The organism is Bradyrhizobium sp. CCBAU 11430 (assembly GCF_028128855.1).
Lineage (GTDB): Bacteria > Pseudomonadota > Alphaproteobacteria > Rhizobiales > Xanthobacteraceae > Bradyrhizobium > Bradyrhizobium ottawaense.
Genome location: NZ_LBJV01000052.1, coordinates 1 through 103,738 on the forward strand (window position 1 = coordinate 1; position 103,738 = coordinate 103,738).

Below are 103,738 nucleotides of genomic sequence, written 5' to 3' on the forward strand. Positions count from 1 at the left end.
GGCCGGAGGCAGAGCAGGCGGCGGGGGTGCTACGGCGGCGGGGGCAGGCGAAGGCGCCTGCGCAGCCGCTGGCGGCGGGGCGACCGGCGCAGGAGCGGGAGCTGGCGCAGCCGGCGTTTGCGGCTCGACGGTGGCTTGCTGCGGCGCCTGCTGGCCCGGGGTGGTCTCGTTCTTCTTGGCCTTCTTCGCCTTGCCCTGGCCGGTGTTGTCGTACACGCCCGGAATCTGCACGGTGCCGCGGTCCGGGTCGATGCGGATGGTGCGCCCGCCATATTCGAAGGTGTACTGCGCCTGCGCAGCGGTGCTCGCCAAAAGGAATGCGGCCGTGGCCAACAGCTTCCTCATTTCCATCTCCTGAAAAGGTGGTCCCCGCACCGACGCTTACGCGCCGGCTCGATCGTAAAAAGTGATCTAGATCACTGTCACGGTATGAGTCGTCGTCCTGCGGTTCCGGGTTCAATAGGCCAACAGCCGGTCCAAAGTTTGGCGGGGGCAAGCGACAGGAGGACGCGGCTGGAGCCCATTCAGTTCCGACGCAATCGGGACGGGGCTCTCGTTGCGCGAACCGGTACCCACTTCGTCCGAAAACGCTCTAATCGAACCAGGCGGCGTAGATTTTCCTGTAGCTGCCGTCTTCCATGGAAATGTGCAGCCATTGGTCGACGAAGGCCTTCAACGCCATGTCGCGCTGGAGCCAATAGGCCTTCTCGGAGAAGTCGAACGGCTTTTCGGGATGCACCGCGCAGAGCACGCCGGCGTGCTGCTTCTGCTGGTAGCGCGTCTCGGAGGCGTCCGTCATCATCAGATCGGCGTTGCCCTTGGCGATCTCGTCGAAGATCACGGTATTGTCGGAGAAAACGCTGATCTCGGCGTCCTTGATGTTGGCACGCGCAAAGCGCTCGTTGGTGCCGCCGGGATTGACGATCACGCGGGTGCCCTTCTTGTCGATATCAGGAAGCGTCTGGTACTTGCCGACGTCGGCGCAGCGCGTGATCGGCGTCTTGCCCTCGCGCATGATCGGCGTCGAGAAGAATCCCTTTTTCTGACGGTCGAACGTGACCGAGACGCCGCCCATGGCGACGTCGAACTGGTCGGCCTCGAAATCCTTCATCAGCTTCGGCCAGGCCGTCGGAACGAACTCGACCTTGACTCCGAGCGCCTTGCCGAGTGACTCCGCCATGTCGACATCGAAGCCGCTGAACTGCTGCGTCGCCTTGTCCAGATAGGTGAAAGGCTTGTAGTCGCCGGTCATGCCGACGCGCAAGGTGCCGCGCTTGACGATCTCGTCGAGGCGCGAGGGCGCCTGCTGCGCGTGAGCCGAAAGGTTTGCCAGCAACGCCACGGCCGCAGCCACCACGATTCGAACAGCCATCCGAACGATCATCTCTTTTCCACCCCTGCGCGAGCTGTCATTGTGCCGCCCTTGAGGGGTGGATTTAGACCAGATGCCGGTCGCTGGCGAGATGGAATTGAAGGGAATCTGGACGTGACGATCTCGATGTACGAGGCCTCTGTCGGCCTCTTCGTCCCGCATTTGCGCAACCTGTCGGGGCTGCTCGACAAGGGTGTGGCGTATGCGGAGACCCGCAAGTTCAATCCGGCCGTTCTGCTCGGTATGCGGCTGGCCCCGAACATGTACGATCTGGCGCAGCAGGTCGGCGAGGCCTGCCGGCATGCGGTGGTCGCCCCGGCCTTGCTGGCGGAGCTCGAGCCGGTGGCGCTGCCGGCGCTGGAGCACGACATGGCCGGGCTTCAGGCGCGGATCGCAACCTCGATCGAGTTCATCGAAAGCCTGCCGCGCGCGGAGATCGACGCGGCGGCGGAACGGAATGTCTTCTTCAGGCTGAAGAACGGGACCGAGCTGCCCTTCACCGGGCGCGCGCTGCTGCTGACGTTCAGTGTCCCGCAGTTCTTCTTTCACGTCACGACGGCCTACGACCTGCTGCGGCACGCAGGCGTCGAGCTCGTGAAGAAGGATTATCTGGGAAGGAAGTAGTTGCCGAGGCTCGGCGTACACCTCTCCGTTCGGGAAAGGTGTACCGAGACCTCCGGCCGGAGCGCTAGGCTTCGCCCTTGCGCTCGTAATCGGCGAGCGAGCTGCGGCCGGCGATCTCGCTGCGCAGCTGCTCGAAGCGCCTGTTCGCCTCGTCCTGCTGGACGTCGACGAAATGTACCGCGGCCTCGCTGGTCATGGGGCCGCTGACCACGGGCGTGGACTGTTCGCCGATGGTCTCGTGGACGTAATACTGGCTGTCATCGCCGCGATGGACCGTCCATTTCAGGCGGATCGCCACCATGGGCCCGGGCCCGACCTTGCTGTAGCCGTCGGCATCGGTGTGCTCCGGCACCAGCGGCTGTTCCTCGACGACCGGATGCTCGTCGAGAGCCGGCTGTTCGTCGATGACTGCCTGCTCGTCGGAAGCCAGATGCTCACGCTCGCCGGCGACCACGATTTCGGTCTCGGTGTGGCGGACGACGAGGACGGGCTCGGGGTGCTCCAGGATGCTGGCGATGGTTGCCAGCGCGTGGTCGGTCGGGTCGATCTCTGACAAGGTCCATCCTCCAGCTCGACGCGGCCGGCCAGTCTGTCCCACTGCCGCCGCGGCCGGGAACATTAGGCGCGTTTGATTAAGGCTGAGTTGGGGCTCGATCTGCACCAAAATGGGACGCATTCTGGCCTTCCGAAGGCGGGTAGATTAATCCGCCCGCCTTCGGCTTGTTCAGCCCAGCACGTCCTGATTGATGATGTTCTGCCTGATGGGATCGCCGTCCAGCACGCTCAGGATATTGCGCGCGGTCTGCTCGCTCATCCGGCTCACCGCCTCCACCGTGACGCCGGCGACGTGCGGGGCGATGATGACGTTGGGCAGCGCGAACAGCGCGTTGCTGACCGGCGGCGGCTCCACCTCGAACACGTCGATGCCGGCGCCGGCGAGCTTGCCGGAGACCAGGGCGTCGTACAGCGCGGCTTCCTTTACGATGCCGCCGCGCGCGGTGTTGATGAGATAGGATTTCGGCTTCATCCGGCGGATCCGCGCCGCATCGAACAGGCCGACCGTTTCCGGCGTCTTTGGGCAGTGGATGGTGACGAAATCGGCGTGAGGCAGCGCGGCGTCGAGGTCGGCGACAGGCTCGCAGCCGGCGGCCTTGATCTCGGCGGCTGGCTTGTAGGGATCGTAGACCTGCACGGTCATTTCCATCGCCAGGCACCGCTTGGCGGTACGGCTGCCGATGCGGCCGAAGCCGATGATCAGCACGGTCTTGCCGTAGAGATCGAACGGCAGCATGCCGAGCCGGTCGGCCCATTTGCCGTCCTTGACGCAGGCGTGCAACTCGTTCGCGCGCTTGGCCAGCGTCAGCATCATGAACAGCGCCTGCTCGGCGACCGAGGGCGAGTTGGCGCTGCCCGCGACCATCAGCGGCACCTTGCGGCGGGAGAGGGCGGGCACGTCGACGGCGTCGTAGCCGACGCCGATGCGGGTCACGACCTTCATGTCCTTGGACGCCTCGAGCTCGGTCTCGCCGAAGGCGGTGGCGCCGAGCGCCACGCCATGGACCGGCGCATGGCTCTTCAGCAAGGCCTCGAAGTCCTTTGCCGAGATTAGGTTCGCAAACTCGACGAGCTCGATATCGTCCCGCTGGGTGAGGAGGGCGCGTGCCCCTTGCGACAAAGTTTGTGTAATGAAAATCTTCTTCTTGTTGGTCGCCATCGTCCCCTGCCTGCGCGAGTTTCTTGGACCGGCGTCACAACACGACGCCGGTCGCCTCGTTTAGCAGGTGCATGTTATTGAGGTCCATCGCCAAACGCATGGGTGCCCCGTCCTTGGCGCCGGCGTTGGGATCGACGCGGCCGCAGATCGGCGTGCCATCGAGCCCGAAATAGACCAGGGTCTCCATTCCCATCGGCTCGGTGACGTCGAGCACGGTGTCGAAGCTCTCGACGCCCGGCCCCAGATGCGCATGCGACTCAGTGAGATGCTCGGGCCGCAGGCCGAGCAGCAGCTTGTCGGTGCGCGGCAGCGCGTTGTAGCGCGCCGCGCGGGCCGGCGGCAGCGCGAACGCGATGCGGTCGGTGAGCCGGATCTGGAGCGTGCCGCCGGCGTCCTCGAGCCGGCACGGGATGAAGTTCATGGCGGGCGAGCCGATGAAGCCGGCGACGAAGCGCGTGGCCGGCTTGTGGTAGAGCTCGTTCGGGGTGCCGATCTGCTCGATCTTGCCCTTGTTCATCACTACCACACGGTCGGCCAAGGTCATCGCCTCGACCTGGTCGTGGGTGACGTACACAGTCGTGGTGCGGACCTTCTGGTGCACCTTCTTGATCTCGATCCGCATCTGCACGCGCAGCTTGGCGTCGAGATTGGACAGCGGCTCGTCGAACAGGAAGACCTTCGGGTTGCGCACGATGGCCCGGCCCATCGCGACGCGCTGGCGCTGGCCGCCCGAGAGCTGCTTCGGCTTGCGGTCGATCAGGTCGGTGATGTCGAGCAGGCGGGCGGCTTCCGTCACTCGCGCCTTGATCTCGGCCTTGGGATAGTGCTTCAGGCGCAGCCCGAACGACATGTTCTCGGCGACCGTCATGTGCGGATAGAGCGCGTAGTTCTGGAACACCATCGCGATGTCGCGGTCTTTCGGCGGCACGTCGTTGACGACGTCGCCGTCGATCATGATGTCGCCGTCGCTGATGTCCTCGAGCCCCGCGATCATGCGCAGCGTCGTCGACTTGCCGCAGCCAGAGGGGCCGACCAGGACGATGAACTCATGGTCGGCGATATCGAGATCGATGCCGCGCACGGCTTCGACGTCGTCGTAACGCTTAACTACCTTCCGCAATGCAACGTCAGCCATCAGACATCAACCCTTTGTCGCGCCGGCGGTCAGGCCGGCAATGTAGTAGTCCATCAGGAAGGCGTAGATGACCAGCGGCGGCGCAGCGCCGAGCAGCGCGCCGGTCATGATCTGTCCCCAGTTGAAGACGTCGCCCTTGATCAGCGTGGTGGTGATGCCGACCGGCAGCACCAACTGATCCACCGATGTCGTGAACACCAGGGGATAGAGGAACTGCGCCCAGGACACCGTGAAGGCGAAGATGGTGGCGGCGATCAGGCCGGGCAGCGCGACGGGTATGAAGATCCGCGTCAGCGTCTGGAGCCAGGAGGCGCCATCGATGAGGGCCGCCTCATCCAGCTCCTTCGGGATCGAGGCGAAATAGCCGATCATGATCCATGTGCAGAATGGCACGGTCAGCGTCGGATAGATGAACACCAGCACGTACCATCTGTTGAGCAGCGTGATGCCGGTCAGGTCCTGGACCATCCCGAGCACCTTGAACAGGGGGATGAACAGAAGGCTGTCCGGAATCAAATAGGTGAGGAAGACGCCGGTGGCCAGCGTCGCCGAGCCCCAGAACTTCATCCGGGCCAGCGCGAAGGCCGCGGGGATGCTGATCATCATGGTCACGATCACCACGATGATCGAAATGATCGACGAATTCCAGAAGAAGCGCAGAAATTGGTTCGAGCTCAACAGCTCGACATAGTTCGATAGCGTCGGATGAAACACCCACCAGGGGTTGGTTGCCGCCGAGATCTCCGCGCTGCTCTTGAGTGAGGTGATCAGCATGTAGACCGGCGGCGTCAGGAAGAAGATGGCGAACAGCACCAGGAAGAAATAGGACCAGCGAAGCGCCCAGATGCGGTCGCGGCTCATGCTGCCGTATTTGACCTTGCGGGACGGTCCGGCCTTGTCGATTGCGAGCGTGCTCATCAGGCTTCGTTTCCGCGTTTGTTGACATCGCGCAGGATGAAGATCGCAGCGACCGCCAGGATCGGCACCATGAACAGGGAGACGCAGGCGCCGAGCGGAATGTCGCTGCTCTGGATGCCGACCTGGAACGCCCAGGTGGCGAACAGATGCGTCGTATCCAGCGGGCCGCCCGACGTCAGGATGCGCACGATGTCGAAATTGGCGAAGGTGACGATCAGCGAGAACAAGGTGGTGATGGCGATGATGTTGCGCATCATCGGCAAAGTGATGTGCCAGATCTTCTGCCACCAATTGGCGCCGTCGATCTCCGCGGCCTCGTACAGCTGGTCGGGCACGGATTTCAGCGCGGCCAGATACATGATCAGGAAGAACGGCGCACCGTACCAAACGTTGACGAGGATGACGGAGAAGCGCGCCCAGAAAGTGTCGCCGAGCCAGGGGATCGGACCGACGCCGAAGAAGGACAGCGTGTAGTTGAAGGCGCTGTAGGAGGGGTCGAACAGCCACAGCCAGGCCAGCGTGCTCATCGCCGGCGGAATCACCCAGGGCACCAGCAGCATGCCGCGCCATTTGCGCTGCTTCTTGCCCGGAATGTTGTGGACGAAATGCGCGACGATGAAACCGATCAGCGCCTTGAAGACCACCGCGGTGATGGCGAAGATGCAGGACTGCCGCACCACCATCCAGAACGTCTCGCGCTTGAACAGGAAGGTGAAGTTGCTGAGGCCGACGAATTTCGTCATCGCCTTGTTCAGGGTCGCGAGGTAAACCGAGTAGAAGGCGGGGTAGAGCACGAGCAGGACGATCAGAAGGATCAGCGGCAGCGTCAGGAAGAACGCCACCGTCGATTTTCGCCCGAGCGCGTTGCGCAGGCTTGATCCCTTCCGCGCGCCCCTTGCACGGGCGATGCGACCTTGCTCGACGACGACATCGGCCATCTCAGCTTCCTTGAATCAGCTCTATCTACTTCTTTGTCCACCTCGAAGCCGGCCATTGGGGTCGGCTTCCCGGCCATGCGAATCCGATGACGGGATGCAGGCGGCTCACGCAGATGGCGTGAACCGCCCGCACACCCCGGCTAGCTCCGCATGAAGCCTTCGCACTCGCCCTCGGCCCAGGCGAGGGCCTGATCCATGGTCTCACCGCGCGCAAAACGCAGCGCCATCTTGGTCAGCGTCGCCTGGAAATAGATCTGCTGCGCGATCTTGGGCGGTGCCGGGGACGCCGCGATCGACAGCGTCTGATGCTTGTAGGGGTCGGGATAGTGAAATAGCGTTCCCTGCGGCGGTCCTTCCTCGGCCCATGTCTTGAGCTTGGTCATGTTGGCGTAGGCCGGCAAGTCGTAGCCGCCGCTGACCGCGACGAACTTCTCGATCGACGACGGCGAGGACATGTGAATGAGCAGGCTCTTGGCCGCTTCCTTGTTCTTGCCGAAGCTCCAGACGCCCCAGAAGTAAGGCAGGTACGGCGCAAACCGGCCCTTCGGACCGGACGGGAAGCCGTGCGTCCAGCACTGCTCGGCGACCTGCGGCGCATCGCGCTTGGCGACGGCCCAGGCGCTCGGCGGATTGAGGATCATCGCGCCGCGGCCGGAGATCAGCCATTTGTTGTTCGACGCGTCGTCCCAGGACGGCGCATCCGGCGGCAGGAACGCGATCAGCTTCTTGTAGAACTCCATGGCCTGGCGAACGGCATCGGTCTTCACCGTGATGTCGCCCTTGGCGTTGACGAGCTCGGCGCCGAACGACTGGAAGATCGCGCCGGCGGTGTCCACGCTGTCGGTGGTCTCGCCGAGACCGATGCCGAACGGAACGCCGGCCTTGTGGCAAGCCTCGGCTGCCTTCAGGAAGGTCTCCATGGTCCAGTTCTCGACCTTGGGTGGGCCGCCGGCCGGGTACATCTCCTGCACGTCGATGCCGGCATGCTTCTTCATCAGGTCGATGCGGGAGCAGGGACCCTTGATCTGGCTGCCGGGTGTCGCGGGCACTGCGAGCCATTTGCCGCCCGACTGACCGAGATATTTGACGGTGCCGTTCACCTCACCGTTCTGCTTGAGGAGCGGCTCCATGACGTCGTTGAGCGGCTCGAGATTCTCCGAATAGGCCTGCGGCCACCAGCTCGGCATCTGGAGGATGTCGTGACCGGACTTGGCCTGGGCTTCGGCCGCGGCGGTCAGCTCGATCTTCTTGTTGTTGCTGGTGATGTAGTCGATGGAGACTTCGACCTTCTCCTTCGCGGCCCATTCATTGACGAGATCGGTGGAGGCCTTGTTGGCGCCCGGCACCCAATGGTCCCAGAAGCCGATCGAGAGTTTGCCGGCGGCGTAAGCGCCCCGGACATAGGGCGCTGTGATCAGCGCCGCGGAGGACATTGCAGTGGCAGCCACAAATTGACGTCGCGTCAGTGTCTTGCGTGACATCTCGTTTCCTCGCCTGGGTGTTTGTTGTTGGAGTTTCCTCTAAGACTTCTTTTCCGAGCTCTTGTTGGATTTTCTTATTGATGCCATCGGCCCGAGTGAACAATTCACGCAGGCCGCAGCAAATTGGTAGCGCGATCAGATCATGATTGACCGCGTCTGTCGAGAAAGCCGAACGTCTCGCGCCTAGAACTAACGTTGCGTCCCCGAACGCGGCAGCGCTTTGCCGGTCGTGAGCTGCGATCGCTTGTTTTGCGACGCACACTTCGCGTGAACCGGCCCCGAACGATCCGTGCGCAATTACGCCGCAGTTTCGAATAAGCCTGCATAACCGCTTCGCGCGAAAGACTTTTCGGACGTGGACAGCATTCGGCTGCGTCTGGACCGCGAAGCGGCGGAAACGATAGAGTTGCAGCTGGCGGGTGACTCCGCCCCAACAGGCCAGTCAGATCGACGATGGAGACGAGAATGATCAACCCGGCGCCGTCTGCGCGGCTTCACATGCGGCGATGGCTTGCGCTGGGGGCCGTGCTTACGCTGCTGCTCGGTGCGGCCGCAATGGCCCAAGCTCAAGGCTTGGTCAAAGGCGTTCAGGACGGCGCGGCGGCCGGAAACAAGGCGGCAGGTCCCGTCGGTGGCGTGCTCGGCGGTGCAATCGGCGGCGTGGTCGGCGTTTTCACCGGCGTGCTCGGCGTCGGCAACAACAATGGCAATCAGGCCCCGGCCGCCAAGGATGCAGGCAAGGACGCCAAGCAACAGGGCGCGGCCAAGGACAAGGATGCAAAGGGCGCCAAGGCAGGCAAGGGCGCCAAGGCGAGCAAGGAGGCCAAGAACGCACCGCAGGGCAAGGACAATAAGGATGTCACCGTCCTCACTCAGACCGGCGCGCCGCAGCAGACCGCCGAGCAGATCGTCGCCAACAGCGATTCCTATATCGAGCGGATCAAGACTCAGCTGAACCTCACGGCTGATCAGGAGAAGCACTGGTACGGCTTCTCGAGCGCAATGCACTACCTTGGGCATAATGGTGCAGAGCGGCTCAACTTGCGGGTTGCGCGCGCCAAGCGGGATCCGCCCGACGACATTATCGAGCAGATGCGCAACGAGGCGCAGTTCCTGATCGACCGCGCCGCCGACCAGCGCAATGTCGCCGACGCCGCCGAGCCGCTGTTTTCGAGCCTCGATGACAGGCAGAAGCAGGTCTTCATTCAGGAGATGGTGCGGCTGAGCCACGAGCGGGGATTGGATTGATCAAGTTGAATCGGATCGGGCGCGTGTGAATTAACGGCGCCCGCCACGAATTCGTGAATCTTCTCCGCAATTGAGTTATGATTAGTTTGGCAAGCTGACTGCGGGGTTGATATGGCGGACGGACTCTCCGTTTTCCTGGTCGAAGACGAGGCGTTGATCCGGATGATGATCGCCGACATGGTGGTGGAACTCGGCCACCACGTCGTCGCGGAAGCGGACAATGTCCGGGACGCAAGCGCGTTCGCCATGACCGCGCAATACGATATGGCCATCCTCGACATCAATCTGATGGGCGTTTACGTCGATCCCGTCGCCGACCTGATCGAACGTCGCGGAAAGCCGTTCATGTTCGCGACGGGGTACGGTCCCGAACTGCTGCCGTCCTTGCTCCGGCGCAGGCCGATCCTGCGCAAGCCGATCGCAATGGATCAGCTCAAGGCGATGATTGATTCCATGTTTCCGGGAGCCCCGGTCAAAGCGCCGCACTGAGTGACGGCGAAGACGCCGCACTGAGTGACGACGAAGACCCCGCACTGAGATTAGCCCAACGAAAATGGCCGCCCGTCGGAGGCGGCCATCGGGCGACGGAATTTGTCGCGGTCTCACATCAGGCCGGCGCCGAGGTCGATGCCGTACGTCATCAGGCCGAACGAGGCGACCAGGCCCGTGCAGCAGAACAGCAAGATGGTCTTGAAGGACGAATCGGCGAAACGCGTTTCGACGACGGCCGGCATCGCGGCGATCGAAATCATGCTCATGTCATTGCCCCCTTGTTTGACCCTGAATTGCATCAGGTGAGGGAAGCCTAGAGCAAAAAGTTTGACGTCAGATTGCGGGGCATCCTTAACGGAATCCCAATTGGATCCCGCGTTCTCCGGCGTCGCGGGCCGGATTGCAAGTCTCAGTTGCGGCCGTTCTTCAGCACCCTGGCAATGGTGTGGGCCGTCATGGCCGCGCGGTCCGAAGCGCGCTGGGCGGCCAGCCGGTCTCGCGCCTTTTCCTCGATCAGCAAGTCGATCAGGGCCAGCCGCTTGTCTTCGTCATCCGCCTCGCTCAGCAGGCGATGATAGCGGTGGTAGTCGAAACCCAAATCCTGCTTACGCATGTCACGCCCCCGCAACTACGCCACACACAAACACACGGCAGGATTGTTTCTCATCCGGAACACGCAGGCAAGCACGTTCCTGCGTGGAACCCCGCGTGCGCGGCAATCAGCTGTGTATTAATGGAACCATGAGCAGGGGGACGACCGACTTCAGTTTGGATTGGAGTCGGCGAACATCTTCAGGCCGACGAAGCTCGCGTCTGGCTTGGTCACGAGCTTGGTCGGGATGTTGCGAAGATAGTCCTGGAAGCGCCCCTTGGCTTCGAAGCGCGCCCGGAACGCCGAAGCGAGAAGGAACTCGGGGAAGCGCGGCACGATTCCGCCGGCGACATAGACGCCGCCGCGGGCACCGAACGTCACCGCGAGATTGCCGGCGACCGACCCAAGGATGGCGCAAAACATCTCCAGCGTCGCGCGGCTGACGGGACAGGTGCCTTCCAGCGCGGCCTTGGTGATGGCGGCAGCGTCGCGGTGCGGCACCTGGGCGCCGTCAACCTCAGCCAAGGCTTCGTAGAGGTTTTGCAGCCCGGAACCCGAGAGCGCGCCACGCTCGATGGAGACGTGGCCAAGGCGTCGGCGCAAGCACGCAATCACACGTTCCTCGCGCTCGTTCTCCGCCGGCAGGGTCGCATGTCCGGCTTCGGTGACGACGGCGAGGCGCGCGCCATGGCGTTCGACCAGACACGAGACGCCAAAGCCGGTTCCGGGGCCGACCACCAGCAACGGCTCGCCGGGCAGGCCATCCTGTCCGCCGAGCGGGATCAGATCGGCAGGCCGCAAGGCGGGCAGGGACCAGGCCACCACCTCGAAATCGTTGAGCACATGGACGCTGTCGAAGCCGAGAGTCGGCTGCAGCTCGTTGCCGTCGATGACCCAGGGACTGTTGGTCATGACGCAGCGGTTGTTGGTGACGGGACCCGCCACGGCCAGCACGGCTCTTTGCGGCTGCTCGCCGCCGGACCGGCGCGCCAGCACGTCCGCGATGGCTTCCCGAACGGTCGGGAAGTCGGCGACCTTCACATAGTCGATCGGTCCGGTCTGGTCGCCGTTGCCGAGGTCGCCGCGGTCCAATTCGCTCCGGATCAGCGCGAAGCGCGCATTGGTGCCGCCGATATCGGCGAGAAGTATCTGTCCTGTCTTGCCGATATTCATGACTCCGTGGCTGCCGCCGCCTTGCGGCACGACAACCCTGTCCTCCAGTCCTTCGACCCGATCCGCGCAGTCGCGGACAGTGCGAGAATCCGCCCTTGGGTGCGCCTAGTCAACACGGACGAGGCCAAACCGTTGCATCATGGGGGTTTCCCCATGACCAATTCGCGCGGGGCTTCGCACGGCGCGGGCGGTTGCGAAGCGGCGCGGGAAGGCCGACACTCAGCGGACTTGTCCGGCGCCGGCGCGCCGGGCACATCGAATGAGCCCGGCGATGAAGATTTCCGACCGCGACGTGTTGCTGGTGATCGACGTGCAGAACGATTTCTGCTCCGGCGGGGCGCTTGCCGTTCCCGGCGGCGAGAAGGTCGTCCCTGCCATCAACCGAATCGCCCAAAAATTCGCCAATGTGGTGCTGACCCAGGACTGGCATCCGCGCGACCACGTCTCGTTCGCGCCGAACCATGCGGGCAAGCAGCCGTTCCAGACCATCGAGCTCGACTACGGCACCCAGGTGCTCTGGCCGGCGCACTGCGTGCAGGGTACCTCGGGTGCGGAGTTCCATCGCGATCTCGACGTGGTCGGGGCGAGCCTCGTGGTGCGCAAGGGCTTTCGCCGTGGCATCGATTCCTATTCGGCGCTGTTCGAGAACGACAAGCGGACGCCGACGGGACTGCTTGGATATTTGCGCGAACGCGAGCTGAAGACCGTGTTCGTCGCCGGCCTCGCGCTTGATTTCTGCGTCCGCTTCTCGGCGGAGGATGCCCGCAAGGCAGGGTTCGAGGTCGCCGTCATCGAGGACGCCTGCCGCGGCATCGATCTCGACGGCTCGGTCGCCGCGGCCCATCGGAGTTTTCGCGACCTCGGCATCTCCATCGTGAGCCTCGAGGCGTTCCTGTGACGATGGTGAGATAGTCATGGTGAATCAGGCCGGCAAACAGAGCGGCGCGCAGGGCCCCGTCCCGGACGACCCGCTGCTGTGGCCGTTGGCAGCGGCGCGCCTCGCCATGGACAGCTGCTTCTGGTGGCTGGAGCGCGCTCCGGCGGAGCAGGGCGACAGCACTTTGTCCTGGACGACGCCGAGCACCGTGGCGCTGGAGCTCGCGACCATGCGCCTGCGCGATTGCTCGCAGGCGCGGTCCGGCCAGCCGGCGCTGGTCTGCGCGCCATATGCGCTGCATCGGGCCCTGATCGCCGATTTCGCCCCCGGCCACAGTGTGGTGCAGTCGCTGCAGACCGGCGGCATCGACCGGGTCTATCTCACCGACTGGCGGTCGGCGACGCCGGATATGCGCTATCTCTCGATCGACAGCTATCTCGGCGATCTCAATGTCGCCATCGACGAGATCGGCGCGCCGGTCGATCTGGTCGGCTTGTGCCAGGGCGGCTGGCTGTCGCTGCTTTATGCGGCGCGCTTTCCGGCCAAGGTGCGGCGGCTGGTGCTGGTCGGCGCTCCCGTGGATCTGTCGATTGAATCCTCGTTGTGCCGGCTCACCCGCAACGCGCCCGAGATGGTCTACGACCAGCTCGTCGCACGCGGCGGCGGCAATGTCCGCGGCGAGGAGATGCTGCGCTTCTGGTCCAAGGCGCCGAACCGCGACGACATCGTAACGGCGTTGCAGAGAGACCTCTCGGACGAGGAGGGCGCGGCGCTGCTCGCGCGGTTCGACCGCTGGAACGCCGAGACGCTCGATCTGCCGGGCAAATACTATCTGGAGATCGTCAACCGGATTTTCCGGGAGAACCAGATCGCTAGCAGCAGTTTCGTCGCTCTTGGTCGCACGGTCGATCCGACGGACGTCAAGGCGCCGGTCTTCCTGCTGGCCGGACTCGACGACGAGGTCGTGCCGGCTGCGCAGGCGCTCGCCACCGCCGGTCTCCTCGGCACGCCGCCGGCCTTCATTGCGGCGGCTTCCGAGCCGAGCAATCATCTCGGCCTGTTCATGGGCGCGCGCACCCACGCGCACGCCTGGCCGCGGATCGCCGCGTGGCTGCGCGACGATCTGTCCGGCGTGCTGGCCCGCAGCGCCTGAGCCCGCCAAGGTACCGGGCAGACCAAGGCGCCGGGCAGATGGCGCTGGGCAGACCGCGGCGCAAATCCGTTATGCATGACGGCGGATGGCCTGCACGGGACCGGGTCGATGGGCTACATAGGGTCTGGAGCTGACGGCTTCGGCAGCGAAGAGATTAAGGGTACTGCGCTCGATGACTTTCCACTCGATCTACGCCCACGGATTTGCGCGCGTGGCGGCCTGTGTCACCACGTCCCATGTCGCCGATCCCTCGGCCAACGCAAAGGCCGTGCTGGCGGCGGCCGATGCCTGCCATGAGCAGTCGGTGGCGGTCGCGGTGTTTCCCGAGCTGTGCCTGTCCGGCTATGCGATCGAAGACCTGGTCAAGCAGGATCCGCTGCTCGATGCGGTCGAGCGCGGCCTCGTAGGCCTCGTTGAGGCCTCAGCGGGACTGATGACGGTCCTGATCGTCGGAGCGCCGCTGCGCTTTGGTCATCGCATCAACAATTGTGCCGTCGTCATTCACCGCGGCAACATCCTCGGCGTGGTGCCGAAGACGTACCTGCCGACCTACCGTGAATTCTACGAAGGGCGGCATTTCGCTTCCGGCGCCGGCATGGTCGGAGAGACGATCGCGTTCGGCGGGCTGCATGCGCCGTTCGGCGTTGACCTCTTGTTTGCGGCCGAGGACGTTCCGGGCCTCACCATCGGCGTCGAGATCTGCGAGGACATGTGGATTCCGGTGACGCCGGCCTCGGAGCTGGCGCTTGCGGGCGCGAGCGTGCTGATCAATCTCTCGGGCAGCCCGATCACGATCGGCCGGGCGCGCTCGCGCGCGCTGCTGTGCCAATCGACATCGGCGCGCTGCCTCGCGGCGTACGTCTATTCGGCCGCTGGGGCCGGGGAATCGACCACGGATCTTTCCTGGGACGGCCAGACCTCGATCTATGAGAACGGCGTGCTGCTGGCCGAGGGCGAGCGGTTCCGCCAGGGCGGCCAGATCACGCTGGCTGACGTCGATCTCGATCTGCTCAGGCAGGAGCGTGCCTCGATGGGGACGTTCGATGACAACCGCCGGCAGCGCGAGGCGTTTTTCCGCAAGGTGACATTCGCGCTGAAGCCGCCGGCCGCCGACATCGGCTTCCTGCGCAAGGTCGAGCGCTTTCCGTTCGTGCCGAGCGACGAAAGCCTGCTCGAGCAGGATTGCTACGAGGCCTACAACATCCAGGTCGCCGGCCTCGTGCAGCGCATCCGCGCGACCGGCACCAAGCGCGTCGTGATCGGCGTGTCGGGCGGGCTTGATTCCACCCATGCACTGATCGTCGCCGCCAAGGCAGTCGACCTGCTCGGCCTGCCGCGCGAAAACATCCTGGCCTACACCATGCCGGGCTTTGCCACCGGCAGTGAAAGCAAGACCCATGCATTGGCTCTGATGCAGGCGTTGCAGACGAGCTGGCAGGAGCTCGATATCCGCACCACCGCGACGCAGATGCTGAAGGATATCGGCCATCCCTTCGGCAACGGCCAGAAGGTCTACGATGTCACCTTCGAGAACGTGCAGGCGGGCCTGCGTACGGATTACCTGTTCCGGCTCGCCAACCATCACGGCGGCATCGTCATCGGAACCGGCGATCTCTCCGAGCTCGCGCTCGGCTGGTGTACCTATGGCGTCGGCGACCAGATGGCACATTACAACGTCAATGCCGGCGTGCCGAAGACGCTGATCCAGCATCTGATCCGCTGGGTGATCTCATCGAAGCAGTTCAGCGACGACGTCAACCGGACGCTTGGCTCGATCCTGGCCGCCGAGATCTCGCCTGAGCTGGTGCCGGTCGAGCCCGGCCAGAAGCCGCAGAGCACCGAAGCATCCGTCGGCCCTTACGAGCTGCAGGATTTCAACCTGTTCTACACGCTGCGGTTCGGCATGCGTCCGTCCAAGATCGCCTTCATGGCGCAGCACGCGTGGAAGGATGTCGCCAATGGCGAATGGCCGCCGGCATTCCCGAGCGACCGGCGCAAGGCCTATGATCTCAAGGACATCCGCCGCTGGCTCGAGGTGTTCCTGCGCCGCTTCTTCGCCTTCAGCCAGTTCAAGCGCTCGGCGATGCCGAACGGCCCAAAGGTCTCGGCGGGCGGCTCGCTGTCGCCCCGCGGCGATTGGCGTGCGCCCTCGGATTCGAGCGCGGCGGCATGGCTCGAGGATCTCGAGCGGAACGTGCCGAACTGATCGGGGAGGCGGATCGTTGGGGAGATGATCTGATGTTGGCAGGGGATGGAGCGGAAGCGGAGGAGGCCAGGGTCGTCAACGGCCTCTACATCTTCGACATCGAGATGCGCGACGGCAAGCGCGGGCAGGCGAGAGGCGTCGTCGTGCTGTGCGACGGACGCATCATGGGCGGCGACAGCTATTTCTACTACACCGGCACCTACACCTTCCGGAACGGCAAGTGGCGGGGCGACATGATCGTCAATCAGCATACCGAAGCGGTCGGCAGGACGCTTGCGTTCGGCGGCAGGGAGGTCACCTGCGGCTTCTCGGGCGACTATTCCGCAGGCGGTGCCGAGGTCGAAGGCATGGCACTGGTCGGCAAGACCAGCGTGACATTCACCGCCCGCCTCACGCTGAAGGACGCGATGTAAATCCGCGTGACCGGCCCTCGTTCCTGCTCAGGAACCTTCGCACCTACAGAGCGTTCGCGTCTGTTGTTGCGAATTGTCGAGGAGAGGGACCATGCGTCAACATTTGATGTTATCGACTGCGGCCGTCGGGCTCATGCTCGCGTCCGGCATCGCCTACGCCCAGGCGCCCGGTGAGCGCAGAGACGAGCCAAAACGGACCGAGGAACCGGCGAAAGGCGCCGCGCCCCGCGGTGGTGCAGCTCAAGAACGCGTCCAAGATCGCGCCCAGGGCGCACAAGAGAAGGTGCAGGGAGCCGGCCGCGAGGAGAAAGGCGGCGGCCGCCGTGCGGAGGAAGAGAAGGGACGACAAGGCACCGCCGCCGAACGCGGCCAGCCCAATGCGAAAGAGCAGGCCCAGGAGTCTCGCGAGCCATCGCGAGATCGCAACCGAGAAGCCGACACGGCGAAACAAGGTCGCGAGACCGGCAAGAGCAGCGCCGAGACGAAGCAGGATAAGTCTGCGCCGCAGAAATCAACCGCCGAGTCCGAGAAATCCAAGACCGGCCCCGCTGGCCAGCAGAACGAGCGCACGGGAGCTGCGGCCAACCAGAAAGAGCAGAACCAGCCTCCGCGCAATGCCGCCGAGCAACAGCCGGCGCAACAGAACAACCGGCCGGCCACCGCGACGGACACGAACCGCGCAGCTCCGACCAACAATGCGCAAACCGCACCTTCCGGTACGCAGACCAATCAAGCCAATCAGACCACCCAGACCAACACGCAGGTTGGTCAGCAGACCAGCGTGACCACCGAGAAGCAGGTGCGGATGTCTGAAACGGTGAGCCGCGCGCGATTGGCGCAGCCGGAGCGCAACCTGAACATCTCGATCCGGATCGGCGAGACGATCCCACCGCGCGTGCGTCTCTACCGGCTGCCGCCGGAGATCGTCACGATCGAGCCCCAATATCGGGATTACGAGTATTTCGCGACCGACGATGACGTCGTCATCGTTGAGCCGCGGACGCATCGCATCGTCAGCCAGGTGCCGCGCGATCCGTCGCGAGCCCGCGCGCAGATGGGCGGCGCGGCCTCGTCGAACGTGGCAGCCGCCGGCAGCGCGACGAACAATAGCGTGAATTGTCAGATCATGCGGCGTGATGCGTCGGGCAATGTCGCCCAGGCAGAGCCGTCAACGGTCGGCTCGACCGCGCGCACGGATTCGCTGAGCGTGACGGTTCAGATGCCGGATGGCAGCTCGTCCGCACCGGTCGCCCTTGGGGCGGCCGCCGGCAATATCGTGGTCGCGACGCAAGGGCAGGGCGACTGCTCGGTGACGATCGAGCCGCAAACGCGCTGATCGAAAGACGACGCTGAAACGACAACGCGCCGCCCGGATGCCCCAACCGGACGGCGCGTTGCTGCGTTCAATCTGAAAGTTTCGAGGTCCGGAGTGCCTAGGAGTCCGGACCTCGTCACCTTGCCCCAGCCTTCAATCCCCCGCCCCATGTGGTCCCCCAACCCCATGTAGCGCGATCAGAGGGTGATGCCCGTGGAAGTGGCCGCCGATCGATGCACGCGATGTACGTGACATCGCGATAGGATTCCATTCCGGATCACTACGGACATAGACGCCGCTTGCCATGTGCCCGTTCTGCATCGGTGGTCTGATCGCTGTTGCCTGGTCCGCGGCACGCGATCGGCAGGATGTCCACATCTCCTCGGCGCCGCGCAACTCGAATTCACGGGCCTGTCATTGAACTGGTCTAGCGCTGCTCCCGTCATCGCTGACGGCGAAGGAGCAAGCCATGTCGAAGCCGGTGCTGGGCGCCGCATTGTCCATCAAATCGATCCCTGCACATCGCGACTGGCTCCTCGACCGGCAGCGCGATCTCGAAATCCAGGATTTCTTCCGCGCCGATCTTCTCGACAGCGACTGGCGGAGCACGGCCGGCGAGATCAAGCAGATGCTGGCGGGCCATACCGGCCGGCTCGGCATTCACGGCCCGTTCTGGGGCTTCAAGATCGACAGCCACGATCCCATGATCCGCCAGGCCGTGACCAAGCGCCTGCTTCAGGGCCTCGACGCCGCCGAGTTCCTCGGCGCGACGCAGATGGTGATCCATTCGCCGTTCACGACCTGGGACCACAACAATCTCGATCTCTATCCTGACAATCGCGGCAATCTGGTCGAACGTGTCAAGGCAACGCTCGCCGAGGTGATCGCGCGCGCCGAGACCATCGGCTGCGAGATCGTCATCGAGAACATCGAGGACAAGGATCCGCGCGACCGGGTGCGCCTCGCCAGGGCGCTGGAAAGCGCCAAGGTCCGCGTCTCGCTCGACACCGGGCACGCCAACTACGCCCACATCTCCACCGGCGCGCCGCCGGTCGACTATTATGTCGAGACCGCTGGCGACATGCTGACCCATGTGCATCTGCAGGACACCGACGGCTTTGCCGACCGGCACTGGGCGCCGGGCGAAGGCAACATCCCCTGGGTCGCCGTGTTCCGTGCCCTTGGACGGCTGAATTCCAACCCGCGGCTGATCCTCGAACTCCGCAACCACGACGACGTCCGCGCCGGCGCAGCCTATCTGGCCGCGCGCGGTCTCGCCGAATAACCGCATCATCTGGGGCTACCGCCATGAGCAAATTCACCCGTCGCGCCATCCTGAAAACCGGCGGCGCCGCCGCAGGTACGCTGCTGCTGCCGCGCTTTGCGATCGCGCAGGGCGACAACCGTCCGTCGGTGACGATCGCCGTGCAGAAAGTGACGAATGCGAACGTGCTCGACTTGCTGCGCGAGCAGTCCAATGTCGGCGAGCGCGTGTTCTTCTCCTCGATCTGGGAAGGCCTGATCTCCAAGAACTGGCGCGGCAGCCTCGAGGCCGTGCCCGGCCTTGCCACCGAATGGCGCCGCATCGACGACCAGACCGTCGAGGTGAAGCTGCGCCAGGGCGTCAAGTTCCACAACGGTGACGAGTTGACCGCAGAGGACGTCGTCTTCACCTTCAGCCGCGAGCGCATGTTCGGCGAGACCGAGGCGAAGAGCCGCTCCACCATCCAGGCCTTCGAGAAGATCCCGACGCCGCGGCCGGGCAAGGAATTGCCGCCGGACGTCCCCGCGGTCGCACGCCGGATTTGGCCGGACCTCGTGCGGGTCGATGCGGTCGATAAATACACGGTGCGCTTCTACAACGCGACGCCCGACGTCACGATCGAGGGCCGGCTGTCGCGCTACGGCTCCGACATCATGAACCGCCGCGCCTGGGACGAATCCGCGAGCTATCTCGATTGGGCGCGCAAGCCCGTGACGACCGGCCCCTACAGGGTTGTCGAGCTCAAGCCCGACGTGTCGCTGACGCTGGAAGCGCACGACGAATATTGGGGCGGCCGTCCGCCGCTCAAGCGCATCCGCTTCCTGGAAGTGCCGGAGGTTGCCAGCCGCATCAACGGGCTGCTCTCGGGCGAGTACCAGTTCGCCTGCGACATCCCGCCGGACCAGATCGCCAGCATCGAGAAGAACGCCGCGTTCGAAGTGCAGGGCGGCACCATCCTCAACCACCGCCTGACCGTGTTCGACAAGAACCACGCCCAGCTCGCCAATCCCTTGGTGCGGCGCGCCTTCACCCACGCGATCGACCGCCAGGCCATCGTCGACAGCCTGTGGGCCGGCCGCACCCGCGTGCCGAAGGGGCTGCAGTGGGAGTTCTACGGCGACATGTTCAACTCCGACTGGAGCGTGCCAGCCTATGATCCAAAGCTGGCGCAGGATCTGCTCAAGCAGGCCAATTACAAGGGCGATCCGATTCCCTATCGCCTGCTCAACAATTACTACACCAACCAGGTCGCGACCGCACAGGTGCTGGTCGAGATGTGGAAGTCGGTCGGCCTCAACGTCCAGATAGAGACCAAGGAGAACTGGTCGCAGATCATGGAGCGCGCGCCCACGCGCGCCGTGCGCGATTGGTCTAACTCGGCCGCCTTCAACGATCCGGTCTCCTCGCTGGTCGCCCAGCACGGCCCGAACGGCCAGCAGCAGCAGATCGGCGAATGGACCAATGTCGAGCTGAACAAGCTCTCCGAGTTCCTGGAGACCTCGACCGACCGTGCTGCCCGCAAGAAGGCGTTCCGCCGCATGCTGGAGATCGCCGAGCGCGAAGACCCCGCCTACACGGTGCTGCACCAGAACGCGACCTTCACGGCCAAGCCGAAGTCGATCAAGTGGAAGGCATCGCCGGCGTTCGCGATGGATTTCCGCGCCGGCAATTTCGAGGCCTGAGGTGTCGCCGCTGGTCAGCATTGCGGGCCTGAGCGTCGCCTTCAGCGGCGTGCCGGTCCTGCGCGGTGTCGATCTCGCTCTTGGCAGGGGCGAGGCTCTCGGTCTCGTCGGCGAGTCCGGATCGGGCAAGTCGGTGACGTGGCTTGCCGCGCTCGGGCTGTTGCCTCGGCACGCCAAGGTCTCGGGCTCGGTGCGGCTCGACGGACGCGAGATCCTCGGCGCGCCGGCCGCCGAGCTCGACCAGGTCAGGGGCGGGCGCGTCGCCATGATCTTCCAGGACCCGGCGAGCGCGCTCAACCCGGTCTTGACCATCCGCAAGCAGCTCTGCGAAGCACTGGCGCTGCATCGCGATCTCCAAGGCAGCGCCGTGAAGGCGGAAGCGCGGCGGCTGCTCGATCTCGTCGGCATTCCCGATGCGGGCCGGCGGCTGGAGGCCTATCCGCACGAATTCTCCGGCGGCCAGGTCCAGCGCATCATGATCGCGATGGCGCTTGCCGGAAATCCGGATCTCCTGATCGCGGACGAGCCGACCACGGCGCTGGATGCCACCATTCAGGCCCAGATCCTGGAGCTGCTCTCGACGGTCCGCCGCGAACTCGGCATGGCGATGGTGCTGATCAGCCATGATCTCGGCGTCGTCGCGGAGAATTGCGACCGCGTCGCGGTGATGTATGCCGGCCGCATCGTCGAGCAGGCCCCCGCCAATCAGCTGTTCGCCGATCCCGTGCATCCCTATGCCCAGGGCCTGATCGGCGCGCTGCCGCCGCTCGACGGACCACGCCGCCGTCTCACCGCCATTCCCGGCACCGTGCCCGATCCCGCGATGATGCCTGATGGCTGCGCCTTCGCGCCGCGTTGTGCGATGGCGGCCGAGGCGTGCGGCGTTTCCGCGCCGAGTCTGGCGCCCATCGCCGATGATCGGGCTGTCGCCTGCATCCGCGCCGAAGCCTCGCGCCGCGCGCTGCTCGGGATCGCGGCCGAATGAGCCCGCCGCTCGTCGAGGTGTCCGCGATCGCTCGCAGTTATTCCCAGCGTTCCGGGATGTTCGGCCGCAGCACAGCCGTGCACGCGGTCGATGGCGTGTCGCTGACGATCCGCAAAGGCGAAACGCTGGGCCTCGTCGGCGAGTCCGGTTCGGGCAAGTCGACCACCGGACGCGTCGTGCTCGGCCTCGAGCCGCCCGATAGCGGCGAGGTGAGGTTCGACGGCAAGCCGATGGCGGCAACCGGAACGGCCGCGTGGCGCGCAGAGCGCGCCCGCATGCAAATGATCTTCCAGGACCCGCTCGGCGCGCTGGACCGCCGTTTGCCAGTCGCGGCGCAAATCCGTGAGCCCCTCGACATTCACGGCGTCGGCACACCCACGATGCGCGATGAGCGCGTCCGCGAATTGCTGCGCGCCGTCGAGCTGACGCCTGCGCATGGCGCGCGTTATCCGGGCGCACTGTCCGGCGGCCAGCGTCAGCGCATCGTGCTGGCGCGGGCGCTGGCGACAAAGCCCGACTTCCTGGTCTGCGACGAGCCGGTCAGCGCCCTCGACGTCTCGATCCAGGCGCAGGTGGTGAACCTGCTTTGCGATCTCCAGGCCCAGCTCTCGCTCACCTTGCTGTTCATCAGCCACGATCTGCGCGTCGTCAGGCAGATCAGCAATGTCGTCGCCGTGATGTATCTCGGCCGCATCGTCGAGGTCGGCAGCGCCGACGATCTGTTCGCGCGACCGGAGCATCCCTACACCCAGGCGCTGGTGTCCGCCTCGCCGGCACCGGGCCGCCGCAGCGCAGGCCGCATCGTGCTCGCGGGCGATCCGCCGAACCCAGCCGCGCGACCGCAAGGCTGCACCTTCCATCCGCGCTGCCCGCGCGCGATCGCGCGCTGTGCGCGCGAGGTGCCGGCGCTCGCGGCTGTCGGTGGCAACAGGCAGGTCGCCTGCCATCTCGTCACGGGCGCCGAGACACGGGACGCGGCGTGATGGGACGCTACTTCGCCATTCGCATTGGACGCGCGGCGCTCACGATCGTGCTCGTCGTCACCTTCGCCTTCGTCGTGCTGCGGCTGTCAGGCGACCCTGCGCTGATGATTTTGGGACCGGAGGCGCCGCCCGAGGTGCTCGCGGCGTTCCGCAAGGCCTGGGGCCTCGATGATCCCATCTGGTTTCAGTATCTCGATTATTTCGGCGCCATCGCAAAGGGCGAGCTCGGCCGCTCCATGCGCGACGGACGGCCCGCGATCGAGCTGGTGCTGGAGCGGATTCCGGCGACGCTGGCGCTGACCTTACCGGCCTTCGCCTTCAAGGTCGCGCTCGGCGTTCCCGCCGGCATCTACGCCGCGCTGCACCGGGGCTCCGCAATTGACCGCGCCGTGATGATGACGGCGGTGGCCGGCTTCACCGTGCCGAGCTTCGTGCTGGCGCTGCTGCTGGTGCTCGTGTTCGCCGTGCAGCTCGGCTGGCTGCCCTCGGGCGGGCAGGACAGCTGGCGCCACGCGATCCTTCCCATTGCGACGCTGAGCCTCGGCGGCGCGGCCGTGCTGGCGCGATTCACCCGCAGCGCGATGCTGGAGGTGCTGGGCCAGCCCTATATCCGCACCGCATCCGCAAAGGGCGTGCCGTGGCGCAGGGTGGTGACATCGCATGCGCTGCCGAACGCGGCGATCCCGACCGTCACCATTTTGGGCTTCATGGTGGGCACGCTGATCGCAGGCGCGGTCGTGGTCGAGAGCGTGTTTGCCTGGCCGGGAGTAGGGCGGCTTCTCGTCGTCGCGGTCGCCAACCGCGACCTCGCCGTCGTGCAATGCATCTTGCTGCTGGTCGCCATGACCATGGTCACGTCCAACCTCGTTGTCGACTTCCTCTACGGCTTCCTCGATCCGCGGTTGCGCGCCAAAGGAGCGCACGCATGACCGACGCCACGCTGAAGGACACGGCCAGCGGCCGCCGCATCAGCCTGCCGGCGATCCCGGTCTCGGTCGCGCTCGCGGTCGCCTGGATCGTCGCGGTGCTCGTGATCGCCGCATTCGCCGAGAAGATCGCGCCTTACGGCTATACCCAGCTCGACCTGCGCAACCGGCTGGCGGCGCCCGGCAATGCCGCGCATTGGCTCGGCACAGATGAGCTCGGCCGGGACGTGCTGTCGCGGCTGCTCGTCTCCATCCGCATCTCGCTGCTGATTGCCTTCGGCGCGACCGCCATCTCGGCGGTGGTCGGCACCACGCTCGGCTTCCTCGCCGCGCATTTCCGCGGGGCCGTGGAGCAGTTCGTGCTGATGCTGACCGACTTCCAGGCCAGCATGCCGTTCCTGATCATGGCGCTCGCGGTGCTCTCCTTCTTCGGCAATTCGCTGCCGCTGCTGATTGGCCTGATGGGCATGTTCGGCTGGGAGCGCTACGCCCGCATCGCCCGCGGCCTTGCCATCTCCGCCAATGCGCAAGGCTACGCCGCGGCGGTCCGCCAGTTGGGGGCGACGCCGCCCCGGATTTACCTCCGGCACATCCTGCCCAACATCGCCTCGACCCTGATCGTCTCGACCACGCTTGTCTTCCCCGAGGTGATCCTGATGGAGTCAGGCCTGTCCTTCCTCGGCCTCGGCGTGCAGCCGCCGATGACCAGCCTCGGCAACATGGTCGGCTACGGCCGCGAATACCTGACCCGGGCCCCCTGGATCATGCTGGCGCCGGCCGCCACCATCGTCGTGACCACGCTGGCAGTTTCGGTGATCGGCGACTGGCTGCGCGACCGGCTCGATCCGACGTTGCAATAACGGATGCGCCTCGCGATCATCCGCCGTCATTCCGGGGCGCGCCGAAGGCGCGAGCCCGGAATCCATTGTCCCGCGGGTGCTGCCGCCCGATGGATTCCGGGTTCGATGCTGCGCATCGCCCCGGAATGACGGAGAGAGGTAGGCTAGGCGCCGAAAACCCCGCGCCGGGAGCAGGGGAGCCCTGTCCGCCCCAAGTTCCCGTTGCGCGCGTTCCCCGCGTGCGCTATCCGGCCACAAAGGCCTGAGGCGGCACCAGATTTTCCCGCCCGGCCGGTCAAACCGAGGACGGAAACCGCCATGCCAGCCTATCGCTCCCGCACCACCACCCACGGCCGCAACATGGCGGGTGCCCGCGGCCTCTGGCGCGCGACCGGCATGAAGGACGCCGATTTCGGCAAGCCGATCATCGCGGTCGTCAATTCCTTCACCCAGTTCGTGCCCGGTCATGTCCATCTCAAGGACCTCGGCCAGCTGGTCGCCCGCGAGATCGAGCAGGCCGGTGGCGTCGCCAAGGAATTCAACACCATCGCGGTCGACGACGGCATCGCGATGGGCCATGACGGCATGCTCTACAGCCTGCCGTCGCGTGAGCTGATCGCCGACAGCGTCGAGTACATGGCCAACGCGCACTGCGCCGACGGCCTCGTCTGCATCTCCAATTGCGACAAGATCACCCCCGGCATGCTGATGGCCGCGCTGCGGCTCAACATCCCCGTCGTGTTCGTCTCGGGCGGCCCGATGGAGGCCGGCAAGGTCAAGCTGCAGGGCAAGACCAAGGCCGTCGACCTCATCGACGCCATGGTCGCCGCAGCCGATTCCAAGGTCAGCGACGACGACGTCAAGGTGATCGAGCGCTCGGCGTGCCCGACCTGCGGCTCCTGCTCGGGCATGTTCACCGCCAACTCCATGAACTGCCTGACCGAGGCACTGGGCTTGGCACTGCCCGGCAATGGCACGGTGGTGGCAACCCATGCCGACCGCAAGCGCCTGTTCGTCGAGGCCGGCCACACCATCGTCGATCTCGTCCGCCGCTATTACGAGCAGGACGACGCATCCGTGCTGCCGCGCAACGTCGCAAACTTCAAGGCGTTCGAGAACGCGATGACGCTCGACATCGCCATGGGCGGCTCGACCAACACCGTGCTGCATCTGCTCGCCGCCGCCCATGAAGGGCAGGTGGAATTCACCATGAAGGACATCGACCGGCTTTCCCGCCGCGTGCCCGTGCTGTGCAAGGTCGCGCCGTCGGTCGCCGACGTGCATGTCGAGGACGTGCACCGCGCCGGCGGCATCATGGGCATTCTGGGCGAGCTCGACCGCGCCGGCCTGATCGACACCTCGGTCTCGACCGTGCACGCGCCGACCATGAACGACGCTCTGGAACGCTGGGACATCAAGCGCTCCAAGAGCGAAGCGGTCCGCACCTTCTTCCGCGCTTCGCCCGGCGGCATCCCGACCCAGCTCGCCTTCAGCCAGGAGCGCCGCTACGACGAGCTCGATGCCGACCGCGAGAAGGGCGTGGTGCGCGACCTCGAGCACGCCTTCAGCAAGGACGGGGGCCTTGCCGTGCTCTACGGCAACCTCGCGCAGGACGGCTGCATCGTGAAGACCGCCGGCGTCGATGCTTCCATCCTGAAATTCTCGGGCCCCGCGCGCGTGTTCGAAAGCCAGGATGCGGCCGTCGAAGGCATCCTGGGCGGCAAGGTCGTCGCCGGCGAGATCGTGGTCATCATCTACGAAGGTCCGCGCGGCGGCCCCGGCATGCAGGAGATGCTCTATCCCACGAGCTACCTGAAATCGATGGGCCTCGGCAAAGCCTGCGCGCTCGTCACCGACGGCCGCTTCTCCGGCGGCTCCTCCGGCCTGTCGATCGGCCATCTGTCGCCGGAAGCCGCCGAAGGCGGCAACATCGGCCTGGTGCGCACCGGCGACCGCATCGCCATCGACATCCCGAACCGCAGCATCAGCTTAGAGGTCTCCGACGAGGAGCTCGCGAAGCGCCGCGCCGCGGAAGAGGCGAAAGGCGATGCCGCCTGGCAGCCGGCTGCGCGCAAGCGCAACGTCTCGACCGCGCTGCAGGCCTACGCTGCGCTCACCACCAGCGCCGCGCGCGGCGCCGTGCGCGAGGTCAAGCGGCGATCGAAATAGCGCCTCGACACGCCTCAGGCGGGAGTCGATTTTTCCGAAGCGCTCGCGGTCCCCCCGCGAGCGCGCAGATGCGCTTTGCAGGACAGACAAATGAAGCCGGGACGGGTGGCAAAGAAACGGCCCCCGCCTCCTGGGGTGTGGGCTATTGGGGGGTGGAGGCGAGAGCCGCTTTGCGAAGTGGGCACCCGACGTGCGGGCTCGCCCGCCAGGCCCTGTGAATTTAGTGTATTTGTGCCCACTTTGCTATTTAATTTTTATTTATTTTCGTTGTTTTTTTATTTAATCGTGCAATCCTAAGAAAAATAGCCGAAATCCATTTTTCCGAATCCGGCCAGGCGGTCGCCGAATCCTCCGCAACAGTCCGGATGCCATTAGCGGAGTAAGCCATGAGTCAATCTCCATCGCTCGTGCCGCACATGACGACAGACCGGGACGTCTATCTCGTGCTCGATGATTTCGGCCGGCGGCTCGGCCGCGCCTGGTGTGAAACTGCCGAGGAGGACGCCAATCGGGCGACCCTGCTCAGACATCTCGTCGAGGGGCAATATCTCCATCCGGCACGTGTCGTGGCCTTCAATACCGCGGAAGGATGGTCACGAGATGCCACCGCAGAAATAGCGGACGAGCTGCGCCGCCGCTTTGTCGAATTCGAGGAGACAGATCCCTCGCTGCTGGAGTTTTTGGAAAGAGCGGCGAGGCGCTGAAGCGCGAGCTTGACGGAGGCGGATGGGGGCCTTTCGCGTTAATACGCGTGGTCAATGAGTTCTTACCGGGTGGCCGCGATCGGCCATTCGCATTAAGGATGCCCCGACGAAGTTCGGCAGCCCTGGATTTTGCGGCGTATACTGCCCTGCGACCTTCGCAAATCCATTTTTGGGCAACTGGGGCACCACCGCAATGTCTCGTACTCTCGCTGTTGTTTTCTCGACCGCCGTCGCCGCGATTTCCATGACGGGCGCAGCCTCCGCCGGCTGCTACAATTGCTACGCACCGCCGCCGTGCCAGACCTGCTATCAGCAGCAATACGTGCAGCCGCAATACCGCACCGTCGACGAGACCGTGATGGTCTCCCCGGGCTCCGTCGTCGCGCACCGCTCGCCCGCGCAGTACCGCACCGTGATGGTGCCTCAGACCGTGATGGTCGCGCCGCCGAGCGTCCAGTACGAGCGCATCCCCCCGCAATACGCCACGCGCCAGCGCGTCCAGATGGTCTCGCCGGGCTATTCCTATTACGCCCCGGTGCAGATGGGATGCGCGTCCTGCGGGTACTGAGCTAGAGGCAGTCACGAAGAACATTTGCGCGGCGCTCCTCACGGGGCGCCGCTTTCTTTTGCGCGGTGTAAAGGGAGCGGATCTTTGAACCGGTAAGCCCTTGTTGCCGAGCTACATGTATCAGAAGGCGTCAGTGTTTTGCGCGAGCTTGAGGCGTCGTCCGAGAGCTTCTATCAGGTCAGCGTCAGTACCATATGGACCGTATCAGCTTCGCGGCGTTCTGCGCGTTCGAACCCAAATCTGCCAAGAAGACTGAGCATCGCAGCGTTGTCCGGCAGCACCTCCGCGGTCAGTTCCTTCAGCCTGGCTTCGCGGGCAAGGCTGATCAGGTGACGCAGCAGCAGTCCGCCGATGCCGCGTCCTTGCCAGGCGTCGATCACCATGAAGGCCGTCTCGGCGCAGCCCGGCCCGGCTGCGACATATCGCGCGCCGCCCACGATGGTGCTCCGACCTGCATTCGCCACGCACGCGACCAGCGCCACATGGTCCTTGAAATCGACCTCGACGAAAAAGGCGCGTTCCTTCTCGGAGAAATGACGCTTTAGCATGAAGAAGCGGCGCTGGAGGGACTGTGTGCCCACCTCGCCAAGCGCGGCCAGCATGGCGGCCTGGTCATCTGGCCGGAGAGCACGGATCTCCACGGCCGTACCGTCGCGGAGCTGTTCGTTTCGCGCGTAATTTGCTGCATCCGACATGCGTTCGCGTCGCAATTGTTGAGCCGCTACGTGACAACGGCACCCGTCCGATCAGGCCGCTTTCAGTCCTTTGCCGGTTGATTTGGATCAAGCCTGCAGTCCCAGTCCGGCCGCTAGGCTTTCCGCATGGAGCCAATCAGCCGGGTGCAGGCCGCAGACCTTGAAGACACTTCGCCAACTTTTTTCCACCAGCGACGTCGTTCAGCTCGTGATCCGGCTCGGCTTGCTTGCGCTGCTAATACTGTGGACGCTCCTGATCATCCGTCCCTTCGTGCCGATCCTGACCTGGAGCGCGGTACTTGCCGTGGCATTCTATCCGGTCTTCAGCTGGCTCGCGAAATGTCTGGGCGGCCGCCCGCGGACAGCGGCGGTGCTCCTTACCTTCACCATGCTCGGCATCGTCATCGGTCCGGCGGCCTGGCTCGGCCTCAGTGCGGTTGAAGGGGTCAGGGAGCTCGCAGGGCAACTCGGTAGTGGCGATCTCGCGCTGCAGGCGGCGCCGGAGCGGATCAGGGACTGGCCGCTGGTCGGGCCGCAGCTCTACGATCTCTGGAATCAGGCCTACACCAACATCCGCGCGGCCGTGCGCGAAGTTGCGCCATATCTGAAGCCGATTGCCGGCATGATGCTGTCATTCGCAGGCAGCGCCGGCCTTGGCACCCTGCAGTTCCTGATGTCGGTGCTGGTCGCCGGATTTCTCTTTCCATATGGTCCGCAGCTCGTCAGCGCGATCCGCGGTTTCCTGTTCCGAATCGTGCCGGAACAGAGCGAACATTTCCTCGAGCTGGCGGCTGGGACCATCCGGGCGGTGTCGCAAGGCGTCATCGGCGTCGCCATTATCCAGGCGCTGCTCGCCGGCATCGGATTCAAGCTGGCGGTCATCCCAAGCGCGGGGCTGCTCGCCGTCATTGTTCTGCTGCTGTCGATCGTGCAGCTCGGTGCAGGGATCGTCCTCATTCCGGTCGTCATCTGGATCTGGATGGACAAGGACGTCACCACGGCGCTGCTCCTGACTGTGTTTCTCGTCATCGTCGGTCTTCTCGACAACATCCTGAAGCCGCTGGTCATGGGACGGGGCCTCTCCACGCCGGCGCTCGTCATCCTGATCGGAGTGATCGGTGGCACGCTCGCGCATGGGATCATCGGTCTGTTCATCGGACCGATCATTCTTTCGGTCGCCTGGGAACTCACAGCGGCCTGGATCAGCATCGACCGGCCCGTGCGGCCTGCGCAGCTTGTCGCTGACCGTTGACTTAAATCAACGCCTCAGCGATGGCGGCGCCTCTTGAATGCCTTGCACGACGACGCAGCGTCCTCTTTTTGGACATCAAGCGCCAGCGCGGCGATCATTGGCAACTGAACCTGCCCGCAGGGTAATTCCTACTATCGCTATTGATGAACGCAGAAGCGCAAGTGAGGTCGGTTATGGCCGGAACGAACAAGCTCTCGGTCGAGAAAGCTCTCGAAAAATTGCGCCAAGATGATCGGATCAAATCGAGCGGAGAGCAGCGTGACGAAAAGAGTGAAGACCTGCGTCGAGAGATCAAGCGCATGAGGGCGCAGCGATCGCGGCTTGATCGCGCGCCCTCCAAGTAAAGCGTAGCTGTGTCCAGGCGTGACCATCTAAGTGCGCACGGATCGAGCCGGCCAAGGCTGGAGTAAAGCGATGTGGGTGCTGATGTATGTCTTTTCCTACTCGATCAGTCCTGCCGCGACGAACGACAAGGCGGAATGGCGACTCCTTCCGACGGTCGTCTTCCAGGAGTTTTCCAACGAAGAGCGGTGCCGGAAGGCCAAAGCCACGCTTGAAGGAAGCTTGAGCGGGGCGGGCGCCAAGCTCCGAATCGGCTTGGAGGATCTCAAGAGCCTGGGTAAAGCGGATCCAGCTCAGATCATCATCGCGTACAACGTGGAATGCCTGCCGAAATAGGCCCCTAGGCCGCGGTGTAGCCCAGGTGCCCGCATCTGTGGATGCGAACCGGCAATCGGCATGAGACCGCCGGCATCGTACCGATCGGTCCAAATTGGGTCCAAGTTCGCGTTGCGCTCAGTCCAAAGCTAAGCTAACTCCCTGGCATTGTTACGAGGGAAGGGTGGCCGAGTGGTTTAAGGCACCGGTCTTGAAAACCGGCGTGCCCGCAAGGGTACCGTGGGTTCGAATCCCACCCCTTCCGCCAGTCTATCCGAACGGGGTCTCTCGGTCGGGCTTTCCCGAACAGGTGATCGGTGGACCAGGCGTTAAATCCAGACGGGCTCGGCAAGCTCAAGCTCCGCATTCAGGCGTTGCGCGCCAAGACCATCGCCAATGGCTGCACCGAGGACGAGGCGCTGTCTGCCGCCGCCAAGGTCGCCGAGCTGCTGGATCGCCACGATTTGTCACTCTCCGACGTCGAGCTGCGCGCCTCGCCGTGCGAACGGAGGGTCTATGAGACCTATCGCAAGAAGCGAATTCCGCTCGACGACTGCATCGGCGCGATCGCTCATTTCTGCGATTGTCGGGTCTGGCGCGAGAAGAACCCGGCCGGCGAGAACATCTATGTGTTCTTCGGTCTCGGCGCCGATGTCGAGGTCGCGCATTACCTGGCCGAATTGATCGACGGCGCCGTGCGCGCCGAACTTGGCCGCTTCAAGACGTCGGTCGACTACGCCCGGTTCCGGCACCAGGAGCGGCATCTGGCCAATGCCTCCTTCGCGCTCGGGATGGTGGCGTCCATCGCGCAAAGGCTGGTGGCGATGAAGGCCAGTCGCGATCAGGCCAACGCAAGCTCAGGCCGCGGGCTGGTGGTCCTCAAGACCTCGGTGGTCGATGCAGAATTAGACAAGCTCGACCTCAAGCTCCGGACCGCGCGCAGCACCAGCCGGATGGTGTCGATGACGGCCTATGAAGCCGGCGGCGCCGCCGGCGCGTCGCTGGCCATCAATCCCGGCCTTGGCGAGTCGCAGTCAGGGACCGCTCGCAAGGGAAGCTGAGGGGCGCGGCTTCGGCCGGAGTCGAGAGCATGGCGATGTCGGGTCGTCTATGCTGCCGGCGTGCTGATAACATGCAGCGTCACCGTAATTCGGCGGAGACTGTGAGAGCGGAAGCGATGAGGGGCGGTAGCGACTTCGTCGCGCAGCCGGCACCGGACTCGAAGTGGAACAGCAGCTACCGCGAAGCGTCAGTAGCTGGTAGGTTCGGCACGAAGTGAGGACCGACATCATGGCGACGGACTGCTGCGAACAGAGCGGCTCTTGCTGCAGCCCCCCACCGTTGAACCTCGAACCTGTTCGGCGCACAGAGTGCGGGTCCGCAGAGGCGGCGTGTGGTTGTTCCGGCGGTGTTCCGGTCTTCGACGGAATGGACCCCACGTACAAGCGGGTCCTCTGGACGGTAATCGCTGTCAACGGCTCGATGTTCTTGATCGAGATGCTTGCTGGGCAATTGGCAGGTTCACAGGCGCTGAAAGCCGATGCTCTGGATTTTCTTGGTGACACGGTGACGTATGGGCTCAGCTTGGCCGTGATCGGGGCGAGCCTGCGACGCCGAGCTACAGCCGCCCTTTTCAAGGGTCTCTCTCTCAGCGTGATGGCGCTCTGGGTTGTCGGGTCGACTGTCTACCAAACGCTCATTCTCGGTACGCCAAAAGCAGAAGTCATGGGAGTGATTGGATTTCTTGCTCTTGCGGCCAATCTCGGTTCGGTCTTGATGCTCAGGCCGTACAAGGACGGGGACGCGAACGTCCGGTCTGTTTGGCTCTGCTCGCGAAACGACGCAATAGGCAACGTGATCGTGATGGTCGCCGCCTTGGGCGTTTGGGGCACCGACACAGCTTGGCCCGACCTCCTCGTCGCTGCCGTGATGGGTGGCATCTTCCTGACCTCCTCGATCCAGATACTCCGACAGGCTTGGAGCGAGTTCAACGCGGATAACTCCGCAAGCCAGCAGACCGCTGCCGCTCGTTGACAACTCGGGCGGCTAATTAAGATTGGAAGCTTGTCCGCCAACATGAACAGTGATGCCTAGAACGTGCGACTCTTGAACACCTGAGCATTGACCAAAGCGTACGAGGAAGGCGGATGATCTGCACCCTTCCTCGCGCAGCCGTGGCCCCACACGCTTGAGTCCCCCCGTCTGTTCTGACGGGCAGCTCGACTGGAGAGAAAGCCTCAGCTCTTCGGATCGCCGCCCTTCAGCGCGTTCCAGGCGGCCTGGTTCGCCTGGTCGAACGCCTTGCGGGATTCGGCGAGCGCGGCGCTCAGGACCGACCAAGATTCGCTGCCGGCCTGCTTCAGCTTCTGCAGACGCGCTTCTGCTTCGGACGCATCGGATTTCATCTGCTTGAGCGCGGCATCGACATCGACGGTGCGGGCTGCAGCCACTTTAGCCGCGGCTTCGCGGAATTTGTCCGCCGCTTCGCGCCACGCCTTTGCCTGAGCCGCTGCAACGTCCTTGAAGGTGGCCTGCTGCTGCTCGAACTGTTTTCCGGCGCCTTCGAAGTAGGTTTTCACCTGGGCCTCGAATCCAGCCCACTGCTTCTCCAGGTCAGCCTTGGCGTCCGTCCAGGCGGCTTCACCTGCTTCCGCCTGGGTCTTTAGCATCGCCTGAAACGCGTCACGGCGCGTCGTCAGATCGGACAGAAGTTGATCCGTCTTCACCTTGGACTCTGCCTTGGCCTGACCGGCCTTGACCTCGAACGAGGCCAATGCGGCGTCCATCTCGTCGATCCGCTCCTTAGCCCAATTGAGGTAGAAGTGCATGCTGCTCTGCTGTGACATGGCCGTCTCCATCTGCTTGCCGACGGCAGGTTCCCAGAGCTTCGGCTTGCTCGTATTGACCTGTCTCAATGATCGTGATCTCACGAAATTACGACGGCGGCTTCGCACAGCGCAGACCCAGCGCGCCTGACAACCTCGACCTCCTGGATTTGTGGAACCCCTTGAGCGTTCAGCGCGTTTAGACGCGAATGCGATTGCGAGGTCCACCTGCTCCAGAGCTCATCCACCCTGATCCCCGGCGACACCGTCTGGCGGCGGTGCAAGGCGCGGCACGTGGCGGTTCTGAACGATGCTGCCGCTTATTTCGCGGCCCTGCGCGAGGCGCTGCTCGCGGCGGAAGATATCGTCTACATCATCGGGTGGGACATCCACAGCGAGACCAGACTGGTCGGAGCGTCGGGGCGGGCGGACGACGGCTTGCCGGAACTGCTCGGCCCATTTCTGCGTGCCCTCGTGCACCGCCGGCCGGACCTGCGGATCAACATTCTCGTCTGGGACTTCGTCTCGTTCTACGCCTCCGAACGGGAATGGAATTCCGCGGCCAAATTCACCGCCGACACGGACGGCCGAGTCCGATTTCATCTGGACTCCACGCTTCCGTTCGGTTCGGCCCAGCACCAGAAGATCGTCTGTATCGATGGTTCACTGGCGTTCGTCGGCGGGCTCGATCTGACGATCAGGCGCTGGGACACGAGCGACCATTGCGCCGATCACGAACTGCGCTGCGACCCCCAGGGCAAGCCATACCCGCCGTTTCATGATGTTCAATGCGTGGTAGACGGGAATGCTGCCGCCTCGCTGTTCGAGCTGGCCGAGGAGCGCTGGCGTGCGGCAGGCCAACAAATACAGGATCGGCGTGCGCAAAAGGGGATGCGCTGGCCGGCGGATGTTCCGGTCGAGGCTGAGCTCATGCCGGTTGGGATCGCCCGGACCGAGGTGGTCTGTCCTGCAGGTTCGACCATCAGGGAGGTCGAACGCTCCTTGATTGCAGCGATCCGGTCCGCGACGAGCTTTATCTACATCGAGAACCAGTTCACCAGCGCCATCAAGATCGCGCGTGAGTTGGCGGAGCAGATGCAGCGCGTGCCGTCGCTCCGGGTTCTGGTCGTCGCTCCAAAACTGCATTCCTCGTGGCTGGAATCCCAGGCCATGCAGAATGGCCGTGGTGCGTTCATCGACTGCTTCAGCGAGGCCGGCGTGGCAAATCGTATCCGCTTCGTCTACCCGGTCTCACGAGAGGGAGACACGGAAGCGGCCGTGATGGTGCACAGCAAGCTCATGATCGTCGATGACAGGATCTTGAGGATCGGCTCGGCCAATTTGAACAACCGGTCGATGGGCGCCGACAGCGAATGTGATCTGATCTTTGAAGCCGTATCCGACGAACATCGGGAGTCCGTCGCTTCAGTTCGGCATCGCCTGATAGCCCATTTTTGTGGCCTCGACGAACAGAGCGTCAGGCAAAACGACGATCGTCTTCTTGCTCTTATGGACGAGGTGTCGAAAGCCGATGGCCCGAAGACGCTGCGGGCAGTGGAAGCCTCAGTCCTGACCAGCACCCTTGCCACGATGGTTCAGCCGGTGGCGGACCCTGAGCGGCCCCTTCATCTCGAGCGGGCGGCATCGCGCATGTGGAGCACGAAGACCGTCATCGGGATCTTATCGATCGCCGTGGCGCTTCTTGGCTTGGCAATAGCCTGGTCGTACACCTCCTTGGGCGATTTCGCCGACACGGGCCGCATCTCGAATTTGCTGTCGACCTATTCCCAGTCCGTCTGGGGGCCGCCACTCGCAATCGCGGTTTTTGTCGTCGGCGGGCTGGTGGTGTTTCCGGTGCTCGTGCTCATTGCAGCAACGGCTGCCGCGCTTGGGCCATGGCTGGGTTTCGCCACGGCGATCGCCGGTGTCTTGCTCAGCGCCTTCATCCTTTTCGTGATCGGGCGCGCCCTCGGACGGCAGCGGCTTCAGCAGTTGCTCGGACGACGTGCCGCGCGGATCCAGGACCGCGTTGTCGGCAAGGGCGTCCTGGCTGTCGTCGTCATCCGGATGATTCCCATCGCACCGTTCTCGGTCGTGAATGTCGTGGCTGGCGCGAGCACGCTGCCTTTACGCGACTTCCTGCTCGGAACCCTGCTTGGCATGACGCCTGGTATTCTTGCCATGGCCGTGCTGGGGGCTCAGATCGCGGATTTGGCCCGCAACGCATCCTGGAGCAGCATGTTGCTGTTGGTGCTGGCGTTCCTGGGCTGGCTCGGCGTCTGCGCGGGCGCGCAATTCCTCGCGACCTGGCTCGCCGGGAGGCGCTGATGGCGCCGGTGCGTTTCATGACGTGGAATGTGCACGGCACGTTCAATCTCAATCCGAAGTTCGATCTGGAGGGGGTCTGCTCCATCCTTCGCAAATGGGCCCCTGATGTCGTCGCGCTTCAGGAGGTGGATTCGCGATCGAGGTCCGACGATCCGTTTGCGAAGCTGGCGAGTGTCGTCGGCGATCACCGCGTTCACGCCAAGTCGATTGTCACTGCGGATGGCGACTACGGTCAGATGCTGCTGAGCCGCTTTCCGTTCTCCGGGGTGCCCGAAATCGTCGACGTGTCGTATCGGGAGCGCGAGCCGCGCAGGGCCATTGCCACTGGCCTCCTGACGCCGGTCGGTAACGTGCGCGTGGTTGCCACGCATCTCGGCCTGAGCATCCACGAGCGGTATGCCCAGGCACAAACCCTGGTGAGCCTGGTGAAACCCGGAAGGACCGTCGTCCTCGGCGATTTCAACGATTGGTTTTGGGTCAAGTCGGTGCGGCGGGTGCTCGCGCAGGCCTGCCCCAACCGTACGCGGCTGCGCACCTTCCCATCGCGCCTACCCCTTATGCGGCTTGACCGGATTTATGCGACGTCTGATAGCCGGATCGAGAAGGTCTGGACCGACGTGGAGGCGAGAGCCTTCTCGGACCATCTGCCCGTCATTGCCGATGTTGAGATCCAGGGGCCTTCGAGAACCCAAGAAAATCTTTATTGTCCAATAGCATAGCTACTGTGCATGGGGTTGTTTTTCGATATTTGCTGGAGCGGCCTTCGGGCACGGCGAACAGCTCGAGTTCCAATTTGCGGGTCCGCGGGGTCCACCTTATGGAACCCTTTCGCCGCGTCTGCGTTGTCTCCGCATGACTGAAGACCTTTCCTTCCGACGCAAACCCCTGACCCCCGAGCAGCGCCAGGCGCGCGATGCGGCACGCCGGATCGAGGCCGAAAAGGCCATGCGCGACCATGAAGAGGCGCAGAAGGCGTTTTACGCCAACAAGGAGCGGCTGAGGGCCGAACGGCTGGCGCGCGAGGCGGCGGCGGCGAAGGCCTGATCCTGCGCGGGTCCCTCGGGCAATATTCTGACGCGATCTGTCCGTGCGATGCCGCCGGCTAGTGCCGGTTCGGCGTCCTCGTCGCGCTCCAGGCCAGCCTCAGCGCCTGGACGGCACCTGTGAACGCGCCACGGGGCGATTGCGCTTCGATGGCTTCGGCTGCGATGCGGCAATCGTCGGCGACTTTGAGCAGCCCGCTTCGCGCGAGGTCCATGGTGGAGAGGGCGGCCTGCTCCAGGCAGACCCGTTCAAGCCGTCGAAACTCCCGCAGCTCTTTGTTCATGCGTCAGCTCTCGGTATGCCCCAAGCCATGCGGCGCTGAGTCTGCTTAACGATCGGTAAACGGTCTCTGCCTAGCCAAGTCGGCTGGCGCCGGGCTTGTGCGGGCCATGCACGCGCCCGGCGCGGGGGCGCATCGGCAGGCTTGACGGCGTTTGGCTTCCGCCGGAAGCTTCAACTGATCCGAACTGACGTGAAGCACGGAGACGTTCGCCCCCAGCCAGTCCGACACCCATCAGCGCAAGTGCAAATGGAGCTGACCATGACCACGTTCGACAAGCGCGAGCAGGGCTTTGAGGCCAAATTCGTCCACGACGAGGAGTTCATGTTCAAGGCCACCGCCCGGTCCAACAAGCTGCTCGGGCTCTGGGCTGCAGGCCAGCTCGGGCTCAGCGGCGATGCCGCGGCAAGCTACGCAACCACGCTGGTGACGGACCATCTGGAGAGCCGGGCGATCGCCGATGTCGTGGACAAGGTGTCAGGCGATCTCGCCGCCAAGGGCATCGCGCGTGAGCAGGTCGCGCTGAAGCTTCAGGAGTGCCTGCACCAGGCGCTGGCGCAGCTCGAAGTGGACAAGCAATAAGGCCGACGTTGGTAGCCTCACTCGGCCTGCTTGCGCGTGCCGGAGTCACCGAGCTTGTCGACATAGGCAATGCCGATCGCCGAAACGACGAAGGTGAGGTGAATCAGCACCTGCCACATCACGCCGGTCTCGGTGAAGCCGGCGCGGTTCGAGCCGAGATTGCCGGCCTCGATGAAGGTGCGCAGCAGCGCGATCGAGGAGATGCCGATGATGGCCATGGCGAGCTTGATCTTGAGGACGCTTGCATTGACGTGGCCGAGCCATTCCGGCTCGTCGGGATGGCCCTGCAGGTCGAGCCGCGAGACGAACGTCTCGTAGCCGCCGACGATCACCATCACCAGCAGATTGGAGATCATCACGACGTCGATCAGCGCCAGCACGCTCATCATGATCTGCTGCTCGGTGAGATCGAGGGCGTGCCAGGAGAGGTGCCAGAGCTCTTTCAGGAACAGCGCGATATAGACGCACTGCGCCACGATCAGTCCCAGATAGAGCGGCAGCTGCAGCCAGCGCGAGCCGAAGATGATCATCGGCAGCAGGCCCAGGCGCGGCGGGGGCGAACGGGGTTCGGCACGAGGTTCGGATTGGGGTGAAGGCTCAACCGACATTCAGGCTGCATCCTCGCAATCGAAACGATCGCTTTTATCTAGCCCGACAACATGGCCGGCGGAAGACGCCCCGCGTGTCTCGCCTTCGGCGGACCTGGCCATTTCGTGCTAGCGTGCCGAACGGCCATCGCGCGACGATGTGGATCGGGAGGCGGGGAGTGACGAGGAGCGGCTTTCGCAGATGGTCCGGCGGCATCGCGCTCGCCGGCGCGATCATGATCGGCGCGGGCACCGCGGAGGTCTCGGCGACACCGCTGACGCCGTTTCGCTACGAGGCGCAGGCGCAGCGTCATTGCCCGCACGACAAGGTGGTCTGGCTCGACTTCAGGAAGGGCATCTACTACCGCAAGGGTCAGAAGCGGTACGGCCAGGGGTTCGACGGCAGCTTCGTCTGCCTGAACGAGGCCCGTGACGGCTTCTATCGTCGCTCCGTGCTGGGCCTGCGCTGAGAGCGGCGCCTGACGCCGGCTATTTCTGCGCCGGCAGCCTGACCGGCACGTGCGGGGAGGTGCTGATGACCCGGGGGCTGCCGTCGGGATAGGAGCGGTCGCCGCGGATCAGGGATTCCAGGACCAGGAAGAATTTCTCGGCAAGCATTCGCGTCACCCTCGTTGGTGATGGCCTCTGGAAATGAGTCGAGGCAGCGAACGCGGGAATTCAATCAACGGATTGGGAGCGGGACATCGGCGCCTGATGCGCCTGATGGAGCTGTGCTGGAGGGTAACGAAGCGGAGCGGGGCTCAGGCGAACGCCAGTGCCACGAGGCTCGAGCAGAGCAGGACCAAGCCGCCGGCGGTCAATGCCAGGAAGCCGTCAGATACCAGGTCATGGTTGCGCATGTGACACCTGCCGCTCTCGTTTTCGATGCTCGGTCGGATCGATCAAAATTGTCCGAACGCGCCGCTTGAAAGAGGTGATGCTTGCCGATCGCGCGAGTGCCCTCAGGCCCTCGTGCGGTAACCTTCAAACGCATGGGCCAGGAAGATCCCCGCGCTTACCAGACCCATCAGTGCCGAAACCGTCTCGATCATCGTTAAATTCCAAATCCCGCCCTTGCATCCGAGAGAACGCGTGCGGCCTTGCACAGTCAAAAGAATTCCAGTGAAGGCAGCGACAATGGGGGTGGAGTGAGGATTTGGCGCAACAGAATGTCCAGCCGTGGCACAGAGTCGGTGCCATCGCTCCGTAGAACAACGGAAAAATGCGAACGTCTCGTTTACCATCCCGGCGGGATCGCTGTGGGCTCCCCATTTCCGCCGTGTTCGGGTTGCGTTATCGTTACCGCTTCCGACGCGGTGGTGGGCCGCCTCGGATTAGAGGACCGGACAGCGCTCCCCGTGGCCAAAGCGGGTTGGGTACGCCTCCGGCAAAGTGGTATTTGGGGCGCATGGGGATCCGTCGGTCAGATTCGGTTTTGCGGGCCGCGCGTGGTGCTGCGGCGGTCGCGGCCTGCGTTGCGCTTGCCAATTGCGCCTCCTCCAACAAATTCGCCAGCCGCGTCGATCCGAAATACGGCGTGTCCTCGAGCCCCCGGGTCGTGGCGTTGGGGGATCCGGTCCCGAAGGGCGGCGGCACCTACCGCGTCGGCAAGCCCTATGTCGTGGCGGGCCGGACCTACGTGCCGGAGGAAGACGTCAACTATCGCGCCGAGGGCATGGCGTCCTGGTACGGCGACGACTTCCACGGCCGCCTGACCGCCAATGGCGAAGTGTTCGACATGACCTCGCTGACCGCGGCGCATCCGACCCTGCCGATGCCGTCCTATGCGCGGGTGACCAATGTCTCGAACGGCAAGTCGCTGATCGTGCGCGTCAATGACCGCGGGCCCTATCACGGCAACCGCCTCATCGACGTCTCGAACAAGGCGGCCGAACTGCTTGAATTCAAAGGCAATGGCGTCGCCAAGGTCCGCGTCGAATATGTCGGCCGGGCGCCGCTCGAAGGCTCCGACGACCGCCAGCTTCTGGCGACCCTGCGCACCGGCGTTCCGGCGCCGTCGCCCTCGATGGTCCGGGTCGCCTCGGCCAAGCCCTTCGTGCCGGAATTGCCGGGATCGAGCCGCGGTGCCATTCGCGGCGACGTGCCGATGCCGGAGGGGCGGCCCTATAATCTCGGCACCACTTCCGCCGACATGGCCTCGCTCAACGCGACCTCGGAAATGTCGGCCTCGAGCCGCAGCCGGGGCCGGGCGGTCCACAACGCCCGCGCCGTGTCCTATGAAGAGGACGGCCGCTACGCCGCCGAGAATGCGCCGTCGTCGGCCGACGGGGCCGCCGAGGCCCGCAGCATCCTGAGCGGCCGCGGGCTCTACTAGACTGCGCTTTCGTTCAGGAATTGCACCAGCGCCGCGTTCACCTCGTCGGGCCGTTCCTGCTGCACCCAATGGCCGGCGCCCTCGATGATCAGCTTTCGCTTCAGATTGGGCAGCACGCGCTCGAGCTCGTTGACGCGCTTGGCGCCGATCAGGCCGGTGATGACGGCGTCCCTGGAGCCGGCGATGAACAACGAGGGCTGATGGATCTGCGCGTCCTGCCAGGGTGCCGTCAGCTCCCAATTGCGGTCGATGTTGCGGTACCAGTTCAGCCCGCCGCGAAAGCCGGACTTGCGGAAGCTCTCGGTGAAATAGGCCAGATCAGCCTCGCCGAGCCAGGCGGGCAGCGTCTCCTCGGCGGTCGCGTGGCTGAGAAAGCCCTTGCCCTCCTGCACGAACATGGCGGCGGTGGGATCGGCAAGGCCGCGTCCGCCGAGCACGATGCGCATGGTGCGGGCGACGTCGCGTTCCAGCTCGGCCTCGGCGACGCCGGGCGCCTGGAAGTACTGCCAGTAGAAATTGGTGACGCCGCCCTGGCGCAAGAGGTCGAGCGGCTTGCCGCGGCCGCGGAACGGCGGCGGCACGCTAAGGCCGGCGACCGCCGTGAAGATGTCCGGGCGGAACAGCGCCGCGTGCCAGGCGACCGGCGCGCCCCAATCGTGGCCGACCACCATCGCCTTGGTTTCGCCGAGCGCCTGCACCAGGCCGACCACGTCGCCGACCGTGTCGAAGATCGAGTAGGCGGCAACCTCAGGCGGCGCGGCGCTTTGGCCGTAGCCGCGCATGTCGGGGGCGACGACGTGAAACCCGGCCGCGGCGAGCGCGGGGATCTGGTGGCGCCAGGAATAGGACAGCTCCGGCCAGCCATGGCACAGAACGACCAGCGGACCCTGGCCGGCTTCGCGGATGAAGAGATCGATGCCGTTGGCCTTGATCACGCGGGTGGAAGACATCGCTTTTCCGCCTTGTTTCAGGGGTTTGGTCGAGAAACATAAGGCGCCACGATAGGGGCGCGGCGAGAATCGTGCAATCTCGCGGCAGGCGTCCAACGTCGTGTTGTTCGCACCGGTTCCAGCTGTTAGAACGCCGCTCTCAGGGCTTGGCCATGGCATTTCGTCCTTCTTCGCTTCGTCGCAGCCGCTTCACCGCGAGGGCGCTGGTGCGCGGGCTGATCGCGACGGCTGTGGTCGTGGGCGTCGTCTGGAGCGGGGCACTTCTGGCCGCCAACCAGAGCATCCAGGGGGCCAAGAAGCCGGACGATGCCGGCTTCGACGGCGATGCCCCGACTGCGATCCTGATCGAGGCCTCCTCAGGCAGCGTGCTGTTCGAGAAGAACGCCGACGAGCTGCGCGCGCCCTCCAGCATGATGAAGCTGATGACGGCGGAAGTCGTCTTCAATGCCATCAAGAAGGGCGACATCAAGCTCACCGACGAGTACCGGATCAGCGAGAATGCCTGGCGCCGGGGCGGCGCGCCCTCGGGCGGCTCGACCATGTTTGCCGCCATCAACAGCAAGGTCTCGGTCGACGATCTCCTGCACGGCGCGATCATCCAGAGCGGCAACGATGCCTGCATCGCGCTTGCCGAGGCCATGGCCGGCAACGAGAAGATCTTCGCGGCCGACTTCATGACCAAGCGCGCGCGTGAGCTCGGCATGACCAAGTCGACCTTCGGCAACTCCAACGGCTTGCCCGACCCCGCCAACAAGATGACGGTGCGCGAGCTCGGAATCCTCGCCCGGCACATTATCCTGGACTTCCCCGAATTCTACAAACTGTTCGGCGAGAAGGAGTACACCTGGAACAAGATCCGCCAGCCCAACCGCAATCCGCTGCTCAACTCGATGGAAGGCGCCGACGGCCTGAAGACCGGTTATACGAAGGAGGGCGGCTACGGTATGGTCGGCTCGGCCGTGCAGAACGGCACGCGGCTGATCGTCGTCGTCAACGGATTGGAAGATCCCGAGGATCGCGCCACGGAAGCCAAGAAAATGCTGGAGTGGGGTTTCCGCAATTTCGAGACCCGCACGCTGATCGCGGCCGAGCAGCCGGTCGGCTACGCCAAGGTGTTCGGCGGCGAGAGCCGTTCGGTCAAGCTCGTCGCCAAGACTCCGGTGAAGGTGATGGTGCACAAGAACGGCAGCGACAAGCTGATTGCGCGCGTCGTCTATAGCGGTCCGGTGCGGGCGCCGGTCGAGGCCGGCCAACGGGTCGGCGTGGTCAAGGTCTGGCGTAGCGGCAACATCGCGGTGGAGACGCCGGTCTATGCGGCCGAAGCGATCGGCACCGGCTCGACCGTGCGACGCGCGATCGACGGCGCCAGCGAGCTCGTGATCGGCATGTTCCGCGCAGGCGCCGAGAAGCTCTGATCATGAGTGAGAGCGCGCCACAGCGGCCGTCCGGACGCGGACGCTTCATCACCTTTGAAGGCGGCGAGGGCACCGGCAAGTCGACCCAGATCAAGAAGCTCGCCGACCGTCTCAAGGCGGCAAAGCTCCGCATCCGCGTCACCCGGGAGCCGGGCGGCTCGCCGGGCGCCGAGATCATGCGTCATCTGGTGCTGTCGGGCATGGGCAGGCTGCTCGGCCCCGAGGCGGAGACGCTGCTGTTTGCCGCCGCGCGCGATGACCATGTCCGCACCGTGATCCTGCCTGCGCTCAACCAGGGGACCTGGGTGCTGTGCGACCGCTTCGCCGACTCGACGCGGGCCTATCAGGGTAGCCTCGGCCAAGTGCCTGAGGGCCTGATCAACGCGATGCAGCGGGTCACGATCGGCGATCTCAAGCCGGACCTCACCATCATCCTCGACCTGCCGGTCGAGATCGGCCTGCAACGCGCCGCCGCGCGCCGGGGCGGTGGCACGCCGGACCGGTTCGAGGGCGAGAAGCTGAGCTTCCACCAGGGCCTGCGCGAGGCCTATCGCAAGATTGCCGAGGACGATCCCGCACGCTGCGTGCTGATCGACGCCAATTCCGACCCTGACACGGTTGCGGGCCGTGTCTGGACGGCGCTGCGCGATCGTCTTCTTCCCACGCCAGCCTCGGCGGTTTCCGTATGAGCCCGCGTCAGACCGAGCGCGAAACCGGCATTCCGCATCCGCGCGAGACATCGAAACTGTTCGGTCATCGCGAGGCGGAGACCGCGCTGTTGACGGCCTATCGCAGCGGCCGCATCCCTCACGCCTGGCTGATCGGCGGGCCGCAGGGCATCGGCAAGGCGACCCTGGCCTATCGCATGGCGCGCTTCGTGCTAGCCCATGGCCAGCCGCTTGCGCCTTCCGTGCAGCGCGCCGAAGACCTCGCGATCGATCCCGATGACGCCGTGGCGCGGCAGGTGGCGGCCGGCTCGCATGGCGGCCTGCTGACGCTGGAGCGTACCGCCAACGATCGCGGCGTGATGCGCACCGTGATCACCGTGGACGAGACGCGCGAGACGATCGGCTTCTTCGGCTCGACTGCCGCGGCCGAAGGCTGGCGCGTCTGCATCGTCGATACCGTCGACGAGCTCAATCCGAACGCGGCCAACGCGCTGTTGAAAATCCTCGAGGAACCGCCGCAGCAATCGCTGTTCCTCTTGGTGAGCCACGCGCCCGCGCGCGTGCTCGCCACCATCCAGTCGCGCTGTCGCAAGCTTCGCCTGCGATCGCTCGCCACGAATGATGTGATCGGGGCGGCGGCGTCGGCGGCCGAGCTCGATCCGAACGATCCAGCGCTGCGCGAGGCGGCGGAGGCCTCAGAGGGCAGCGTTGCACGGGCTCTGACTCTCCTCGGCGGCGACGCGCTCAAGCTCCAGCAGCGCACGGCGGCGCTGCTCGCGCGCCTGCCGCAGGTCGATCCGCGCGAATTGCACACGCTCGGCGATTCGCTCGGCACCAGTGACCGCGTCGCGCTCGCGGCCTTCATCGACGGCATCGATCGCTGGATCGCGGAACGCCTGCATGCGGACGAGGCCAATGCCAACCAGAACCTGCCGCGCCTTGCGCGCCTAGCCGAGGTATGGGAAAAGATCGTCCGCGCCGCGCGCGACACCGAAACCTACAATCTGGAACGAAAGCCCTTGGTTTTCTCGGTGTTCGGCTGGCTGGCGGACGCAACGCGCTAAAGCATGATCCGGAACAGTGCGCAGCGGTTTTCCGAAAGATCATGCGCAAATCAATAATCGAACCCAGGTTCGTCTCCAGATTTCGAGAAGCCGGTAAAGGAATTCGTCGTGGCAACGCGAGCTAAGAAAACTGCTAAAGGCAAGGGCCGCAACAAGGCTGCGAAGAAAGCCGCAAAGAAGGCCGTGAAGGCGCGCGCGTCCAAGGCCAACGCCAAGGCGGCCAAGAAAGTCAAGAAGACCAAGAAGGCCACGGCCAAGAAGGGCGCGAAGAAGAGCGCCGTGAAGACGGCAAAGAAGGCGGTCAAGAAGGCTGCGAAGAAGCCGGCTGTCGCCAAGAAGGCTGTGAAGAAGGCCGCCAAGAAGCCAGCCAACAAATCAGCCAAGACCCCCGCCAAGTTACCTGCGAAGACGGTGGCCAAGAAGGCGAGGCTGGTCGCGCCTGTGATCGCAGCGCCGGCCCCCGCCGCCACGCCGCCGAAGGCTGCCAAGCCGAAGGCCCCGCGCGCGCCGAAGCCCGCTGCAGCTCCGCAAGCCGCAGCGCCCGCAGCCGCACCAAAGGCTGCCGCGCCCGTTGCCGCCCCCGCACGCGACAACGTCTTCTACATCACGACCGCCATCGCCTATCCCAACGGCAGTCCGCATATTGGCCACGCCTATGAGGCGATCGCGACCGACGTGCTCGCGCGTTTTGCGCGGCTCGACGGCAAGGACGTGTTCTTCCTGACCGGTACCGACGAGCACGGCCAGAAGATGGTGCAGACGGCGGCCGGCGAGAACATGGCCGTATCCGCGCTCGCTGCCCGCAATGCCGGTCGCTTCAAGGAGATGGACGAGCGTCTGAACGTGTCGTTCGACCGCTTCATCCGCACCACCGAGGAGCAGCATCATCGCTCCAGCCAGGAGATCTGGCGGCGCATGGAAGCGAGCGGCGATATCTATGCCGACATCTATGCCGGCTGGTATTCCGTGCGGGACGAGGCGTATTACGCTGAGGATGAGACGCGCCTGAACGATGACGGCGTCCGGCTCGGCCCGCAGGGCACGCCGGTCGAATGGGTCGAGGAGAAGAGCTATTTCTTCCGCCTGTCGGCATACCAGGACAGGCTCTTGAAGCTCTATGCGGAACATCCCGATTTCATCGGGCCGGATTCCCGCAAGAACGAGGTGGTGAGCTTCGTCAGAGGCGGCCTGCGTGATCTCTCGATCTCGCGCACCACCTTCGATTGGGGCGTCAAGGTGCCTGGCGACGAAGAGCACGTGATGTATGTCTGGGTCGACGCGCTGACCAACTACATCACCGGCGTCGGCTTCCCCGATGAGAGCGACAAAAACTGGCGCTATTGGCCGGCCGATGTGCACATCATCGGCAAGGACATCATCCGTTTCCACGCGGTGTATTGGCCGGCGTTCCTGCTTTCGGCCGGCATCCCGCTGCCGAAGCGGGTCTATGCCCACGGCTTCCTGTTCAGCAGGGGCGAGAAGATGTCGAAGTCGGTCGGCAACGTCGTCGATCCCTTCAATCTTGCCGACCAATACGGCGTCGACCAGGTGCGCTATTTCTTCCTGCGCGAGGTGCCGTTCGGACAGGACGGCAACTACAACCACGAGGCCATCGTGGCGCGCATCAACGCCGACCTCGCCAACGATCTTGGCAACCTCGCGCAGCGTTCGCTGTCGATGATCGCCAAGCAACTCGGCGGCGTGCTGCCCGAGCCCGGCGAATTCAGCGCCAACGACAGGGCAATCCTGGCGATGGCCGACGGCATGGTCGCCGCATCGCGCGAGGCCATGGCAACGCAGCAGATCCATCACTGGCTCAACGCCGTCTGGGCCGTGGTTGCGGAGGCCAACCGCTATTTCGCGGGCGAGGCGCCGTGGGCGCTCGCCAAGACCGACCCGGCCAGGCAGAAGACGGTGCTCTACGTCACGGCCGAAGTCGTGCGCCAGATCGCGATCCTGGCGCAGCCAGCGATGCCGACCGCTTCAGGATTGCTGCTCGACAGCCTCGGCATCCCGGACGGGGAGCGCAACTTCGTCATGCTCGGCGGTTCCAAGCGCATCGCACCCGGCTCGACCCTGCCGGCGCCAACGCCGGCGTTCCCGCGCTACATCGAGCCGGCAGCCTAGGACGTTTGCGCGATGCTGGTCGACAGCCACTGCCATCTGGATTTTCCGGATTTTGCGGAAGATCTCGACGGGATCGTATCGCGGGCACGCGCGGCCGGCATCGGCCGCATGGTCACGATCTCGACCCGGGTCCGGAAGCTCGACCAGCTTCTGGCCATCACTGAACGCTATGACGATGTCTACTGCTCGGTCGGCACTCATCCACATAACGCGGATGAGGAGGACGGTATCGCGCCGGACGAGCTGGTTGCGTTGACGGAGCATCCCAAAGTCGTCGCGCTCGGCGAGGCCGGGCTCGATTATTTCTACGACAACGGCTCGCCAGAGGCGCAGGCGAGGGGCTTTCGCGCCCACATCGCCGCCGCCCGCACCACCGGCCTGCCGCTGGTGATCCACACCCGCGAGGCCGACGCGGACTGCGCGCGCATCCTGGAAGAGGAGGCGGCCAAGGGGGCGTTTCGCGCCGTGCTGCATTGTTACACCGGCGGGCGCGAGCTGGCGCTGAAAGCGGTGTCACTCGGGCTCTATATCGGTTTCACGGGCATCCTGACCTTCAAGAAATCGGAGACCTTGCGGGCGCTGGCGGCCGAACTGCCGGCCGATCGCATTCTGGTCGAAACGGACTCGCCCTATCTTGCGCCCGGCAAGTTCCGGGGCAAACGCAACGAGCCCGCTCATGTAGTCGAGGTCGCAAAAGTGCTGGCCGCGACGCGCGGCGTGTCGCTTGACGAGATCTCGCGCCAGACCAGCGAAAACTTCTTCCGCCTGTTCTCGAAGGTGAAAGCTTGAAACCGGGAGCCGCATGACGCTGACGCTGACCATCCTGGGCTGCGGCTCCTCCGCCGGCGTGCCGCGCCCGGCGCTCGGCTGGGGTGCCTGCGATCCCAACAATCCCAAGAACCGCCGCCGCCGCTGCTCGCTGCTGGTCGAACGGACCTCCGAGCACGGCACCACGCGCATCCTGATCGACACCTCGCCGGATCTGCGCGAGCAATTGCTCTCGACCAATGTCGATCACATCGACGCGGTGTTCCTGACGCATGAGCACGCCGATCAGACCCACGGCATGGACGATTTGCGTTCGGTCGTGATGCACATGCGCCGTCGTATCCCGACCTATTTCAACCAGTCGACGGCCAAGGACATCCTGTCGCGGTTCTCCTATTGCTTCATCTCGCCGGAGGGCAGCGACTATCCGCCGATCCTGACGCGGCATTCGATCGAAGCTGGCGAAAGCCAGACTGTTCTGGGGAAGGGCGGCGCCGTGACGATGACGGCCTTCCTGGTGCAGCACGGCAACATTCCCGCGCTCGGCTACCGCATCGGGGATGCGGCCTACACACCCGACCTCAACGACATCCCGCGCGAGAGCTGGGGCGCGCTGGAGAATCTGGACCTCTGGATCGTCGACGGCCTGCGCTACACCAACCATGTCAGCCATTTCAGCATCAACGACGCGCTGTCCTGGATCGAACGGTTCAAGCCGAAGCGCGCGGTCATCACCAACATGACGGCCGACGTCGATTACGAAGTGATCCGGCAATCGCTGCCCGCGGGCGTCGTGCCCGCTTTTGACGGGCTGCGGCTCGAGACGCACTGAGCGCACCGGCCTGGCGCGATACGGCCTCGCCGGCAATGGAGCGGGAGCCTCAACGCTGCCGAGACTTCCCGGCGCCGCCGGCGTCGATCCGCATTTGAAATGGGAAATCAGCTCAGGCCGAGATCGCCTTCACTGATCCCACTTCGTTGCGCAGCAGGAACTTCTGGATCTTGCCCGTGGACGTTTTCGGGATCGGCCCGAACACGACGGCCTTCGGTGTCTTGAAGCCCGACATGTGTTTGCGGCAGAACGCGATGATGTCGGCTTCGCTCGCGCTGGCGCCGTCCTTCAACTCGACGAAGGCGCAGGGCACTTCGCCCCATTTCGGATCGGGCTTTGCCACCACGGCGGCAAACAGCACGGCCGGATGCTTGTAGAGGATGTCCTCGACCTCGACGGAGGAGATGTTCTCGCCGCCGGAGATGATGATGTCCTTGGAGCGGTCCTTGATGATGACGTAGCCGTGCTCGTCGAGCACGCCGAGATCGCCGGTGTGAAACCAGCCGCCCTCGAAGGCTTCCCTGGTCGCCTTCTCGTTCTTGAGATAGCCCTTCATCACGATGTTGCCGCGGAACATGACCTCGCCGATGGTTTCGCCGTCGCGCGGCACCTCTTGCATCGTCTGCGGATCGATGACGGTGACGCCTTCCTCGAGCGGGTAGGGCACGCCCTGCCGGCGCTTCATGCGCGCGCGCTCGGCCGGCGGAAGCTCGTCCCAGCCGGGCTGCTCGGCGCAGACGGAGGCGGGGCCGTAGACCTCGGTCAGGCCGTAGACATGGGTCAGCTTGATGCCGATGCTCTCTGCACCTTCGAGCACCGCGACCGGCGGCGCGGCGCCGGCGATCAGGCCGACGACGCGGCGGGCCGCACCGCCCTTGGGCGCATCGGGTGCGTTGATCAGTGTGTTGTAGACGATCGGCGCGCCGCACATGTGGGTGACGCCGCGGCTCTTGATCAGCTCGAAGATCCTGGTCGGCTCGACCTTGCGCAGGCAGACATTGATGCCGGCGGCCGCCGCGATAGTCCAGGGGAAGCACCAGCCGTTGCAGTGGAACATCGGCAGCGTCCAGAGATAGACCGGATGCTGGCCGAGATTGCCGGCAAGGATGTTGCTGACGGCGTTGAGATAGGCGCCGCGATGATGGGTGACGACGCCCTTGGGATTTCCGGTCGTGCCAGAGGTGTAGCTCAGCGCGATCGCATCCCACTCGTCCTTTGGCGGAATCGCCGTGAACGCGGGATCACCTTCCGCGACTGCCGCTTCATATTCGATCTCGCCGATGCGACTGCCGCCTTTGAACGATGCGTCGTCGACGTCGACGACGAATGGCTTTGGCCCGCTCATCTGCGCCAGCGCGTCACTTATGACGCCCGAGAACTCGGGATCGACCAGGATGATCTTCGCGCCGCCATGGTCGAGCTGGAATGCGATCGAAGGCGCATCGAGGCGGATGTTGAGCGCGTTGAGCACGGCGCCGGTCATGGGCACGGCGAAATGCGCCTCGTTCATCGCCGGGATGTTCGGCAGCATCGCCGCCACGGTATCGCCGACGCCGATGCCCTTGCGCGCGAGCCAGGACGCGAAGCGCCTGCAGCGCTCATAGGTCTGCGCCCAGGTGAAGCTGCGGCCCTCATAGACCGTGCTGACATGATCGGGATAGACGGCGGCGCTGCGCGCGAGGAAGCTGAGCGGACTCAGCGGCACGTAGTTGGCGGGTGTCCTGTCGAGCCCGATATTGTACTGGTTCTGCCGCTCACTCATCGACACCCTCCGTCAAACGCCTCAAAGGAATCCGATCGAGATCCACGGGAAGATCGCGACGATGATCAATCCCACCAGCAGCGCCAGCAGATAGCCCCAGATCGGGCGGATGCCTTCGGCCGGATCGACGCGTCCGATGGCGCAGGCGGCATAATAGCCGACACCGAAGGGCGGGGCGAATAGTCCGATGCCCATGGCGAGAATGATCACCATGGCGTAGTGCACCTCGTGCACGCCGACGGCCCGGGCGATCGGAAACAGCAGCGGCCCGAACAGCACGATCGCCGGGATGCCCTCCAGCACGCTGCCGAGGATGGTGAAGGCCAGGATCGACACGGCGATGAAGGTCGCCGCTCCCCCGGGCAATCCGGTCATGGCCGCCGCCAGCGAGCGCGAGAAGCCTGATTGGGTCAGGCCCCAGGCCATACCTGTCGCCGTGCCGATGATCAGCAGGATGGCGCCCGACAGCGCCGCGGTCTCGACCAGCATCGGAAACAGCCGCGACCAGTCGAACCGGCGGTAGATGAGGAGGCCGACCAGGGCGCCATAGACGATGCCGATGGTGGAGACTTCGGTCGCGGTCGCGATGCCCTCGACCACGGCGTAGCGGATCACGAAGGGCAGCGCCAGCGCGGGCAGGGCGACGAAGAACGTCTTGCCGATCTCGCCACCGCTGGCGCGTCGGACATGGCTCATGTCCTCGTGGCGGTAGCGCCACCACACCAGCATGCAGAGCGTGATCGCGAGCACGACGCCGGGCAGCAGGCCGCCGGTGAACAGGGCGGCGATCGAGACGCCCGTCACCGAGCCGATCGTGATCAGCACGAGGCTCGGTGGAATGGTTTCGGTTTGCGCTCCGGTCGCCGCCAGAAGCGCGACGAGATCGCCGGGCTTGGCGCCGCGTTGTTTCATCTCCGGAAACAGCACGGGCGCAACGGCCGCCATGTCCGCGGCCTTGGCGCCTGATATGCCAGAGACCAGGTACATGGCGCCGACCAGCACGTAATGCAGGCCGCCGCGGACATGGCCGAGCAGGCTCGCCAGGAACGCCACCATGGCCCGCGCCATGCCGGTCATCTCGATCAGGAGCCCCAGGAACACGAACAGCGGCACCGAGAGCAGGATGAGGTGGCTCATGCCCTCGTCCATCCGCCCGACCAGCACCATGACTGGCGTGCGCGTGGTCAGCGCGAGATAGCCGAAGATCGCAAGGCCGAAGCCGAACGCAATGGGAACGCCGGCAAAGACGCAGAAGCCGGCGACGCCGACGAAGAAGATGATGAGGTTGAGATTGCCGAGCGGCCGCAGCAACGGCTCCGCCAGCCAGAACAGGCCGGTGATCACGGCAACGCTGACGACGGCAGCTGCGACCATCCGGTAATCGGCCGCGCGCAGCAGCCGCAACAAGGCAAAGGCCGCCATCAGCCCGATGCCGGCCGGCAGCGCGGCGGCGCGCCACATATTGGAGATCTGCAGCGCCGGCGTCGTGATGTAGCTCTCTTCGTAGGCGTAGTCGCAGGCCGGCCAGACGATCAGGACCAGGAACGCCAGCGCCGCCGAGGTCGCGACCAGATCCAGATAGGCCCGCATGGCAGGCTTGGCGCTGGCGACGATCGCGGTCATACGCATGTGCTCGGAGCGGCGGAACGCCACCGCTGCGCCCAGCATGGCGAGCCACAGGAACAGGATCGAGGCGAGCTCGTCCGACCAGATCAGCGGCCGGTGCAGGCCGTAGCGCGCGACTACGCCTGCAAACAGGATCACGATCTCGGCGACGACCAGGATCGCCGCCGGGATTTCGACGACGAGACCGAGCATGCGCTCGACCGAAGCCAGCACGGAAGGTCGGCGAGGGGACTGAAACGCCGCCTCGCCCACCACTGCGGTCACCTCGACCTCGACATGAGCCATGATGGCCCCAACGCGTTACGACAGCTTGCCGACGGCCTTTTCCAGGAGGTCCCAGGCCTGATCGCCATACTTGCCCTTCCACTCGGCATAGAAGCCGGCGGTCCGCAGCTTGTCGCGGAACGGCGCCACCGTGGGCTGATTGAAGGTCAGGCCCTTGGCCGCGAGCTCCTGCTGCAGATTGGCATTGAGCTTGGCGGTGTCCTCGCGCTCCTTGACGGCAGCGGCGTTGATGTTCTTGGCGACGACGGTGCGCACGTCCTGCGGCAGCTTCTCCCAGGCGCGGCGGTTGGCCAGGAACCAGAAGCCGTCCCACATGTGGTTGGTCAGCGAGCAGTACTTCTGCACCTCGTAGAGCTTGGCAGTGGAGATGATCGCCAGCGGGTTCTCCTGGCCTTCGACGATCTTGGTCTGGAGCGCCGAATAGACCTCACTGAAATTGATCGAGGCGGGCGCCGCGTCGAACGCCTTGAACATCGAGGTCCACAGCGGCGACACCGGCACGCGGATCTTGAAGCTCTTGAGGTCATCAGGGCCGGTGATCGGCTTGCTCGACGAGGTGGTCTGGCGGAAGCCGTTGTCCCAGATCTTGTCCATGACCTCGAGGCCGGCCTTCTTGATCTCGCCGCGGACATGGGCGCCGAGGTCGCCGTCCATGGCCTTCCAGACCGTGTCGTAGTCCGGGAACGCGAAGCCGATGCCGTTGATGGAGGCCGCCGGCACCAGGGTCGACAGGATCAGGCCCGATAGCGTGAAGAACTCGACGCCGCCGGAGCGGATCTGGCTCAGCATGTCGGTGTCGGACCCGAGCTGGTTGTTCGGGAAGATCTGGAGGTCGAACTTGCCGTTGGTCTCGGTCTTGATCGCCGCCGCCATCTCCTTGGCGCGTACGTTCAGCGGATGGGTGTCCGGCAGGTTATTGGCGTATTTGTAGGTGAACTCGGCGCTCTGGGCGCGGGCCACATGGGGCGCACCGATGCCGCCCAGGACCGCGGTCGCGGCGGAGGCCTTGAGAAGCGTGCGTCGGGAAAAACTCATGGGTCTGCTTCCTCGGAAGTTTGTTGTTGTTCTGAGACGCAAACCTATACGGACGGAGGGCCTGAAGGTCATCTGCGATCTCGCGAGGCCTCGCTTATTGCAGCCGGACAAGGTCCCGGCAATATCGGCTTTCGCAGAGATGGGCCGGATTCAAAATCTGAAAAACAACCCCGTGCACAGGAGCCGTCGAGAACCGGGGCAGCGTCGAGGCCCGGACCGAAAATCGCGTGAGGGCGAAGGTGTGATGACAGGAATTCCGCCTAAACAATTGATCTAATTGCACATAAAGATATTCCATAATATACCTTATGCGAATTACGGATTGGGCTATGGCCGTACGCGGCCTGCCAGTCAGATCTCGCCTGAGCTGAGCGCCTATCGCCACACCTGGTGTCTGCTCCCCGCCGAAGGACCTGCGGCCACTGCCCCGGCCGAGCGGCCATGCGGCTCTGAAGTGCGGCAGCTCTGATTGTTGCCGTAAGCGCGTCACTCCGCCGCAAGCGATCGCAGCCAGGCCAGTCTCGAGATCGCGCGCTCGGCCAGGTGCTGCAGGCTTTCGAGGTGGGCTGCGTCGCTCGACCGCTCGGCGCCGTCGAGGTAGCCGTCGACCAGGGCTTCGGCGATCTCCAGTGGATCCTTTCGTTCCATGGAGGCCGGAAAGCTGCCGAGGCCCGCGGCGGCGTCGGCCATCGCGATCGTCTGTTGGCGCATGTCCCGTGTCCGGACCGCGGCCGGCCCGCTCAGGCGCCGTTCGATATCGCCAAGTTGAGCAATCAGGCGAAGCTCGAGCCGCCGCGCATCGATTTGTGGCGGCCGAGGTGTCGATGCGTCGGCGCTGCTCCGTTCGTGTTCGTGATGATAGGCGCGGCGCCTCTCCTTCCGCAGCGTCGCGACATGGCCGAGCTCTTCCCTGGCCATCGCCTCGGATGCTCTCTTGATGTCAGGGTCCTTGGAATAGGCGGCGAGATAGGACCAGAATGCGAAGGCTCGCTCTTCGTTGCGGACCGCCATGGCGAGCGCGCGGTACGGTGTCATCAGCCGCGATGTCTTGACTTCGGCGGCAGCTTCCGGGGCAAGCGCTTCCGGCGCTTCCCAACGCACCAAAGCGGGATCCGGGCTCTTGCCGCGGCGCGATTGCGACCACTGCGTGACGCTGTCCACGTGCTCGCGCTCGGCGGCCGCGAGCTTAGTGAATACCTCGGCGAGATCAGCCTTGCCCTGCCCGCGCATGTCTTGTGCGAGAGATTCGTACCTGTTGGCGGCTTCCTGCTCCATTGCATGCGCTAGCGCAAAGAGCTCGTCGAGAGACTCCAATACACCTGCGGGCTCAGCACTGAGCAATGATGTGCGTAGGAATGGCATACCAAGGACTCCACATGCAGATTTCTGAACCGGTTCCGCGCACGCACAAATCTCAAGAGCGGGGTTGACAGAGTCAGTCGCGCGCGATGAGTGTTGCATATCAGCGGCGACAAATCATCGAAGAAGATATCAAGGCACGCGCGCCTCTGTCCGTCGCGCAAATCGCATTTGTATCGATATGTTGAAGCGACCGGATGACGATACCGCCTTCGCAAGGCGTGCAGCGCTAGCGCTCGCAGGCTTGCTGCTGATGTGTCTGACTTATATTTCGCCCGCATGCGCCGCCGGTGACTTACCAACATACCTGCCGAAGATTACGCCTGCGGAATTTTTCCCGAATGCGGACCGTTTCGGCCCGCCGCAAGGCGATCCGCCCATCGTACCAGTGTACCGCGGCGACCAGCTCCAGGGATTCATCTTCCTCAACTCCGATTTCGCGAACTCCGTCGGGTACTCGGGCAAGCCGATTCACTTGCTGGCCGGGATCGATCCGAAAGGCGTCATCACCGGAATCAAGCTCGTCGATCACAAGGAGCCGATCGTGCTGGTCGGCATTCCCGAGGCCCGCATCGTCGCCGCCATGAACGCCCTGATCGGCAAGGACATGAAGCCGGTCGCAAGTGGTGCCGAGAAGCCGCCGCAGGTCGACATCGTGAGCGGCGCGACCGTTACCGTACTGGTAATGGGCGACAGTGTCGTCCGTGCGGCATCCAAGCTCATTCGCAGCGGTCGCGTCGGTGGCGGCGACGGCGCGGCGGCTTCGGCAGCCCTTCCCCCCGTCGTCAAGACGCTCGATCTCGCGCGCAGTGACGTGCGCGACTGGGAGAGCCTCGTCGGCGATGGCTCGGTACGCCGGCTTCATCTCGGCATCGGCGACATCAACGACGCCTTTGCGAAGTCCGGCAGCGCCGCGGCGGGCCAGTATCCCGAACCGGGTGAAGCGAGCGATACCTTCATCGAGCTCTACGTGGCGCTCGTGACCGCGCCCACGATCGGCCGCAGCCTGCTCGGCGAGGACGGCTATCAGCGGCTGAAGGACAGCCTGAAGCCGGGGCAGCAGGCCATCGTCGTCGCCGGCAACGGCCCCTACTCCTTCAAGGGGTCGGCCTATGTCCGCGGCGGCATCTTCGACCGCATCGAAATCCTGCAGGACGGCAACAGCACCCGCTTCCGCGACCGCAACCACACCCGTCTTGGCGCACTGGACGCGGTCGGCGCGCCCGAGTTCAGGGAAATCGGCCTGTTCGTCACCCCGCCTGAGTTCACCCTGGATCCGACGCAGCCGTGGCAGCTTCAACTGCTGGTACAACGCAGCCTCGGCGGCCGCGACAAGGCGTTCCTGACTTTCGATCTCGGCTACACCCTGCCCGACGGTTATATACGCCGCGAGCAGCGTGCGGTGACGGTACCGGAGAGCGCGGCGCCTCCGGCCTCGCAGCAGGCCACCGCTGCGGCCCCCCCGCCCCCGGATGCAGACGAGCCGTTGTGGATGCGGATCTGGCGGTCGAGCACCGTCTCGATCGGCATCACCGCGTTCATGCTGGCCACCCTCACCGGTATCTTCTTCTTCCAGAATCTGCTCGTGCGCCGCCCGGTGTTCTACACCTGGGTGCGGCGGGGGTATCTCGCCCTCGTTCTGGTCTGGCTCGGCTGGTACGCAAACGCGCAGCTCTCCGTCGTCAACGTGGTCACCTTTACCAATGCGCTGGTGACGGGCTTCCGCTGGGAGTTCTTCCTCGCCGCGCCGCTGATCTTCATTCTGTGGGCTGCAACGGCCGGCGGGCTTCTGTTCTGGGGGCGCGGCCCGTTCTGCGGCTGGCTGTGTCCCTTCGGCGCACTGCAGGAGCTCACCAACACGGCCGCGAAATGGCTGAAGGTGCCGCAGATAACGGTGCCGTGGGGGCTGCACGAACGGCTATGGCCGATCAAGTACATCATCTTCCTCGGTCTGTTCGGCCTGTCGCTCTATTCGGTCGACATGGCCGAGCGGTTCGCCGAGGTCGAACCGTTCAAGACCGCGATCATCCTGAAGTTTTCGCGAAGCTGGCCGTTCGTGGCCTACGCAGTCGCCCTGCTCGTCATCGGACTCTTCATCGAACGCTTCTTCTGCCGCTACCTCTGCCCGCTCGGCGCCGCGCTCGCGATCCCCGGCCGCATCCGAACCTTCGAATGGCTCCGCCGCTGGGAAGAATGCGGGTCACCCTGCCAACGCTGCGCCAAGGAATGCCCGGTGCAGTCGATCCATCCCGAGGGTCACATCAACGTCAATGAGTGCATCTACTGCATGCATTGCCAGGAACTCTATTACGACGATCACCGCTGCCCGCACATGATCCAGGTGCGGCTCAAGCGCGAGAAATTCGCGGCGATGTCCTCGCCCGCGATGCGCTCAGGCGGCAAGGGTCCCGCGACCGTCATCACCGCCGGCGGCAAGCCTGTCGTGGCGTCACCCGTCGCAACTCCACCACCAAACTGAACCGAAAGCCGAGGAGGCAATCATGAGCGAGAACGAACAGGCAAAGGGCGTTAGCCGGCGAGCAGTGCTCGGAACGACGGCGGCTGCGGCGGGCGTAGGCCTTGCGGGCGGAGTGGCGCTGAAGGACGGCGGCTTCGTCTCGTCTGCCGACGCGCAGACCAAGAACGCAGCTCCGAAAGCGCCGGCGGCAAGGCCGGCGGTGCAGAAGACCGAGGTCGCGCCGGGAGAGCTCGACGAATACTACGTGTTCTTCTCGAGCGGCCAGTCCGGCGAGATGCGCATCATCGGCCTTCCTTCGATGCGCGAATTGATGCGTGTTCCGGTGTTCAACCGCTGCAGTGCGACCGGCTGGGGCCAGACCAATGAAAGCCTCAAGGTTCTGACCGAAGGCATGCAGCCCGCCACCCGCGAATTCCTCAAGAACCGCGGCGGCACGTTCATGAACGGCGATCTCCACCACCCCCATATTTCGTTCACGGACGGCACCTATGACGGTCGCTATGCCTACATGAACGACAAGGCCAACAGCCGCGTCGCGCGGGTGCGGCTCGACATCATGAAATGCGACAAGATCGTCGAACTGCCGAACCAGCACACGGTCCACGGTCTGCGTCTGCAGAAATATCCGCGCACGGGCTATGTGTTCGCCAACGGCGAGGATGGCGTGCCGTTGCCCAATGACGGCAAGGTCCTCGACGATCCCAAGCAGTATCACTCCATCTTCAGCGCGATCGACGGCGAAACGATGAAGGTGGCCTGGCAGGTGATCGTCAGCGGAAATCTCGACAATGTCGACGCCGACTACCAGGGCAAGTACTGCTTCGCGACCTGTTACAACGGCGAGGAAGGCGTCACGCTCGCCGAAATGACCGCCAGCGAGCAGGACTGGGTCGTCATCTTCAACATCAAGCGGATCGAAGAGGCCGTAAAGAAGGGCGACTTCAAGGAAATGAACGGCGTGCCCGTCATCGACGGCCGCAAGGGCTCGGCTTACACCCGCTACATTCCGGTCTCGAATAATCCGCACGGCATGAACACGGCGCCCGACGGAATCCACATCGTGGCGGCCGGAAAGCTCTCGCCGACCGTGACCGTGATGGACGTGCGCAAATTCGACGATCTGTTCGACGACAAGATCAAGCCGCGCGACGTCGTCGTCGCGGAGCCCGAGCTGGGACTCGGACCGTTGCATACTGCCTATGACGGCAAGGGTAACGCCTACACGACGCTGTTCCTCGACAGCCAGGTCTGCAAGTGGAGCATCGACCTCGCCAAGCGGGCTTTCAAGGGTGAGAAGGTCAATCCCATCATCCAGAAGCTCGACGTGCACTACCAGCCGGGTCACAACCATTCCTCGATGGGCCAGACCAAGGAGGCCGATGGAAAGTGGCTGATCTCGCTGAACAAGTTCTCGAAGGATCGCTTCCTGAACGTCGGACCGCTCAAGCCCGAGAATGATCAGCTGATCGACATTTCGGGCGATCAGATGAAGCTGGTGCACGACGGCCCGAGCTTCGCCGAGCCGCATGACGCGACCATCGTCCACCGCTCGAAGATCAACCCGATCTCGATCTACGATCGCGCGGATCCGATGTTCGCCGATGCGGTCAAGCAGGCCAAGGCGGACGGCATCAATCTGGAGGCGGATTCGAAGATCATTCGCGACGGCAACAAGGTGCGCGTCTACATGACGTCCACCGCGCCCGCCTATGGCCTCGATCAGTTCCAGGTCAAGCAAGGCGATGAGGTCACCGTCTTCATCACCAATATCGACGCGGTCGAGGACCTGACGCACGGCTTCTGCATCGTCAACTACGGCATCAACATGGAGATCGGCCCGATGGCCACCTCGTCGGTGACTTTCACGGCCGACAAGCCGGGAGTCTACTGGTACTACTGCTCCTGGTTCTGCCACGCCATGCATATGGAGATGAAGGGCCGGATGTTCGTCGAACCCAAGTCGGTTTGACGTCGGTCTGATTGGAGCGACCTCGTGGGTCTTCTCTTACGCATGTTTCCGGCGGCGCTGGTCGCCGCCGGATTGTCCGGCTTCGCCGATGCGGAGACGTTGACGGCTGCGCCGGGGCAGCCGCTTCAGGCGCTGCTGGATGGCGCGCGCGCCGGCGACGTCGTCGAACTTTCCCCCGGGGAATATCACGGTTCGATCCGGATCGACCGTCCCCTGGAGCTGGTTGGGAGCCGTGGCGCGGTGCTCGACGGCGACGGCTCCGGCAACGTCATCACCGTCACCGCTCCCGACGTCACGATCCGCGGTGTGACCATCCGGGCATCCGGCCGCGACCTGCAGGAGATGAATTCCGGGATATTCCTGCAGAAGACGGCAGAGCGCGCCAAGATCGAGGACAACCGGCTGGTGGAAAACCTGTTCGGTGTCTATGTGCATGGCGCCCAGGGTTCGCGCGTCGTCCGCAACGAGATCGAGGGACTGCGTGGCGGGCGTCTCAGCGAGGCTGGCAACGGTGTCTCGCTGTGGAATGCGCCCGACGTCACCATCGCCGGCAACACGTTCCGCTACGGCCGCGACGGCATCTTCACGATTTCGAGCCGAAAGGACCGCTTCATCGACAACCGCTTCGAGCAGGTCCGCTTCGCCGTCCATTACATGTACACCAACGACAGCGAAGTCAGCGGCAACGTCTCGATCGGCAACCACGTCGGCTACGCCATCATGTATTCGAACCGTCTGGTGATCCGCGGCAACTCCTCCGATCACGACCGCGACCATGGGATGCTCTTCAACTACGCGAACTATGCCCAGATCGAGGACAACCGGGTCACGGGCGGCCCGCTCGGCTCGATGACACAGAGTGCGGAGGAAGGTCCCGCCGACGAGAGAGGCATGCTTCCGCAGCAGGCACGGGAGACCACTCTCAAGAGCGGCCCGGAGAAATGCGTGTTCATCTACAACACCAATCACAACAAATTCCGCAACAACTGGTTCGAACGCTGTGCCATCGGCGTGCACTTCACGGCCGGCTCCGAAGGCAACGAAATCACGGGCAACGCCTTCGTCGGCAACGCCAACCAGGTGAAATATGTCGGCACCCGGCACCTCGACTGGTCGACCGGGGGGCGCGGCAATTACTGGAGCGATAATCCGGCATTCGACCTCAACGGCGACGGTATCGCCGACACGGCGTACCGGCCGAACGACCTCATCGATCGCGTGCTGTGGACGGCGCCGGCTGCGAAGGTTCTGATCAACAGCCCTGCCGTCCAGGTGATCCGCTGGGCGCAGGCACAGTTTCCAGCGCTGCTGCCGGGCGGCGTGGTCGACAGCCATCCGCTGGTGTCGCCGCCGCGGACCTCGGCGAAGGAAACACGATGACCAGCACGGTACGCGTCAGCGATGTCACCAAGGCGTATGGCCGGGTCGAGGCCGTGCGCGGTGCGTCGTTCACGCTTGGCCAGGGCGAGCTGGTCGCCTTGATCGGGCACAACGGCGCCGGCAAGACCACGCTCATGAAGCTCATGCTCGGGTTGATCCGGCCGACCAGCGGCGCCATTGAGGTTCTCGGAGACAATCCCGCCGCAGGCGAATTCGCCGGCCGACGACAGCTCGGCTACCTGCCGGAAAACGTCTCCTTCGACCCCGCCCTCACCGGCCGCGAGACGCAGGCCTTCTATGCCAGGCTGAAACGAGAGCCGGTCGCAAAGTCGCTGGAGCTGCTCGACGCCGTGGGTCTCGGAGCCGCCAGCCGCCGCCGGGTTGGCACCTACTCCAAGGGCATGCGACAGCGGCTGGGGCTCGCGCAGGCGCTGCTTGGCGAGCCGCGCGTGCTGCTGCTGGACGAGCCGACCACCGGTCTCGATCCGGAGCTGCGCCAGACCTTCTACGACATCATCGCCCGGCTCTCCGCTGCGGGCGCGACCGTGCTGCTGTCGTCGCATGCGCTGACCGAGCTCGAGGAGCGCGCCGGCCGGGTCATCATCATGAACCGCGGCATCAAGGTCGCGGACGGATCGATCGACGAGCTGCGTCGCCTCGCCCGCCTGCCCACCAGGATCCGCCTCAAGGTGGCCGGCCTTGCCCCGAGCGAGATGCCGCCCTGGGCGCCCAAGGACGTGGCCTGCCGTCGTTTGAACGGCCACATCGTCGAGATCGACGCTGCGCCGGAGCGGAAGATCGAGCTTCTGCATCGTGCGACGGCCGCCGGCAATTCCGTCGAGGACGTCGACGTGGTCCCGCCCACCCTCGACGAGCTCTATGCTCATTTCCTCCGGCAATCGGAGCAGGCGCCATGAATGTCCTGATCATCGCCGCCAAGGAAGTCCACCAGGCCATCCGCAATCGCTGGGTGCTTGCCGCAACGCTCCTGCTCGCCGGGCTTGCGCTGTCACTGACCTTTCTCGGTAGCGCACCGACCGGGAACGTCGGCGTTCGCACCCTGGACGTGGTCGTCGTCAGCCTGTCGAGCCTGACGATCTTTCTCGTTCCGCTCATCGCGCTTCTGATCTCCCATGACGCCATCGTCGGCGAGATGGAACGGGGGACGATGCTGTTGCTGCTGAGCTATCCGGTCGCACGATGGCAGGTGCTGCTCGGCAAGTTCTTGGGCCACCTCGCCGTTCTCGCGTTTGCGACCTGCCTCGGCTACGGCGCGGCGGTCGGAGCGCTGGCGGCGACGGGCAGCCAGATCGATAGCGATAGCTTTCTCGCGTTCGCGGCGATGGTGGGCTCCTCGGTGCTGCTTGGCGCCGCTTTCGTCGCCATCGGATATCTGGTCAGCGCGCTCGTGCGCGACCGTGGAACGGCGGCCGGCATCTGCATCGGATTGTGGCTGCTGCTGGTGCTGATCTACGACATGGCGCTGCTGGGCGTGCTTGCGCTCGATCAGGGACGCAGCATCTCGGCGAGTGTGCTCAACGCCCTGCTGCTGTCGAATCCGACCGACGCCTACCGGCTCATCAACCTGACCGGATTCGCCAATGTCAGCACCTTCGCCGGCATGGCTGGCCTTGCCCAAACCACGTCCCTGACGATACCGGTTCTTCTGACCGCCCTGCTCTGCTGGACGCTGCTGCCGCTGGGGCTGGCCGCGCTCGCTTTCTCGCGGAGGGAGCTATGAGGCGCCGAACGATCCTCTTCGCCTTGCTCGTGCCGCTCGCACTCGCGGGCTGCAACGAGAAGCAGGCCGCGAAGATTCCGCCGCCGCATCGGATGACCGCGGAAGACATCGGCCATTACTGCGGCATGAACGTGCTCGAGCACCCGGGACCGAAGGGCCATATCTTCGCCGCGAGCCTGATGGAGCCCGTGTGGTTCTCGTCGGTGCGGGACACAATCGCCTTCACCATGCTGCCGGACGAGCCCAAGGACATTCAGGCGATCTACGTGTCCGACATGGGCAAGGCGCCGGACTGGGACAAGCCCGGCGCCGACAACTGGATTGAGGCGCGCAAGGCGCTGTACGTGATCGAGAGCCGGGTCAAAAGTGGCATGGGCGGAGACGAGGCCGTTCCGTTCTCGGACCGCGCGGCGGCGGAGAAGTTCATCGGAGAGAACGGCGGCAGGATTGTCGGCTTCGACGACGTGCCCCGGGACTATGTCTTGACGTCGGTGAATGTCACCGGCGCCGCTGCGGCCGGCGAAGCGGCCGAAGCCCCGCCGGCCGAACGATCGAGGAGGACGCCATGACGCGAGCACTGACGCGCCGACGCTTCATCCGGATCAGCGCGGCGGCAGCGGGCCTCGGCGCGCTGTCCACGGGACATCCTGCTCGTGCGGAGGTCGCGCCGGTGACGTGGCGTGGCACGATGCTGGGCGCGGTTGCCACGATGGAGATCCATGACGAAGACCGCAGCCGGGCGGAACGGCTGATCTCGCTGGCCTGTGCCGAGGCGCGGCGGCTCGAGCGGCTGTTCAGCCTTTACCTGAACGATTCGACCCTGGTCGCGCTGAACCGGACCGGTGTCCTGATCGATCCCGCCGCCGAAATGGTCGATCTGCTGGCGACCTCGCAGCACTATTCCACGCTGACGGGCGGTCTGTTCGATGTCACGGTGCAGCCGCTGTGGGATCTCTACGCCAGCCATTTCGCGCGAGATGACGCGGATCCGGCCGGTCCTGCGGCAGCCGAGATCCAGACCGCGCTCGCGCGCATCGGCAGCAGCCGGCTGTCGATCAGCCGCGACCGGATCGTGATGCCCAAGGGCATGACCGTCACCCTGAACGGGATCGCGCAGGGCTACGTCTCGGACAAGGTGGTCGACCTGCTGCGGGCGCACGGCATCTCGCGCAGCCTGGTCGACATGGGCGAACCCCGCGCGATCGGCGCGCGTCCGGACGGACTGCCCTGGGAGATCGGCATCGCCGATCCCGACATCGTGGGCCGCACGAAGACGGTGCTGCCGATCGTCGACCGCGCCGTGTCCACCTCGGGCGGCTACGGCTGCCAGTTCGATTCCAGGGCGCGCTTCAACCATTTGTTCGATCCCCGATCAGGCGGCTGCGCCCACCGCTACCGCAGCGTGACGACTGTGTCCCGCAGCGCCACCGCCGCGGACGCATTGTCGACGGCGTTCAGCCTGATGCCGGAAGATGAGATTCGATCGCTCTTGCCGCATGTCGACATCGACCGCGTGCATCTGATCGATGGGGCCGGCCGATCGGTCGAATTGTCGGCCTAACCTGCGCGCTACCGCAGCGGCAGCAGCTCCAACTGGCTCTGCGCCTTCTTCACGGCCGCTGCGTACCAGCTCTGGCTCGGCGCTTCCTTGGCGAAGCATGTCGTGTAGGCGGCCATGGCCTGATCCTCGCGGGCCATGTCGCCGCGCGGATCCTTCTTGTTGACGGGTTTGGCCATCATCTGTTTCCACACGCGCTCGCAGGCCGGAATTTCAGCGGTCTTTACCGCGTCCGATGTGGCGAGGAAGTAGACCTTATCGCCCTTGATCGCGACGACGTCGATTTCATCCGGCGCTCCCTTGAGCCCGCCATTGCCGCGCAGGCCGAGCACGGCGACTGCAGCGCTCGCGGATGCGGGCTTTGTGATCGGCAGCTCGGCATATTTGGCGAAGGCGGCGTCCTGGATCGCCTGATAATAGAAGCGGTCGGACTTGAACGCGGCGCCGCTGTCCTGCGGCATGCCGTCCTCGCGATGCTCGCGCAGCCAGTGCGTGAGCAACCCCGTGGTGGTCACCACGGCCTGCATCTTGTCGCCTTCGGAAGCGAAGCCGAGCCCGTCGAGATGGCCGAACCCGATATCACTCTTGAATAGCGTGTCGACGTTCGACTTGCCGTCTGCGGGGAGCCCCTTGATCGTGACCGGTCCCACCAGGCCGCGCAGCACGCCCGCCAGCTCCTTGAGCGCCGCATCATGCTGCTTGTAGATCTCATCGCTTTCCTTGGCACTCGAGAATTTTGCGATGTAGCGGTCGCGCAGGTCGAGATAGTGCTGCTCGGGCGTGGCCGCATGGACGGGCGTCGCCAGGACAAGCAGGCAGAGCAAGGCAAGCGATTTCATTCGATGTCCGCGGACTGGGAGCGATCTCCAGTCTTTGTGCCCGCTGCAGGCGGGAAGGTTCATCCGCAACGACCTTGCGGGCGCCCTACTCCGCCGGCGTCAGCTGCCGGGTCAGACGCACCGCCGCGGTCTCGCGGACGCGGATGCGGGCGCGGCGCTTGCGCCACCAGATCACGACGCCGGTCACCGAGAGTGCGGCGACCACCAGCCCCATGATCGAGATCAGGATGCGGCCGAACAGTCCGACGATGCGACCCGAATGCAGCGGAAATTGCGCCTGGACGAAGATGTCGGCGGCAGTACCGACCCAGGGCAGCCGCTCGCCGATCGGGCGGCCGTCCTCGCTGTCGTAATAGAGCTGGGCCGGGCCGACGCCGCCGGCGCCGTGATCGTCGCCGGGGTGGAAGAAGGCGGCGGCATAGACGCCATGGGCCGGGCCGTAATTGACCGAGCCCACCGGGATCGTCCAGCCCCGCGCCTTGCCGTCGGCGGCGGCGCGTGCGGCGATGTCCGCGAAGGTGACCTTGGGCTCGATGGGATCGTCGAGATCGCGATAAGGCCGCTGCTCATAGGGTGTCGGCGTGTAGTTCGAGACCATCTTCATCAGCGGCGAGAACACCTCGAAATAGAGGTTCAGCGAGAACGCCGTGAAGGCGATGACGAACAGCACGCCCCAGGTCCAGAGACTGAAGGCGCGGTGGATGTCGAAATTGATCCGGTAGGCGCTGCCGGAGGTCTTGATGGTCCAGGCCGGCGCCCAGCGCGCCCAGAAGCCGCGGTCGAGCTGGCGCGTGACGGCAGGCGCCCGCGCCGCCTTGGCGCGCCGGCGCGAGGGCAGCGTCAGATAGAAGCCGACGAAGCAATCGATGGTCCAGATGATGGCGATCACGCCGAGCACGCGCATGCCCCAGCGGTCGCTGCCCCAGAACTCCGGGATGTGCATCGTGTAGTGCAGCTTGTAGAGAAACGAGACGAAGTTCTCCCGCGTGACGGGCCAGACCGCGCCCCAATAGCGCCGGCCCAGCTCCGCGCCGGTGTTGGGATCGAGGAAGACCTGATTGTAGTCGAGGGCGTAGCGCTTGCCGGTCGCCGGATCGATCCGCGGCATGACGAAGAACCACAGCGAATGGCCCTGCTCCGGCGTCATGAAGAGGTAGACGACGCGCGCGCGGGGATCGCGCTGCTCGATCGTCTTGGCGAGCTCGATCGAGGGGATCGCCGGGCCTTTGCTGCTGACGTCGAACAGATGGCTGTTCAGAACGTCGTCGATCTCGTGATCCCAGGAGATGATCGCGCCGGTGATGCCGGAAAAGAACAGGAATCCGGCCGTGAGCAGTCCCGCCCAGCGATGCAGCTTGCCGAATGTCGCTCTCATCGTCTTGCACTCTCATCCAGCAGGTCCGGCTCGCCATCGCCGGACCGTCTTCGATTTCACCAGCGATAAGTCAGCTTGCCGATGGCTTTCCGTCCCTCGGCATACATGCAGCCCGAAAGGCCGTAGCAGGCCGCGACATAGCGCGTGTCCGCAAGGTTGGTGACGTTCAGCGACAGCCGCCAATTGTCACGGGTATAGGCAAGAAGCGCATCCAGCACGGTCGCCGATCCCACCTTGAACGTGTTGGCATCATCGCCCCAGGTCGCGCCGACATAGCGAACGCCGCCGCCGAACTGCAAGCCCGCCAGCATGCCGTTCTGGAGCGTGTAGTCGCTCCACAGCGAAGCGCGGTTGAGCGGCACGGTGACCGGCGCCTTGCCGACATTGACCGGATCCTGCGTGACCATGGCATCGATATAGGCGTAGGCCGCCCGCAGGTTCCAGCCGTCGGCGAGCGACATCGAGCCTTCGAGCTCGATACCGCGCGACTTCACCTGCCCGATCTGCTCGTAAAAGGTGGTTGCAGGCACGTACACAGCGACGTTGTCACGCGTCAGGTCGAAGGCGGCGAAGGTGAACAGCGCATTCCAGCCGAGCGGTTGATACTTGACGCCCACCTCGTACTGCACGCCGGTCTCGGGATCGAGCATCTGTCCGGACGGACTGGTCGCGAGCTGCGGCAGAAACGACTCGGAATAGCTGAAATAGGGCGCGATGCCGTTGTCGAAATTGTACATGACGGCAGCGCGGCCGGTGAAGGCCGAGGCGTCCTTCGAGGTTGAAGTATCGGTCGGGGGCAGATTGGTATCGAGCTGCGTCGTCACGAAGTCCTGGCGGCCGCCGAGCTGGAACGAGAGCCGGCCGAGCTTGATCTGGTCCTGCGCATAGAGGCCGACCTGCGACTGCTTGATGCCCTTGTTGTCGTACATGCCGCCGAGGGCCCAGTCGTAGCTGTAGACCGGGTTGAAGACGTTGATCTCCGGCGACGAGGTCGTGACGGCGAAGGCCGTATCGCGAAACGTGGTGTTGCGATAGTCGAGCCCGACCAGGGTGGTGTGGCTGAGGATGCCGGTATTGAACTTGCCCTGGAGTTGGTTATCCACCGCGAAGGAGTTGATGTAGGAGTTGCTGTAGCTGCCGAAACGCCCCAGCTGCCCCGCCGCCTCGTCGGTGTATCCGGTGCCGTAGAAGGTCTTTTCCTCGTTGTGCTGATAGGCGTAACGCAGGTTCTGCCGGAAGGTGATGTTGTCGGTGAAATTGTGCGACAGCTGGTAGCCGGCGGTCGCGATCTCGGTGTTGAACGCGTTGAAGCTCGGCACGCCCGCGAAGAACGAGACCGGAATGGTGCGGCCGTTGTTCGGCCACACCGTGCCCGAGGCCGGCAGGAACTGAAGGCCCCACCCTGCCCTGTCCCTCTGATAGTTGGCGAGCAAGGTAATGGTGGTGTCTTCGTTCGGCTTGAACGTGACGGCGGGGGCGATGAAGACGCGGTTGTCCTTGGTGAAGTCGACCTGGGTCTGGCCCTCGCGGACGACGCCGGTGAGGCGCCACAGCACCGTGCCTTCCTTGTTGGCGGCGCCGCCCATGTCGAACTGGCCCTGATAGCGGTTGAAGCTGCCGCCGGAGATCGAGACCTCGCCGAACTGCTGCGCCGTCGGCAGCTTGGTCACGTAGTTGAGGATGCCGCCGGTGCCGCTGCCGCCATACATCGCCGAGGACGGTCCTTTGAGCACCTCCAGGCGCTCGGCCCCGTAGGGATCGAGGCCGTTGAAGTGGACGTAGTTGCTCGAGGGAATTCGCAGGCCGTCGACATAGAGACCCGACATGGTCGTGTCGAAGCCGCGGATCTGGAGAGCGCCGAAGCGGGTGTCCGAGCCGCCATTGACGTCGCCGCTGACACCGGCGGTGTAGCGCAGCGCCTCGCCGATCGAGACCGCGCCCTGGTTCCTGACCTGGTCGGTGGTGACGACTGAGACCGACTGCGGGGTTTCGATCAACGGTGTATCGGTCTTGGTGGCCGTGCCGCTTCGCGTGGCGACGAAACCGCGCACCGGGCCATTGGCACGTTCGCCCGTCGCGCCGTTCGACGAGGCCGACTGGGTTGGCGCGGCTGGTTGCGCAGATGAGCGACGATTGGCGCGAGAGGTGCGTGTTGCCGCTCTTCGCGACGAAGCAACCGCGGCAGGACGGGCGCGCTCAACCGGCGCATCGACGGTGACAGCGGGAATCTGTGTCTGCGCCTCCACGGAACCAAAGGGAACCACGAGCGAGAATGTACTGACCGCCCCGAGGAGCAGCACCCGAATCTGTCCACGACGCGCGCATTCACGCGAAGAAAGTTGGTAGTCGGTCACGTCTTTCGAGGCCCCACGCACTGCCGGCTTTGCCGGTATCGTTTTTGGTGTCCCGCCCTAACTCAGGCGGTTTGGGAGTGCGATAGGAACGAAGTTAGAATCTCTCCAGAGGCGTGCGCGGCGCGTGCGACGAATGCGCTCATGCCGATGCCGCGTACGGTCCACGCAGCCGTCGTGCTCCACACGTTTGGAATGCTTCTAGACAGAAACATTCCCTCACCATTCGGCGATGGTCGGAAACGATCAGCTTGCTACCGCGCGAGAATCGCCAATGACCACGCCGGTCGGCGCTACCGAAGAATCCGATCGAGCCCGATCGAACTCTATGACTTGCCGGCGCGGCAACAGGATTCGTCGGCCGTGTTGCTCTCGTGTGCCAGCACGCTGCGACTGTTGCGGTCCGGCGGGATGTCGCCGGCCGCATTGGCGGCGAAAAAGCCGGTCGGCTTCAGCAGGAAGCCGGCATATTCCACCGGCATGATCGGAAAGTCCTCGGGCTTGCAGACATGGGTGTGGCCGAAAGAGTGCCACACCACGATATCGGCATTCTCGATATTGCGGTCCTTCGCGGCATAACGCGGCAGGCCATCGCCGCCGGCATGGACGTTGGGATAATCGCCGCTTGCGTATTTCTCGGCCGGATCGAATGCAGTCACCCAGACATGCTTGGTGGCGAAGCCGCCGCGCTTGCGCACGTAACTGCCCTCCTGCGCCAGCATCAGCGGGCTCGGATTGACGACGAGCTTGTAGGCCGGAGCATTGCCGACCGAGTTGGTCTCGTTGGGATTGCTGATCTTCCAGAACCGGCCGGTTTGGCCATTGGCGATGCCCGCCGCGTCATGCTCGCGCGACAGCACCCGCGTCGTGGTGTCGAAGACATTGCCGTGCGGATTGTCGTCACCCCAGGGCCGCGGCACGAAATCGTGCTCGGTGACGGTGTTGCCGCCGCCGTCGAGATCCATGTGCAGGCGGACGTTGAAGAAGTGCTGGTGCGTCGGTCCGCCCAGATTGTCGTCAACCATGCCGCCCCATTTGTACGTCTCGCCTGATGGCACCGCGGCGGTCTGGATGATGCCGGTGAGCTTGGTCTCCAGCTGGATCGTGCCGTCCTGGTAGAGATACCAGTAGAAGCCGTAATCGTAATTGCCGACGGTGGCGAAGAACGAGATCACGAGCCGCCGCGAGCGGCGGACCTCGAACAGGCCGTTGCGGAACTCATAGTGTTTCCAGGCGATCCCATAGTCTTCCTCGTGCATGCAGATGGCGTTCTGCATGACGAAGGGCTCGCCCTTGCTGTCCGCCGCCGGTACGTCGAAATAGCGGATGTTGCCGAGACAGTCGCAGCCCAGCTCGAGCGCGTTCGCAAGCATGCCGAGGCCGTATTCGCCGGCATCGAACGCCGACTTCCAGAAATGGTTCGCGGTCGGATCGGCGTAAGGCACCACCATCTCGGTGACGCTGGCGCGATGGATCAGGGAGCGCTTGCGCGCGCCGTCCTGGTAGGCGAGCTGATGCAGCACGAGGCCCTCGCGCGGCGTGAAGCCGATGCGAAAGCTCCATTTCTGCCAGTCGACCTTCCAGCCATCGACGCGAAAGCTCGCGCCCTCGGGTTGCTCGATGTGCAGCGGCCTGATGTCGGTGCGCAGATTGGTCATCTCATGCGCGCCGTAGTTCCGCTTCTTGCGCGGAATCGGCACGATCGGATCCTCATCCGTGAGGTCGATGACCTTGCCGCCGATCAGGTCGACGACAGCGACCACGCCTTCGATCGGGTGCGCATAGCCGTTGTCCTGAAGGTGCTCGCGAAAATAGCTGACGGCACGCACGATACGGGCGCCGCGCTCGAACTCCTTGTCGAAGAAACCCGACGAAAACGGATCGACCTGGATCAGCTCGATGTCCTTGTCGGGGAGCCCGCGCCGAGCCATCGCCGCGCGCCATCCGGGATCGGCCTTCACCACGGCCTCGCACTTGAAGAACTCCTCCAGCATCACCGGCGGCTGCCCGTAGGGCGCCTCGCGGTTCGGGACGACCTTGCGGCCGACGATCTCGCCACGTCCGAGATCGACGATATGCTCGATGGCCTCGCCCGTGGTGACGTCGAGCGTCAACGCGAAGGCGCGGCGCCCTACGCCGCCTGCAGCCAGCTCATGCTTGGTCGGCTCCTCCAACCGGACCGTCGGGAAGCGGCAGTTCTCGGGTGAGGTCACGTCGGCGCGCACCAGCGTGCAGGCGGCGGTGATCTCCTCGGCCGTCAGCGGATCAAGCGGATGCGGCGTCGCGGTCTCTGGTTGCGATTTGGCCTTGACGGTATCGAGCATGGGGATGTCCAGAAATCAGGCGAGATGCGCGGTGATGGCGCTGAAGGCGGCAAACCAGCGCTGGTCGATCGGCACGTCCATCGCCTTGGGCTGTGTCGCGAGCTTGACGATGACGGTGTCCGAGTCGAGGTCGACATAGAGGTGCTGGCCATGAATGCCGATCGCGGTCAGCGCGTTGCGCGACGGATCGATCGTGAACCATTTGCTGCGGTAGCGCGCGCCCGGGAAGAACTCGGCGAGGTCGCCGTCGGCCCAGGCCTTGGGATCGCCGTTCTCGCGGATGTCGTCGATCCACCAGCCCGGCACCACCTGCCGCCCCTCGACCACGCCGCGGCAGCGGATCATCTCTCCGAAACGGATGAGGTCACGCGCGGTGACGGAGATGCCGCCGGCGATGCGGCCCATGCCGTGGCTGTCGAGCGTGAGCGAGCCGTCCTCCTCCGCGCCCAGGGGCTGCCAGAGATATTCGGAGAGGATGCGATGATAGGGCAAGCCGCAGGCACGCTCATAGACCCAGCCGAGCACCTCGGTATTGGGCGAGACGTAGTGGAACACCTTGCCGTGCGGCTTGCCGGTGCCGCGCAAGGTTGTGAGATAGGCGCGCTGGTGGCCTGCCTCGGCGCCCGGCGGAGGCACGTCCCAGCCCGAGGAGAACCGATAGCGCGCAACGTCGCCGGCGGGGTCCTCGTAATCCTCCTCGAACTTGATGGCGACGGCCATGTCGAGCAGGTTGCGGACAGTGCAGCCGGCGTAGACCGACGTCTCCAGCTCCGGCACGTAGCGCACCACCCTCGCCTCGGGATCGAGCAGCCCGCGCGCGGCGAGCACGCCGCCGAGCGTGCCGGCGATCGCCTTGCTGATCGAGCAGATCAGATGCGGTGTGGTCACGCCCATGCCGTCGCCGTACCATTCGTGGATCAGCGTGCCCCGGTGCATGACGAGGAGCGTATCGGCAAAGGTCTCGCGGAGCGTGGCTTCGATCGTGGTCGCTTTGCCATCAGGCGCGGTGAAGCCGAGTTTTGCCAGTTCGCGCGGCGCGCTTCGCATTAGCGTCGGCTGGGCCGAGCGGCGGATCTCTGCGGTCGGCAGCACTTCGCGGGTGTGGGTAAAGCCCCAGCGGATCGCGGGAAAGCTGCGCCAATTGGCGCGCGTCACCTGCGCCTCGGGCGCGGGCGGGCTGCCGCGCATGATCTCGGTCGGTCGCATCTCGATCCCTCCGCAAAGCGCCGTCCCGGCTGCGATGTCGGAACGGCAGGACCGAAGCCTGCACCGCGGCGCCATCGGGCGTTATCGAGATCCGGCAATATTTTGCTGGACAGCGCCTATGGCCGTGCCAGTCTGGCGTGGTTCTTGCTGGCTGTCGGGTGGTGAATTTCGACGTGTCGTCATGCCCTTAGGCACAACTCTTCCGACTCTGGACTCGGCTGCCGGCCTGTTTCAGGCCAGCAGCACCGATGTCGACGAGCATTGCGCTTCGCTCGGTCGCTGGCGGCTCAGCTACGACCAGATCAGCGCCGGAGCCTTCAGGGGCAGCTTCACCCAACTCTCCCTGCCCCAGCTCGACGTCTTCCGCGAGATCACCAGCCAGCAGGTCCGCCAATACGGCCAGCTGGGGGCCGACAGCTTCGGCATCGGTCTGCCCTGGCACAGTGACGGCGAGGTCAGTTGCAACGGCGCCAGCGTTGCAGGTGCCCAGGTCATCGCCTGCATCGACGCCGAGGTCGATATGTGCACGCCGAAGTCATTCGAGCTGCGCGGTGTTGTCGCCAGCGCGGCGCTGATCGAGGAGCTTGCGGCCCGGCTCGATATCGAGCTGCCGCGCGCAGTCTGGCACCAGTTGCGGGTGATCGAGATGGCGCAGGCACCGGTCGCGCGATTGCGCGCTCATCTTGCCGCGATCCACGAGACCATCTCGACTGCCCCCGAGCGGTTCGACGATCCGGCCGTCGGGCAGGCGCTGGAAGACGGCCTTCTCGTCGAGATCATGGACATGCTGCCGACCGCACGCCCCCGCGATCCCGGCCGCAGCGCCGCGGCGCGCAAGCGCACCGTCGATCGTGCGAGGGCGCTGATGCATGGCAGCGGCGATCGCTCGCTCTCGCTGCTGCAGGTCTGCAAGGCGGTCGGCGCCAGCCCGCGCAAGCTCGGCTATTGCTTCCAGGAGGTTTTGGGAACGAGCCCGATGCACTACTGGCGAGCAATGCGGCTGAACCGCGTGCGGCGCGATCTGAAACGCGCCGGCGGCACCGATGCCTCGGTCTACGACGTCGCCGTGCAGCACGGCTTCTGGCACTTCAGCCAGTTCTCGCTCGACTACAAGCGTCACTTCGCCGAAAAGCCCTCGGAGACGCTGCGACGCGCCAGGTTGGCGGCCTGACGCGCCCGCTCGCCTTACCAGGTCGGCAGATAGGTGCCCTTGAAGCGCTTCTCCAAAAACTCCTTCACCGGCGCGGAGTGATAGGCCTCGATCAGCGGCTTCACCCAGGGCTTGTCCTTGTCCTCTTCGCGAACGGCGAGGATGTTGACCCAGGGGCCGTCGGGATTCTCGCGGGCGATCGCGTCGGTCGCCGGATTGAGGCCGGCCTGCACCGCGTAATTGTTGTTGATGGAGACGACGTCGACGTCCTGCAGCGCGCGCGGCAGCTGGGCGGCATCGAGCTCGACGAAGCGCAGCTTCTTCGGGTTGTCGGTGATATCAGCGATGGTCGAGGCGACGTTGTTCGGGTCCTTCAGCTTGATCACGCCGTGCAGCGCCAAGATCATCAGGCCGCGCGCGCCGTTGGAGGGATCGTTGGCGATCGCGACACGGGCACCTTCCGGCAGGTCGGCGAGCGTCTTGTATTTCTGCGAATAGACGCCCTGCGGCGAGCCGATCGTGTTGGCGACCTTGACGATCTTCCAGCCGGTCTTGGAGATCTGGTTCTTCAGATACGGCTCGTGCTGGAACGAATTGGCCTCGAGATCCTTCAGGGCCAGCGCCTGGTTCGGGATCACATAGTCCGTGAACTCGACCACCTTGATGTCGAGGCCGCGCTCGGCGCCGACCTTCTTCACGACGTCGATGATCTCGGCATGGGGACCGGCGGTGACGCCGACGCGGATGGTTTCGGCATGGACCGTGGTCGCAAGCAAGGCTGCAGCCGCAAGGGTTGCGAGAAAGCGCATTGAAGTCTCCAGTTTCAGGATGGTGCTATCAGTGATGCCGCAGTCGGCGGTTGACCCGACGTGCCAGATAATCGCCGGCGCTCTGGACGAGCTGCACCAGCGCGATCAGCACGACGACGACGGCCAGCATCATCTCCGGCATGAAGCGCTGATAGCCGTAGCGGATGCCGAGATCACCGAGGCCGCCGCCGCCGACCGCACCGACCATCGCGGAGTAGCCGAGCAGGCTGACCACTGCGAGCGTCAGCGCCAGCAACAGGCCCGGCAGCGCCTCGGGGATCAGCACCTTGAACACGATCTGAAGCGGCGAGGCGCCGAACGAGGACGCCGTCTCGATCAGGCCGCCATCGACCTCGCGAATCGCAGCTTCGACCAGACGCGCGATGAACGGCGCCGACGCGATCGTCAGCGGCACGATTGCGGCGGTCGAACCGATCGAGGTGCCCGCGACAAGCCGGGTGAACGGGATGATGGCCACGACCAGGATGATGAACGGCGTCGAACGCGTCGCATTGACGACGATGCCGAGCACGCGGTTGACGAGTGGGGCCGCGAACAGCTCGCCTTTCCGGCTGGTCGCGAGGAAGACGCCGAGCGGCAGGCCGAAGACGGTGCCGAGCAGCGCCGCGATGCCGACCATGTACAGGCTCTCGAAGGTAGCCTGGATGATCAAATTGATGAGTTCAGGCGACATAGCCGAGATGCTCCGCCGGGAATTGATATTGAGACAACCAGGCAAGGACCCGCGCCTGCGCGTCCTCGCGGCCGGGAATGCCGAGAACGAGCGAGCCGACATGCTGGCCGCCGATCTCGTCGATGCGCGCCGACAGCAGCGCGACGTCGAGGCCGAGCTCGCGGGCGAGCCGCGCCACCACGGTGTCGCCGGCCCCTGCCCCGCGGACCTGGACGCGGATCACGGCCTGCCCGCCAACAGGCGGCTCCGCCACGATCCGGCTCGCCAGCGAGACCGGCAGGCTGTCGCCGATGACCTCCGCGAGGAAGGACTGCGTGATCGGATGTTTTGGATGGGTGAAGATGTCGGCGACATGGCCGCTCTCGACCACGTGGCCAGCGTCGAGCACGACCACTTCCTTGGCGAGCTGGCGTACCACGGACATTTCGTGGGTGATCAGCACGATGGTCACGCCCAGCTCGCGGTTGATGTTGGCGAGCAGATCGAGGATCGCGCGTGTCGTCTGCGGATCGAGCGCGGACGTCGCCTCGTCCGACAAGAGCACGCTCGGCCGCGTCGCCAGCGCGCGGGCAATGCCGACGCGCTGCTTCTGGCCGCCGGAGAGCTCCGAGGGATAACGGTCGTGCTTGTCGGCGATGCCGACGAGCGCGAGCAGTTCGGTGACGCGGGCCTTGATGTCGGCCTTGGACCAGCCGGCGATCTCGAGCGGCAGCGCGATGTTGTCGGCGGCGGTGCGCGACGACAGCAGGTTGAAGTGCTGGAAGATCATGCCGATCGAGCGCTGCGCCAGCCGCAGCTCGCGGCCCGCCAGCGCCGAGATGTCGCGGCCGTCGACGACGACGCGTCCCGTGGTCGGCTTCTCCAGCCCGTTGATGAGCCGCACCAGGCTCGACTTGCCGGCGCCGGAGCGGCCGATCACGCCGGTGATGGAACCGCGCGGGATTGCGAAATCGATATCTTGCAGCGCGTTGACGCCGGGCTTGCCGCGATAGGCCGGATAGATTTTCGAGATGCCGGCGAAGCGAACCATCGCGTCCGGCTCGGCTGTGGCAGGTGAAATCGCTTCAGGCGGCGCAATCGGCTGTCCGACGGCGAGCGATTGGTGAGCGTTCATGGAGACGGCCTTCATGCACAATAGTTCTCTCGCCCACCCGAAAAGGCGAACGAAAGCCGGGTCGCATCAGCGACTGGAGATGGAACAGCAGCAAACGCCTCTGGGGGCAACGCGCTGCACCGCAGCAAGCACCATCGCCTTTTCCAGTCTTTCTTGCAATTTCAGATATTTGCGAGGAGATGGACGAAGATTCCCCAATCCCTCTCCGGAGAAGAATATTCCTTCGCAGAGGGTATCAGTCTCCCGCCCGGGCTCATCCCATCTGCAACCAGGGCAGCACGATCAGCAGAAGACCTGCGAAATAGAGCAGCCCGAAGAGCAGGCCAAAACCCCAGAACTGGCCCTTTCCGATATAGCCGCTGCCGAAATACATCGGCGCCGGCCCCGTCGCGTAAGGCGAGATCACGCCCATCAGGCCGAGCGAGTACATGCAGAGCATGGCGAGGGTCGTGACCGGCAGACCGGGAATGCCCGATCCGACCGCGAGCACGACGGGCAGCACGGCGGCGGCATGCGAGGTGATGCTCGAGAAGAAATAGTGGATCCAGAAGAACAGCGCGACCAGCAGCAGCATCGCGGTCGACGGCGATAGCCCGGCGAGCGGCTTTGCGTATTCGGTCGCGAACCATTTGATGAAGCCGATCTCGTTGAGGCCGGAGGCCAGCGTCAGCAGCGAGGTGAAATAGAAGAACACCTCCCAGGCACTCTTCTCGCTGACGATGTCGGCAAACTCGATCACACCGGTCACCAGAATCAGGGAGATCACGATGAACACGACGGTGGTGGCATTGACGAAGTTCGAGCCGAGCACGGGCACGTGGATGTCCGGGCTGGAGCCCGCGATCCACAGGAACATCGCGAGCACGATCAGGCCGAGCATGATCCACTCGTTGCGCGACATCGGGCCCATCCCGGCGAGTTCCTTCGCCGCCCATTCGGTGATTTCCGGGCTGCGCTTCACCTCGGGACGGCAGACCAAATAGCTGAGCAGCGGCACGAGGACCATCAGCAGGATGCCGAGCGGCGCGAAGCCGAGAAACCACTGGCCCCAGCTGACCTCGACCCCGGCGGTCTTCTTGGCGATCGCCAGTGCCGCCGCGTTGGGCGCAAGCGCGGTGAAGAACAGCGAGCTGGTGACGGCGGTCGCGGCAAAGGCCGTCCACATCACATAGGTGCCGATCCTGCCGGCGGTCGGCCCCGGCTCGGAGCCATAGATGCGCGGGATGTTGCTGATGATGGGATAGACGATGCCGCCGCTGCGCGCGGTGTTCGACGGCGTCGCCGGCGCGAGCAGGAAGTCGGACATCGCCACGGCATAGCCAAGGCCGAGCGTGTTGCGGCCAAGGCGCTGCACCAGCACCAATGCAATGCGCCGGCCGAGCTGGCTCTTGCGATAGCCGATCGAGAACACGAAGGCGCCGACGATGAGCCAGACCGTGCTCTCGGCAAAGCCCGCCAGCATCCAGCGCAGCGACTTGCCGGGATCGGGATCGATATAGCCGGCAACGCCCGCGACCGTGAGGCCGATGAAGCCGACCGCGCCGACCGGCATCGATTCCAGGATGAGCCCAGTGATGACGGCCGCGAACACGGCGAAATAGTGCCACTGATTGACGTTGAGCCCTGCAGGCACCGGCCACAGATAGATCACCAGCCACACCACGAGCGGCGCGACCAGTTTCCAGCGAAACCCTTTCGCCTCTGGCGCCTGCGAGCTAGCAGTCATGGGCCCTCCCCCTCGATCGTCGTCGCCTGTGCGGCCCGTGGGCGAGCCTGCTCTTGTCCCTGCGCCGCGTATACGAACTGCCGGTTGTGCGATCAATGGCCTGGCATCAATCTATCGCCCCTTGAAACGTGGCTTGCGGCGGCCCAGGAACGCCTCGACGCCCTCCTTGTGATCCTCGCTGAGGCTGGCGAGCGCGAACTGGTCGACGTCCATGTGGCTGGCGAGATCGTCCAGCGCATGCGCGAGCCGGTTGACGGTCAGCTTGGTCATCGCGACCGAGAGCGGTGGCTGCGCGGCGACCTTGCGCGCAAGATCCATGGCGGCATCGAAGGCATGGCCGGGATCGACCACCTGCTCCACCAGGCGCCATTCATGGGCCTCATCCGCTGAGATGCGCTCATCAGCCAGGATCACCGCCTGCTTGGTACGGGCCGGCCCCATCAGGTGCAGCATGCGCGGGATGCTCTGCCAGCTCATGTTCATGCCGAGGCCGATTTCGGGCACGCGCAGATGTGCATCGCGGCCCATGATGCGGAAGTCGAGCGCGACGGCGAGGGCCACGCCGCCGCCGACACAAAAACCCTCGATCGCCGCGATCGTGATCTGCTCCATCTCTTGCCAGGCGTGCGTTAGGCGCGGTCCGAGCTTGAGGTGCCGCCGCAGCGTGCCGAGGTCCATCTCCTTGCGCGAGCGCCCTTCGGCGTCCTTGAGGTCGAAGCCGGCGCTGAACGCGCCCGAGCTGCCGGTCAATACGACGACCGACGTCGCGGCATCGTCCTCGAAGCTGCGCGCCGCGGCGGTCAGCTGCCGCATTGCCTCGGGTGACAGGGCGTTGATGCCGTCGCCCCGATCGAAACGCACCACCGCAATCCGTCCCTCGGGTCCGAGGCCCTTTTCGATCTTCACGTAGTCCGTCACCAACGTCTCCCCATCTGCTTGGCGGCGATGCTAGCCTACATCCGGCCTCACGAATATGGGACCCGGTTGCGCCGCAGCGCATACTCGACAGGCCTGGGCCATTGCGCTTAATCTTCGCCGCCATGAGCCATGATCACGACCATCACCACCACCACGATCACGACCATTCCGAGCTGTCGGAGACCGAGCTGCGCGTGCGCGCGCTCGAGACGATCCTGACCGAAAAAGGCTATGTCGAGCCCGCCGCGCTCGACGCCATCATCCAGGCCTATGAGACCAAGATCGGCCCGCACAACGGCGCACGCGTCGTCGCCAAGGCCTGGACCGATCCGGCGTTCAAAAAGGCGCTGCTCGAGGATGGCTCCAAGGCGATCGGCACGCTCGGCCATGTCAGCCGCGTCGGCGACCATCTCGTCGTGGTCGAGAACACGCCTGCGCGCCACAACATGGTCGTGTGCACGCTGTGCTCCTGCTACCCCTGGGAAATGCTGGGGCTGCCGCCGGTCTGGTACAAGGCGGCGCCCTATCGCTCCCGCGCCGTGAAGGATCCGCGCGGCGTGCTCGCCGACTTCGACGTCACCCTGCCGAAGGAGATCGAGATCCGGGTGTGGGATTCCACCGCCGAGACGCGCTTTCTGGTGCTGCCGATGCGCCCCGAAGGTACCGAGGGCTGGAGCGAGGAACAGCTCGCCGAGCTCGTCACGCGCGATTCCATGATCGGCACCGGCTTCCCGCGACAGCCCGGAGCGCCGTCATGAACGGCGTGCACGACATGGGCGGCATGGACGGGTTCGGCAAGGTCGAACCCGAGCCCAACGAGCCGGTGTTCCATGCGGAATGGGAATCCCGCGTGCTGGCGATGGTGCGTGCAATGGGCGCGGCCGGCGCCTTCAACATCGACACCTCGCGCTTCTATCGCGAGATGATCCCGCCGCACGTGTATCTGTCGAGCTCCTATTACAAGAAATGGTTTCTCGGGCTCGAGGAGATGCTGATCGAGAAGGGCTACCTCACCCGCGAGGAAGTCGCCGCCGGCCACGCGATGCAGCCTGCCAAGGCCCTCAAGCACGGCAAGCTGAAGGTCGAAGGCGTCGAGCGCACCATGGTGCGCGGCAAGTTCGCCCGCCCTGCCCCCGCGCCCGCCAAGTTCAACATTGGCGATCGCGTGCGCGCCAGGAACATCCATCCGGCCACGCATACGCGGCTGCCGCGCTATGTGCGCGGCCATGTCGGCGTGGTCGAATTGAACCACGGCTGCCACGTGTTTCCGGATTCAGCGGCGATGGAGCTCGGCGAGAACCCGCAGTGGCTTTACACGGTGGTGTTCGAAGGCCGTGATCTCTGGGGCGAGGATGGTGATCCCACCCTGAAGGTCTCGATCGACGCGTTCGAGCCGTATCTGGACCCGGCGCAATGAGTGGTACCGCTGCTGCCGCAGCCACCGCGGCCATACCCAGCATTCCCCGCGATGACGACGGCCCGGTGTTCCGCGCGCCGTGGGAGGCGCACGCGTTCGCGATGGCGTTGACGCTGCACGAGCGCGGCGTCTTCACCTGGCCGGAATGGGCAGCAAGCCTCGCCTCCGAGATCAAGCGCGCGCAGGCGGCCGGCGATCCCGATACGGGCGAGACCTATTATCTGCACTGGCTCGCCACGCTGGAGGGCCTGGTTGCCCGCAAGGGTGTTGCGTCGATGGAAACCCTGCACCGCTACCGCGACGCCTGGGACCACGCGGCAGATCGCACCCCGCACGGCAAGCCGATCGAGCTCAGGCCGGAGGATTTTGGTTAGCTGGCGCGAAGTTCGGCGTTGCGACGCTCGTGTCCCGGACAAGCTGCAACGCGCAAGCGTTGCGGCGCAGAGCCGGGACCCAGACGGCGACACGATACCTTGCGGAAGCATGGGCCCCGGCTCTGCAGCGCACCGCTGCCGGACGATGCTTCGCATCGCCGCGGGAGCGCTGCGCTGCGTCCGGGGCACGAGAGCAGTGCAACGAATCTACCTCCCCGCCACAAACTCCCGCCACCCCTTCGCCCGCAGGCTGCACGCCGGGCACTCGCCGCAGCCATAGCCCCACTCGTGCTGCGCGCCGCGTTCCCCGAGATAGCAGGTATGGGAATGCTCGCGGATGAGATCGACCAGCCCCTCGCCGCCGAGATCCTGCGCCAGCTGCCACGTCGCGGCCTTGTCGATCCACATCAAGGGCGTGTGCAGCTCGAATGGTCTGGCCATGCCGAGCGAGAGCGCGGCCTGCATGGCGCGGATGGTGTCGTCGCGGCAATCGGGATAGCCGGAATAGTCGGTCTCGCACATGCCGCCGACGATGTGCGTGATGCCGCGCCGATAGGCCAGCGCCGCGGCAAAGGTCAAAAACACCAGGTTGCGGCCGGGCACGAACGTATTCGGAAGGCCGTCGGCGCCCATCGCGATCGCGACATCGCGCGTCAGCGCCGTCTCGGACACTGCCGCCAGCGTCGGAATCGACAGCGTATGGCTCTCGCCGAGTTTTGCGGCCCAATCGGCGCGCAAGCCCTTGATGCCGTCGAACAGCCGGTCGCGGCAATCGAGCTCGATGGCATGGCGCTGGCCGTAGTCGAACCCCAGCGTCTCCACGCGTGCAAAGCGGCTGAGCGCCCAGGCGAGGCAGGTGGTGGAGTCCTGGCCGCCGGAAAACAGCACCAGCGCGGTTTGTGATGAAATTGCGTCGCTCATGGTCCGCGCTTTAGCACTGCGGACGCGGCCCGCCAATCGGTGGAAATCGGCCCGTTCCGCGCCGCGACGCTGGGAACGGCGGGCCGCTTTTGGCATAAGGTTTTGGAGCCAGGAGAGCGCCCCGCAATGACCCCTTCCCGCGACATTTCCCGCCTGATCGAGATCATGGCGGCGCTGCGCACGCCGGTGACCGGCTGCCCCTGGGACCTCGAGCAGGATTTTGCGACGATCGCGCCCTACACGATCGAGGAGGCCTATGAGGTGGTCGAGGCCATCAGCCGCGGCGATCTCGACGATCTCCGTGAGGAACTCGGCGACCTCCTGCTCCAGGTGGTCTTCCACGCCCAGATGGCTTCGGAGCAGAACGCCTTTGCTTTCGGAGATGTCGTCGAGGCGATCACGCGAAAAATGATCCGGCGCCATCCCCACGTCTTCGCCGACAAGGACGGCAATCTCGCCTCCTCCCATGTCAAGGAAGTCTGGGACCGCATCAAGGCGGAGGAAAAAGCCGAGCGCGCCGCGCGCCGGGCGCCGGAGGACATGCCTGCGCACAAATCGCTGCTGTCAGGCGTCAAGGCCGGCCAGCCCGCACTGACCCGCGCCATGGAGCTGCAGCGCAAGGCCTCCACCGTCGGCTTCGACTGGAACGACCCGCGCGCGGTGCTGCAAAAGATCCGCGAGGAAGCCGACGAGATCGAGGCCGCGCTCGACCGCAACGACAAGCAGGAGATTGCGGAAGAGACCGGTGACCTGATGTTCGCCCTCGTCAACCTCGCCCGCCACGTCGATGCCGATCCGGAGGCCGCATTGCGTGCGACCAACGCAAAATTCGAGCGGCGCTTTGCCTACATCGAACGGTCGCTGGAGGCGCAGGGCCGCACGCTGGAGCAGGCGTCGCTGGCGGAGATGGACGCGCTGTGGAATGCGGCGAAGACCGCCACTTGATACGGGGCACGCAGTGGACATCAGGCAGGACGATCCGAAGGCACCGCATGTCGCCGACTTGTTGGCACATCACCTCGAAGAACTCCGCAGCGTCATGGGCGAGCACGCGCAGGCGCTCGACGCGAGCGGCCTGTCGGCCTCGTCGGTGACGTTCTGGACTGCTTGGCAAGACGGAGTGCTAGCTGGCTTCGGTGCCCTGAAGCAGCTGGATGAGACGCATGGCGAAGTGAAGTCGATGCGGGCCGCGCCCACTGCGCGGCGAACCGGGGTCGGGCGAGCTATTCTGGACCACATCGTTGCCGAAGCCCGCAAGCGCGGTTATGCGCGTCTCAGCCTGGAGACCGGCACTGCGCCGCTGCACGGCCCCGCGATCTCGCTCTACCGCAGTGTCGGCTTCGTGCCCTGCGCGCCGTTCGCCGACTATCAGGCGAGCCTGCACAACCAGTTCATGAGCCTCGATCTGTCGAGGTGATCTTCTCAGGCAGCAGCGCCTAGGCCGAGAGGCGTGGCACTGCGTCGAACCTGTTCACCACGATATCCCGCTTGGTCTCGTCGACCCGTACGGTCATGTCGAAGCGGCCGTCGTGCAGCTCCTTGGCCAGCACCTCGGCATTGCGGTGCAGCCAGCTGATGCCGGCGCCGTCGGCGGCGTCGATGGAGAGGTCGAGCGTGGTGCGCTTGGCCGCTAACCGCTCCTCGATCGCGGCAAGCAGGGCGTCGACCCCCTCGCCTGACACGGCCGAGACCAGCATCGCGGGATGGTCCTCCGGCCTGCGCGCGGCGATGTTCAACAGCTCTTCGCGCTGCTCGGAATCGTAGCGGTCGATCTTGTTCCAGACTTCGATGATGCGGCCGGAATCATCGGGGTTGATGCCGAGCTGGCGCAGCACGGCGTCGACGTCGCTCTGCTGGGCCTCGGCATCTTCATGGGATATGTCGCGCACATGCAGGATGACGTCGGCTTCGAGCACCTCTTCCAGCGTGGCGCGGAAGGCGGCGACGAGCTGCGTCGGAAGGTTGGAGATGAAGCCGACGGTGTCCGACAGCATCGCCTTGCCGCCATGTGGCAGGTTGAGGGCGCGCAGCGTCGGGTCGAGCGTGGCGAACAGCATGTCGGCAGCCTGCACGTCGGCACGCGTCAGGCGGTTGAACAGCGTCGACTTGCCGGCATTGGTGTAGCCGACCAGCGCCACGACACGATACGGCACGCGCTGGCGGCCGGCACGATGCAGCCGCCGCGTCGCCTGCACCTTCTTCAGCTCGCCTTCGAGCTTGGAGATGCGCTCCTGGATCAGGCGTCGGTCCGCTTCGATCTGCGTCTCGCCGGGACCGCCCATGAAGCCGAAGCCGCCGCGCTGGCGCTCCAGATGGGTCCATGATCGCACCAGGCGCGAGCGCTGGTAGTTGAGATGCGCGAGCTCGACCTGGAGCGAGCCTTCCTTGGTCTTGGCGCGGCGGCCGAAGATTTCCAGGATCAGCCCGGTGCGGTCGAGCACCTTGGCGTGCAATTCCTTCTCAAGATTGCGCTGCTGGATCGGCGCCAGCGCGCAATCCATCACCACGAGCTCGACATCGAGGCTCTTGGCGAGTGCGGCGATCTCCTCGACCTTGCCCTTGCCGATATAGGTCGCGGGACGGATCTGGCTGATCGGCGCGATGATGGCGTCGGCTATGACGAGATCGATCGCACGCGCGAGGCCGGCGGCTTCATCGAGCCGGGCCTCGGCGTTGCGCTGGATATGAGTCTCCGATTGCGCGTCGGCACCGCCTGCGCGCACCCGCAAATAGGGGCCGATGACAAGCACCCGCCCCGTCTGCTTAGCCCCTGCCGACCGCGGACGGTCGGCATCCCCGTCGAAATTCCGGGGTTCCAATCAGATCACTCTCAAGCCGGCTGATCTTCGCCGCCTTCGAACAACTGGATCGGCGCACCCGGCATGATGGTCGAGATCGCATGCTTGTAAACGAGCTGCGAATGACCGTCGCGCCGAAGCAGTAAACAGAAATTGTCGAACCAGGTCACGATGCCCTGGAGCTTCACTCCGTTGACCAGAAAGATCGTCAGTGGCGTCTTGGTTTTGCGAACGTGATTAAGGAAGGTGTCCTGTAGGTTTTGTGCGCGGTCTGCCGCCATTGTTTTTTTCTCGCTTTGAGTTTCTTTTTATTGCGCCGGTTGCGGCCCTCTTTGTGAAGGTCGGAGCCTCTCCCGGTTGCCGTTCCTCATGAGATCCCCCTCGGAAGGAACAGCTGTGCAATTAGAGGACAGGTGGACCTATTAGGCAAGCCGCTTCACGCGGCAGCTGGCGCGGTATTGCCCCGAAAAACTACGGAAATCGATGAATTTCCTCGTTTTCGTCAAAGGTGTCGCCGCAACGTCGCGGCGTTAGAATCTTGTTTCGACGGCGTTCTCCTTGCACAAAAACGCGCTAGCCGACACCGAGCGCTTTCAACTTTCGATGCAGCGCCGACCGTTCCATGCCAACGAACTCGGCTGTGCGAGAAATATTTCCTGAAAAACGGCTGATCTGTGCAATCAAATAGTCGCGCTCGAACACTTCGCGCGCCTCGCGCAGCGGCAGGCCCATGATGTGCTCGCCATTGTTGCTGGTCGGCATCGCCGGCACCATGGAGCCGACGTCCTGCGGCAACATGTCGGCCGTGATGATGACCTCCGGTCCACCGGCGGCGAGAATCATGACTCTTTCAACGTTGTTGCGGAGCTGGCGCACATTGCCCGGCCAGACATGCGATTGCAGCACCGCCATCGCGTCCTGCCCGATCTGCCGCTTGGGCAGGCCGCTACCGGCCGAGATCTGCTCCATGAAATAGTCGATCAATTCCGGGATGTCCTCGCGCCGCTCGGAGAGCGCAGGCACGCGGATCGGCACCACCGAGAGCCGATGATAGAGGTCCTCGCGGAAGTGGCCGGCCGCGATCTCCTCTTCGAGATTGCGCGCGGTCGAGGAGATGATGCGCACATCGACCTGCACCTTGGCGGTGCCGCCGACGCGCTGGAACGATTGCTCCACCAGCACCCGCAGGATCTTGTTCTGGGTCTCGCGCGGCATGTCCGCGATCTCGTCGATGAACAGCGTGCCGCCATGGGCTTCCTCGAGCGCGCCAGGCTTGCGCGCCTGTTCGCCGTTGGACTCCTCGACGCCGAACAGCTCGTGCTCCATGCGCTCGGGCGTGATCGCGGCGGCGTTGATGACGACGAAGGGACCGTCGGCGCGGCCCGAGGCCGTATGCAGCGTGCGTGCCGTCAATTCCTTGCCGGCGCCGGCGGGACCGACGATCAGGATGCGGCTGTTGGCCTTGGCCGCGCGCTCGATGGTCTGGCGCAACTGATTCATGCTCGGCGAGCGGCCGACGAGCTGGCTTGCGCTCGGCGCCAGCTGCTTCAGCTCCTTGACCTCGCGCTTGAGCCGCGAGTTCTCCAGCGCCCTGGTCGCGACCAGGATCAGCCGGTCGGCCTTGAACGGCTTCTCGATGAAGTCGTAGGCGCCGCGCTTGATCGCGGCCACCGCGGTCTCGATGTTACCGTGGCCGGAGATCATCACGACCGGCAGGTCGGCATTGTCCTTCTTGACCTGCTCCAGCAGCTGCAAGCCGTCGAGCTTGGAGCCCTGCAGCCAGATGTCGAGGAACACCAGATGCGGCCGCCGGTTGGCGATTTCAGCCAGTGCAGAGTCGCTGTCGCGCGCAGTCCGCGTGACAAAACCCTCGTCCTCGAGAATGCCTGCGACGAGATCTCGAATATCGGCCTCATCATCGACAATCAGAATTTCACTTGCCATGGGTCGCGCCTGTCTTGTAAGATGCCTGTCGAGGCTTCGATTTTCGTTGAATCATTGGTCTTTTCAGCGGCCTCTTTGGTTTCGGCCGCCAGCTCTTTTGTTTCCTGCGCCGGGTCCTTGCCAGGAGCGCCGGCCTGCTCGCCGGTTGCTTCCTTGACCGCGGCCGCCGGGGCCTGCTCGGCTCCCTCGGACTTCGCGGGTTGCCCGGAGATCGCAAAGCGCATCCGCATCCAGGCACCGCGCTGGCCCTCGCGGAAGTCGGAAGCATCTTTCAGCTCGATGCGTCCGCCATGGTCTTCCAGCACGCGGCCGACGATCGCAAGGCCAAGGCCGGTGCCCTTGGCGCGCGTCGTGACATAGGGCTCGAGCAGCCGCGAGCGCGCGACCTTGGGCAGGCCGATACCGTTGTCGATGACGTCGATCAGCACGTCCTCGCCCTGACGCGACACCACGACGTCGATATGACCTTTGCCGAGCTCCTCCGGCGGGACCTGCTCGATCGCTTCGGTGGCGTTCTTGACGATGTTGGTGACCGCCTGCGAGATCAGCCGCCGGTCGAACTGGGCGCGGAGCGGATCCTCTTTGAATTCGGCCTCGATATCGATCTCGGGATGGGCGACCTTCATCAGGAACACGGCCTGCCGCACGGCGTCGGCGACGTCCTCGCCCTCCATCACCGGTTTCGGCATCCGTGCAAAGCGCGAGAACTCGTCGACCATGCGGCGGATATCGTCAACCTGGCGCACGATGGTGTCGGTGCACTGCTCGAAGATCTGCTTGTCCTTGGCCTCTGTGATGCCCTTGCCGAACTTGCGGCGAATGCGCTCGGCCGAAAGCTGGATCGGCGTCAGCGGGTTCTTGATCTCATGCGCGATGCGCCGCGCCACGTCGCCCCAGGCCGAGGTGCGCTGCGCCGAGACCAGCTCGGTGATGTCGTCGAGCGTGATGATGTAGCTGTCATGCGGCTGGTTCTTCTCGGCGCTGACGCGGACCGAGAGATTGCGCTCGGTGCCGTCGCGGGTGATCGTGATCTGGCCCTGCACCAGACGCTGGCTCCCTTCCCGCGCCGCCTTCATCATCTCGTCCAGCTCGGGCAGCACGTCGGAGAGCGGATGACCAAGCGTTTCCGATTCGGCGTGCCCGATCAGCTTCTCGGCCGAGCGGTTCAAAATGCCGACGCTGCCGGAGGTGTCGACGCCGATGATGCCGGCGCTTGCGGAGGACAGCACCGCTTCGATGAAGCGGCGGCGGCTGTCGATCAGGTCGCTGGCGTTGACGAGCTCGTCGCGCTGGCTGCGCAATTCCTGCGTCATCTTGTTGAAGGTCTCGCCTAGCTGGGCGAGATCGCCTTCCGACTGGTGCACCGGCACCTGGACATGGAGGTCGCCGGTCGAGACCGTGTGGGCCGCGTTCATCAGCCGCCGGATCGGCGAGACCAGTGAATTGGCGAAGTTCAGGCCGATCAGCACCGAGGCCATCAGGATGGTCAGCGCGATCACGGCGAACATCAGCGCGAAGGCAACCTGGATTCCGAGCCTGCGCGACTCGATCTGGGCGTATTCGGCGACGCTGACCTCGGTCTGCTTGAGCTGATTGACGACATTCGGATCAAGCGGACGGGCGACATAGAGGAAGGTGTCGCTGAAGGCGCGCAGCCGGATCACGGCGGCCACGAAGCTCGCATCGGGAAGGACCGCGATCTCGGGCTCGGACTCGTTGACGTTGCTGAGGAAGTCGGACGCGGGCGGCGAATAGGCGAGCCGCATGCCGGTGTCGGCGGATTCCAGGATGTTGGTGTTCTTGTCGATGATCATCGCGCCCGGCAGGTTGCGGGAACTGGCGCTGGCGCTCAGCATCTCCCGGAACGAGCGGCGATCCTGGTCATAGAGCGGCCGGGCATGCGCGATATCGTTGGCCATGCCGAGAATGTCGCCGCGGATCAGCTGCGCATGGTCCTGCATATAGGCCCGCGCGATCGTCAGCGAATTCTGGATCACCTCCTTGGTCGGGCCGGAGAACAGCCGGTCGAGGCCGCGTTCGATGGTGACGTTGGCGACGACGGCGACCAGCACCGCCGGCAGCACCGCCACGATCGAGAACAGGCTGACGATCTGGACATGGAGCCGCGCCGCCGCCCTGCCCCGCCGCCGCGCCAGGATCAGCTGCCAGAGCTCTCGGACGATGATTCCGACCAGCAGCAGGATCGTGGCCGCGTTGATCAGGTAGATCGAGCGGACCACCGCCGGCGTCGGCTCGATCGTGGTCAGGCCGGTCAGAACCAGGAAGGTCAGGAAGGCCGAGAGCAGCGCCAGCGCCACGGCAAAGGGCGCCAGCCAGCGCCGCGCCGACCAACGCCGGGGCTCTTCCGCTGGGGCCGTGTCAAAGTGTGCGGCCGAGGTGTCTGCGCTGGTCATTCCGGCAATGGTGGTGCTGAAAACGGGTCCGCGATGGGCGGATACTGATGTATTCGTACCACATTGTTGCCGAATTGCGACAATTCCGCGGCGCCGCCGCCGCGGCGGAGCGGCGCATCCACAGCTCTGGCGGTGCGTGTCGTGATCTGATCGGTCAGCAATCGTACCGTCTCTGGACGGAATTGGACAAAGGCACCGGCATCGTCATTCGCGAACGAGGGTGAGCCTTGACGCAGATCAAGGGTGCGCGGTGGCCGCTCGCGCCAATGTGGCTCATTGCCCGACCGGAGTTCCGCCCATGAAGGCTGTGGCCGTTGAAGAAGCCGTTGCGATGATTCCCGCTGGCGCCAGCGTGATGGTCGGCGGCTTCATGGGCATTGGAACACCGGAGCGCTTGCTCGATGAACTGGTCCGGCAGCAGAAGACCGGATTGTCGGTGATCTGCAACGATGCCGCACTACCGGGTAAAGGCGTCGGCAAGTTGTTTGACGCATCGCTCGTGTCGCGTCTGACCGCGACGCATATCGGGCTCAATCCCAAGGCCCAGCAGCAGATGCTGGCGAACCAGATCGAGGTTGATCTCGTGCCGCAAGGCACCCTCGTCGAGCGCATCCGGGCCGGTGGTTGCGGCCTGGGCGGCGTCCTGACGCCGACCGGCGTCGGTACCGTTGTCGCCGAAGGCAAGCGAGAGATCGAGATCGAGGGCAAGCCGTTCCTGCTGGAGACGGCGTTGACGGCGCAATACGCGCTGCTCCACGCGTTTCTCGCCGACCATCTCGGCAATCTCGCTTATGCGCTGACCGCACGCAATTTCAACCCGATCATGGCGATGGCGGCCGATACGGTGATCGTGACAGCCGAGCACATCGTACCAGTCGGCGTGATCGCGCCCGACCATGTCATGACGCCGGCGCCGCTCGTCGATTACCTCGTTATGAACGGGTGACCCATGGACCCGCAGATCATTATCGCCCGCCGCGTCGCCAGGGAGCTCCGCGAGGGCAACCTCGTCAACCTCGGCATCGGCATCCCGACGCTGGTTGCGAACTACGTGCCCTCCGATCTCAAGGTTTTCTTTCAATCGGAGAACGGCCTGATCGGCACCGGGCCCATTCCCGAGCCGGGAATGGCGCATCCGCTCCTGACGGACGCCGGCGGACGCCCGATCAGCGCGCTGCCGGGAGCCAGCACATTCGACAGCGCGATGTCGTTCGGGCTGATCCGCGGCGGCCATGTCGACGTCACCGTGCTCGGCGGCCTCCAAGTCGACGCGCAGGGCCGCCTCGCCAACTGGATGATCCCCGGCAAGATGGTGCCCGGCATGGGCGGGGCGATGGACCTCGTCAGCGGTGCCAGGCGGGTGATCGTCGCCATGCAGCACGCGGCCAAGGGCAAGTCGAAGATCGTCGCCAAATGCACCCTGCCCCTGACCTCGGCGCGGTCGGTCGATCTCGTCGTCACGGACTTGGCCGTGATCGGCTTCTCCGGCGGCAAGGCGACGCTGCTGGAGACCGCGCCCGGGGTCAGTGTCGGCGACGTCATGGCGCTCACGGAAGCCGAGCTGGCTGTTCCCGACAACGTCCCGGAAATGAACGTCTGATCCGTCGGCGGCCTCAATCGATGATGTGATAGCCGCCGTCGATGTAGAGCACGCCGCCCGTGATCAGCTTGGCGCCGTCGAGCGCGAGGAACGCGGTGGCATTCCCGACATCGTCGATGCTGACGAGACTGCGCGCCGGCGCCTTCGACTGCGCCTTGTCCATGAGCTCATCGAACTCGGGAATCCCCGAAGCCGCGCGGGTGGCTAGCGGACCCGGCGAGATCGCGTGCACGCGGATGCCCTTCGGGCCGAGCTCCGCGGCGATATAGCGGACCGAGGCTTCCAGCGCGGCTTTCGCGACACCCATCACGTTGTAATTCTCCACCACCATCTGGCTGCCGTAATAGGTCATGGTGAAAAGCGTGCCGCCGTTCTTCATCAGCGGCTCGGCGAGATGAGCCATCCGCAAGAACGACCAGCACGAGACGTCCATGGTCTTGAGGAAGCCGTCACGGCCGACGTCGACGACACGGCCGTGCAGCGCTTCCTTCGGCGAGAAGGCTATGGAATGAAGCATGAAATCGAGCTGCCCCCATTCCGACGCGATGCGCTCGAACACCGCCTCGGTCTGCCCTTCGGCCATCACGTCCAGCGGCATGAAGATCGGCGCTTCCACCGCCTGCGCCAGCGGCTGGACATGCTTCTTGGCGCGGTCGTTCAGATAGGTCACCGCGAGATCAGCACCGAGCGCACGAAACGCGCGCGCGCATCCCCAGGCGATCGACTGGTCGTTGGCGATGCCGACGATCAGTCCCTTCTTTCCCTTCAGGGCGACCTTGCTGTCCGGAAATACTGGGATCATGACACCCTCTTAGGTCTCGTGTTGATCAACTGACCGTCCATCAATAGCGATAGCGTATGCTGTGCGATCATCAGCTCCTCGTCGGTCGGAATGACGTAGACGGGGACGCGGCTGTCGGCTGCCGAGATCAGGGGCGCATGGTGGGCGTTCTCACCGGCATCGAGGCGGACGCCGAGCCAACCGAGCTGCTCGGCGATACGTGCGCGGATCGATGCCGAGTTCTCCCCGATGCCGGCAGTGAAGACGAAGGCATCCAGGCCCTGCAAGGCGGCAGCCAGCATGCCCGCGTTGAGGCCGATCCGGTAGACGAAATGGTCGATTGCGAGCCGCGCACGCGGGTCCGTGCTAGCTTCCAGCTCGCGCATGTCGTTGCTGACGCCGGAAAGCCCCTTCAGACCGCAGTCTCGATAGAGGAAGTCCTGCACCTTCGCGGCCGGCATGCCCTTCTCGGCGATGAGATAGAGGATGACCCCGGGATCGATCTGCCCTGGACGCGTTCCCATCGGCAGCCCGTCGAGCGCCGTGAACCCCATGGTACTCTCGACGCTGCGCCCCTCCTTGATCGCGCACATCGAGGCGCCGCTGCCGAGATGGGCAACGATGACCCGCCCCTTGGCGATCTTGGGCGCCACGCCGGGCAGCGCGCGGGCGATGTATTCGTAGGAGAGCCCGTGAAAGCCGTAGCGCCGCACACCCTCGGCATAGAGCTGCTGCGGAATCGCGTAGTGATCGGCGACGAGATCATGCGTGCGGTGAAATGCCGTGTCGAAGCACGCCACCTGCGGCAGCCCAGGGAAATTCGCGAGCAGCGAGCGGATCGGCGCGAGATTGTGCGGCTGATGCAGCGGCGCCAAGTCGACAAGGCGTTCGAGGCGGGAGACGACGCCGTGGTCGATCAGGACCGGGCGGACATGGTCCGGCCCGCCATGAACGACGCGATGACCGACCGCGATCGGCGTAATCCGAAGCTCGTCGCGCAGCCAGTTGCCGGCAACCGACATGGCGGCGGGCACATCGGGCACAACTTCAACCGAATAGGCGCGATCGGCCAGCGCATCGCCGCTCGCAGCGCTGGCGCGCAGGCGCGGGCGGCTGCCGATGCCGTCCATTTGTCCCTTGATCTGACGCCGGAGCGCACCGTCGCCCAATGCCGAATAGACCTGAAACTTGACGCTCGAAGAGCCGGCATTGACGACCAGGATCGTGTCCATGGCGATCACGCGGCCACTGACGGCGCCTTCTGGCGCCGGGCGCGCGCGTAGAGCGCCGCCACAGCACAGGAGGCCATGCGCGCACGCGGCGTATCGGCGCGCGACGTTAGGACGACGGGTACCCGCGCGCCAAGGACAATGCCGGCACCATCCGCTTTGGCGAAATAGGCGAGATTCTTGGCCAGCATGTTGCCGGACTCCAGATCTGGAACGACCAGGATCTGTGCACGACCGGCGACCTCGGACTCGATGCCCTTGATGCGTGCCGCTTCCGGGTCGATGGCGTTGTCGAACGCCAGGGGACCGTCGAGCACGCCACCGGTGATCTGGCCGCGATCGGCCATCTTGCAGAGGGCGGCGGCTTCGATGGTCGAGGGAATTTTTGACGTCACGGTCTCGACCGCCGACAGGATCGCCACGCGCGGCGTTCGGCCAAACCCGGCCTGATTGTAGAGATCGATCGCGTTCTGGATGATGTCGCGCTTGGCATCGAGATCGGGAAAGATGTTGATCGCGGCGTCGGTGACGAAAATCGTCTCGGCATAGGTCGGGACATCCATGACAAAGACATGGCTGATGCGCCGATCCGTGCGCAGGCCGCCGGTCTTTGCCGTGACCGCGCGCATCAACTCGTCGGTGTGAAGGCTGCCCTTCATCAACAGCTCGCCTCTGGCGGCCTGGATGAGCTCGACGCCCTTGACCGCGGCGTCGTCACTGTGGGCGGCATGCACGATCTCGAAGCTTGATATGTCCAGATCGAACCTCGCGGCGGTGTCCCTGATCTTCCCTTCCGGCCCGACCAGGATCGGCCGGATGATCCCCGCGCCGGCGCTGTCGATCGCCCCGCGCAGCGAAGTCTCGTCGCAGGGGTGCACGACGACGGTCGATGTCGGGGGCGCAGCCCTCGCCGCCGCGATCAGCCGGTCGTACTTGCCGCCGGTCTCGTGCGTCATATCGGCCGACATGAGGTCACTCCCGCTTTCGCCAAACCGCGCTACGACGCTCTTGCCTGGGGATCGAATGGCGCGACGTTCGACGTCATCTCGCCCTCTCCGTCCAGGCCAAACAACTCGGCGACTCGCCTCAGGCGATTGGCGCGCTCGCCGGTGATGTCCGCGCTTGCCGAGAGCACCTCGCGCATCGCCGCGAAGGCCGCGCGCCGCCGGTTCATGTCCTCGGGCAACAACCTTGGAATGGCCGCCACCGCGCCCTCGCGGTCGAGCAGCAGCATGAAGAACTGCTCGCGTACCAGCATCTTGAATTCGGACAGGGTCATCCGGGAGCCGGCATGGTCGCGCCTGACCTGGCGCAGCGCCTCGATGCTGCGCTCGTCCACCATGCCGCGCGCGGAGCCGACATAGAGCAGCGCGCGGATAGCAGCCTCCCGCAGGCCGCCGTCACCAATCTTCGCCCTCAACTCCGCAATCCTGCTTTCGAGCATGGCGCGATGCTCGTCCGACATCTCGCGGCGCCGTGTCGGCACGGCGTTGGGGTCGATGCCGACCGCGGCCTGGAGCGCAGGTGAGCCATAGACGTTGAGGAAGAGGGTCTCGCTTAACGCCTCCTGGGCATCGCGCCAGCTATCGAGCGCATGCACAATCTGCTTCGACACCTGCTCCTGGAAGGCCAGGAACGGATTGTCCTGCGATACCGGCCTGCGCTTCTCTTCGGCGCGATCGGCCGCCGCCTTCACCATGGACATCCATGGATTCTGACTGCTGAAAGCCTCATATTGCATTCGCAGCGGATGCATGCCGCGCGCCCAGTTGGCCGCCTCTGGCGTCACCATCTTCTTGATCCAGGGCTGCACGAATTTCTGATAGGCTGCAAGATTGAGCTCCGAGATGCGCTTGGCGGTGGCGAACCGCCGCTCGTCCTCGGGGGAATTGCCGCCCATGGCCCGGATGTCGCCGAGCGTTCGGGCCTCGCAACGCATTACCCATTGTCCCGTTGCAAGGTCGGCGTTGAGCGTCTCGCTGCCCCTCGCCTCGAACGTCGCCTCGTAGAGCCCGGGCGGGAGCACGTCGATCAGGTCGATGTTGCTGGAGAATTCGGCATGCTCCTTGTTGGCGACGCCGCCGGACACGAAGATCCCGAGATGACCGATGCTTTCGTGAATGGTGTAAACGATGGTCTGGCCATATGCCCTGATCTCATCGACGTCGGCGTAGCAGTCGAGGATCCAGTCCAGCGCCTGCTGCGGCGGGGTGACGTTGTCGCCCTTGGAGCAGAACACCACGATCGGCGAGCGGATATTGCGCAGGTCGACCTTCTCCCCGTCCGACATTTCGATCCGGCCGGCGGCGAGGTTGTTGCCGATGAACAGTTCGTCGACGATGAACTGGATCTCTTCGGCATTGAGGTTGACGTGACCGCCCCACCATCGCTCGAAGTCCAGATAACGATCGGCCTCGGTGTCGACTTTGGAATAGACGTTGTATTGCTTGGTCCAGAGCGTGTTCGAGGGGTTCTGGTTCTCGAAATTCTGCACCAGCCAGGCGCCGTCGAACTTGCCGGCACCGAGATCGCTCGTCAGCGCCGTCAGCCAGCTTCCGCCCAAGAGGCCGCCGGAATAGCGCATCGGATATTTGCCATGGACGCCCGCCCAATAAGCGAGCGGCGCGCCGGCGATGATCAGCGGTCCGAACAGCTCCGGCCGTAGCGACGCCAGGATCATGATCGCCCAGCCGGCCTGACAATTGCCGATGACGCAAGGCTTGCCGTCGGCGTCCGGGTGACGGCTGATGACAGTTTCAAGAAACTTCGCTTCGGCTCGCGCAATGCGCTCGATCGTCTGGCCGGGCATGGGTTCGGGCAGAAACCCGATGAAGTAGCAGGGATGTCCCGCCTTCATCGCGACACCGATTTCGCTGTCCGCCTTGAAGCCGCCGATGCCGGGACCATGGCCGGCGCGCGGATCGACGACGACGAACGGCCGCCGCCTCATGTCGATCGCGACATTCTTGGGCGGGATGATGCGGACGAGCGCGTAGTTGACAGGCTCGTCGAGTTTGCGGCCGTCCGTAATCAACTCGGCAGCATATTGCAGCACATGCGGTGCGGTCTGCGCGACGTGCTCGCGATATTGGTCGCCGCGCTGTCGCATGATATCCAGAAACAACACGCTCCGCTGTCCGGCATCGACCAGATACTCCACGGCGGAGGTGACCAACCCCGACATGGGACCGGCAGGCAGCTTCAGATTTTCCATCGCAATCTGACCTCGTTGTCGTGCGAGGCCAGTCAAGGAGAGATGCCACCGGCGACGTTGACATAGGTCAACGGTCGGCGGTTCCGGGCATAGCGGACGCCAGAACCTTAGAACCTTCTAGAGGTAGATCGATAATGTCAGACGGGGAACTGTTTCCGGCCCTTCCGGCTTGACCCGGCATGGATAGGTTCTTCCTCGCGATAATGGTTTCTGCCGTTCTGCTGCTGATCGTGGCGTCCGATCTGCTGGTCAACGGTCCTGGTCTGCAGGAGCCGACGACAGACGTAGCGCGCCTGGTGCCGTCGACCGAACGACTGTTCAGGTGATGGATTGCCGTCGCGGGCGGCTGAATGCCTCACCCTTGTGTGACCGCGGAACATGTGTGACCGCGGAACATTTCGGCCCCCTTCCGACTTCTGCTCACCGCGTCAGCCAAAACGGCCAGCGCGATCCGGACAGGCTCAGCTCCGCTTTGGTAGGGGGAGCTGAGCCACCGTTCGCGTAAACGCGTTTGGCGTTTGTCGCGAGGGAACTAGCCCCCGCTCCGATAGACCTGGATATCGAGATCCCGGATCTTCTTGCGCAGCGTGTTGCGGTTGAGGCCGAGCAGGTCGGCGGCGCGGATCTGGTTGCCGCGGGTGGCGGCGAGCGCGGCCGTGAGCAGCGGCACCTCGATCTCCTTGAGGATGCGGTGATAGAGGCCGGGCGGCGGCACGCCGTTGGGAAAGCCCTGGAAGTGCGAGGACAGATAGGCCTCCACGGCGCCGCCGAGATTGTCGACGCCCTGCTGGACCGCGGCACCCGGGCTGACCGAGGGCGGCGCGAGCTCGCCATCGATGACGGAAGCCGTGATCACGTCCTGCGGATAGAGCGCGGCGAGGCGCCGGGCGAGGTTTTCCAGCTCGCGCACGTTGCCGGGCCAGCGGTGTTGCTTCAGCCGCTCCAGCGCCAGCACGTCGAGCTTCTTGGGCGGCAGGCCGTCCTTCTCGGCCAGCGCGAAGAAGTGACGGATGAGATCGGGCAAATCCTCGATGCGCTCGCGGAGCGGCGGCAGCCGCAGCGGCACGACGTTGAGGCGGAAGAACAGATCTTCCCGGAACAGGCCCTGCTGGATCAGGACGCGCAGATCCTTGTTGGAGGCCGCGACGATGCGCACGTCGGTCTTGATCGGGGTGCGGCCGCCAACGGTGGTGTATTCGCCCTGCTGCAGCACGCGCAGCAGACGGGTCTGTGCCTCCATCGGCATGTCGCCGATTTCGTCGAGGAACAGCGTGCCGCCCTCGGCCTGCTCGAACCGGCCGGAGGCGCGGGTGTTGGCGCCGGTGAAGGCGCCGCGCTCATGGCCGAACAGTTCGGATTCGATGAGGTCGCGCGGGATCGCCGCCATGTTGACCGCGACGAACGGGCCGTTGCGGCGCTTGCCGTAATCGTGCAGCGCGCGCGCCACCAGCTCCTTGCCGGTGCCGGACTCGCCCGTGATCATCACCGTGAGATCGGTCTGCATCAAGCGCGCGAGCACGCGGTAGATTTCCTGCATCGCGGGCGAGCGGCCGACCAGCGGGATCGCCTCCATCTCGGCGTCCTCGTCCGGCGTCGAGACCCGCTCCTTCGGCTCGGCCAGCGCGCGGCCGACGATGGCAATCAGCTCCTTGAGGTCGAACGGCTTCGGCAGATATTCGTAGGCCCCGCGCTCGGAGGCGCGGATCGCCGTCATGAAGGTGTTTTGCGCGCTCATGACGATGACCGGCAGATTCGGCCGCATCTTCTTGATCCGCGGCAAGAGGTCGAAGGCGTTTTCGTCCGGCATCACCACGTCGGTGATGACGAGATCGCCCTCCCCCTGGCTGACCCAGCGCCACAGCGTTGCGGCATTGCCGGTCAGCCGCACTTCATAGCCGGCGCGGGACAGTGCCTGATTGAGAACGGTGCGGATGGCGGTATCGTCATCGGCTACGAGAATGCTACCTGCGGGCATCGTTAATCCTCATTTCGCCCCCTGTGACGCAGGCGACGGCTTCCCGGCAGAGTCGGCGCGACTGCTTTGATCGGCATGTTTCACCGATGTGGAATACATCGGCATCAGCACGCGGAAGGTGGTCTTGCGCGGCTGAGATTCGCATTCGATGATGCCCCCGTGATCGCCGACGATCTTGGCGACCAGCGCTAGGCCGAGCCCCGAGCCGGTCTGCTTGGTGGTCACGAAGGGATCGAACAGGTTGGGCAGAAGATCGTCGGGCACGCCTGGTCCGTTGTCCTTCACGCAGAATTCGAGCGGCAAGGATACCCGGGATTTTTGACCGGGGACTGACAGGCGCACGCCGGGGCGGAACGCGGTGGTGAGCTGGATCTCGGCGTCGGGGACGTCGATCAGGGCTTCTGCGGCGTTCTTCACGAGATTGAGGAACACCTGGATCAACTGGTCCTGGTTCGCCAGCACCGGCGGCAGCGAGGGATCGTAGTCCTCGATGAAGCGGATGTTGCGGGCAAAGCCGGACTGCGCCAGCCGCTTGACGTGGTCGAGCACCGAATGGATGTTGACGGGGCCGCGCAACACGGGACGCTCGTCGCCGAACACCTCCATGCGGTCGACCAGCGTCACGATGCGGTCGGCCTCGTCGCAGATCAGGCGCGTCAGCATGCGGTCCTCGGACGAGGCCTGCTGCTCGAGAAGCTGCGCCGCGCCGCGGATGCCGGAGAGCGGATTCTTGATCTCGTGCGCCAGCATCGCGGCCAGTGCGATGACCGAGCGCGCCGCGCTGCGATGGGTGAGCTGGCGGTCCATCTTGTCGGCGATGGAGCGCTCCTGCAGCATCACCACGATATGGCCGGGCCGCTCGGTCAGCGGCGCGACATGCAGATCGACCTGGCGGTCGCCGCCCATGCGCGGCGTGCCGAGATCGACCTTGTATTCGTTGACCGGCGAATTCGACGAACGCACCTGCTCGATCAGCGCCAGCAAGGGGCTGCCGAACGGCACCAGCTCTTTCAGCGACTGCCGCTTCAGGAACTGCGTCGAGATGTCGAAGAAGGCTTCGGTCGCGATATTGGCGGCGACGATCTTGCCGTCCGGCCCGATCATGAGCACGGGATTGGGCAACGCATCCAGGATCGCGTCGCTGTCGGCGGGCCGGCGATGGTCAGCGGCGGAGCTCATGCAGCAGCGCTCCATCCGAAATCGTCGAAGGCATCCTGCAGCGACTGGTGGACGAGGCGCGGATCTTCCGAGGTCAGGATCTTCTGGCGCCAGGATTTCAGCTTCTCGACCGGAGCGCCGCTCGCAGCCGCGGCGACGTCGAGCGCCCAGCCGAGATGTTTTCGGGCGTGCTTGAGGCCTACGCGCAGGCCGTAAAGCGCGCAGACGCCTTCATAAAGCGTGCGGACGTAATGCAGCTGGGTGGCGAGCGTCGGCATGGCCTCAGCCGCCCCGCCGTTCAGGCGGCGGCCGATCTGGCCGGGCAGCCAGGGTTGGCCCTGTGCGCCGCGGCCGATCATCACGGCATCGGCGCCGGAGGCCTCGAGCGCCGCAAGCGCTTTGTCGTAAGTCGTGATGTCGCCGTTGACGACGAGTGGAAGGCAGGTGGCCTCGCGCACGGCGCGGATCGCATCCCAATCGGCCTCACCCTTGTAGAACTGGCTGCGGGTGCGGCCATGCACCGTGACGAGCTTGACGCCGGCGGCTTCCGCGCGCCGCGCCAGTTCCGGCGCGTTGCGGCTGCGGTCGTCCCAGCCGAGCCGCATCTTCAGCGTCACCGGCACCTTCACCGCCGCGATAGTCGAATCGATCAGGCTGACGGCATGGTCGAGGTCGCGCATCAAGGCCGAACCGGACTGGCCGCCGGTGACGTGGCGGGCCGGACAGCCCATGTTGATGTCGATGATGTCGGCGCCCTCGGCTTCGGCGATCCGGGCGCCCTCCGCCATCCAGTGCGTCTCGCACCCGGCGAGCTGGACCACGTGCGGGCCGATCCCGGTGGCTTCGCAGCGCAACCGGGACATCCGGTGGCCGCTCGCGAGCTCATCGCTGGCCGTCATTTCGGACACGACGAGACCCGCGCCAAGCTCGGCAGCCAACCGGCGGACGGGCGAGTCCGTCACCCCCGACATCGGTGCCAGGAAGACCGGGGTGGCGACATCAATATCGCCTATTTTCAACGGCTTAGAGCCGGATGCTGCCGAACCGGTCACAGGGGTCTCGTTGACTGGGCAGGGCCTCATCGCGCCTGCCATGACCTATCTTGCGCACAATTCTTGTGCAGTCAAGCGTCATGCCTACAGTTTAGACAATTCTGCAAATCTTTCAAGTGCAGTGCAGCAAAATGCTGTTTCCAACAATCCGGGGAAACCCCCTTTTTTTGCGGGCCTGCCGTGCTAGAGGCATGCGGCAATCACCCCACTCCCCGACTCTTCATCACCAACCGAGTATTCGAGTCCTATGGCGAAATCACAACGCACCGCAGTCGTCCTCGTGGCAGCCGGGCGTGGACTGCGTGCAGGCGCCGGCGGGCCGAAGCAATATCGCGAGATCGGCGGCGTGCCCGTGATCTATCGCGCCATGGAAGCCTTCAGCCGCCACGCCGACGTGTTTGTGGTGCAGCCGGTGGTGAACCCCGATGACAGCGCCATGTTCACGGCCGCGGTCGCGGGGCTCAAGCATGAGCCGCCGACCAATGGCGGTGCGACCCGGCAGGCCTCGGTGCTTGCCGGCCTCGAAGCTCTGGTCAGGCACGAGCCCGATATCGTGCTGATCCACGACGCCGCGCGCCCCTTCGTCTCGGAAGGATTGATCTCGCGTGCGATCGAGGCGGCGAGCCGCACTGGCGCTGCGATCCCCGCCGTTCCCGTCGCCGACACCATCAAGCTCACCGGCGATGGCGGCAATGTCGAGGGCACGCCGGACCGCGCGCGCCTGCGAATCGCGCAGACGCCGCAATCCTTTCGTTTCGACGTCATCCTCGAAGCGCATCGTCGCGCGGCGAAGGACGGCCGCAGCGATTTCACCGACGATGCCGCGATTGCCGAATGGGCGGGATTGACGGTTGCAACCTTTGAAGGCGATGTTGCCAACATGAAGCTCACCACTCCCGAGGATTTCGTGCGCGAGGAAGCGCGCCTGGCTGCCCAGCTCGGCGATATCAGGACCGGCACCGGCTATGACGTGCACGCCTTCGGCGAAGGCGACCATCTCATGCTCTGCGGCGTACGCGTGCCTCACACCAAGGGTTTTCTCGCCCATTCCGACGGCGACGTCGGCCTGCATGCGCTGGTCGATGCCATCCTCGGCGCGCTCGCCGACGGCGACATCGGCTCGCACTTTCCGCCGAGCGATGCGAAGTGGAAGGGCGCCTCTTCCGACCAGTTCCTGAAATACGCCATCGAACGCGTCACCCAGCGCGGTGGCCGCGTTGCCAATCTCGAGGTGACCATGATTTGCGAGCGGCCGAAGATCGGCCCGCTGCGCGACACCATGCGCGCGCGCATCGCCGAGATTTCCGGCGTCGACATCTCGCGCGTCGCGGTGAAGGCGACCACCAGCGAGCGGCTCGGCTTCACCGGCCGTGAGGAAGGCATCGCGGCCACCGCGAGCGCCACCATCCGTCTTCCCTGGAGCGTCTAGGCCATGGGCGGCAGCGACGCACGCGCCCTCTCCCGCTCGCTGCTCGACCTGTGCCGGATGCGCAAGCTGACGATCGCGACGGCTGAATCCTGCACCGGCGGCCTCGTCGCCGGCGCGCTGACCGATATCCCCGGCTCCTCCGATGTGATCGACCGCGGCTTCGTCACCTATTCCAACGACGCCAAGCGCGCGATGCTCGGCGTCGAAGCCGGCACGCTCACGAACTTCGGCGCCGTCAGCAAGGAGACCGCGACCGCGATGGCGGTCGGCGCGCTGGAGCGTGCCGGCGTCGATCTCGCCGTCGCCATCACCGGCATTGCCGGTCCCGGCGGCGCGACGCCCGGCAAGCCGGTCGGTCTCGTGCATTTCGCCGTCGCCGCGCGCGACGGCCGCATCATCCACCGCGAGCACCGCTTCGGCGCGATCGGCCGCAGCGCGGTGCGCGCCCGCTCGGTGGTCGAGGCGTTGCGCATGCTGATGGATCTGGCCCGCGGCCCGCAAGTTGCCGCCAAGCCGAAACGCGCCGCCGCAGTCACCCGCTTGCGCCCGCGCGTGACACGCTCGCCGCGCCGACATGTGGCCAAACGCCGGACGCCACGGTCGCCGCGGGGCTGAGCACCCCCGCTTACACCTTGCGCGCAATCACACGGATCGCAGCCAGATTGGCGCGATGCTGCTCGAACACCCGCCGCATTGCCAGCACCCGGCGCCGCGCCGCCCGATCCAGCAGCAGGTTCCCGGCGAGCCGCAACGCGCCCACCAGGCCCTCGTCCTGCACCAGGCGCCGGGGTCGGAGCAGATGCATCGGCGCGAACTCGACCCCCTCGATCTGAAAGCCGACGCTCTCCAGCAGCCCTCTCCATCCTTCGCCGGACAACGGACGTGCCCCGACATGGATGGCTCCGGAGAGCGCGCGATCGATCTCCTGCCTTTGGCCGAACGGCATGTCGTCCGGCGTCACGGCGAGCTCGTGGATGCCGTAATGCCCGCCGGGGCGAAGCAGCCGGAACGCCTCCGCCGCGATGCGGCGCTTCTGCTCCTGGGTCTGCATGCTCAACATCGCCTCGCCGATCACGATCGACGCAGAGCCGGCCGGCAAGGTCGTCTGATCGGCGGTCCCGACGACGACCGAGACGTTTCCCTTCGCCGGAAGCTGCCGGCTCGTCCACGCGGCAGCCTGCGCATCGCGCTCGACGCCGACATAGCGCCGCGGGCCTCGCTCCAGGATCAGGCGTGCGGTGACGCCGAGCCCCGGCGCAAACTCGACGACATCATCTTCGGCGCCGATCACCAGCCCGTGCAGCAGCGCGCGCGTCAGGCCAAGCCCGCCGGGACGCAGCACGCGCTTGCCTAGCCGGGCCAGCAGCCAATGGCCCGGCATCTTCGCCACGTCGAGATCGCCGCCCGGCAGTTCGACCGATGGCATCGTGTGGTCTGCAATCATGGGTGTCTCCTTTGCAAGTTAGAACCGCGCCCGGATGCCGCCGTAATAGCCGCGTCCGTCGCCGGGGATGAACGCGGCCTGGTCCGGCCGCGCCTGATCGACGATCAGGGTCGACGCGGCATAGGTAGCGTTGAACAGATTGGTGATCTCGCCGAATACCGCGATGCGCTCGCTGATCCGGTATTCGGTGCGCAGATCGGCGACCACGAACGGATCGGCAAACAGCGTGTTCATGTTGTCGACCGGCATGTGGCCGGGGCTCCAGCGCACCGCGCCTTCCAGCTTCCAGGCGTCGGTCGCCTGATATTGCAGGACCGCGTTGACGAGATGTAGCGGCGCGCCCGCCAGACGGTTGTTGCCGCGCAGCGGATCGTTGTCGAAGCGGAAGTCCTGGTAGGTGTAGGCGACGCGGCCGGTCAGCCGCGGCGTGATCCTGACGCCGAGGCCGAGCTCGACGCCGAGATGCGTAGTGCGGTCGGCATTGAACGCCGCCATCAGCGCGCCGGTGGAGTCGCGCAGGCTCAAGAGCTCGTTGTCGACCCAGGAATAGTAGCTGACCGCGTCCCACGACAGGATGCCGGCGCGGCCGCGCCAGCCGCCCTCAACGGTGGTGGCGGTCTGGGCCTTCAGATCGGGCGTCGCGAATGCCGCTGCGACGAGCCCCGGATTGCCCGGCGTCGGCCGCCCGGCACTGCTGTTCGGCGTCCCGTTGACCGTCGCGAGCAGATCGTCATGCGAGGGCGGCTCGAAGCTGCGGCTGACCGCGGCAAAGATGGTTTGGCCGGGCACGGGGCGGAACGTCACGCCGAGGCTGGGGCTCCACGCCGAATAGCTGCGCGCATAGCTCGAGCTCTGCGTCGGCACCGCGCCGTTCGGCAGCAGCATCGTCGGATTTGCCGGATTGTAGGCAATCGTCGGCCGCGTCGCACTCCGGTAGACGTCGTCATTGTCGCGCGTGGCGTAGCCATAGGCGATCGCCGGCGAGACGGTGATCCGGTCCCAGACCGGCAGATTGAGGCCGGTATGCAGCGCCAGCGTGGTGGCATCGAGCCGGCTCTCGCCGAACTTGGCGCCGGTCTGCCCGGCCTGGTTGATGAAATTCTCCCGATCCGCCGATCCCACCGAATATTGCGCGGTCGTTTCGAGCAGCGGTAACGCCGCCGCGCTGTCGGGCTTGTAGGCGTAGCGGAAGACGCCGGTCGCATCGTCACCCCGCGTGGCGCGAACGCCTGAGGAGATCGGAAAGCGGAACATGTCGTCGGTGTGGGTATAGCCGAGCGCGACGTCGAACAGATGCGCGTCGAACGTCGCGGTGGTCCGCGAGCCCGCCACGAACTGCTCGGCCTCGCGGCGCGGCCGGTCACGCACGACGTTCGGCCCCGGATTGATCGAGGTCGACGGCGGGATGAAGGTCGGCCCGGCAAACACCTGCCGCGGATTGGCCTGCATTGCGCTCTTGGTCAGCGGTCCCGCCACATCGAAGCCGAGATCGGTGTAGCCGATGAAGAAGCGCGTGCTGACGTTCTCGGACAGCACGGCGCCGACATTGGCATTGAAACTGCTGCGCTCGGAGCTGTTGTAGTCGCGAAAGCCGTCGCGACGGCTGAAATCGGCCTGCACCAGCGCGTCCACATTGTCTTTCCTGCCGCCGGTCTGCGCGCTGGCATTGATCTGGCCGAAGCTGCCGCCGCTGATGGCGGCCTGCGTGCCCGGCGAGGACGATCCCGTCGGCGATACGAAATTCAGCGCACCGCCGAGCACGGTGGCGCCGAGGCGGTTGGCGATGTAGCCGCGATAGACCTCGATGGCCTCCGCCTGTTGCGGGTTGGCGAAGCCGACGATGTAGGAGCCGTCGGCCCGGTTGATGGGCAGGCCGTTCTGGAGCACCAGCAGCCCGCGCTCGACCGGATTCTGCTGCAGACCGGAGCCACGGATCTGGATACGCGGCTGGTCGTTGCCGCCGAAGAAGTTCTGCACCACGACACCGGGAACCCCGCTGAGGGCACGCGACGCGGTCGGATTGCCGGTGGGTGAGAGATCCTCGCGCCGGACCAGCGCGACGCCGCCCGCGAGCGCCTCGAAGCGCTCCTGCACCGATGCGGCCGGGG

The 103,738-nt window shown here is 64.9% G+C and carries 96 protein-coding genes, 1 tRNA gene and 1 pseudogene; 53 read left to right on the forward strand and 45 right to left on the reverse strand.

Translation table 11 applies throughout. The features are described 5' to 3' along the window. Nucleotides 1–345, reverse strand: a pseudogene (locus tag XI04_RS14515) (DUF2147 domain-containing protein); the annotation flags it as partial. A gap of 247 nt (nt 346–592) precedes the next feature. Further along, on the reverse strand, nt 593–1,372 hold the full coding sequence (locus tag XI04_RS14520) for a transporter substrate-binding domain-containing protein (RefSeq protein WP_028144584.1): 780 nt from the start codon (nt 1,370–1,372) through the stop codon (nt 593–595). 126 nt (nt 1,373–1,498) lie between these two features. On the opposite strand from XI04_RS14520, the gene XI04_RS14525 reads away from it, so the two are divergent. Continuing rightward, a complete protein-coding gene (locus tag XI04_RS14525) occupies nt 1,499–1,996 on the forward strand; it encodes a DUF1993 domain-containing protein (RefSeq protein WP_028144585.1) in 498 nt (165 codons plus the stop codon). Nucleotides 1,997–2,060: 64 nt separating this feature from the next. Here the strand turns inward: XI04_RS14525 and XI04_RS14530 are convergent, their stop codons facing one another. The 6 genes from XI04_RS14530 to XI04_RS14555 all read right to left on the reverse strand — a co-directional run bounded on the left by XI04_RS14530 (nt 2,061) and on the right by XI04_RS14555 (nt 8,182). After that, nucleotides 2,061–2,552, reverse strand: a complete 492-nt coding sequence (locus XI04_RS14530; RefSeq protein ID WP_038970353.1) for a hypothetical protein — start codon at nt 2,550–2,552, stop codon at nt 2,061–2,063. A gap of 168 nt (nt 2,553–2,720) precedes the next feature. Further along, a complete protein-coding gene (locus XI04_RS14535; protein WP_028144587.1) occupies nt 2,721–3,710 on the reverse strand; it encodes a hydroxyacid dehydrogenase in 990 nt (329 codons plus the stop codon). A 34-nt stretch (nt 3,711–3,744) separates the two neighbouring features. Then, nucleotides 3,745–4,845, reverse strand: a complete 1,101-nt coding sequence (locus tag XI04_RS14540; protein ID WP_028144588.1) for an ABC transporter ATP-binding protein — start codon at nt 4,843–4,845, stop codon at nt 3,745–3,747. Between the two features lie 6 nt (nt 4,846–4,851). Continuing rightward, entirely contained in the window at nt 4,852–5,763 is a 912-nt protein-coding gene (locus tag XI04_RS14545) for a carbohydrate ABC transporter permease (protein ID WP_028144589.1), read from the reverse strand. Further along, nucleotides 5,763–6,701 (reverse strand): carbohydrate ABC transporter permease, encoded by a 939-nt coding sequence (locus tag XI04_RS14550; protein WP_271610042.1) that lies wholly within the window; start codon nt 6,699–6,701, stop codon nt 5,763–5,765. Before XI04_RS14550 ends, XI04_RS14545 begins: the two co-directional genes overlap by 1 nt. 140 nt (nt 6,702–6,841) lie before the next feature. Then, a complete protein-coding gene (locus XI04_RS14555; protein ID WP_271591390.1) occupies nt 6,842–8,182 on the reverse strand; it encodes an ABC transporter substrate-binding protein in 1,341 nt (446 codons plus the stop codon). Between the two features lie 465 nt (nt 8,183–8,647). Here XI04_RS14555 and XI04_RS14560 point away from each other — a divergent pair, with 465 nt between their 5' ends. Continuing rightward, nucleotides 8,648–9,430 (forward strand): Spy/CpxP family protein refolding chaperone, encoded by a 783-nt coding sequence (locus tag XI04_RS14560; RefSeq protein ID WP_038951098.1) that lies wholly within the window; start codon nt 8,648–8,650, stop codon nt 9,428–9,430. A 111-nt stretch (nt 9,431–9,541) separates the two neighbouring features. After that, the gene (locus XI04_RS14565) at nt 9,542–9,919 is read left to right on the forward strand and encodes a response regulator (RefSeq protein WP_028144593.1); all 378 of its coding nucleotides are present in this window, start codon (nt 9,542–9,544) and stop codon (nt 9,917–9,919) included. A 113-nt stretch (nt 9,920–10,032) separates the two neighbouring features. Here the strand turns inward: XI04_RS14565 and XI04_RS14570 are convergent, their stop codons facing one another. The 3 genes from XI04_RS14570 to glk form a co-directional block, all read right to left on the reverse strand. Beyond that, on the reverse strand, nt 10,033–10,188 hold the full coding sequence (locus tag XI04_RS14570) for a hypothetical protein (protein WP_162832271.1): 156 nt from the start codon (nt 10,186–10,188) through the stop codon (nt 10,033–10,035). A 143-nt stretch (nt 10,189–10,331) separates the two neighbouring features. Continuing rightward, nucleotides 10,332–10,535, reverse strand: a complete 204-nt coding sequence (locus XI04_RS14575) for a hypothetical protein (RefSeq protein WP_028136378.1) — start codon at nt 10,533–10,535, stop codon at nt 10,332–10,334. A 150-nt stretch (nt 10,536–10,685) separates the two neighbouring features. Beyond that, nucleotides 10,686–11,687, reverse strand: a complete 1,002-nt coding sequence (gene glk / locus XI04_RS14580) for a glucokinase (RefSeq protein ID WP_271610043.1) — start codon at nt 11,685–11,687, stop codon at nt 10,686–10,688. A gap of 259 nt (nt 11,688–11,946) precedes the next feature. On the opposite strand from glk, the gene pncA reads away from it, so the two are divergent. The 14 genes from pncA (at nt 11,947) to XI04_RS14650 (ending at nt 27,771) form a co-directional block, all read left to right on the forward strand. Beyond that, nucleotides 11,947–12,585 carry a bifunctional nicotinamidase/pyrazinamidase gene (gene pncA, locus XI04_RS14585; protein WP_038951100.1) on the forward strand — a complete coding sequence of 213 codons (639 nt, stop codon included), beginning with the start codon at nt 11,947–11,949 and terminating at the stop codon, nt 12,583–12,585. Between the two features lie 16 nt (nt 12,586–12,601). Then, the gene (locus tag XI04_RS14590; RefSeq protein ID WP_038951101.1) at nt 12,602–13,717 is read left to right on the forward strand and encodes an alpha/beta fold hydrolase; all 1,116 of its coding nucleotides are present in this window, start codon (nt 12,602–12,604) and stop codon (nt 13,715–13,717) included. Between the two features lie 172 nt (nt 13,718–13,889). Then, complete coding sequence (locus XI04_RS14595) at nt 13,890–15,923, forward strand: NAD(+) synthase (RefSeq protein ID WP_271623717.1); 2,034 nt, start codon at nt 13,890–13,892, stop codon at nt 15,921–15,923. A 32-nt stretch (nt 15,924–15,955) separates the two neighbouring features. Further along, nucleotides 15,956–16,336, forward strand: a complete 381-nt coding sequence (locus XI04_RS14600; protein ID WP_038951104.1) for a GrlR family regulatory protein — start codon at nt 15,956–15,958, stop codon at nt 16,334–16,336. A gap of 133 nt (nt 16,337–16,469) precedes the next feature. Beyond that, nucleotides 16,470–17,672 (forward strand): DUF1236 domain-containing protein, encoded by a 1,203-nt coding sequence (locus XI04_RS14605; protein WP_240536269.1) that lies wholly within the window; start codon nt 16,470–16,472, stop codon nt 17,670–17,672. A 448-nt stretch (nt 17,673–18,120) separates the two neighbouring features. Next, complete coding sequence (locus XI04_RS14610) at nt 18,121–18,936, forward strand: sugar phosphate isomerase/epimerase family protein (RefSeq protein WP_095424146.1); 816 nt, start codon at nt 18,121–18,123, stop codon at nt 18,934–18,936. A gap of 23 nt (nt 18,937–18,959) precedes the next feature. Beyond that, complete coding sequence (locus tag XI04_RS14615) at nt 18,960–20,597, forward strand: ABC transporter substrate-binding protein (protein WP_271610045.1); 1,638 nt, start codon at nt 18,960–18,962, stop codon at nt 20,595–20,597. Nucleotide 20,598: 1 nt separating this feature from the next. Beyond that, nucleotides 20,599–21,582 carry an ABC transporter ATP-binding protein gene (locus tag XI04_RS14620; RefSeq protein WP_271610046.1) on the forward strand — a complete coding sequence of 328 codons (984 nt, stop codon included), beginning with the start codon at nt 20,599–20,601 and terminating at the stop codon, nt 21,580–21,582. Then, entirely contained in the window at nt 21,579–22,565 is a 987-nt protein-coding gene (locus XI04_RS14625) for an ABC transporter ATP-binding protein (protein WP_038970328.1), read from the forward strand. The genes XI04_RS14620 and XI04_RS14625 overlap by 4 nt, the downstream gene beginning before the upstream one ends. Beyond that, nucleotides 22,565–23,494 carry an ABC transporter permease gene (locus XI04_RS14630; RefSeq protein ID WP_038970327.1) on the forward strand — a complete coding sequence of 310 codons (930 nt, stop codon included), beginning with the start codon at nt 22,565–22,567 and terminating at the stop codon, nt 23,492–23,494. Before XI04_RS14625 ends, XI04_RS14630 begins: the two co-directional genes overlap by 1 nt. Then, nucleotides 23,491–24,351: an ABC transporter permease gene (locus XI04_RS14635; protein ID WP_271610047.1), complete on the forward strand. Its 861-nt coding sequence runs from the start codon at nt 23,491–23,493 to the stop codon at nt 24,349–24,351. Before XI04_RS14630 ends, XI04_RS14635 begins: the two co-directional genes overlap by 4 nt. Before the next feature lie 297 nt (nt 24,352–24,648). Then, a complete protein-coding gene (gene ilvD / locus XI04_RS14640; protein WP_271611384.1) occupies nt 24,649–26,499 on the forward strand; it encodes a dihydroxy-acid dehydratase in 1,851 nt (616 codons plus the stop codon). 386 nt (nt 26,500–26,885) lie between these two features. Next, nucleotides 26,886–27,203 carry a hypothetical protein gene (locus XI04_RS14645; protein WP_028144607.1) on the forward strand — a complete coding sequence of 106 codons (318 nt, stop codon included), beginning with the start codon at nt 26,886–26,888 and terminating at the stop codon, nt 27,201–27,203. A gap of 244 nt (nt 27,204–27,447) precedes the next feature. Further along, complete coding sequence (locus tag XI04_RS14650; RefSeq protein ID WP_038970325.1) at nt 27,448–27,771, forward strand: hypothetical protein; 324 nt, start codon at nt 27,448–27,450, stop codon at nt 27,769–27,771. A gap of 173 nt (nt 27,772–27,944) precedes the next feature. Here XI04_RS14650 and XI04_RS14655 read toward each other — a convergent pair whose 3' ends face one another. Further along, complete coding sequence (locus XI04_RS14655) at nt 27,945–28,466, reverse strand: GNAT family N-acetyltransferase (protein ID WP_095424150.1); 522 nt, start codon at nt 28,464–28,466, stop codon at nt 27,945–27,947. 160 nt (nt 28,467–28,626) lie between these two features. Here XI04_RS14655 and XI04_RS14660 point away from each other — a divergent pair, with 160 nt between their 5' ends. The 6 genes from XI04_RS14660 to XI04_RS14685 all read left to right on the forward strand — a co-directional run bounded on the left by XI04_RS14660 (nt 28,627) and on the right by XI04_RS14685 (nt 32,409). Continuing rightward, a complete protein-coding gene (locus XI04_RS14660; RefSeq protein ID WP_271610050.1) occupies nt 28,627–29,718 on the forward strand; it encodes an AI-2E family transporter in 1,092 nt (363 codons plus the stop codon). A gap of 173 nt (nt 29,719–29,891) precedes the next feature. Next, nucleotides 29,892–30,062 (forward strand): hypothetical protein, encoded by a 171-nt coding sequence (locus tag XI04_RS14665; protein ID WP_162832270.1) that lies wholly within the window; start codon nt 29,892–29,894, stop codon nt 30,060–30,062. Between the two features lie 70 nt (nt 30,063–30,132). Then, nucleotides 30,133–30,396 carry a hypothetical protein gene (locus tag XI04_RS14670; RefSeq protein ID WP_028144611.1) on the forward strand — a complete coding sequence of 88 codons (264 nt, stop codon included), beginning with the start codon at nt 30,133–30,135 and terminating at the stop codon, nt 30,394–30,396. A 157-nt stretch (nt 30,397–30,553) separates the two neighbouring features. Next, nucleotides 30,554–30,643, forward strand: a tRNA-Ser gene (locus XI04_RS14675). 49 nt (nt 30,644–30,692) lie between these two features. Continuing rightward, nucleotides 30,693–31,436: a DUF7168 domain-containing protein gene (locus XI04_RS14680; RefSeq protein ID WP_271610051.1), complete on the forward strand. Its 744-nt coding sequence runs from the start codon at nt 30,693–30,695 to the stop codon at nt 31,434–31,436. 229 nt (nt 31,437–31,665) lie between these two features. Continuing rightward, complete coding sequence (locus XI04_RS14685) at nt 31,666–32,409, forward strand: cation transporter (protein ID WP_050995549.1); 744 nt, start codon at nt 31,666–31,668, stop codon at nt 32,407–32,409. A gap of 203 nt (nt 32,410–32,612) precedes the next feature. Here XI04_RS14685 and XI04_RS14690 read toward each other — a convergent pair whose 3' ends face one another. Further along, the gene (locus tag XI04_RS14690) at nt 32,613–33,221 is read right to left on the reverse strand and encodes a hypothetical protein (protein ID WP_038970338.1); all 609 of its coding nucleotides are present in this window, start codon (nt 33,219–33,221) and stop codon (nt 32,613–32,615) included. Between the two features lie 273 nt (nt 33,222–33,494). Here XI04_RS14690 and XI04_RS14695 point away from each other — a divergent pair, with 273 nt between their 5' ends. The 3 genes from XI04_RS14695 to XI04_RS14705 all read left to right on the forward strand — a co-directional run bounded on the left by XI04_RS14695 (nt 33,495) and on the right by XI04_RS14705 (nt 36,572). Beyond that, entirely contained in the window at nt 33,495–35,528 is a 2,034-nt protein-coding gene (locus tag XI04_RS14695; protein WP_212475422.1) for a VTT domain-containing protein, read from the forward strand. Further along, nucleotides 35,528–36,247, forward strand: a complete 720-nt coding sequence (locus tag XI04_RS14700; protein ID WP_212429225.1) for an endonuclease/exonuclease/phosphatase family protein — start codon at nt 35,528–35,530, stop codon at nt 36,245–36,247. Before XI04_RS14695 ends, XI04_RS14700 begins: the two co-directional genes overlap by 1 nt. 133 nt (nt 36,248–36,380) lie before the next feature. Beyond that, complete coding sequence (locus tag XI04_RS14705) at nt 36,381–36,572, forward strand: hypothetical protein (protein WP_028144630.1); 192 nt, start codon at nt 36,381–36,383, stop codon at nt 36,570–36,572. Nucleotides 36,573–36,630: 58 nt separating this feature from the next. Here the strand turns inward: XI04_RS14705 and XI04_RS14710 are convergent, their stop codons facing one another. After that, nucleotides 36,631–36,855, reverse strand: coding sequence for a hypothetical protein (locus tag XI04_RS14710; protein WP_028144631.1), 225 nt, complete (start codon nt 36,853–36,855; stop codon nt 36,631–36,633). A gap of 258 nt (nt 36,856–37,113) precedes the next feature. On the opposite strand from XI04_RS14710, the gene XI04_RS14715 reads away from it, so the two are divergent. Beyond that, nucleotides 37,114–37,434, forward strand: a complete 321-nt coding sequence (locus tag XI04_RS14715) for a DUF1476 domain-containing protein (protein ID WP_038970337.1) — start codon at nt 37,114–37,116, stop codon at nt 37,432–37,434. 17 nt (nt 37,435–37,451) lie between these two features. On the opposite strand, the gene XI04_RS14720 is transcribed toward XI04_RS14715, so the two are convergent. Further along, nucleotides 37,452–38,042, reverse strand: a complete 591-nt coding sequence (locus tag XI04_RS14720; protein ID WP_028144632.1) for a TIGR00645 family protein — start codon at nt 38,040–38,042, stop codon at nt 37,452–37,454. 158 nt (nt 38,043–38,200) lie between these two features. On the opposite strand from XI04_RS14720, the gene XI04_RS14725 reads away from it, so the two are divergent. After that, the gene (locus XI04_RS14725; protein ID WP_028144633.1) at nt 38,201–38,491 is read left to right on the forward strand and encodes a hypothetical protein; all 291 of its coding nucleotides are present in this window, start codon (nt 38,201–38,203) and stop codon (nt 38,489–38,491) included. Between the two features lie 19 nt (nt 38,492–38,510). Here the strand turns inward: XI04_RS14725 and XI04_RS14730 are convergent, their stop codons facing one another. Further along, entirely contained in the window at nt 38,511–38,639 is a 129-nt protein-coding gene (locus tag XI04_RS14730) for a hypothetical protein (RefSeq protein ID WP_256379428.1), read from the reverse strand. A gap of 790 nt (nt 38,640–39,429) precedes the next feature. Here XI04_RS14730 and XI04_RS14735 point away from each other — a divergent pair. Next, on the forward strand, nt 39,430–40,356 hold the full coding sequence (locus XI04_RS14735; protein WP_095424152.1) for a septal ring lytic transglycosylase RlpA family protein: 927 nt from the start codon (nt 39,430–39,432) through the stop codon (nt 40,354–40,356). Here XI04_RS14735 and XI04_RS14740 read toward each other — a convergent pair. Continuing rightward, nucleotides 40,353–41,306, reverse strand: coding sequence for an alpha/beta fold hydrolase (locus tag XI04_RS14740; RefSeq protein ID WP_038970320.1), 954 nt, complete (start codon nt 41,304–41,306; stop codon nt 40,353–40,355). The genes XI04_RS14735 and XI04_RS14740 overlap by 4 nt on opposite strands. Nucleotides 41,307–41,458: 152 nt before the next feature. On the opposite strand from XI04_RS14740, the gene XI04_RS14745 reads away from it, so the two are divergent. The 6 genes from XI04_RS14745 (at nt 41,459) to XI04_RS14770 (ending at nt 48,180) form a co-directional block, all read left to right on the forward strand. After that, entirely contained in the window at nt 41,459–42,721 is a 1,263-nt protein-coding gene (locus XI04_RS14745; RefSeq protein ID WP_212475420.1) for a D-alanyl-D-alanine carboxypeptidase family protein, read from the forward strand. Between the two features lie 2 nt (nt 42,722–42,723). Continuing rightward, nucleotides 42,724–43,410 carry a dTMP kinase gene (tmk, locus tag XI04_RS14750; protein ID WP_038946786.1) on the forward strand — a complete coding sequence of 229 codons (687 nt, stop codon included), beginning with the start codon at nt 42,724–42,726 and terminating at the stop codon, nt 43,408–43,410. After that, nucleotides 43,407–44,453, forward strand: a complete 1,047-nt coding sequence (locus XI04_RS14755) for a DNA polymerase III subunit delta' (protein ID WP_028144638.1) — start codon at nt 43,407–43,409, stop codon at nt 44,451–44,453. The genes tmk and XI04_RS14755 overlap by 4 nt, the downstream gene beginning before the upstream one ends. A 108-nt stretch (nt 44,454–44,561) precedes the next feature. Further along, nucleotides 44,562–46,580, forward strand: coding sequence for a methionine--tRNA ligase (gene metG, locus XI04_RS14760; RefSeq protein ID WP_271623718.1), 2,019 nt, complete (start codon nt 44,562–44,564; stop codon nt 46,578–46,580). Between the two features lie 12 nt (nt 46,581–46,592). Next, on the forward strand, nt 46,593–47,369 hold the full coding sequence (locus XI04_RS14765) for a TatD family hydrolase (protein WP_038946785.1): 777 nt from the start codon (nt 46,593–46,595) through the stop codon (nt 47,367–47,369). 13 nt (nt 47,370–47,382) lie between these two features. Continuing rightward, a complete protein-coding gene (locus XI04_RS14770) occupies nt 47,383–48,180 on the forward strand; it encodes an MBL fold metallo-hydrolase (RefSeq protein ID WP_028144641.1) in 798 nt (265 codons plus the stop codon). Between the two features lie 112 nt (nt 48,181–48,292). On the opposite strand, the gene XI04_RS14775 is transcribed toward XI04_RS14770, so the two are convergent. The 4 genes from XI04_RS14775 to XI04_RS14790 form a co-directional block, all read right to left on the reverse strand. Next, on the reverse strand, nt 48,293–49,942 hold the full coding sequence (locus XI04_RS14775) for an acyl-CoA synthetase (protein WP_038946784.1): 1,650 nt from the start codon (nt 49,940–49,942) through the stop codon (nt 48,293–48,295). A gap of 21 nt (nt 49,943–49,963) precedes the next feature. Then, nucleotides 49,964–51,853, reverse strand: a complete 1,890-nt coding sequence (locus XI04_RS14780; protein ID WP_028144643.1) for a TRAP transporter large permease — start codon at nt 51,851–51,853, stop codon at nt 49,964–49,966. A 15-nt stretch (nt 51,854–51,868) separates the two neighbouring features. Then, nucleotides 51,869–52,888 (reverse strand): TRAP transporter substrate-binding protein, encoded by a 1,020-nt coding sequence (locus XI04_RS14785; RefSeq protein ID WP_028144644.1) that lies wholly within the window; start codon nt 52,886–52,888, stop codon nt 51,869–51,871. A gap of 486 nt (nt 52,889–53,374) precedes the next feature. After that, nucleotides 53,375–54,250 carry a ferritin-like domain-containing protein gene (locus XI04_RS14790; protein ID WP_271610061.1) on the reverse strand — a complete coding sequence of 292 codons (876 nt, stop codon included), beginning with the start codon at nt 54,248–54,250 and terminating at the stop codon, nt 53,375–53,377. 250 nt (nt 54,251–54,500) lie between these two features. Here XI04_RS14790 and XI04_RS14795 point away from each other — a divergent pair, with 250 nt between their 5' ends. Genes XI04_RS14795 through XI04_RS14825 form a run of 7 tightly spaced genes read left to right on the forward strand, consistent with a single transcriptional unit; the run spans nt 54,501 to nt 63,377 of the window. Next, nucleotides 54,501–56,726: a NosR/NirI family protein gene (locus XI04_RS14795; RefSeq protein WP_038970334.1), complete on the forward strand. Its 2,226-nt coding sequence runs from the start codon at nt 54,501–54,503 to the stop codon at nt 56,724–56,726. 22 nt (nt 56,727–56,748) lie between these two features. Beyond that, entirely contained in the window at nt 56,749–58,695 is a 1,947-nt protein-coding gene (gene nosZ, locus XI04_RS14800) for a TAT-dependent nitrous-oxide reductase (protein WP_038974086.1), read from the forward strand. Between the two features lie 24 nt (nt 58,696–58,719). After that, nucleotides 58,720–60,075: a nitrous oxide reductase family maturation protein NosD gene (locus tag XI04_RS14805; protein WP_271623719.1), complete on the forward strand. Its 1,356-nt coding sequence runs from the start codon at nt 58,720–58,722 to the stop codon at nt 60,073–60,075. Next, on the forward strand, nt 60,072–60,992 hold the full coding sequence (locus XI04_RS14810; protein WP_028144649.1) for an ABC transporter ATP-binding protein: 921 nt from the start codon (nt 60,072–60,074) through the stop codon (nt 60,990–60,992). Before XI04_RS14805 ends, XI04_RS14810 begins: the two co-directional genes overlap by 4 nt. Continuing rightward, nucleotides 60,989–61,816, forward strand: a complete 828-nt coding sequence (locus tag XI04_RS14815; RefSeq protein ID WP_028144650.1) for an ABC transporter permease — start codon at nt 60,989–60,991, stop codon at nt 61,814–61,816. The genes XI04_RS14810 and XI04_RS14815 overlap by 4 nt, the downstream gene beginning before the upstream one ends. After that, nucleotides 61,813–62,385 carry a nitrous oxide reductase accessory protein NosL gene (locus XI04_RS14820; RefSeq protein ID WP_028144651.1) on the forward strand — a complete coding sequence of 191 codons (573 nt, stop codon included), beginning with the start codon at nt 61,813–61,815 and terminating at the stop codon, nt 62,383–62,385. The genes XI04_RS14815 and XI04_RS14820 overlap by 4 nt, the downstream gene beginning before the upstream one ends. Further along, the gene (locus XI04_RS14825) at nt 62,382–63,377 is read left to right on the forward strand and encodes an FAD:protein FMN transferase (protein WP_028144652.1); all 996 of its coding nucleotides are present in this window, start codon (nt 62,382–62,384) and stop codon (nt 63,375–63,377) included. Before XI04_RS14820 ends, XI04_RS14825 begins: the two co-directional genes overlap by 4 nt. Before the next feature lie 8 nt (nt 63,378–63,385). On the opposite strand, the gene XI04_RS14830 is transcribed toward XI04_RS14825, so the two are convergent. The 5 genes from XI04_RS14830 to XI04_RS14850 form a co-directional block, all read right to left on the reverse strand. Beyond that, the gene (locus tag XI04_RS14830) at nt 63,386–64,213 is read right to left on the reverse strand and encodes a hypothetical protein (RefSeq protein ID WP_028144653.1); all 828 of its coding nucleotides are present in this window, start codon (nt 64,211–64,213) and stop codon (nt 63,386–63,388) included. Between the two features lie 85 nt (nt 64,214–64,298). Beyond that, nucleotides 64,299–65,588, reverse strand: a complete 1,290-nt coding sequence (gene fsrB / locus XI04_RS14835) for a siderophore utilization protein FsrB (RefSeq protein WP_028144654.1) — start codon at nt 65,586–65,588, stop codon at nt 64,299–64,301. A 56-nt stretch (nt 65,589–65,644) separates the two neighbouring features. Further along, entirely contained in the window at nt 65,645–67,639 is a 1,995-nt protein-coding gene (locus XI04_RS14840; RefSeq protein ID WP_271610052.1) for a TonB-dependent siderophore receptor, read from the reverse strand. 626 nt (nt 67,640–68,265) lie between these two features. Next, the gene (locus XI04_RS14845; RefSeq protein ID WP_271610053.1) at nt 68,266–70,263 is read right to left on the reverse strand and encodes a primary-amine oxidase; all 1,998 of its coding nucleotides are present in this window, start codon (nt 70,261–70,263) and stop codon (nt 68,266–68,268) included. Between the two features lie 15 nt (nt 70,264–70,278). Continuing rightward, nucleotides 70,279–71,469, reverse strand: coding sequence for a serine hydrolase domain-containing protein (locus XI04_RS14850; RefSeq protein ID WP_271610054.1), 1,191 nt, complete (start codon nt 71,467–71,469; stop codon nt 70,279–70,281). Between the two features lie 181 nt (nt 71,470–71,650). Here XI04_RS14850 and XI04_RS14855 point away from each other — a divergent pair, with 181 nt between their 5' ends. Beyond that, a complete protein-coding gene (locus XI04_RS14855; RefSeq protein ID WP_271610055.1) occupies nt 71,651–72,640 on the forward strand; it encodes a helix-turn-helix domain-containing protein in 990 nt (329 codons plus the stop codon). A gap of 14 nt (nt 72,641–72,654) precedes the next feature. Here XI04_RS14855 and XI04_RS14860 read toward each other — a convergent pair whose 3' ends face one another. The 5 genes from XI04_RS14860 to XI04_RS14880 all read right to left on the reverse strand — a co-directional run bounded on the left by XI04_RS14860 (nt 72,655) and on the right by XI04_RS14880 (nt 77,880). Further along, nucleotides 72,655–73,428, reverse strand: a complete 774-nt coding sequence (locus tag XI04_RS14860; RefSeq protein WP_028144659.1) for a MetQ/NlpA family ABC transporter substrate-binding protein — start codon at nt 73,426–73,428, stop codon at nt 72,655–72,657. Nucleotides 73,429–73,456: 28 nt separating this feature from the next. Then, nucleotides 73,457–74,122 carry a methionine ABC transporter permease gene (locus tag XI04_RS14865; protein ID WP_038946766.1) on the reverse strand — a complete coding sequence of 222 codons (666 nt, stop codon included), beginning with the start codon at nt 74,120–74,122 and terminating at the stop codon, nt 73,457–73,459. Then, nucleotides 74,112–75,251, reverse strand: coding sequence for a methionine ABC transporter ATP-binding protein (locus XI04_RS14870; RefSeq protein ID WP_028144661.1), 1,140 nt, complete (start codon nt 75,249–75,251; stop codon nt 74,112–74,114). Before XI04_RS14870 ends, XI04_RS14865 begins: the two co-directional genes overlap by 11 nt. Nucleotides 75,252–75,489: 238 nt before the next feature. Continuing rightward, nucleotides 75,490–76,962, reverse strand: a complete 1,473-nt coding sequence (locus XI04_RS14875; RefSeq protein WP_271623720.1) for a DASS family sodium-coupled anion symporter — start codon at nt 76,960–76,962, stop codon at nt 75,490–75,492. A gap of 111 nt (nt 76,963–77,073) precedes the next feature. Then, entirely contained in the window at nt 77,074–77,880 is an 807-nt protein-coding gene (locus XI04_RS14880) for an enoyl-CoA hydratase/isomerase family protein (RefSeq protein ID WP_095424314.1), read from the reverse strand. Nucleotides 77,881–78,002: 122 nt separating this feature from the next. Between XI04_RS14880 and nthA the strand changes: the two genes are divergently transcribed. From nthA to XI04_RS14895, 3 genes are read left to right on the forward strand one after another with little or no spacing between them, the layout of a single operon-like run. After that, on the forward strand, nt 78,003–78,638 hold the full coding sequence (nthA, locus tag XI04_RS14885; protein ID WP_095424163.1) for a nitrile hydratase subunit alpha: 636 nt from the start codon (nt 78,003–78,005) through the stop codon (nt 78,636–78,638). Continuing rightward, on the forward strand, nt 78,635–79,297 hold the full coding sequence (nthB, locus tag XI04_RS14890; protein WP_095424164.1) for a nitrile hydratase subunit beta: 663 nt from the start codon (nt 78,635–78,637) through the stop codon (nt 79,295–79,297). Before nthA ends, nthB begins: the two co-directional genes overlap by 4 nt. Then, entirely contained in the window at nt 79,294–79,671 is a 378-nt protein-coding gene (locus XI04_RS14895) for a nitrile hydratase accessory protein (RefSeq protein WP_095424165.1), read from the forward strand. Before nthB ends, XI04_RS14895 begins: the two co-directional genes overlap by 4 nt. A 207-nt stretch (nt 79,672–79,878) precedes the next feature. Here the strand turns inward: XI04_RS14895 and queC are convergent, their stop codons facing one another. Beyond that, nucleotides 79,879–80,592: a 7-cyano-7-deazaguanine synthase QueC gene (queC, locus tag XI04_RS14900; RefSeq protein WP_028144667.1), complete on the reverse strand. Its 714-nt coding sequence runs from the start codon at nt 80,590–80,592 to the stop codon at nt 79,879–79,881. Between the two features lie 126 nt (nt 80,593–80,718). Between queC and mazG the strand changes: the two genes are divergently transcribed. Then, on the forward strand, nt 80,719–81,537 hold the full coding sequence (mazG, locus tag XI04_RS14905) for a nucleoside triphosphate pyrophosphohydrolase (RefSeq protein WP_038946760.1): 819 nt from the start codon (nt 80,719–80,721) through the stop codon (nt 81,535–81,537). Nucleotides 81,538–81,550: 13 nt separating this feature from the next. Then, nucleotides 81,551–82,009 carry a GNAT family N-acetyltransferase gene (locus tag XI04_RS14910; protein ID WP_028144669.1) on the forward strand — a complete coding sequence of 153 codons (459 nt, stop codon included), beginning with the start codon at nt 81,551–81,553 and terminating at the stop codon, nt 82,007–82,009. A gap of 19 nt (nt 82,010–82,028) precedes the next feature. Here XI04_RS14910 and hflX read toward each other — a convergent pair whose 3' ends face one another. The 4 genes from hflX to XI04_RS14930 form a co-directional block, all read right to left on the reverse strand. After that, entirely contained in the window at nt 82,029–83,411 is a 1,383-nt protein-coding gene (gene hflX / locus XI04_RS14915) for a GTPase HflX (RefSeq protein WP_028144670.1), read from the reverse strand. A gap of 11 nt (nt 83,412–83,422) precedes the next feature. Then, the gene (gene hfq, locus XI04_RS14920) at nt 83,423–83,671 is read right to left on the reverse strand and encodes an RNA chaperone Hfq (protein WP_007591126.1); all 249 of its coding nucleotides are present in this window, start codon (nt 83,669–83,671) and stop codon (nt 83,423–83,425) included. A gap of 292 nt (nt 83,672–83,963) precedes the next feature. Continuing rightward, entirely contained in the window at nt 83,964–85,334 is a 1,371-nt protein-coding gene (ntrX, locus tag XI04_RS14925; protein ID WP_271610056.1) for a nitrogen assimilation response regulator NtrX, read from the reverse strand. Continuing rightward, nucleotides 85,316–87,748: a sensor histidine kinase gene (locus tag XI04_RS14930; RefSeq protein WP_271610057.1), complete on the reverse strand. Its 2,433-nt coding sequence runs from the start codon at nt 87,746–87,748 to the stop codon at nt 85,316–85,318. The genes ntrX and XI04_RS14930 overlap by 19 nt, the downstream gene beginning before the upstream one ends. Nucleotides 87,749–87,795: 47 nt before the next feature. On the opposite strand from XI04_RS14930, the gene XI04_RS14935 reads away from it, so the two are divergent. From XI04_RS14935 to XI04_RS14945, 3 genes are all read left to right on the forward strand, one after another. After that, nucleotides 87,796–87,972, forward strand: coding sequence for a hypothetical protein (locus tag XI04_RS14935; RefSeq protein ID WP_240536267.1), 177 nt, complete (start codon nt 87,796–87,798; stop codon nt 87,970–87,972). Between the two features lie 74 nt (nt 87,973–88,046). Beyond that, nucleotides 88,047–88,694, forward strand: a complete 648-nt coding sequence (locus XI04_RS14940) for a CoA transferase subunit A (RefSeq protein WP_028144672.1) — start codon at nt 88,047–88,049, stop codon at nt 88,692–88,694. A gap of 3 nt (nt 88,695–88,697) precedes the next feature. Continuing rightward, nucleotides 88,698–89,348 carry a 3-oxoacid CoA-transferase subunit B gene (locus tag XI04_RS14945; RefSeq protein WP_038946758.1) on the forward strand — a complete coding sequence of 217 codons (651 nt, stop codon included), beginning with the start codon at nt 88,698–88,700 and terminating at the stop codon, nt 89,346–89,348. A 13-nt stretch (nt 89,349–89,361) separates the two neighbouring features. Here XI04_RS14945 and fabI read toward each other — a convergent pair whose 3' ends face one another. The 7 genes from fabI to dusB form a co-directional block, all read right to left on the reverse strand. Continuing rightward, complete coding sequence (fabI, locus tag XI04_RS14950; protein ID WP_028144673.1) at nt 89,362–90,150, reverse strand: enoyl-ACP reductase FabI; 789 nt, start codon at nt 90,148–90,150, stop codon at nt 89,362–89,364. Continuing rightward, entirely contained in the window at nt 90,147–91,361 is a 1,215-nt protein-coding gene (locus XI04_RS14955; RefSeq protein ID WP_212429221.1) for an acetate/propionate family kinase, read from the reverse strand. The genes fabI and XI04_RS14955 overlap by 4 nt, the downstream gene beginning before the upstream one ends. Before the next feature lie 5 nt (nt 91,362–91,366). After that, nucleotides 91,367–92,326 carry a phosphate acetyltransferase gene (locus XI04_RS14960; RefSeq protein WP_271610058.1) on the reverse strand — a complete coding sequence of 320 codons (960 nt, stop codon included), beginning with the start codon at nt 92,324–92,326 and terminating at the stop codon, nt 91,367–91,369. A gap of 29 nt (nt 92,327–92,355) precedes the next feature. After that, nucleotides 92,356–94,572, reverse strand: a complete 2,217-nt coding sequence (locus XI04_RS14965) for a DUF3141 domain-containing protein (protein WP_038946754.1) — start codon at nt 94,570–94,572, stop codon at nt 92,356–92,358. Between the two features lie 532 nt (nt 94,573–95,104). Then, the gene (ntrC, locus tag XI04_RS14970) at nt 95,105–96,547 is read right to left on the reverse strand and encodes a nitrogen regulation protein NR(I) (RefSeq protein WP_028144677.1); all 1,443 of its coding nucleotides are present in this window, start codon (nt 96,545–96,547) and stop codon (nt 95,105–95,107) included. Between the two features lie 9 nt (nt 96,548–96,556). Continuing rightward, nucleotides 96,557–97,726, reverse strand: coding sequence for a two-component system sensor histidine kinase NtrB (locus tag XI04_RS14975; RefSeq protein ID WP_038946751.1), 1,170 nt, complete (start codon nt 97,724–97,726; stop codon nt 96,557–96,559). Continuing rightward, nucleotides 97,723–98,724: a tRNA dihydrouridine synthase DusB gene (gene dusB, locus XI04_RS14980; RefSeq protein ID WP_085971620.1), complete on the reverse strand. Its 1,002-nt coding sequence runs from the start codon at nt 98,722–98,724 to the stop codon at nt 97,723–97,725. Before dusB ends, XI04_RS14975 begins: the two co-directional genes overlap by 4 nt. 280 nt (nt 98,725–99,004) lie before the next feature. Here dusB and XI04_RS14985 point away from each other — a divergent pair, with 280 nt between their 5' ends. Continuing rightward, a complete protein-coding gene (locus XI04_RS14985; RefSeq protein WP_038946749.1) occupies nt 99,005–100,186 on the forward strand; it encodes a bifunctional 2-C-methyl-D-erythritol 4-phosphate cytidylyltransferase/2-C-methyl-D-erythritol 2,4-cyclodiphosphate synthase in 1,182 nt (393 codons plus the stop codon). Nucleotides 100,187–100,189: 3 nt separating this feature from the next. Beyond that, complete coding sequence (locus XI04_RS14990; protein WP_038946748.1) at nt 100,190–100,801, forward strand: CinA family protein; 612 nt, start codon at nt 100,190–100,192, stop codon at nt 100,799–100,801. Between the two features lie 10 nt (nt 100,802–100,811). Here XI04_RS14990 and XI04_RS14995 read toward each other — a convergent pair whose 3' ends face one another. Together XI04_RS14995 and XI04_RS15000 are read right to left on the reverse strand one after the other, a co-directional pair. Next, nucleotides 100,812–101,630: a class I SAM-dependent methyltransferase gene (locus XI04_RS14995; protein WP_271610059.1), complete on the reverse strand. Its 819-nt coding sequence runs from the start codon at nt 101,628–101,630 to the stop codon at nt 100,812–100,814. An 18-nt stretch (nt 101,631–101,648) separates the two neighbouring features. Beyond that, a partial coding sequence (locus tag XI04_RS15000; protein ID WP_271623721.1) for a TonB-dependent receptor family protein occupies nt 101,649–103,738 on the reverse strand: 2,090 nt, incomplete at its 5' end.

Excerpts from the sequence above, each read along its gene's own strand:
- XI04_RS14520 (WP_028144584.1), bottom strand. The coding sequence starts at position 1,372 with ATGGCTGTTCGAATCGTGGTGGCTGCGGCCGTGGCGTTGCTGGCAAAC.
- XI04_RS14525 (WP_028144585.1), top strand. The coding sequence starts at position 1,499 with ATGTACGAGGCCTCTGTCGGCCTCTTCGTCCCGCATTTGCGCAACCTG.
- XI04_RS14535 (WP_028144587.1), bottom strand. The coding sequence starts at position 3,710 with ATGGCGACCAACAAGAAGAAGATTTTCATTACACAAACTTTGTCGCAA.
- XI04_RS14540 (WP_028144588.1), bottom strand. The coding sequence starts at position 4,845 with ATGGCTGACGTTGCATTGCGGAAGGTAGTTAAGCGTTACGACGACGTC.
- XI04_RS14545 (WP_028144589.1), bottom strand. The coding sequence starts at position 5,763 with ATGAGCACGCTCGCAATCGACAAGGCCGGACCGTCCCGCAAGGTCAAA.
- XI04_RS14550 (WP_271610042.1), bottom strand. The coding sequence starts at position 6,701 with ATGGCCGATGTCGTCGTCGAGCAAGGTCGCATCGCCCGTGCAAGGGGC.
- XI04_RS14555 (WP_271591390.1), bottom strand. The coding sequence starts at position 8,182 with ATGTCACGCAAGACACTGACGCGACGTCAATTTGTGGCTGCCACTGCA.
- XI04_RS14560 (WP_038951098.1), top strand. The coding sequence starts at position 8,648 with ATGATCAACCCGGCGCCGTCTGCGCGGCTTCACATGCGGCGATGGCTT.
- XI04_RS14565 (WP_028144593.1), top strand. The coding sequence starts at position 9,542 with ATGGCGGACGGACTCTCCGTTTTCCTGGTCGAAGACGAGGCGTTGATC.
- XI04_RS14570 (WP_162832271.1), bottom strand. The coding sequence starts at position 10,188 with ATGAGCATGATTTCGATCGCCGCGATGCCGGCCGTCGTCGAAACGCGT.
- XI04_RS14575 (WP_028136378.1), bottom strand. The coding sequence starts at position 10,535 with ATGCGTAAGCAGGATTTGGGTTTCGACTACCACCGCTATCATCGCCTG.
- glk (WP_271610043.1), bottom strand. The coding sequence starts at position 11,687 with ATGAATATCGGCAAGACAGGACAGATACTTCTCGCCGATATCGGCGGC.
- pncA (WP_038951100.1), top strand. The coding sequence starts at position 11,947 with ATGAGCCCGGCGATGAAGATTTCCGACCGCGACGTGTTGCTGGTGATC.
- XI04_RS14590 (WP_038951101.1), top strand. The coding sequence starts at position 12,602 with ATGGTGAATCAGGCCGGCAAACAGAGCGGCGCGCAGGGCCCCGTCCCG.
- XI04_RS14595 (WP_271623717.1), top strand. The coding sequence starts at position 13,890 with ATGACTTTCCACTCGATCTACGCCCACGGATTTGCGCGCGTGGCGGCC.
- XI04_RS14600 (WP_038951104.1), top strand. The coding sequence starts at position 15,956 with ATGTTGGCAGGGGATGGAGCGGAAGCGGAGGAGGCCAGGGTCGTCAAC.
- XI04_RS14605 (WP_240536269.1), top strand. The coding sequence starts at position 16,470 with ATGCTCGCGTCCGGCATCGCCTACGCCCAGGCGCCCGGTGAGCGCAGA.
- XI04_RS14610 (WP_095424146.1), top strand. The coding sequence starts at position 18,121 with ATGTCGAAGCCGGTGCTGGGCGCCGCATTGTCCATCAAATCGATCCCT.
- XI04_RS14615 (WP_271610045.1), top strand. The coding sequence starts at position 18,960 with ATGAGCAAATTCACCCGTCGCGCCATCCTGAAAACCGGCGGCGCCGCC.
- XI04_RS14625 (WP_038970328.1), top strand. The coding sequence starts at position 21,579 with ATGAGCCCGCCGCTCGTCGAGGTGTCCGCGATCGCTCGCAGTTATTCC.
- XI04_RS14630 (WP_038970327.1), top strand. The coding sequence starts at position 22,565 with ATGGGACGCTACTTCGCCATTCGCATTGGACGCGCGGCGCTCACGATC.
- XI04_RS14635 (WP_271610047.1), top strand. The coding sequence starts at position 23,491 with ATGACCGACGCCACGCTGAAGGACACGGCCAGCGGCCGCCGCATCAGC.
- ilvD (WP_271611384.1), top strand. The coding sequence starts at position 24,649 with ATGCCAGCCTATCGCTCCCGCACCACCACCCACGGCCGCAACATGGCG.
- XI04_RS14645 (WP_028144607.1), top strand. The coding sequence starts at position 26,886 with ATGAGTCAATCTCCATCGCTCGTGCCGCACATGACGACAGACCGGGAC.
- XI04_RS14650 (WP_038970325.1), top strand. The coding sequence starts at position 27,448 with ATGACGGGCGCAGCCTCCGCCGGCTGCTACAATTGCTACGCACCGCCG.
- XI04_RS14655 (WP_095424150.1), bottom strand. The coding sequence starts at position 28,466 with ATGTCGGATGCAGCAAATTACGCGCGAAACGAACAGCTCCGCGACGGT.
- XI04_RS14665 (WP_162832270.1), top strand. The coding sequence starts at position 29,892 with ATGGCCGGAACGAACAAGCTCTCGGTCGAGAAAGCTCTCGAAAAATTG.
- XI04_RS14670 (WP_028144611.1), top strand. The coding sequence starts at position 30,133 with ATGTGGGTGCTGATGTATGTCTTTTCCTACTCGATCAGTCCTGCCGCG.
- XI04_RS14685 (WP_050995549.1), top strand. The coding sequence starts at position 31,666 with ATGGCGACGGACTGCTGCGAACAGAGCGGCTCTTGCTGCAGCCCCCCA.
- XI04_RS14690 (WP_038970338.1), bottom strand. The coding sequence starts at position 33,221 with ATGTCACAGCAGAGCAGCATGCACTTCTACCTCAATTGGGCTAAGGAG.
- XI04_RS14700 (WP_212429225.1), top strand. The coding sequence starts at position 35,528 with ATGGCGCCGGTGCGTTTCATGACGTGGAATGTGCACGGCACGTTCAAT.
- XI04_RS14705 (WP_028144630.1), top strand. The coding sequence starts at position 36,381 with ATGACTGAAGACCTTTCCTTCCGACGCAAACCCCTGACCCCCGAGCAG.
- XI04_RS14710 (WP_028144631.1), bottom strand. The coding sequence starts at position 36,855 with ATGAACAAAGAGCTGCGGGAGTTTCGACGGCTTGAACGGGTCTGCCTG.
- XI04_RS14715 (WP_038970337.1), top strand. The coding sequence starts at position 37,114 with ATGACCACGTTCGACAAGCGCGAGCAGGGCTTTGAGGCCAAATTCGTC.
- XI04_RS14720 (WP_028144632.1), bottom strand. The coding sequence starts at position 38,042 with ATGTCGGTTGAGCCTTCACCCCAATCCGAACCTCGTGCCGAACCCCGT.
- XI04_RS14730 (WP_256379428.1), bottom strand. The coding sequence starts at position 38,639 with ATGCTTGCCGAGAAATTCTTCCTGGTCCTGGAATCCCTGATCCGCGGC.
- XI04_RS14735 (WP_095424152.1), top strand. The coding sequence starts at position 39,430 with ATGGGGATCCGTCGGTCAGATTCGGTTTTGCGGGCCGCGCGTGGTGCT.
- XI04_RS14740 (WP_038970320.1), bottom strand. The coding sequence starts at position 41,306 with ATGTCTTCCACCCGCGTGATCAAGGCCAACGGCATCGATCTCTTCATC.
- XI04_RS14745 (WP_212475420.1), top strand. The coding sequence starts at position 41,459 with ATGGCATTTCGTCCTTCTTCGCTTCGTCGCAGCCGCTTCACCGCGAGG.
- tmk (WP_038946786.1), top strand. The coding sequence starts at position 42,724 with ATGAGTGAGAGCGCGCCACAGCGGCCGTCCGGACGCGGACGCTTCATC.
- XI04_RS14755 (WP_028144638.1), top strand. The coding sequence starts at position 43,407 with ATGAGCCCGCGTCAGACCGAGCGCGAAACCGGCATTCCGCATCCGCGC.
- XI04_RS14765 (WP_038946785.1), top strand. The coding sequence starts at position 46,593 with ATGCTGGTCGACAGCCACTGCCATCTGGATTTTCCGGATTTTGCGGAA.
- XI04_RS14770 (WP_028144641.1), top strand. The coding sequence starts at position 47,383 with ATGACGCTGACGCTGACCATCCTGGGCTGCGGCTCCTCCGCCGGCGTG.
- XI04_RS14775 (WP_038946784.1), bottom strand. The coding sequence starts at position 49,942 with ATGAGTGAGCGGCAGAACCAGTACAATATCGGGCTCGACAGGACACCC.
- XI04_RS14780 (WP_028144643.1), bottom strand. The coding sequence starts at position 51,853 with ATGGCTCATGTCGAGGTCGAGGTGACCGCAGTGGTGGGCGAGGCGGCG.
- XI04_RS14785 (WP_028144644.1), bottom strand. The coding sequence starts at position 52,888 with ATGAGTTTTTCCCGACGCACGCTTCTCAAGGCCTCCGCCGCGACCGCG.
- XI04_RS14790 (WP_271610061.1), bottom strand. The coding sequence starts at position 54,250 with ATGCCATTCCTACGCACATCATTGCTCAGTGCTGAGCCCGCAGGTGTA.
- XI04_RS14795 (WP_038970334.1), top strand. The coding sequence starts at position 54,501 with ATGTGTCTGACTTATATTTCGCCCGCATGCGCCGCCGGTGACTTACCA.
- nosZ (WP_038974086.1), top strand. The coding sequence starts at position 56,749 with ATGAGCGAGAACGAACAGGCAAAGGGCGTTAGCCGGCGAGCAGTGCTC.
- XI04_RS14810 (WP_028144649.1), top strand. The coding sequence starts at position 60,072 with ATGACCAGCACGGTACGCGTCAGCGATGTCACCAAGGCGTATGGCCGG.
- XI04_RS14815 (WP_028144650.1), top strand. The coding sequence starts at position 60,989 with ATGAATGTCCTGATCATCGCCGCCAAGGAAGTCCACCAGGCCATCCGC.
- XI04_RS14820 (WP_028144651.1), top strand. The coding sequence starts at position 61,813 with ATGAGGCGCCGAACGATCCTCTTCGCCTTGCTCGTGCCGCTCGCACTC.
- XI04_RS14825 (WP_028144652.1), top strand. The coding sequence starts at position 62,382 with ATGACGCGAGCACTGACGCGCCGACGCTTCATCCGGATCAGCGCGGCG.
- XI04_RS14830 (WP_028144653.1), bottom strand. The coding sequence starts at position 64,213 with ATGAAATCGCTTGCCTTGCTCTGCCTGCTTGTCCTGGCGACGCCCGTC.
- fsrB (WP_028144654.1), bottom strand. The coding sequence starts at position 65,588 with ATGAGAGCGACATTCGGCAAGCTGCATCGCTGGGCGGGACTGCTCACG.
- XI04_RS14845 (WP_271610053.1), bottom strand. The coding sequence starts at position 70,263 with ATGCTCGATACCGTCAAGGCCAAATCGCAACCAGAGACCGCGACGCCG.
- XI04_RS14850 (WP_271610054.1), bottom strand. The coding sequence starts at position 71,469 with ATGCGACCGACCGAGATCATGCGCGGCAGCCCGCCCGCGCCCGAGGCG.
- XI04_RS14855 (WP_271610055.1), top strand. The coding sequence starts at position 71,651 with ATGCCCTTAGGCACAACTCTTCCGACTCTGGACTCGGCTGCCGGCCTG.
- XI04_RS14860 (WP_028144659.1), bottom strand. The coding sequence starts at position 73,428 with ATGCGCTTTCTCGCAACCCTTGCGGCTGCAGCCTTGCTTGCGACCACG.
- XI04_RS14865 (WP_038946766.1), bottom strand. The coding sequence starts at position 74,122 with ATGTCGCCTGAACTCATCAATTTGATCATCCAGGCTACCTTCGAGAGC.
- XI04_RS14870 (WP_028144661.1), bottom strand. The coding sequence starts at position 75,251 with ATGAAGGCCGTCTCCATGAACGCTCACCAATCGCTCGCCGTCGGACAG.
- XI04_RS14875 (WP_271623720.1), bottom strand. The coding sequence starts at position 76,962 with ATGACTGCTAGCTCGCAGGCGCCAGAGGCGAAAGGGTTTCGCTGGAAA.
- nthA (WP_095424163.1), top strand. The coding sequence starts at position 78,003 with ATGAGCCATGATCACGACCATCACCACCACCACGATCACGACCATTCC.
- nthB (WP_095424164.1), top strand. The coding sequence starts at position 78,635 with ATGAACGGCGTGCACGACATGGGCGGCATGGACGGGTTCGGCAAGGTC.
- XI04_RS14895 (WP_095424165.1), top strand. The coding sequence starts at position 79,294 with ATGAGTGGTACCGCTGCTGCCGCAGCCACCGCGGCCATACCCAGCATT.
- queC (WP_028144667.1), bottom strand. The coding sequence starts at position 80,592 with ATGAGCGACGCAATTTCATCACAAACCGCGCTGGTGCTGTTTTCCGGC.
- mazG (WP_038946760.1), top strand. The coding sequence starts at position 80,719 with ATGACCCCTTCCCGCGACATTTCCCGCCTGATCGAGATCATGGCGGCG.
- hfq (WP_007591126.1), bottom strand. The coding sequence starts at position 83,671 with ATGGCGGCAGACCGCGCACAAAACCTACAGGACACCTTCCTTAATCAC.
- ntrX (WP_271610056.1), bottom strand. The coding sequence starts at position 85,334 with ATGGCAAGTGAAATTCTGATTGTCGATGATGAGGCCGATATTCGAGAT.
- XI04_RS14930 (WP_271610057.1), bottom strand. The coding sequence starts at position 87,748 with ATGACCAGCGCAGACACCTCGGCCGCACACTTTGACACGGCCCCAGCG.
- XI04_RS14935 (WP_240536267.1), top strand. The coding sequence starts at position 87,796 with ATGTATTCGTACCACATTGTTGCCGAATTGCGACAATTCCGCGGCGCC.
- XI04_RS14940 (WP_028144672.1), top strand. The coding sequence starts at position 88,047 with ATGAAGGCTGTGGCCGTTGAAGAAGCCGTTGCGATGATTCCCGCTGGC.
- XI04_RS14945 (WP_038946758.1), top strand. The coding sequence starts at position 88,698 with ATGGACCCGCAGATCATTATCGCCCGCCGCGTCGCCAGGGAGCTCCGC.
- fabI (WP_028144673.1), bottom strand. The coding sequence starts at position 90,150 with ATGATCCCAGTATTTCCGGACAGCAAGGTCGCCCTGAAGGGAAAGAAG.
- XI04_RS14955 (WP_212429221.1), bottom strand. The coding sequence starts at position 91,361 with ATGGACACGATCCTGGTCGTCAATGCCGGCTCTTCGAGCGTCAAGTTT.
- XI04_RS14960 (WP_271610058.1), bottom strand. The coding sequence starts at position 92,326 with ATGTCGGCCGATATGACGCACGAGACCGGCGGCAAGTACGACCGGCTG.
- XI04_RS14965 (WP_038946754.1), bottom strand. The coding sequence starts at position 94,572 with ATGGAAAATCTGAAGCTGCCTGCCGGTCCCATGTCGGGGTTGGTCACC.
- ntrC (WP_028144677.1), bottom strand. The coding sequence starts at position 96,547 with ATGCCCGCAGGTAGCATTCTCGTAGCCGATGACGATACCGCCATCCGC.
- XI04_RS14975 (WP_038946751.1), bottom strand. The coding sequence starts at position 97,726 with ATGAGCTCCGCCGCTGACCATCGCCGGCCCGCCGACAGCGACGCGATC.
- XI04_RS14985 (WP_038946749.1), top strand. The coding sequence starts at position 99,005 with ATGGCGAAATCACAACGCACCGCAGTCGTCCTCGTGGCAGCCGGGCGT.
- XI04_RS14990 (WP_038946748.1), top strand. The coding sequence starts at position 100,190 with ATGGGCGGCAGCGACGCACGCGCCCTCTCCCGCTCGCTGCTCGACCTG.
- XI04_RS14995 (WP_271610059.1), bottom strand. The coding sequence starts at position 101,630 with ATGATTGCAGACCACACGATGCCATCGGTCGAACTGCCGGGCGGCGAT.